Source organism: Sphaerospermopsis sp. LEGE 00249 (assembly GCF_014299995.1).
GTDB lineage: Bacteria > Cyanobacteriota > Cyanobacteriia > Cyanobacteriales > Nostocaceae > Sphaerospermopsis > Sphaerospermopsis kisseleviana.
In genome coordinates, this window is record NZ_JACJUZ010000008.1 from 1 (window position 1) to 97,056 (window position 97,056).

Here is a 97,056-nt window from a genome sequence, read left to right on the forward strand (position 1 = left end):
TGTCTTTGACAATCTTGGGAAATGAATTTATAATCATGATCAAATCAATATTTTGATATAGCTTGCTCAAATTTTAATATATTTTGGGCTATTTTTATCACAGATTTCTTAACATTCAACACTTCTGATTAGAAGAATATGCAAGAGATATACAAAGACTTAATAATGATCAACAAAAAAAAGTTGAAACACTAACCGGATATATTTTTAATGATTTTTTTCAAAAACAAGGTCAATCTTGTATGAGTCGAGAAGAAGCAGAACTTCTTATTAAAGAAATAAATGATTACCTTTTTAGAGAAAAGAACCCTCTTGATACAGACTTAAAGAATTATCCACTCCATTTAATAGTTTGCTCCTATAAGAAAAAGCTGAATGAAATCAAACATGATGATGAGAGAATAAAAATCCCTAGTAGTATTCTCTGGCATTGCGCCCAAAACATGACATATCCAGAATTTTACCGCGCTTGGCATGGCAACAAAACCACAATTAAAAACCTAGAAAACCAATTTACAGATACCCATTCTCTCCTCACCAAACTCCAACCCACAAACAAAACATATCCCCTTCCCCTCAACCTCAAAACCCTGGAAAACGAAACAGATATCATAGAAATATCTCAAGAAATTTGCAACCAAATTTACCTCACAGCATTTACCGCACCTGAAGAAATTCCCACAGTAAACAACGCACCTCAACTAAAAAGCAAAATTCCCCAAATCAAAAAACATCTAAAAACCGAAAACCTAGCTTTAATTATCAACAACTGCGAACCAAACGACACTATCATCAACTTCTGTAATAAACTCACAGATGTATTACATATCGCCTTCATCACAGAACAACCATTAAACCCACCATTAAGAGGTTTTCCCCAACAACAAAACCTACTCAATACTATTCAAAATTGGATTAATGAGATAGAATAAAAAATTGAAAACCCCTACTCAACAACTCATCAAAAAACTAATCCCATCAAATGCAAATTACCCAACCTCTCCACACCGCCATCCTCGTCACCAACCTAAAACGCTCAGAACACTTTTATGGCACAATATTAGGACTAGCAAAAATTGACCGCACCCTTAAATATCCCGGTGCATGGTATCAACTCGGTAACTATCAAATACATTTAATAGTATCCCCAACCGTCCCCACAGACAACCAAAACGAAAAATGGGGACGTAACCCTCACATTGCATTTTCAGTTGTGGACTTAGAAGCAGCAAAAACAGAATTACAAAATCATAATTACCCATTTCAAGAAAGTGCTTCCGGTCGTCCTGCCCTCTTCACAAAAGACCCCGATGGCAATATTATTGAACTTAGTCAACAATAATAGTCGTAGGGGCGAAGCATTCGGAAAATAGCTTTGGAGAAAAATTGATAATTTATCGCCCGAATGCTTCGCCCTTGGAGAAAAATTGATAATTGTTCGTCCGAATGCTTCGCCCGTACAGGAGTCAGGAGTCGGAATATTTGCTGATATCAGGAATATATAGATAGGAATTACGCAAAATCTCTATTATACTCTCTTCCCTTCGTGTCCTTTGCGTCCTTCGTGGTTCGTTTCTTCCTTCTTCCTTTTATCTTGCAAATATATCAACACTCATGCAAAATCTCTCTTATACCCTCTTCCCTTCGTGTCCTTTGCGTCCTTTGTGGTTCGTTTTCCGTGCTTGAATTATCCGTAATTCTCAAAAGATATCTAATTCTACATTTCCCAACAGCACCCCATTAGGTAAAATAAACATCTATTTGCAAAATTGTAGTCCAAAACAAACAGGGGAACTATGGCGCGTCTGGCATTGCTGAGTGTATCTAACAAAACTGGTATAATTGACCTAGCCCGCAGCTTGGTTGAGGAATTTGGCTTTGATATCATCAGCAGTGGGGGAACAGCCAAAACCCTGAAAGATGCGGGAATCCCGGTTACAAAGGTTTCAGATTATACAGGTTCACCCGAAATATTAGGCGGTCGGGTAAAAACTCTCCATCCCCGCATACATGGCGGAATTTTAGCACGGCGCGATTTAGAACAAGATGTCAAAGATTTAGAAAATAACCAAATTCGTCCTATTGATCTCGTCGTCGTTAACCTTTATCCTTTTGAGGAAACCATTGCTAAACCTGGTGTCACCTTAGCAGACGCAGTAGAACAAATTGATATTGGCGGTCCGGCAATGTTACGCGCTTCATCAAAAAACTTTGCCCATCTTACAGTATTATGTGATCCGGCTCAATATGATGAGTATTTGCAGGAATTACGCCAAAATGGCTCTGCTTCTTTAGAATTTCGCCAAAAATGCGCTTTAAAAGGATTTTTGCACACCGCAAGTTATGATAACGCCATTGCAGCTTATCTAGCTGGTACGCAAAGCGAAGGTTTACCAGAAACTTACACGGTTTCCGGTACACAAATTCAACCTCTGCGTTATGGAGAAAACCCCCATCAACCCGCTGCTTGGTATCAAACGGGAACTAAACCCACTGGTTGGGCAGCAGCAACGAAACTGCAAGGTAAGGAACTCAGTTATAATAATTTGGTAGATTTAGAAGCTGCACGACGCATTATTGCTGAATTTACTGAAAGTCCGGCAGCGACAATTATTAAACATACTAATCCCTGTGGAACTGCGGAAGCAGAAACCATTTTTGATGCTTATCAAAAAGCTTTCAATGCTGATTCTACATCAGCTTTTGGTGGTATTGTGGCTTTAAACCGAGCTATTGATGCAGCGACAGCAACAGAATTAACGAAGACATTTTTAGAGTGCGTGGTTGCACCGAGTTGTGATGAAGAAGCCAAGGAAATTTTAACTAAGAAAGGTAATGTGAGAGTTCTGATTTTACCAGATTTGCTCACTGGACCGAAAGAAACTGTGAGAGCGATCGCTGGTGGTTTCTTGGTACAAACTGCGGATGATATCGTTGCCGATACCGCTAAATGGCAAGTTGTCACCAAACGTCAACCCACACAGGCAGAATTAGCAGAATTATTATTTGCTTGGAAAGTTTGTAAACACATTAAATCTAATGCTATTGTCATCAGCAAAGATAGAACGACTTTAGGAGTAGGTGCGGGACAAATGAACCGGGTAGGTTCGGCAAAAATAGCACTGGAACAAGCGGGAGAAAAAACCCAAGGTGCATTTTTAGCTAGTGATGGTTTCTTCCCCTTTGATGATACCGTGAGAACCTCAGCCGCAGCCGGAATTACTGCTATTGTGCAACCAGGGGGAAGTCTGCGAGATAAAGACTCTATCAAAGCTGCTGATGAACTGGGTTTATTGATGGTTGTCACTGGTGTTCGGCATTTCTTACACTAATTTAGGTGATTGGTGATTGGGAAATAATTAATCCTGTAAAATCGGTATGTATTTTGTGATGGAAAATAATAAACATTCCCAGTCCCCAGTCCCCAGTCCCTAACATGAGTGCAGTTGTAAAAGTGGCACTCAATAGATCCGTTTTTTGATCGGTACAGTTAACATGATTTTTGTGTGTGAGCAAGTCCTAAGTTGACAATTTCATAGACAAAACTATACTTGTATTGACAAAAATCAATATATTTTTAGGAAAAAATCAACTACTTGATATATAATACGGTGATATCAAGTATTGAATTGAGACTATTGCCGACGCGAAAACCAAGCAATGATGGTGGTAGTCTTTTTCAGAAACTTAATTGGAACACAATCGCGTCTGGCTAAGGCGTGAAAGTCTACTGAGGGATAACTGCTCCCATGCTCCCGTTGAAGTAGAAAGTAAAGTCTAGTTTTGTCTAGGTTTTATATAGCAGTAAGTTGAAACTAAAAAACGCTTGGGGTGGAAACACGGCAACACTCCCAGGCGTTTTTTATTTGGCTGTATTTTCCCTGCAAACGATATATTTAATTTACTAATATAAAATTTCCAAGAAAACTCTTGCTATTCTATTGAACCAGTGATATATTCTAGTTGTGTGTGAGGAGCAAAGTTCAAAAAGCGTCTGGGGTGGAAACACGGCAACACTCCCGGACGTTTTTTGCATAGTATGAAATATAAAAACCAATATTAATATCTATGCCAATTTATCTAAAATGTTTTTCCACTCAATTTCAGAAAGTGGTTGTATTTCAACCCGCATATTAAAACTATCACAAGCTGCATCAATTAAAGTATTAATAATCGTTTCTTGATCTAAATTCTCAGGTAGTTTCACAGGTGTAAAAGTATCTTTACCAAAGACTTGTTTAAATAAATCTGCATCTGGGTGTAAAATTATAGAACCATGTTGTAAAATTGTCTTTCCCCGTCGCAGTTGGGCGCTACCAATTAATTTACTACCATCTGCTAAAATTAAATCTGCACCTGTGGCAGTTGCAAAACAGTTAGGGTTGTGAATATAACCACGGCCAGCTTGACCATAGCTTAACTCTACACCGAGCGATCGCCATCCAGCAATCAGAAATTCACAAATCTTTGTATAAGCTTGTAAACGACTACCCGGTATTTCTGAAGTTATGACTGCGTAGGTTAAATCTCCTTGGTGTAAAACTGCTCTACCACCACTAGGACGACGTACTAAATCCAGTTTATCACCATCCCCAGTTAAATTGGTGGTGAGATTTTCCCAAAATTCCGGGTATTTTTTTTGATGATAACCCAAAGAAATCGCAGGAGGCGACCAAGTATAAAACCGCAGAGTTGGGGGGTGTTTTCCTGACTCATGCTGTTCTAGCAACCATCTATCAACTGCCATTTGTATTTTACCAGCAGCTGCAAAATAAGGAATTAGTCGCCAAACCTGTTTTACCACAAAATCTATCTAAAATCCAAAATCCAAAATCCAAAATCTAAAATCTAAAATCCAAAATTGCCTATGCTGCACCAAACTCATCTATCAAAGGCTCATCATAGTTATCCGCGATGGTAGCAACAATAGTAATAATACGGGAAATTTCCCCTGGTGACAATTCTGCTACAGTGCGTGTGGAAATGACAACCACCTGATTTTCAATAATACCAAAACGAGCTTCCAAGGTAACGGTACAGTTCAACTCTAACAGATAACGCATTAATTTGGGTTCATCTTTAGCGGGTAATTTCAGCACCCCAGCCCAAACCGTGATAGTATCTTCATCACTAGAACCTGTGAGTTTTACGAATACTTCCACTGTTCCATATTTAAATTTCCACAGATAAGCGCCATCTGGTGAATGGCTAACCATTGCGCTATCATCCTGTTGTAAGGTGCTAATGACGTTTTCAATTAATTCTACATGATTAAGACCGGATGTTTCCGCAATCAGTTCATCAACTAATTCATCAGGAGTTAGGGTTTCTTGGTAGCTTGTCATACAGATTTTTTCCTCAATATAGTTACTGCTTGAAGCTACAACTACTTTATCGTTTGTAGCTAAAATTGGCTTGAGTTAGAAGTTTAGGGAAGAGGGAACAGGGAACAGGAAAGAAGAAATAAAGGCAAAAATCAAATATGATTTCTATATTATATCTTGGAATATACCTAATTATCAATATTTTATGCAACAAATAATACCTAGCAATCATGTTTCTATTTCTCCAAGTTTACAAACAAGTGTCCGCAAATTAGCAATAAACCCCAATCACTGGTATGTAGTTGCACGGAGTAAAGAGGTTACAAATAAGCCATTAGCTGTAACGATTTGGAAACAGGCGATCGCACTTTATCGAGATAGTACAGGAAAAGTTCACGCCTTAGAAGATCGTTGTCCTCATCGTCAAGTTAAACTGAGTCATGGGCAAGTAATAAAAAACGAATTAGAATGTGCTTATCATGGTTGGCGGTTCAATAGTGAAGGTGAATGTGCAGCAGTTCCCTATTTAGCAGATAATCAAAAATTACCAACTTGTCAAATTCGCCGTTATCCTGTGAAAGAACAAGATGGTTTTATTTGGTTATTTCCGGGCAATAAAGAACCAAATATAGAACCAATGGGTTTACCAGAATGGGATAATTTAAATTATATTGCCACAGTTTCCGTGATTCAAACTCAAGCCCATTATTCTTATTTAATTGAAAATTTGATGGATATGTATCACGGACATTTGCATCAAGATTTACAAGCTTGGGCGGAAGCATCACTGCAAAATATTGATGAAGATGAAAATAAAGTTCATGCCCATTATACAGCCCAAAGTTATTATAAAATAGATAAAATTTGGTCAATCTCCCAATTATTTTTTCCTGCTTTGCGTCGGTTGCATCCTGAACCACTAGATGTGAGTTATGTTTATCCTCATTGGGTTTCTACCTTGGGTAATGATTTTAAAATTTACTGTTTATTATGTCCAGTAAACGAGACAGAAACTAAAGCCTATTTAATTCATTTTACCTCACTCAATGCGTTTTGGAGATTACACAAATTACCTGTATGGTTTCGGCGGTTTATTAAAGATAGCTTATTTGGTGCAGCACAGAAATTACTTGACGGTTTGGTGGTACAAGATGTAAAAATGATAGAAGAAGAACAACAAGCTTTTTTACAAAATCCAGAAATTAGAAATTATGAATTAAATCGAGCTTTGGTAAGTGTGCAAAAATTGATGAAAAATCAAGTTGAAAAATCAAGTTGAAAAATTGGGTGAGGTGTTGATACAGTAGGAGTCAGGAGTCAGGATTAAAATACAAAATCCCTGACTCAAGAAATCAGGGATTAGAAAACAGCTATTTTTTTTAGCATTTCCCTCACGCTAAAGCGGAAGCTTGAGGTTTCGCAAAAATCATTCTCCCTGCTGAGGTTTGTAAAGCACTGGTGACAACTACCCGTAGTTCAGCACCCACAAAACCGCTTCCTTCCTCAACAACTACCATTGTTCCATCATCAAGATAACCAATACCTTGAGTCGGTTCTTTACCTTCTTTGAGAATTTTCAAATCAATATTATCACCAGGTAAATAAGAAGGACGCACCGCATTTACCAAGTCATTAACATTCAAAACTGGGACTTTCTGCACACTAGCAACTTTTGATAAATTGTAGTCATTAGTTAACAGTGTTCCGTTAATTTCTTGGGCAAATTTTACCAGTTTTGCATCAACTGTATGAATCTCTTCATAGTCTACAGAATTAATTACAATCCTTTCTGGGTAAGTTTCCCGGATGCGGTTGAGAATGTCTAAACCTCTTCTACCTCGCACCCGTTTTACATCTTTACTGGCATCAGCGACTTGTTGCAGTTCCTGTAAAATAAACCGGGGGACAATTATTACTCCTTCTAAAAATCCCGTTTCTAACAATGCTTCAATGCGTCCATCAATAATGCAGCTAGTATCTAAAACTTTAGTATTTGCAGGTTTGAGAGTTCCTTCCACTACTAAAGTTTCCACAGTGTTAGGATTAATTAAGCGTAATAAACCCCGTCCGTGGGTATCTGCTAAATTCATACCCGTTACGGAAAGGATGATACTGCCAACAACGGCTACTATAGGTTTAATAAAGCTGAAATCTGCGGGAATGGGTAATAAAAATAGCGGGGCTAACATTAAATTAGCCAGTAACAACCCAATTACTAAACCAATGGCACGAGTTAAAATGACTTCTAGAGGCATTTCTTTCACTTGTGCTTCTAAGCGGCGGTAGGTAGTCTGGAAACTTAAACCCACTGCACCACCGATGATAGCAGCAAAGACAGCAACAACTAAGCGTAAAGCGTCTAGGTTGGTTACTCCGTCAAGAGTTCCAGGGGGGAGGAGGTCGGTACTGAAATAACCGATTCCCGCAGAGGCGATAATAAATGAGAGAATGATAGTGAAATCAAGCATGATAATGTTTCCTGCGACTGTGTTTACCCATTAGAGTAAGGTATTTTTTATTTCAACGGTGATTGCTTGGGGAATATGAACTTACACTATAGGTTTACCAGTTAATACAATTATGCAAACATTATACCCAAAGACTTTTCCTTGCATAATTATTATTATTTTTGTTATCAAAAGATGAATTGTTGTAAAGAAACTGAGAATGGGTAATTGGTAATTGGTGATTGGTAATGGGCAATTTATCACCTAATGTAGATATTAAATAAATCTAAAATCTCAAATCTAAAATATTATGAGTTTTTCTGTTCCTACTGCTGCTTATGTACATATTCCTTTTTGTCGGCGGCGGTGTTTTTATTGTGATTTTCCGGTATTTGTGGTAGGTGATCGCTCACGGGGTGAAACATCACATACAATTAGTCAATATGTTGAGGCAGTTTGTCAAGAAATAAACTCTGCATCCACTTTTAATCAACCTTTAAAAACCATTTTCTTTGGTGGTGGTACACCTTCGCTGCTATCTACAGAACAATTACAACAGATTGTAACAACATTAGAAAAGCGTTTTGGCATTGCATCTGGGGTAGAAATTTCAATGGAAATGGACCCTGGTACTTTTGATTTAGCACATATCATAGGATATAAAAATGCAGGTGTGAACCGGGTAAGTTTAGGTGTGCAAACGTTTCCAGCAGAATTGTTAAAAATTGCAGGGCGATCGCACTCAGTTGAAGATATTTTTGCAGCTATTGATTTAATTCACCAAGTCGAAATACCCGAATTTAGCATAGACTTAATTTCTGGTTTACCACATCAGTCTTTAGATCAATGGGAAAATTCCCTAACTAAAGCGGTAGAAATTGCCCCTACCCATATTTCTATTTATGATTTAACCATAGAACCGGGTACAGCTTTCGGACGTTATTACCAACCAGGAGATCAACCGCTACCGACAGATGAAACCACTGTCAAAATGTATCAATTAGGGCAAAAAATATTAACAGATGCAGGTTATGAACATTATGAAATTTCTAACTATGCCAAAAGCGGACATCAATGTCAACATAATTTAGTTTATTGGCAAAATCTGTCTTATTACGGTTTCGGAATGGGTGCAGCTAGTTATGTACAAGGTAAACGCTTTACCCGTCCTCGTAAAACCAAAGAATATTATCAATGGTTAGAAAATGGTGCAATAATTGATTGTGACATCACACCTATAGAGGAAGAATTGTTAGAAACTTTAATGCTGGGTTTGCGTTTAGCATCGGGTTTGAATTTAAAGACGTTAACCCAAAAGTTTGGTACAGAAAAAGTAGAAAAAATTAAACAATGTTTGCACCCTTATTTTGATCAAGGTTGGGTACAAATTATGGGGGAAAAATTGCGGTTAACTGATCCTGATGGGTTTTTATTTTCTAATGTTGTGTTAGCAGATTTATTTGATAAAATCGGAGAATAAGATCAATTTTGAGTAAGCATTCAGCTATCAGTAATCAGTAATCAGCTTAAACCTATAATATAGATAGGAGTTGCTGAGAAAGTCTTTTCGTGGAGGTAGGGAATAGGGTATAATCCTGTAAATTTCGATTTATAATATAATTATCCCTTGGATTATTCTAAAATCTATCATAACATAACCCTCTCAGAAGTCAAGACCCTTGAAATTACGTTGAGTCATTTGCAGCTATTCTCAATAATTTTGGGTGAAAAATGCGGGGTGAAACTTTTTTGGGAAAATTGAGTTAAGAATTGTTAAATGGAACTGTGGCACAAAAAAGCCAGATATTTTCCCTACTTGGTCATATTCCCGAAGCGATCGCTCATCATCATCCCAAAGTTGCAATGATGATTCTTTATTTTCCCCAGTAGTGGGTGATTGGTGATTGGGGACTGGGTAATCAATTTAAAATTTGATCTTTCCCCATCGCTAATCACCTGTTTCTCAATTAATAGCCCCTATTAATTTAAATCAAATATCCCATTTATTCAGATAAAAACTAATAAACTAATCCGCGTTTATCTGCGTTCATCTGCGTTTTCTATTCTATATTATCTATATTAATAAATTCCAATAAAAAATCTGATCCAGTGGGAATTTCAGTTTTTGGGTATATAACACCCTTGGATTATTCTCAAGACTATCATAACACAACCCTGTCAGAAGTCAAGACCCTTGAAATTACGTTGAGTCATTCGCAACTATTCTCAATAATTTGAGGGTAAAAACGAGTGTTGAAACTTTTTTGGGATTTTTGGGTCAAAATCATGTTAAAAATTGTTAAGCAAAAAACGCAGATGATCAGAAAGATTTGCGATCGCTCATAATCAACCCAATGTTGCTATGATAATGGTTTATTTTCGCCAGTAGTAGGTGACTGGGGACTGTTGACTGGGAAGAGAAGCAGGGGAAGCAGGGGAAGAATATTGAACTTTTACCTTTTACCTTCTGCCTCCTGCCTCCTGCCTTCTGCCTCCTGCCTCCTGCCTCCTGACTCCTGACTCCTGACTCCTTTGAAATTATGCTTTATCCCGTTGTTTGGCAGAATAACTCAGTTTTACTCATAGATCAAACCCGTTTACCAAATGAGTATGCAGTGGTAGAAATTAATCGTAGCGAAGACATGGCCGAGGCCATTATAACTATGATAGTTAGAGGTGCGCCGGCTATTGGCGTTGCTGCTGCTTATGGGATGTATTTGGGTGCAAGGGAAATTGAAACCAGCGATCGCACGGAATTTTTAAACCGTTTAGAACAAGTTGCCCAGTTATTGCGTTCTACCCGTCCCACTGCGGTAAACTTATTTTGGGCAATTGGGAGAATGATGCAAACAGCTTATGAAACTCTGGGAACAATAGCAGAAATTAAACAAATTCTCCTAGAAACTGCCCAAAATATCAACGCTGAAGATATCCAAACCTGTGAAAAAATCGGTGATCACGGTTTAACAGTTTTACCCAAAACCCCAGAAAAGTTAATCATATTAACTCACTGTAATGCCGGTGCTTTAGCAACCGCTGGTTATGGTACTGCTTTAGGTGTAGTGCGTTCTGCTTGGAGAGAAGGAAGACTCACACGAGTATTTGCAGATGAAACCCGTCCCCGTTTACAAGGTGCAAAACTCACTGCTTGGGAATGCGTACAAGAAGGAATTCCCGTTACTGTAATTACTGATAATATGGCCGCCCATTGTATGCAACAAGGTTTAATTGATGCGGTGGTTGTCGGTGCTGATAGAATTGCTGCCAATGGAGATACTGCTAATAAAATCGGTACTTATAGTTTAGCAATTGTAGCTAAAGCTCATAATATTCCGTTCTTTGTCGCTGCACCGATTTCTACTATTGATTTTACCTTAGCTAATGGTAGTCAAATTCCTATTGAAGAACGTCATCCTTCAGAAGTTTATCAAGTTGGTGATACTGTTTTGACACCTTCAGGAGTAGAATTTTATAATCCTGCTTTTGATGTTACTCCCGCAGATTTAATTACAGCCATCATTACAGAAAATGGTGCTTTTGCTCCAGGGGATTTGGTAAAATGTCATCATAATTCGTGAGCAATTCAATCAATACAAGACTTACGCAAAACAGAACAAAAGTAGGGGTAATTCATGAATTACCCCTACGCAAGAATCAGGTTTTTAGTCCAATCTTGCGTAAGCCCTACAATATTATTTACCCAGAATGACGGTCTATTTCCTGAAGCTGTCCTAATTTTTTAATTACCAATCCTTTTGCAATGGTAGTTAAAACTGGTTTGATAATTGAAGGTTTGATCAAACCAGAATTTTTTCATTCGGGACTATCCCAATTTTGAAAAAATAATTGTAGCAACACCAAAAACTCTCGTTTAACTCTCTTACCTTTGTGTTCTTTGCGCCCTTTGCGGTTCAATCATATCAAGGCTTAGAGCATTTGATTTCGTTGGTTAATTTTTTTAGGATTGATTAACATTATACATATTTATTATATAGTATCATATACTGGTACTCTCATCTAAGAAAATTTTAGCTAATCGTAAGATTTTGTAAAAAATTAATTGAGTTTTGACAAAACGTTATAAATTACCACCCATGAAAAAATTAATTCCCACACTCACCTTAATTCTTTCCTGTATTTCTTTGGTTAGTTGTAGTAATGCACCAACCGATACAACCACAGCAACATCAACTAATAATACTGTAGAATCTCAACCAGAAAATTCACCCACACAGGAAACAGAAAAGGAAAATAAAACAGAACCCAAAACAGAAACAAAAACAGAAACAGATAAACCAGAGAAAATAAAATCTGCACCGCAAACAGTCAGCAAAACCACCATCAAAAATAAATCACCGCAAGTTGGTACAGTTAAAGAATTAGTCAATGGTGATTTAATGTGTTATGTCACCTTAGTAGATGAACAAGGTAAAGAAAACCAAGTTGGTGCGAGTTTTGATATTTGTGCAGAAGAAGGAAAATTTTTAAATAAAAAAGTCCGTGCTATTTTCACAGTAGAATCAGTGAATGATTGTGAAAGTGCAGAACCTTGTGGAAAAACTCGTCAAGAATCTATAATTACTAAAATGGAGGTTTTAGAAGATAAAACAACAGCAAAAACCGAAACCAAACCTCAAGCAAATAAAACCCAAACCATTAGTAATGGAGAGTGGAAAATTACTATTGGTAATGCTGACTCTTGGACAGGAGTTAATAATACAGGAAACTTGACATATAAAGGATGTGATACAAAAGGTAACTGTCTTGAATTAACAGGTGGTAAAGTTTCCTGTCGTGATGGAAAATGTGTTACAGGTTGGAGAAATGGAGATTATGTTTACATTTTAGAACAACCGATTACAGAAGATGGAAATGCGGATTCAACTTTAATCGTAAGAAAAGGTGATCAAGAAATTCTCAAAGCGACAGGATTAAAATAAGTAATAGGTTGGGTTGACAAAAAGAAACCCAACATTACTCATTTTCTTCCTTTGTGTACTTTGCGTACTTTGCGGTTAATTAACCCAAAAATCTGGAAACTACACCGAGAAAAGATGAATAAATAAAATGATCTAACTTCTTGTTAGGTTACGCTGTCCCTTAACCCAATATACATTAAATTAGATTAAACAGGAAAAATTCTTTCTCCACTACCCGGATCAAAAACAAATAAATGATTTAAATCGAAATGCAAATGCAACTTTTCACCGGGATGTAAACGCACACCCCCACCCACTTGAACATTGATAAAACTAGAAGAATTAGGTAAACTCACACGAATTAAAGTTTCTCTTCCCAAGGGTTCAACAACTTTAACTTCTACTGCAAGGGTTGAATTTTCTGGTTGAATTTCTGCTTTACTAATACTAATATGTTCAGGACGAATACCCAAATTACAAATTTGTTCAGGGTGAAAATTCAAAGCTGCTTTGATATTTTCAGGAACAGCTAATAGTTGACCACTAATACCAAAATTATCACCTTGATAAATAGAGGGTAAAATATTCATAGGCGGATTACCCAAAAAAGCTGCTACCATTTCATTAGCAGGTAAAGCATAAATACTTTGAGGATCGCCAATTTGTTGAATTCGTCCCCGATTTAACACTACAATTTTATCAGCTAAAGTCATGGCTTCAACTTGGTCATGGGTGACATAAATTGTCGTAATTCCCAATTCTTGATGTAATTGTTTTAATTCTGCTCTGGTATCATCTCGTAATTGAGCATCTAAATTAGATAAAGGTTCATCGAGTAAAAATAATTGAGGTTGACGTGCGATCGCTCTTCCTAATGCTACCCTTTGTTGTTGTCCTCCAGAAAGTTGTTTAGGTTTTCTATCTAACAGATGTTCCAAAGACAGCGATCGCGCAACCGTTAACACTCGTTCTTGAATAGTTTTTTTATCCACCTTTCGCATTTCCAACCCAAAAGCGATATTTTGAGCTACCGTCTTATGGGGATAAAGGGCATAATTTTGAAATACCATTGCTACATCACGCGCTCTGGCTGGGATATCATTAACCAAGCGATCGCCTATATATAAATTTCCAGAAGTAGCAGTTTCCAAACCTGCGATAGTTCGTAAAATCGTAGACTTACCGCACCCCGAAGGACCAACTAAAACCCAAAACTCACCATCAGGAATTTCAAAGGTGATATCCTCAATCGCGGTGACATTGTTAAATTTACGTTTAATTTTATCTAAAACAACTTTAGCCATTTCTAATAATTGATAATTGATAATTGATAATTGGGCATTAGGCATTGGGCATTGGGCATTGGGTTATTAATCTTCCCATGCTCCCCCTGCCTCCCCTGCCTCTTCCCTGTCACCTGTCACCTGTCACCTGTCACCTGTCACCTAACCCCACGCAGGATGAGATAAAAGAGAAGCCATTACCCGCACCCCGCGCAGTTGGTTAGAAAGGGGTAGATGACCTCTAGGGGCGCTTAAATCCCAGGTAAACTCGTTGGGGTAGCGAGTCCATTTATTGCCATCCTTCCAGCCGATTTTTGGCCATAAAGTTTCCCAGTTTCTACCCACCCCCAACCAAATTTCTCGCTGTACAGAAAAACCAAACTTGCCTTCGGAGTAGACAACCCAAAGATGATTAATTGTTTGTAGATCTTTGATGGGGAAATTTTCCACTTCAGTAAAATACAACCATTTTCTTTGTACTGCTTGGGGTCCTGCCATTTCGCACATTTTTTGAATTGTCAGCAGATCAGCAGCTTGAAACTCCTGCTTGATGAGTAATTGTTGCAAAGAATTGTAACTGATCCCACGATCTGATTTTAGAGGTACAATTCCTTCAGGAAAGTGAGTTTCTAGAAATTCCTTAGCCGTAGGTGCATCAGAATTGTAGATGACTTGGTAAGCTTTACCATCAATCCAAGTTGCTTGAGTGTCACGACGTTTCAACAAAAATTCCTGCAACACCTCTAAACCCTCATTACCCAATTTAGCTAATTGTGGGATGATTTGTTGTTGGACTTTTTCGGACCCAGCGATTAACTTTTGGCGCAGGGAGTCGATGTCATTAGCAGTGCCTGATACAATCATTGGGTCTGTCATGCCATTACTCGTGTTAGCGTTTCAGTGAACAAACGAATCAGCTATTGGGCATTCTACAAAATGAAGCACAGATAGCGAAAAGTAGTTTACTATTTTTGACCGGACAAAGTAGCGCCGGTTTAACTGCAATCTACGTCTGAGCTACCAATAATTTACCAGGTAAAGCAGGGGATGATCTGCGCCTCAAAGAAAGGGCAGGGGAAGCAGGGGAAGTAAGGGAAGCAGGGGGAGAATATTAACTTTTGCCTTCTGTCACCTGTCACCTGTCACCTGTCACCTGTCACCTGTCACCTGTAACTCCTTGAAATTATTCTATTTGGAATGTGTTAACTATGTACGACAAGATTACCCCCCCGACAACTGGCGAAAAAATTACCTTCAAAAATGGTGAACCCGTTGTTCCTGACAATCCTATTATTCCCTTTATTCGTGGTGATGGCACAGGTATTGATATTTGGCCAGCTACAGAAAAGGTGCTGGATGCTGCGGTAGCAAAAGCATACAAGGGTAAAAGAAAAATTAGCTGGTTTAAGGTTTATGCTGGTGATGAAGCTTGTGATTTATACGGCACTTACCAGTATTTACCCCAAGATACTCTCACCGCTATTAAAGAATATGGCGTTGCTATCAAAGGACCTTTGACTACTCCCGTAGGTGGTGGGATTCGCTCTTTAAATGTGGCATTACGTCAAATTTTTGACTTGTACGCCTGTGTGCGTCCTTGTCGTTACTATGCAGGAACTCCTTCCCCACACAAAAACCCGGAAAAATTGGATGTGATTGTTTACCGGGAAAATACGGAAGATATTTATTTGGGGATTGAATGGAAACAAGGTAGTGAAATAGGCGATCGCCTCATTTCCATTCTCAACAATGAACTTATCCCCGCTACCCCAGAACACGGTAAAAAGCAAATTCCCCTGGATGCAGGTATAGGAATTAAACCCATCAGTAAAAGCGGTTCACAACGTTTAGTTAGACGTGCCATCAAGCACGCTTTACAACTGCCCAAGGCCAAGCAACAAGTAACATTGGTGCATAAAGGCAATATCATGAAATACACCGAAGGCGCTTTTAGAGATTGGGGTTATGAATTAGCAACCAGCGAATTTCGTAATGAATGCGTTACCGAAAGGGAATCTTGGATCTTAGGAAATAAGGAGAAAAACCCTAACATTTCCTTAGAAGAAAACGCCAGAATGATCGATCCTGGTTTTGATGCTTTAACCCCAGAGAAAAAAGCACAAATTGTTAAAGAAGTGGAAACAGTTCTGAACTCAATTTGGACAAGTCATGGTGATGGAAAATGGACAGAGAAAATCATGGTAAATGATCGCATTGCCGATAGCATTTTCCAACAAATTCAAACCCGACCAGATGAATATTCAATTCTGGCTACAATGAACCTCAACGGTGATTATTTATCCGATGCTGCTGCTGCTATTGTTGGTGGTTTAGGTATGGGACCAGGGGCAAACATTGGCGATTCCTGCGCCGTTTTTGAAGCTACCCATGGAACAGCACCAAAACACGCCGGTTTAGATAAAATTAACCCCGGATCTGTGATTCTTTCCGCTGTCATGATGCTAGAATATATGGGTTGGCAAGAAGCCGCAGATTTGATTAAAAAAGGTCTAGGTGCAGCCATAGCTAATGGTGAAGTTACTTATGACTTAGCGCGGTTAATTGAACCACCTGTAGAACCTTTGAAATGTTCTGAATTTGCTGAGGCAATTATCAAACATTTCGGTTAATTGCGGTTAATTTCTATTAATTAAAGGGGCGGGTTTTACCCGTCCTGTTTGTCAGAATCAGGATGTCCAGGATTTGAGGATGAACAGGATTGGATTAAGAAGATGTATAAAAATTATATTTGAGTCATAATATCAATAATATCTGTGTTGAAAAGGAGAATAGATAATTATGGTAATGACACCAATTAAAGAAGATGTATTAAAAAAGTATTCCTTAGAAGATTGGATGCAAAGTTCCCCAGAGGGTACAGAATGGGTAAATGGGGAATTATTGGAGAAAGAAGAAGTGACATTGAAACACAGTCGGGTACAAGCAAAACTAGCTACTTACTGCAGAAATTACAAAGATTCTAGTGAACAAGGTGGAGAAGTGTATACAGAAGCACCCTGTCGTACAAATCAACAAGGCCGTCGTCCTGATGTTGCTTATCTTACCCCCGAATTGATACAACAATTTGGTGAACCTGCTGTTTTACCTCAAAGTTTTCCCCTCGTAGCAGAAATTATTTCTTCTACAGATTTAGCAGAAGATAGGATTGCTAAATCTCAAGAATATTTGCAATCAGGAAGTGAGGAAGTTTGGTTAGTCTTTCCTGAAAATCGGTGGATTATTGTAATTACTCAAAATCAACGTCTTGTGTTTATTGCTGGTGAAATAGTCAGGACTCAAATTGTATTACCAGGGTTTAATGTTGCGGTTAATGAATTATTGGGTTAAGACAGAAAATTAAGATTTAAAAGTAGTATAAAAACGATAAAAGTAGTATTTAAATAGGGTGATTTTTTATGGTTATCAGTCCTTTAAAACTCAACCTAGACGATGTTAACTTAACTGATGAACAGTTTTATCAACTATGTCAAAAAAACAGTGATTTGCAATTTGAACGCACTGCAACTGGAGAATTAATTATTATGCCACCAGTGGGAGGAGAAAGCGGAAATAGAGAAGCAGAATTTATTATAGATTTAGGTATTTGGAATCGGCAAACAAAACTCGGTTATACTTTTAGTTCTTCCACTATATTTAAATTACCAAATGGGGGCGATCGCTCTCCTGATGCAGCTTGGATTAAAAAAGAACGTTGGGAAGCATTAACACCTGAACAAAAACGAAAATTTCCCCCTATTGCACCAGATTTTGTCATTGAATTAAGGTTAGTAACAGATAGTTTAGAAACTCTGCGTCAGAAAATGCAAGAATATATGAATGCAGGGGTAAAAATGGGATGGTTAATAAATCCGCAACAACAACAAGTAGAAATTTATCGTTTAGGAAAAGATGTGGAATTGAGAAATTTACCCACAGAATTATTAGGGGAAGACATATTACCAGGATTTAGTTTGAGTTTAGATTGTTATTAAAATCTCAAGTAAAGTGTTATAATTTTCATATCTCAACTAGTGGATACAATCATGATTGAGCAACTTCTAATCAATAGTGAAATTGATAATTGTGATGTACCAGATGCCAACTTGCTAGTCACTGAAGATGATACACCTGTGGATAATCTCGCATCTGAAAAACAACAACGCCTTTTAGTCGGTTCTCTTTACAGTTCTTTACAAAATCAGATTTTTTTAGCAGCAGCTAATGTAGGTGTTTATCATACTTATGGTGAACCTGCCATAGTTCCTGATATATTTGTCAGTTTTGATGTGAAAACTCCTGAAAACTGGTGGGAAAAACAAAATCGTTGTTATCTAGTTTGGAAATTCGGTAAATCACCAGAAGTTGTCATTGAAATTATATCAAATCGAGAAGGTGAAGAACTAGATAAAAAACTGCAAATTTATGAAAAAATGCGAGTTTCTTACTATATTGTATATGACCCACATCAAAATTTAGGAGCAGAAGTTTTAAGAATTTATTCTATTCAAGGTAGACGTTACGTAGAAACTACAGATAAATGGTTAGAAGATATTGGTTTGGGTGTAACTTTATGGAATGGAGAATTTGAAGGTAGAAATGATTCTTGGTTGCGTTGGTGTGATCAAAATGGTAATGTTTTACTAACTGGTGATGAACGTGCGAAAATAGCAGAAGAACGCGCTGAAAATGCAGAAGTTCGCGCTCAATTACTAGCAGAAAAATTAAAGGCTTTGGGTGTAGACCCTGATAGTATTTAAGTGTGATTTTAGGATTCTAAATTTAAAGGATGTGATTTTTCAACCCAAAGCCGAAATAACTCGACAATAATTCTCCATCTTCCCTGATTTTCTGCAATCACATCATGACGGGTTAAAGTATCTAAAGCTGTCTGTAAATTACTTTCATCTATTCCCGTCAACTCAACCAAATCATTTAAACTTAACCCTTGGGGATATTTTGCTAGATGAATTAAAATTACTTGTTCAGTATTACCATTTTCCCCAGCTTGACCCCAAACACCATTAAAATAATTACTACCTCTGGTAAAAAATTCCGGTTTATTCACAACTGCTTCTACATCTTCCACTGTAAAAACTGCATCGCGGTTTCTTACTTGTTCAAACACAAAATCATTATATAATCGTACTAAATGATAACCTATTAACTGCACTAAATAAGGTTGTCCGTGGGTTAAATCATAAATTTTATCTAGTGCTTCTGGTGTGTAGTCTAATAAAAAATCTTCAATAGCTGGGTTAGCTAGAATTGTTTCAGGAACTCACCTCCTACTGTGGAGAGGTACAATTCATCATTCCCTAATCTATTTTTGCAGTTATGATCTAAAACAGTGTGCAAATCTACCAACTGCAAAAAGACTTATGAGTTTAAATCGTCGTCATTTCTTGGTTTTACTGGGTGCTAGTGCGGGTGCTTTTCTTCTCGATAGTGGTGCTTCTGCTGAAACTTCTCCCCCCAGAATATCAACTATTGAACTACCTCCTTTACCCTACGCTTACGACGCACTAGAACCACATATTGATACAAGAACAATGCAGTTTCATCACGATAAACACCATGCAGCTTATGTGAATAACTTAAATAAAGCTTTGGACAAATACCCAGAACTGAAAAACAAAACTGTTGAACAACTACTGCAAAATCTGGATAATGTCCCCGCAGATATTAGAACTACAGTCAGAAATAATGGTGGTGGTCATGTTAACCATTCAATGTTTTGGAAAATCATGAAACCTAATGGTGGTGGTGAAGCAACTGGAGAAATAGCAACTGCAATTAATAAAACTTTTGGTAGTTTCGCAGATTTCAAAAAACAGTTTAATGAAGCTGGTGGTGGTCGTTTTGGTAGCGGTTGGGTTTGGTTAGTTCGCAACAAAAATGGTAAGTTAGAAATTACAACTACTGCAAATCAAGATAGTCCTTTAATGGAAGGTAAATATCCCATTTTTGGTAATGATGTTTGGGAACACGCTTATTATTTAAAATATCAAAATCGTCGTCCTGAATATTTAGATGCTTGGTGGAATGTGGTTAACTGGGATGAAATTAATCAACGGTTTGCAGATGCAAGTAAAATAGAGTAATTCGTAATTCATAATAATTCATAATTCATAATTGGTAATTGATTTATAAACACAACCAATTACCAATCACCAATCACCAATTACCCATTACCTAATTTACAAAGGTTTTTGTGTTGGTATACCCACAGGACGAGGAAAACTCACAGGTGTATGTTTCACCTTCCTTAAATATAAACAATGACGAATACTATTACTTAAAGGAGTGGTAAATTCATCAATTAATTCAACTTCTCCCCCTAAATGATGTACCGCATTTTCTAAACTTTGATTTTCTTCCTTTGTCCAACTTCCCCGATAAATAACTGCTAAACCACCTTTTTTCACTAAAGGTAAACTATATTCAGCACAAGCAGAAACACTACCCACTGCACGAATCACAGCTAAATCATAATTTTCTCTATGTTTACCTTCCTGTCCAATTTCTTCCACCCTCCCCACAATTGTTTTCGCATTGATAAGAGGAAGATCCGTTAAAACAGAGTCAATAAAATTAATTTTTTTGCGAGTAGAATCTAACAAAGTCACCTGAGAATTAGGGAAAATAATCGCAATTGGTAAACCAGGAAAACCCGCACCAGTACCAATATCAATTACTGATGCACCTGGATGAAGAGAATCAATAAAATCCTGTTTTGGTGCAACTCCCCTTAACGAATCCCAAAGATGTTTTTCCCAAAATTCTGACGCTTCAGTAATGCGCGTTAAATTCACATAACGATTAGCTTCAATAACCAATTCATAGAGTTTTTGTAATTGATTTTGTTGGTCATTTGTTGGTTGCCAATTTAACGTTTCTTGCCAAACTTCCACCATTTCAGGTAAACTAAATACGGACTCTAAACTCATATTCACTCAATTAATTATCTCAAAATCTTTGCTTTCTTCTCTGCGACTCTGCGCCTCTGCGTGAAACTTTTTAAGTTTTAATTCAAATGTTTCACTTCCCAACTGTTTCTGCAATTTTCTTTTCTAAAGTTTTAGGATCAACAGATTCCAAAACACCATGATTTAAAGTCCAACAACTGTCCGCTATTGGTAACATATCCCCTGCATCATGTGTAACAACTAATAAAGTCCAATCTTTTTTCAATTTTGCTAATAAATTTATTAATTGACGACGAATAGACCAATCTAAACCGGCTGTAGGTTCATCTAATAATAATAAATTTGGTTGGCGAATTAATTGAACTGCTAAAGCTAAACGTCTTTGTTGTCCACCGCTTAAAGCATGGGGTGAGGTAGAAAATGATAAATGATCTAATCCTACTTCTCTGAGTGCTTGATGAACTCGTTCTGTACCTAATTCGGGATGTCCTAAACGCAATTCTTCCAAAATTGTACCACCGCAAAAGTGCCTTTCGGGAAATTGAAAGACAATTCCCGCTAATTGTTGCAGTTGTTCTGAGATTAGTGGTTGTTCTCTCCAAAATGCAGCACCGGAGGTAGGTTCAACTAATCCTGATAAAATTTCTAATAAGGTGCTTTTACCAGAACCACTAGGACCTATGACTAAACCTAGCTGCTGTGGTGGTAATTCCAGGTTAATAGATTTAAGAATTGCTGTGGGACAAGCTGTGGGGTGATAAGTTAGATTTCTGAGATAAAGCATTTGTTAAAATTACCAGATAGTCAGCGAACAACTGATGAACAACTGATGGACTAAAAGCAAAGTTACGTAACCAAAACCTGATCCAGCAGCAACAAACATTCAACTTTTTCTATTTTGACAGAATTACACAAAAAAAATCGCTACAATCAGCGAGGAAACCTGATGAATTTTCAATAGTCTAGATAAATTGGATTTTTTTGGATTTTTTTGCTAAGACAGAAGCGTTTTTTGGTTAAGCATTTTTTGATTTTAAGTAATACATAAGACAAGTTCAACCGTAATAATTCTGTGTTTTATTATGTCTAAACATTTTTTAGGATTTCCTCTGGTTTCTAAAGTTGCTTTTGCTACTACGTTAATCTTAAATTTGTGGGTAAATCCCTCATTAGCGGGTGATCCATTTCGCAGTAGTGAACCTCATCAAATTGGCGATCGCACGGAAGCAGCGTTTAAAGCGATTTTCCAACAAGGAAATTATCCTGTTGCAGAGGATCACCTGAAAAAAGCGATCGCTGATGAACCCGATGAACCTTTAGCTTATGCTTTAAAAGCATCTTTAGCTTATACTAATCAAGATTTAGTAGGATTGGAAAAGTACAGCAAAAAGACTTTAGAAGCTGGACAAAAGTTGATTGGTACTAACCAATTACGTGGTAATTTATACACTGGAGTAGGCAATTTTTTAGAAGGTGCTGTCATTCTTACCCGTGAAGGTACGGTTAATGGTGCATCAAAGGCATTTACTAGGTTAACAAGAGTGTATGAATATTTAGATAGAGCAGAAGCCATTAATGCCAATGATCCAGAGTTAAATTTAATTAAAGGCTATATGAACTTAATGTTAGCCGTTAATTTGCCTTTTATTAGTCCTGATCAAGCGATTGAACAACTGGAACAAAATGCAGCACCTGGATATTTAGTAGATAGGGGTATTGCTTTAGCGTATCGGGATTTGAAGAAATATCCCCAAGCATTAAAATATGTGGATCGTGCTTTGAAAAACACCTCTGACAACCCAGAAATTTATTATCTCAAAGCGCAAATACTGTATTTACAAGGTAACAAGGAAAAAAGTCAGAATGTGGTTAAAGAAGCGATCGCATATTTTGAGAAAGCGTTAACCAAAAAATCCCAACTTCCTGCTAGTCTAGTCAAACAAATTGAATCCGAACGCAACCAGGCTAAAAACCGACTCAATAATATATGATGATTTAGTCATTAGGAAAGAAGGGAACAGGGAACAGGGAACAGATAATTATTTATTCTCTTTCCTAATCACCAATCACCAATCACCAATCAGCAATCACCAATCACCAAAAATGTACATTCAATTTCGTGAATTTAATCCCTTTGACGTTTGGTTCTGGATCAAATTTAGCACCATTCCTTCCCAACAAGAAAAACAATATGTAGAAGAAGTATTTAACTCCTGGTTTTATTTAGGTAAACTAGGAGGTTTCAACGCTGAAAACTTGCAAGTTCAAGAAACTGGTTTGGATTTAAGCTACATGGATTATGATAACCAAGGTTATGATCAAAGTATGTTAGCTTTAATGCACAACATGGGTGAATTTGAATATGAAGGAAAATGGGGAAGATGCTGGTTTGATTTAGGAACAAGTGATGCGATCGCCTTAGATATTCTCATCAACGCACTATCTCAATTAAGTGAAGAATACGTCACCATAGAAGCATTATATTTAGGTGGTGAAAATGAAGATTGGCCAGTAGAAGATAGTGAAACTCGCGCTTATTCCCTTTACGATAATTAATCATTCAAATAACAACAATTACTCACAATAATGAACAAACCAGGTGAAATTAGAGTCATCGTTTTAGCATTAATTAAAGATGGTGACAGAATCTTTGTTTCTGAAGGATATGATCCGACAAAGCAATCAACATTTTATCGTGCTTTAGGTGGAGGAGTAGAATTTGGTGAAACCAGTCGCATAGCATTGGAACGAGAATTTCAAGAAGAAATACAAGCTGATTTAACCAACATTCGTTATTTAAGTTGTATCGAAAACCTGTTTATATTCGATGGTAAACAGGGACATGAAATCATCCAACTTTATCAATGCGACTTTGCAGATCCGAAATTTTACCAAATTGAAAGTTTAACCTTTTCCGAAACACCAGAAAAGAAACATCGTGCTTTATGGGTAGAAATTGAGAAGTTTAAATCAGGAGAACTAAGATTAGTCCCAGAAATCTTTTTTGATTATTTGTAAGCATTTAGCTATCAGTAATCAGTAATCAGCTTTCAGCAAAATCAAAACCTTTCCAGATACCTGAATTATTAAATGAGTCGGGTATCTATTTCATCCAGAAATGTTGAATGTCGTTACAAAAGTTTACATATTCAGTTATAGTATTCCTAATAAGCGGGAGCATCACTCGCTGAACCGATTTTGACTAATCCAGTTCCCGATTCAAATTCTAGTTTCCAATTATTCTTAATTCGCACTACAAAATATTTGTCTTTTTGCACTAATTCCTGCATAAACCTGCATAAAATTTAGTCCCGCAAAACCTCTATCCATTACCCCAACAGCATCTTGCGGTAAATTAGACATCATTGATGAACCAAATTTATAATCATGATTATGTCCAAAATTTATCAAATTATCTTCTGGACTTCCTGTTGACAGATTGAGGGAACTAAAAAGTTTTACTTGATGATGTCCTAGAACCCATAGTAACTTACTTGTTAAGGTAATTACTGTAGAATCAATTGGACAAATGGCGTATTTATCATGTAACTTTTTGTAAGCTTTTTTCTGGACTAATTTATTCAATTGATGATAAATCTTTTGGAAGATTTCTTGATTTCTGTGTGTGTTAGCCTTGGAAAAAGTCGAAATCCTTACATCAATACCTGTATTGTTTAATCTTTTAAATAAGTCCCTCATACTTGTTAAACTATTATCCAAGGCATAACCCAACCAACACTCAACGTAAAGACGGGTGTTCAAAACCGGATAATCATTTTTTGGCAAGGATTTGAGGATGTCTTTGACAATCTTGGGAAATGAATTTATAATCATGATCAAATCAATATTTTGATATAGCTTGCTCAAATTTTAATATATTTTGGGCTATTTTTATCACAGATTTCTTAACATTCAACACTTCTGCTAATCGCCCAAGTTAGACTTTTCAAACATCCTCTTACAATGTTCAGCAACAATGGATAAAGAAAAATTACTTTTGGGTTAAAAAATGTGATAATTAAATAATACGTTGCAATTTTTAACAAAAATAAATCACTTTCATCCTGTTCATCCTTAAATCCTGGAAATCCTGATTCAGACAATTTTCTTAAACCATAAAAAAACACCCATCCAGTTATTTTCCTGAATGGGTATCAATCACAAAAAAATCTACAATTCAATTATCAAACATTCCCATAAACAGGAATAGCAGCACCACGTACATCCTTAGCAGCTTCCGAAGCTAAAAAACAAATTACCTCAGCAATAGACTCCGGTTTTACCCACTTATCGGCGTTTTCTGCACCCATCGCTTCCCGGTTGGTGGGGGTATCAATGACACTGGGAAGGACAGTATTTGCAGTGATGTTAGTTCCTTTTGTTTCATCGGCTATAGCCTTAGTTAATGCTATCACACCAGCTTTAGCCGCAGAATAGGCCGCTAATTGTCCCGCAGGTTCTACACTAGCACGAGAACCCACAGTTACAATGCGCCCATAGCCATGTTTTAACATACTTTCCAGGCTATATTTACAAGTCAAAAAAGTAGTATTGAGATTTAATTCAAATTCATGCTTCCAACTATCAAAGCTGTATTCATGAGTTTTTCCCATTGAAAAACCACCCACCAAATGAATTAAAACATCTACTCGCATCATGCTATTAATGACTTGTTTTACAGATGCTTCATCTTGTAAATTAGCCGGAATAAATTTAATTCTGGCAATATCCGCTGGTGATAAAATTCCTTTGAGTCTTTCCACATCTTTAAGACTACGATAAGGAATAGTAACATCAGCACCTTGGGCTAAAACTGCGGGTGTGACACCTAAACCTAGTCCACCAGTACCACCTGTAAGTAAAACTTGTTTTCCTTTCATGAAAGATGCACTTTTTTAACCTTCATGAATTAAGATAACGCAATTGCTGATTTATACCAATCCAAAATCTAAAATCCAAAATCCAAAATCTAAAATCCAAAATCTCAAATCTCAAATTCCATGACTATGGATATATTTTACTACCCGCACCCACGACACCAATTTTATGACGATAGGAAAGTTCAGCACCAAACCACCCGGTAATGCTGGTTAAAGTTCCCACAATTAATGATAGTAATAAACCCCAAGGTAGTAAATTTGATTCCGCATCACCCCAACGAATAATAAAATTCAAAGTTGTGAAAATCAGGATAGAAATATTCAGAATTAAATGCGCCCAACCTGCGGCACGTTTGCGGACTCTTTCTATTTGTAAAAAGTCACTCATGCCAATAACTGAAGCGATAATACCAGTAACTAAACCTAATCCAATTAACCACACTGAAGCCCTAGCCCAAAAATAATCTCGCGTTAACCAATAACCAAAATCACTACCTAAAGCTGCGGCTAAAAAAGCTATGGGAAAAATTATACTCAAAGGATGTAAAGGATGTCCAGCTATGGATACTGTGCTGGGTACACCACTATCTAAATATTCTCGATCATCGCTTTCAATAATTGGTGGTAAATTGGGAAATGGTGTAGAATTTGGTTCTGTGGTTGCCATCTTTTCATCTCCTATTATTCAGCAGTAGGAATTTTCTCAACATTTTCTCCCAAACCTGGATTTTCTGACATAATCACGTACTCACTTAATTTATTATAATTTATTATAATTTACTAATTAACTATCTTTGAGCAAATCTAGAAAATTGAGCATAAAAATTTATCTATCTAGGGATGGAATAAAAAATCTATAATTATATAACTTACAGTAGAAGCAGACATAATTAACAGATATTTGTGGTGTTTATTTCTGTTTCAATCACAATATTCAAAGGGTTTATAATAGCAATTGATTATGAAACTCTGGCTAAAACAAAGAGGGCAACCACAGGGGGTTTGCCCCTACATCTGACTCCTGACTCCTGGTATATATCCTGTTTTTCTATCCAGAGTTAAGAATGTAATCGTTCAAAAGAAAGATGGAAAATATCTAGTGATTATGCGAACCTGGGATTGGTAATAAATACGATTACTTGCGATTACTTTAGCTAGGAGAACTCAACATGGTAGCCACTTTAGATGATACCAAACGAAATGCGATTGCAGTAAAATTGGCAGATATGAAATTACTGCAACAGTTAATTATTGATAATGAAGAAAGATTTTTAAGAGAATGTAGTGATGGTGAAATTGCTAATAATCTCCGCAAAATGCTAGATGATGACCGCAGAAATCAAGGTATTCTTGATACTGTAGTAGTTCAATATGGCATTCAAAAAAATGCAGAATCTACAGTACAAGAAATGGTGGCAAAAGTTCGCAAATTAATGCAAGGTAATGAATTAAGTTTCTTTGAAAAAGTATTTCAACATGAGTTATTGAAGCATCAACAAGTAATGAATGGTTTGACAATTCATAAAGCTGCCCAGAAAGTTGGTGCTGATGTGATGGCAGCAATTGGACCTTTAAATACTATCAATTTTGAAAACCGCGCACATCAAGAACAACTGAAAGGAAGTTTAGAAATTTTAGGAGTGCGGGAACTAACAGGACAAGATGCAGATCAAGGAATTTGGGCAAGAGTTCAAGATGCGATCGCCGCTATTAGTGGTGCTGTGGGTAGTGCTGTCACCCAAACTTCTGACAAGCAAGATATGAATATCCAAGATGTTCTGCGTATGGATCACAATAAGGTAAATATCTTGTTTACAGAATTAATGCAAAGCAATGATCCACAAAAAATTCAAGAATATTTTGGACAAATTTATAAAGATTTGAGCGCCCATGCAGGTGCGGAAGAAGAAGTAGTTTATCCGCGAGTTCGTCCTTTTTATGGTGAAGCTAACACCCAAGAATTATATGATGAACAAGCTCGCTGGGGTCCTTGGTTTGAAGAATTAAGAGGTATTAGCCCTGCTACACCACAATTTAAAGACAGACTCAGACAAATTTGGGATCAAATTGGCGATCATATTCGTCAAGAAGAAAGCACAATGTTTGCCGCTATTCGTAATAACATGAGTAGCAGAGAAAGTGAAGATTTAGCTAGACAATTCAAAGCTGCTAAAACTAGAATTCAAGAAAGAATGGGTAGAGAAACTAGAACAGAAGCCGCTGTCTAGAGTTGCTTACTGCTTCATATTGTAAGGGTTTAGCAATGCTAAACCCCTACTCCTCAATTCTGTACTAATTCATCTCATTCCTAACATTCGATTCACTTGTGCAGACTGTAAAGGTTTGCGTTCTATATTCTGGAAAAACTCAACTTCCTTTAAAAAAGAATAGGCTGTTTTAAAATTACTTAAATTCAGTAAAACAATATCTTCATATACTGTATCTTCGGGAACTTTTATATCTACAAATAATTCTTGTAGGTTATTTTGCGCTATTGCCAGATTCAAAAATTTTAAAAATGATTGCCGTTTTTTAGAACGCACATTCAACAAGTACCAGTTATTACTAATAGGTTGAGACGATGAAGATTCTAAAGATTCTATTGGTGGCATAGTGATGAAGTTGATGTGAAAATTGAAAGCTCTGAGCTATCTTAGAACTTGAGTTAATGAATAGTAGCCAAAACCAGATTTTTTAACTTACTACTACTCCCTTCTTGCTAAAATCTCTAACAGATTACTCCTTTTCTTCCTTTGTGTACTTTGCGTACTTTGCGGTTAATTCATCAAAAAATTTGCGAACTACACCGGAACAAGAGTAATCAAAATAGTATAGCAGGAATTTTCTCTAACTTCACCTGTAGCAATAGATTTATTCATGAGATTTATTCATGAGATTTATTCATGACAAATATTCATAAACAACTACTCCCCAGATGGGGAGATATGCAGTAAATTAACATCTAAAAAATAATCGCTATCGCTGTAATTTATTTAGACTGCCAATATTTATAAGCTGCATAAGCTAATGTCACCACTCCAGTAATAATTGCAGATTCATCAACTTCAAATTGAGGATGATGTAAAGGATGATTGATGATTCTATCTTTATAGCCTACACCTAAACGAAACATCGAACCAGGGGCGTGATCCAAATAAACAGAAAAATCTTCCGCACCCAGGGAAGGTTCGGGTAAAACTTGCACGCGATCGCTACTCCAAGCTTCTTCTGCTGATGACTGCAATAATTGTGTCAAAGCATAATCATTTTGTACACTGGGTACACCTTGACGATAATTAACTTGATATTTTGCATCATAGGAATTACAAACATTAGCAACTATATTTTCGATCCAATTTGGTAACTGAGCGCGAGTTTCAGGATGGAGCGATCGCACCGTACCCAATAACTGTACTTTATCCGCAATCACATTCGCCGCTCTACCGCCATTAATCTTACCAATACTCAACACCACAGGACGCAAAGGATTTTGAGTACGGCTAATAGCTTGTTGCAATGCGGTAATTACTTGTGAAGCAATCCAAATCGCGTCCACAGCTTCATGAGGACGCGCCCCATGTCCAGATTCACCCAAAATCATAATTTCTAAATCGTCTGCTGCTGCTGTTAATGCCCCATAACGAATACCCACAGAACCAGCAGGAATAGAAGGAAAAACATGAACACCTAAAATAGCAGCAACATTATTCATTGCTCCATCTTCTACCATCCAATTTGCACCTTGGGCAATTTCTTCCGCTGGTTGAAATAAAAACCTGATTTTACCACCCAACTCATCAGCTATTTGGGACATTACCATTGCTGTACCTAAACCTACCGTAGTATGTACATCATGTCCACAAGCGTGCATTACTCCTTCTGTTCGTGAAGCATATTCCAAACCGCTACGCTCTTGGATAGGCAAAGCATCCATATCAGTGCGAATTGCCAACACCCTATCATCATGGTTAGTGCTGTGTAATTCGCCGATCACACCAGTTTTACCCACCCCTTCTACCACGTGCAACCCACTAGAAGACAAAACACCAGCCACAAACGCAGCAGTTTGATATTCTTGGCCGCTGAGTTCTGGGTGTGAGTGGATATGACGACGAATTTCTACTAAGCGAGGTGCAAGGTTATTTGCTATCTCTTTGATCCGGGTTAGCATTTAATTGAATGTAATTTACAATCTTTGTTCTTATCATAGATAAGTGTCAACTAGGAAAATGCTTCCATCTGACAAGATATTTAAGAAGCTGTGCAGAGTTAAGGGTTTGACGCTCCCCGCCTTAAAAGGACGACCCATAACTATTACTTATGCAGCTAGGGGAAGAGCAGAAAGTGATGAGGATGATAAAGTTTAATGTACTTACTTGATACTGATACACTTAGCAGGTGTAGATTCAGAACCAAAAAAGACCCTGTACAGTCTTGTTATATTCCCAAGACTGCCGTAAAAGATGCGGGAATTTATTACAGAGTTAAACCGGTGGCGATAATAGCAATGGGGGAAACAGGTAATTTAATCATGATCTGTTTTTTATAGAATATATATAGCATTTACCAAGTTAGTGAGGTACAGAGTTTTTTATCTTAGGGAATTGGGAATTGGGAATTGGGAATTGGGAATTGGGAATTGGTAACAGTAAATAAATTAGGGTGTACCTCACCTCATGAGACTGGGAAACGCTATATATTGTTGCTTGACTATTATTGTGTTCCTATTCAATCAATAACACGATAGCTAGATACTGTCCATCTAATTTTATAATTATAATAATTGGCAGTGCTTATACTTCTTTAACTTATTCAGATTGTAGGGTAATGGATAGAGGTTTTGCGGGACTAAATTTTATGCAGGTTTATGCAGGAATTAGTGCAAAAAGACAAATATTTTGTAGTGCGAATTAAGAATAATTGGAAACTAGAATTTGAATCGGGAACTGGATTAGTCAAAATCGGTTCAGCGAGTGATGCTCCCGCTTATAGGGTAGTTAATTTTTGTGATTTAGAAACTAAAACTGAATTTCGCTTAGTCACGAATTTACCGTCAGATGGAGAGGCAGCAGTTACAGATGATGAAATCAGGGATATTTACCGTTTACGTTGGGGAGTTGAATTATTATGGAAATTCTTAAAGATGCACCTAAAACTAGATAGATTAATTACCAAAAATGTTAATGGTATTGGCATACAAATTTATGCCAGTCTCATCGCTTATCTAATTTTACAACTTGTATCTGTTCCTCAAGAATGGGGTAATAAAATGTTAGATAAATTCCGCTATCTTCAAGCTTGTATGTGTCAACAAATTAGTTATGTTCATTGGATGGAAGATATCATGAGATGTTGACATTTTCACCCTTAATAGGACTACTATAACTGAATATGTAAACTTTTGTAACGACATTCAACATTTCTGGAAATAAGTAATATAATACTCTATCATTATTATTAGGCATCATAGCAAATGTAATGATTTTGCTTGCATTACCTTTATCTCTCAATAATTTCATAAAATCATTTCTAAATTCTGCTTGTTCTCCAAAAGTATCTAGTGTTTGAAAATGATCAAGGTTAAAGTAACCATCTGTTTCTAATACTTTTTTAAAAGTTTCTCTTGCTTTCCATTTTGGGTCATAAAAAAATCTTTTGATGAAATCAACCATAAATGTATAAATAATTTCTGATTTTTTTAGACTATTTATTTTTCTAAAACTTTCCATTGAGACATCAGACCAACCATAGGGATCAAGAATAAATAAAGAATGACCTTTCCTATTTTCAGATTGAAAAACACAATAGTCAACCTTATTTTCAAATTCATCATTAATAAATTCACATTCTATTATCAAATCTCCCAATTCTGTTTTATAAATATGCTGATTTTCATCGGATAAATGTTCTAATTCTGCTTGAGACATAGCAATATTTTTTAAACATTTTAAATGGTCTTTTTTCTTATCTATAAACATAAACTTAACATTTAAAGGATAAGTTCTTTTTGATTTAAAATAACCTTCTTGAACAGCTTTAATTAAGCGAATGGGCGAACCAAACCAAATATTATGTGAGTCCCTATCATTGTAAATACCCCCACCACAAAAACCGTCAATAATAGTAAAATTAGTCACTCCATATTGTCCACTACTATAAAGTGTATAAACTAGATCTGTTACATATTGCTCTGTAAGTAAATGTTTAGTTTTTGTATGCTGTTCTACAAAAGGAATTTCTTTGCCATCAGCAGACCACTTGGTATCAGAATTACTCACAATTGATCATCCTTTTTTATAGTTTGCTAATAATTATACAAATTTAACTAGCTGGTGTGTATAAAAGTAAAATTATTGATATTTTACTATTTATACTCTGTAGTTTTCCGCGCCTCTGCGTCTCTGCGTGAAAAAAACCTCTTACCCAAATCAAACCACCCACATCACAACCCCTAACGGTATCGTAATAAAAGCGATATTCAAGAAAAATAAACAAAATAAATGACCACCATAGACACCAACAAACACAAAAAAGCCAAAGCCCTCAAACCCGGAAGCGTGCGCCCCGCAAAAGAACTTTGTAGCGAATGCGGACTATGCGACACCTACTATATCCACTACGTCAAAGAAGCGTGCGCCTTCATCACCCAAAGAATAGACGAACTAGAAACCAGCACCCATAACCGCCCCCGCAACCTAGAAGACGAAAACGAACTCTATTTTGGCGTACATCAAGAAATGATAGCCGCCCGCAAAATACAACCCATCGAAGGCGCACAATGGACAGGAATAGTCAGCACCATCGCCATAGAAATGCTCAACCGGGGCTTAGTTGAAGGAGTCGTCTGTGTGCAAAACTCCAAAGAAGACCGCTTTCAACCCATGCCCATCATCGCCCGCACCCCCGAAGAAATACTAGCAGCCAAAGTAAATAAACCCACCCTATCCCCCAACCTCTCCGTATTAGAACAAATCGAAAAATCAGGAATGAAACGCCTATTAGTCATCGGAGTAGGATGTCAAATACAAGCATTACGCGCCGTTGAGAAAAAACTCGGACTAGAAAAACTCTATGTCCTGGGTACACCATGCGTAGATAACGTTACCCGCGCCGGACTGCAAAAATTCTTAGAAACCACCAGCAGATCCCCCGAAACCGTTGTTAGTTACGAATTTATGCAAGACTTCCGGGTACATTTTAAACACGAAGACGGATCAGAAGAAAAAGTACCCTTCTTTGGACTCAAAACCAACGTACTCAAAGACATCTTCGCCCCATCATGTATGAGTTGCTTTGATTACGTCAACTCCTTAGCAGATATAGTAGTAGGATACATGGGCGCACCCTTCAACTGGCAATGGATAGTAGTGAGAAACGATACCGGCAAAGAAATGCTAGAACTCGTCAAAGACCAACTCCACACCCAACCGGTGATGTCCAAAGGAGACAGAAAAGCCGCCGTACAACAAGGAATAGAAGCCTACGATAAAGCCGTCACCTTACCCATGTGGGTAGCCAAATTAATGGGAGTCGTCATAGACAAAATCGGACCACAAGGATTGGAATATGGGAAATTTTCAATGGATTCCCACTTTACAAGAAACTACTTATATGTTAAGCGGAATCATCCAGAAAAATTAGAAGATCATGTACCAGAGTTTGCCAAGCGGATCGTAGCGCAGTATAAATTACCGGAATAAAAGCTCACGCAGAGGCGCAAAGGCGCAAAGGTAAGAAGTCTTTGTGTCTTTGGTGTGATTTTACAAGTTATTGACAACACGGGAGATTCCGTCCTTGATCAGGGATGCACCGAAGTTGATCAGTAAGCCGAGACGTTTATCAGCTACAACAAGGTAAGTGAAGAGTTGTTTTTTGTGTACAGGATGTATATTTTCCACAGACTTTAGTTCAACAATCACCTTATTTTCCACAATCAAATCTGCTCGAAAACCATCACTCAGATGTACACCATCATAAACTAAAGGTATGACTTTTTCCGCCTCTACCCTTAATCCCCGCTTTTCCAACTCATATTTAAGAACCACTTGATATGCAGATTCCAACAACCCAGGACCAAACCTGGTATGAATCTTGTAAGCAGCATCAACAACTTCCTTAGCGATCTCATTCTCATTCATCTTCACTTCTTACCTTTGCGACTTTGCGCCTTTGCGTGAGAATTATTTCATACAAAAGTATTAAACTCTTTTCTTCCTTTGCGACTTTGCGCCTTTGCGTGAGCTTTTTTAAACTTCTCCCACAGCTTCAATAGCTGCCTGTAACGCAATAGATACATGAGTCCAATGTGTACCACCTTGGCAATAAACAATATAAGGCTCTCTCAAAGGTCCATCGGCTGATAATTCCAAGGTGCTACCTTCTATAAACGTACCCCCAGCCATCACAACTTGGCTTTCATAACCTGGCATCGCATCAGGTACGGGATCTAAATAAGAACCAATAGGCGAATTTTGTTGAATAGCTTTACAAAAAGCAATCAGTTTTTTGGCTGAACCGAGTTTGATGGCTTGGATCACATCCCCTCTTGGTGCTAGGGGTGCGGGGTTTACAGGATAACCCAACTTATCAAATACGTACCCTGTTAGGTACGTTCCTTTCATTGCTTCCCCAACTATCTGGGGTGCTAAAAATAATCCTTGGTATAACAAGCGGTTTTGATCAAAGGTTGCTCCCCCTGCACTACCTATTCCTGGGGCGGTGAGTCTACAGGCTGCTGCTTCTACTAGGTGAGCTTTTCCAGCTATGTATCCCCCTGCTGTAACCAGTGTACCACCTGGATTTTTGATTAATGACCCGGCTATGAGGTCTGCACCTACGTGGGTTGGTTCTTTGGTGTCTATAAATTCTCCGTAGCAGTTGTCTACAAAGCAAACTGTGTTGGGGTTTTGTTGTTTGACTATGTGAACTATTTTTTCTATTTCAGCTATGGAAAGACTTGGCCGCCATGAGTATCCACAGGATCTTTGAATCAGGACTAAACGAGTATTTTCTTTAACTGCTGTGCTTAATTCTTGCCAATCTATTTTTCCTTTGGGCGTTAGTTCTAATTGGCGATATTTTATGCCAAAATCAATAAGGGAACCTTGGTTTTGCCCTCGCAAGCCAATTACCTCTTCCAAAGTATCGTAGGGAGAACCCACTACTGCTAACATTTCATCCCCAGGACGAAGCACACCATACAGCGCACAGGCGATCGCATGAGTTCCCGAAACAATCTGCACTCGCACCACCGCAGCTTCTGCTCCCATCACTTGGGCAAAAACCTGATCTAAGGTATCTCTTCCTAAATCATCATGTCCATAACCGCTGACACCTGCAAAATGGTGCGCCCCTACACAATGATCTCTAAAGGCATTCAGAACTCTTTGTAAATTATGCTTGACCTGAGCGTCAATACCATAAAAAATTTCTAATAGTGCCTGTTCTGCTTCCCGAAGCTGCTCTAAGCTGTTCATTGTTTCCTCATTAAAAAAAATAATCTAAATATGCGGATTCCTAAATCACGCAGATTAGGCTAGACAATTCCTATAAAGGTTACTGCATGACAATTGCTACTTCCACTAAACTTAAAATTAACTGGGTTAATACCCTGTTCTTCATTGGCCTGCACATCGGCGCTTTATTTGCTTTAATTCCCAGTAACTTTAGCTGGAGAGCAGTTGGTGTTGCATTATTCCTCTACTGGGTTAGCGGTGGTTTAGGTGTGACTCTGGGTTTTCACCGTCTTGTTACCCATCGCAGTTTTCAAACTCCTAAATGGTTGGAGTATTTTTTGGTCTTCTGTGGAACTCTCACCTGTGAAGGTGGACCAATTGAATGGGTGGGTATACACCGAATCCATCATTTGCATTCCGATACCGCTAATGATCCCCATGACTCAAATAAGGGTTTCTGGTGGAGTCATCTTGGTTGGATGATTTATCACTCACCCGCTCATGCTGAAGTTCCTCGCTTCACAAAAGACATTAGTGATGACCCAGTTTATCAGTTTTTACAGAAATATTTCATTTTCTTACAAATTGCCCTGGGATTGGTACTGTTTTTCTTAGGTGGTTGGTCTTTTGTGGTTTGGGGTATTTTTGTCCGCATTGTTTGGGTTTATCACTGCACTTGGCTGGTAAATAGTGCGACTCACAAATTCGGTTATCGCACATATCCAGATTCCGGTGACAATTCTACCAATTGCTGGTGGGTAGCTTTACTGGTATTTGGTGAAGGTTGGCACAATAATCACCATGCTTTTCAATATTCAGCCCGTCACGGTTTGGAATGGTGGGAAATTGATATGACTTGGATGACTATTCAATTACTCCAACTGCTTGGTTTAGCAACAAATATTAAACTGGCAGATAAAAGAGCATAACGCATAATTGATGTTTAAAGTCAATAGTTTTATAGTCGTTTTTTGGGTATGAAACTATTGGCTTTTTGCGTGTAATTACGGAGATTCAAAATAGAAATTATGAATTTTTGAATTTTAATTTTGAATTTTGAATTTTCATCTATCCTAAATTACTCTTAGGTTGCTATAATCTCAGAAATTCAATGTTACAAAACTTAGCTGTAAACTCATTTTGATTATGACTTTGCAGCCCAGTTTGCTGTTTTTCAGGTATTCATGACTACATCACTAATCAAAGACCAGGAAACTTTCGTCGCCACAAACCTTAGTAAAGACGAAATCAAACTAAAACATATTATCAAAAGTCTACCCAAGGAATGTTTTCAGAAAAATAGCCGCAAAGCGTGGACTACTGTAATTATCAGTTTATCTATGGCAGCGTTAGGCTATTATTTTTTGGCTATTTCTCCCTGGTTTCTTTTACCCATAGCATGGATTTTTACAGGAACGGCTTTAACAGGATTTTTTGTCATAGGTCATGACTGCGGACATCGTTCTTTTGCAAACCGTCGTTGGGTAAATGACCTGGTTGGGCATTTTTTCATGATGTTTTTAATTTACCCTTTTCACAGTTGGAGAATTAAACATAATCATCACCATAAACATACAAATAAATTAGATGAGGATAACGCATGGCATCCCATCAGACCAGAGGTTTTTGAAGGTTGGGATAAAACCAGACAGTCTGCTTTTCAATTATTCATGCGGAAGCGTCTGTGGTGGGTAGGTTCTATCGGACATTGGGCAGTTGTGCATTTTGATGCTCGGAAGTTCCAACCCAAAGATCGGGCTAATGTGAAATTATCTGTAGGTGTGGTAGTAGCTTTTGCAGCTATTGTTTTTCCCACTTTGATTATTACAACTGGTGTTTGGGGCTTTATTAAATTCTGGTTTATTCCTTGGATGGTTTACCATTTCTGGATGAGTACCTTCACCATTGTTCACCATACAACCGCAGATGTTCCTTTTGAAACCGCTAACAAATGGAACGAAGCGATGGCGCAGTTATTTGGAACTATTCACTGTGATTATCCTCGTTGGGTAGAAATCCTTTGTCACGATATTAACGTTCACGTTCCCCATCATATTTCTACTGCTATTCCCTCCTACAATTTGCGGTTAGCTTACGATAGCATTAAGAAAAATTGGGGTGAATATCTCCATGAAGAATGTAATTTCTCTTGGGATTTAATGAAACAAATTACTAACGAATGTCAACTTTATAAAACTGACATTGGTTATACAACTTTTGATGAATATTACGCCCAGAAAGCTAAATCTCTAGCTTAAATTCAATAATTAACCTCATGATTTAATCAAGCAAAATTTATTAAATCATTTTTCTCAACTTTGCCTGTTTTGGTGGGCATTGCCCACCCTACCTTAATTACTTTTCGTTTTAGAGATTCACAAATCCAGTGCAATTAGAATCAGTTCAATTCAACCAAAATCCTGCTGTTAAATCTTCTCAGGATGAAGATAAACTGCCTTTCACTCTTGCAGATTTAAAAGCTGCTATTCCTGCTGAATGTTTTGAGCCGAGTGTCGCTAAATCACTCTATTATTTTTTCCGTGATGTTGCTATTGTTGCTGGTTTATATGCACTGGCAAATTATCTAGATTCTTGGTATTTCTGGCCAGTTTTCTGGGTGATGCAAGGAACTATGTTTTGGGCTTTGTTTGTAGTAGGTCATGACTGTGGACACCAATCTTTTTCTAAGCACAAATGGCTAAATGATTTGGTTGGTCATCTATCCCATACACCTATTCTTGTACCTTATCACGGTTGGAGAATTAGCCACAGAACCCATCACAAAAATACTGGCAGTGTGGAAAATGATGAAAGCTGGTATCCTTTGAGTGAATCTCAATATAAGCAATTACCTTTTCTACAAAAGCTAATTCGCTATTATCTGTTTTTACCTCTAGCTTATCCCATCTATTTGTTTCAACGTACTCCTGGTAAAAGTGGTTCACATTTTGATCCCAGAAGTTCCTTGTTTAAACCTTCAGAAAAGTGGGATATTATCACTAGCACTACCCTTTGGATTGGGATGGTAGGTTTGTTAGGTTTCCTTACCTATCAATGGGGTTGGATGTGGTTAATTAAATACTACGCTGGTCCTTACGTTGTGTTTGTAATTTGGTTGGATTTGGTGACATATTTACACCATACTGAACAAGATTTACCTTGGTATCGTGGTGATAATTGGACTTTTTTAAAGGGTGCAATTTCTACCATTGATAGAGATTATGGCATTTTTAACCATATCCATCATGATATCGGTACTCATGTTGCCCATCATATCTTTTTGAATATGCCTCATTATAATTTGTTGAAAGCTACTGAGGCTATTAAACCTGTGATGGGTGAATATTACTATAAGTCTGATGTTCCTATTTGGAAGGCTTTGTTACATTCTGCTAAGGTTTGTCGTTTTATTCCTGATGAGGGTGGTAAGGTTTATCACACTTATTATCAAGAGAATGCGAAGTAATTTTTAGGTTTTTGATGTTTATTAAGTCCGCCGAGTGCGGGCTTTTTTGTCTGAATCAGGATTTATAGGATTTAAGGATTTTCAGGATTTTGGTTATTGTTTTAATTTTCGATATTTGTTATAGATAGTATTTGATATTTGTGATAATGAAAAGAATAAAAGGATATAAAGTTGGACAATGAACAACATCTAGTTTTCTTATTATTAAATATTAAATAGATAACTGTATCACTTTAAAAGTTTCAATGTACAAGACTTACCTGAACTTTAAGCAATAGCAAAAAACGAATCCTGTAAATCCTTAAATCCTGGATATCCTGATTCTGACAAGATTTAATTAGGGGTTGCTGAGAAAGTCTTTCCGTGAGGGCATAGGAGTCAGGAGTCAGGAGTCAGGAGGAGATTTGAAAATTTCTTTGCCATCTCTTGAAATACCAAAAAATGCACACTTTTTCCGGTATACCCTTCAAAACCCTTGCACTAATTTCTGTGTTTATCAGCCTCTAACCTTTGATATATCAAGGTTTTAGGTTTATTCAGCAAACCCTAATTACTACTATTCTGGTAAAAACTCATTATCTAATATTTGTAAAATTGTATAATTACAACTTTGTGGAAAGCTTTCAAAAGGTAAATTAGTTTCCTTAACAGCTAAGTTAATTCCATCTTCATAACTTAATTGCAAAGCTTCTTCTAAATAAGATTTTAAACTGGGACTATCTGTTAATATTCTTTTGAATTGAGTGCGCTGTTCTCGAATGGTGGCTAACCAACTATTACTGCGTTTTTCTGGTTGGTATTGCCATTTTAGTAAATGTCCTAATAACAAGGCTAAACGGTTAACTAATTCTCTTCTTTCTTGTCTTCCCAAGGCTTCTATTTCCTCAATTAAGTTTAACTTATCGAGTATTTCCCATTTTTCTTCTCTTAGTAGTTGAACTTGTTCTTTTGTCCATCCATAAAAATCCGAGTCGTAAAGTGTATTCATGGATTTTATCTATAATACTACTGTTGATGATAAAAAATTAACCGCAAATTCATCTGTTAAAACCTTCCATTCCCCTGAATAATATGCTTCACTGTTGTCAATGTTTCCAAACTAATAAACCCTCTACGGTGTCCTTTTTGATTGGACATTCCCAAAAATACGGAATCTCCCCGTGAAGGGTTACGAGAAAACCGAGGGGAAGCATTGATATAAGTAGAGGCGCTATTGACTCCTAATGCAAATTGGCGACTTTCTTGGTAAGAGTCTGTAACTATTGCATCCGCATGACCGCTACTATATTGATTAATCCAAGCGATCGCACTTTCTAAGCTATCTACTAATTTAAACGCTACGGTTTTATTTAAATACGGTGTTCCCCATTCTCCGTCTTTTGCTAATTGTAATTGGGGAAAGGCTTCTACTAATTCTGCATCTGCTTTGAGTTCAAAGCCTTTTTCTTTTAAGCTATTCCACAGCACAGGCAAGGAAGATGGTAACGCTTGACGATGAATTAAAACTTTTTCAATGGCATTGACTGGATCTGGTTCACTTTCATGGCTATCTAAAATCATCCAGCGTACCATCTCTAAACTACCATTGAGGGACCAGTACAGGTAACAATTGCCCATTGCTGACTTTAACACAGGACAGGTGGCTTGTCTGACTACTTGCTGAATTAAGCTAGAACGTCCGTAGGGTATGACTAAACTTAAATACTGGTCTTGAGTGACTAAATCCCGTAAAGAAGTACCATGTTCAGTGGTGACTAATTCTATACAACCTGGGGGTAAACCAACTTCACTAATGGCTGTTTGCAGAACTTCGGCGATCGCCGCATTAGAATGACTAGCTTCTGTACTGCCTTTGAGAATCACAGTATTACCAGTTTTCAAACAAAAACCAGCAGCGATCGCCCCTAGTTCTGGAAAAGCCTCATAAATAAACCCAATTACTCCCAAAGGCATCAACTGGGTATAACTTTGAGAATCTTCCTGTTGATAATCAGCATTTCTCACCCGTCGCAAGGGATCGGATAATTCCCCCAAACGTTGGAGAATCTCAACAGTATTCTCTAACCGAGAGGGAGTTAATTTCAGCCAATCCAAAATTAATTCTGGTACTGCCATTTCCCGACTAGCTTCTAGATCCAGGGTATTGGCTTCGAGAATATCGTCAAAGGAGCGTTTTAGCGCCCGTGCCATTGCCAACACAGCGCGACTTCGGTCTGCCCCTTTGGTAGTTCCTAACTTCAGGGAAGCTTGATAAGCGCGTTTGGCGCTGTTCATTGGTTCGGGATAATCATCAAAAGCTTCAACAGTCATCCGATTTTGGATTTTGGATTTTGGATTTTAGATTTTGGATTAGTTCCTCGGATAAATCCGGGGCGCTGATGCAGTTAACGTCTGTAAGTAAGCCAGACCATAATTGCTGGCAGAATAGCTAATAGCACCGCCACTATTGCCCAAGCAATAATACTCGAACCATTTGCCAAGCGTAATGCTAACGGTAGCCATATAATGACTAACACGAAAATAATGCCCAACGCTATCGGCAGATAACTTTCTGCCAATTTTGGTTGAATCAGATTCCAGCTTTTCCCTGTCCAGCGCCAAGCCCGCTTATAGGGATAAGTGGTAGAAAGTTGCTCCAGTACATATCCATTATCTTCAACGACAAATATTTGCTGACAGCGATCGCAGCCAAATGCTTCTGTCAGGGTAATGGGAATTAACCGCCCCCGACGACGACAAGGACAAGTATAATCCGTATTTAAGTCTATTTTTTCCGGTTTTTGAGATGGCACAAGCAGTCTAAATAACTTGAGCGAGTTTTTGTTAACGGTTTTGGGTGGGAATGCCAAAAATTACTTTTTGGTCAACATCCCCACACTTAGCATTATTTCTAGTATATTTCTGCAAGCATTGTAGCCGCTATTTTCAATTAGACAAAATAGGAAGCAGGAGTCAGTAGGGGCAAACCCCCCGTGGTTGCCCCAGAAGGCAGGAGTTTATGCAATTAAAAATCTTAGGTCTGAAAATCTAATCATGATTTCCCAGACCTAATGATTTTGTTGGTTGATTATTTGATATTATTTTTTTCAGAGCGGGTAACGCGATTCGAACGCGCGACATCAACCTTGGCAAGGTTGCGCTCTACCACTGAGCTATACCCGCGACCTCAACATAATCTTAGTATTTCAGATTTATCTAGGTTTGTCAACCCCTATTGGAAAATTTTTTTTCTCAGAAGTCAGGAGTCGTAGGGGCGAAGCATTCGGACAAAAATATTGGGGAAAAATCGAGAATTGATCACCCGAATGCTTCGCCCGTACAGGAGGCAGGAGTCAAGAGTCAGGAGGTAAATATTTCTCCCCATCTCCCCAAACTCTCTTTTAAACTACTTCTGACTGTACCAATTTTTGGACTGATGCTGGTAAAGACTGAGCGTTACTGGCATAAGGTTCTGCTAGGTTGGAACGTAGTTGACGCATCAAACTGGCCATTTCTATGGCATTCATGGCATAATCCCAGCCATGATTACTTTTAATCCCTGCTCTTTCCAATGCTTGCTGCATGGTATCTGTTGTCAAAATGCCAAAAATCACGGGTACACCAGTTTGAAAGCTGGCTGCTGCAATACCCTTGGCTACTTCAGCAGATACATAATCAAAATGGGGTGTTTGTCCTTTAATTACCGCACCCAAGCAAATTATGGCATCATAACGTTGAGAGAGTGCCAACTGACGAGCGACGGTAGGAACTTCAAAACTGCCTGGAACCCATACATAGTCTACTTGATTGCCTTGGGGGTCAGGATCTATACCGTGACGTTTTAGGCAATCTTGACATCCTTCTAAAAGCTTAACGGTAACGAGGTCATTGAATCGACCGATCACCATTGCAAACTTTAAAGGTTCTGTTTGAGTAAAGTTGCCCTCAAAAACTGCCATGACTGCCTCTTATAACTATACTTCTTAGCCAATACATTTTTCTGGATGGAAATAAAGGAGCAGGAAAGCAATATCAGCACGGAAAAAGAACAAAGAAATTTTTGCTTCCCTTTCCTGTGAGTTCAGCTTTTCTGCTCCTCTGGTTTTTATGTTATGTGTGAACGCTTGCGTGCAGCCGTTGTCTACACCACAAAAAAGTTTAATAAACCAACTAAAAGCACTAAAGCAATCCAAACACCAGAACCAACCCACAGCAGTTTTTTAGATTCCACCCAGTTTTGAGGGGTTGCGTAAGCAACAGGAACACCAATAACCAGGACGAAGGACATCAGAACGAGAGATACTAAAGCAAATTGGAATACTATGGTCATTTTTACTTTTCCCAACACAGCGAAATCGTAACTTTCACCAAGACTGTCACGATATGATAGACAGACTAGGCTGATCAGTGAACCATTTAATTTAGGTCTTCTGAACAATTAATATTTTAAAGCTGCTTTGTAACAGTTGATCAGTTATTAGGAAAGAGGTAATGGGTAATGGGTAATGGGTTATTAACCTCCCCCTGCTCTCTTTTCTGTCCCCAGTCCCCAGTCACCAGTCCCCAATCACCTATCATGGATATAATTCTTTGTCACACAACTGCTGATTTTGACGCTTTAGGGGCGGCTGTGGGGTTAACTTGCCTCAAGCCAGGAAGTAAGATTGTCTTAACTGGGGGATCTCATCCACCAGTACGAGATTTTTTGGCTTTGTATCGGGATGAATATTCACTGATTGAAAGACGTTCTGTCAATCCTGAAAAAATACGTTCTTTGATGGTTGTAGATACTCAACAGCGCGATCGCTTAGGAAAAGCTGCTGCATGGTTAGATTTACCGCATATTCAAGAAATTATAGTTTATGACCATCATTTAACACAAGATAGCAATATTCCCACCACAAAATTATATATTGATAAAGTCGGTGCAACGACCACTTTAATGGTGGAAGAATTACAAAAACGGCATATTTCTATTAATCCTGCTCAAGCAACTGTGATGGCTTTGGGTATTCATGTTGATACAGGTTCTTTAACTTATGATCAGTCTACGCCCAGAGATGCTTTGGCTTTAGCTTGGTTGATGCAGCAAGGGGCAAGTTTATCTGTAATTGCAACTTACCGAGATCCAGGTTTATCTCCCCAACTACAAAAATTATTAACTCAATCTTTGGAAAATTTAGAATATATTTGTTTCCGGGGATATACCATTGGAGGAGTTACTCTCAAAACTGATAATTTTGTACCTGGTTTATCAGCTTTAGCATCAGAACTGGTAGAATTAACAGAAATAGATGCTTTACTGTTAGCCCATGAATATCTTTTAGAAGATGGAGAAGTTAGATTAACAGTAATTGGTAGAAGCCAAATTACCCATACCAATCTTAATCTTTTATTTCAACCTTTCGATGGTGGTGGACATTCTCAAGCTGCATCTTTCAATATTAGAACCACTGATTCACAATCAATTTTACAACAACTATTAGCAGGGTTAAAATCACAAATTCCCCATCCTCCCACAGCCAGAGATTTAATGTCTTCTCCTGTGCGAACTATTCGCCCAGAAACCACTATTGCTGAAGCTCAAAGAATTTTACTGCGTTACGGACATTCTGGTTTATCTGTTGTCAATCATCAAGATAAATTAGTGGGTATTATCTCTCGACGTGATTTAGATATTGCTTTACATCACGGATTTAATCATGCACCAGTTAAAGGTTACATGACCACTAATTTAAAGACCATTACGCCAGACGCTACCCTACCACAAATTGAGTATTTAATGGTTACTTATGACATTGGACGTTTACCAGTTTTAGAAAATGAAAATCTCGTTGGTATTGTCACTCGTACTGATGTTTTAAGGGAACTGCATCAAGCTGATGCAACTGATGAAGAAATAGATCAAAAAAGCGAAAATAATATTACATTACCACAATTACAAGCTAAATTAAAGCCGCAACTTTGGCAATTATTAAATATAGCATCTCAAGCAGCTGAAAAACGTGGTTGGCATCTTTATTTAGTAGGTGGTGCAGTACGTGATTTACTATTAGCAGAAGCCCAAACTGGCACATTAATGATTAATGATATTGATTTAGTTGTTGATGGTTTTCATCAAGCAGCAGATGTGGGTGCAGGTGTAGAATTAGCAAAAGCATTGCAATCAATTTATCAAGATGCTCGTTTAGAAATTCATGGTGCATTTCAAACTGCTGCTTTATTATGGCATAAACACCGAGAATTAAATTCATTATGGGTAGATATTGCCACTTCAAGAACAGAATTTTATCCTTATCCCGCAGCTAACCCAGAAGTTGAAGCTAGTTCTATTCGTCAAGATTTATATAGAAGAGATTTTACAATTAATGCAATGGCATTAAGGTTAACATCTCCCCGTAGCGGTGAATTATTAGATTTTTTTGGTGGTTTATTAGATTTACAAGCTAAGGAAATCAGAGTTTTACACCCTAACAGTTTTATTGAAGATCCTACTCGTATTTATCGCGGAGTTCGCTTTGCAGTGCGGTTTGGATTTGCCATTGAACAGCGAACCAAAGAGTATATTAACTATGCCATAAATAGCGGAGTTTATGACAGAACAACTCAAGAAAATGTCAAAACTCCTGCCTTACAAACTCGGTTAAAAACTGAATTAAAGCATATTCTTGAAGCTCCCTATTGGCAATCTGCTTTACAATTATTAGATGATTTGGGTGCTTTACAATGTATCCATCCTACCCTAAAATTAGATATTGATATTTTACAAGAATTACGTTTATTGGAAAAATTAATTATCATATATTTGCGAAGCTGTGAAAAACAACAAATATTACATCCTTTTTTACATCCTTGGCAAATGCGTTTAGAGTTATTAATTGCCCATTTAGAACCGCAATATACAACAAAGGTAGCTAAAAATCTACAATTAGCTGATGATAGTATTAATAGATTAAAGAAATTAGCAGAAATGCAAACAGAGGTAATTTCATTATTACCAAGTTGTGAATTACCGAGTCAAATTGTCCACTTATTGAAAAAATATGATGCACCAACTTTGATGTTAGTTGCTTTAAAAAGTCCGCGCAAAGTTAGACGGAAAATCTGGTATTATTTAACTAATTTGGCAAATGTTCAACCTTTGTTAAATGGCAATGATTTAAAACAATTGGGGTATAAACCCAGTCCGATTTTTAAGAAAATTTTGGATGATTTATTGACTGCTACTCTTGATGGTACCATTAAGGATGAATCTGAATCGCGGGAATTTTTAGCTAAACATTATCCTCGTTAATTTTAATATTGCCAGAATCAGGATGTCCAAGATTTGAGGATTTTCAGGATGTTGATTTAATGTTGATTTAAAAATTAGTAATTTGAATTAGTAATTTGAATTAGTAATTTATATGTGAAAAAGTGCTGTTACCTAATTCTGAAAAATTCCACCTTAAACACCAACAAAAAATTAATCAATTACCATCCTGTACATCCTTTAATCCTGGTTATCCTGATTCTGACAAATTCTATTTTTTAAAACGAACCACAGAGTCACATGGAACACAGAGAAAAACAACATCATGTAAATCCTCTAATCCTGGACATCCTGATTCTGACAAATCCTGATTCTGACAATTTAAATTTAATTATTCTACTTAATTTAAATTGAACTAATAAATATTTAATATTAAATTAAATATATTGCAATAAATATTTACGTATGTATTCATAATTATTTAGATATTAAAATTATTTAATAATTCCAGTATTTGAGGGATTACCAGCTAAAATTATACAAATTCATTAGCGTCCCAATACTGATAAACTTCTGAATGATAGTCAACACCTGATGCTGAATGCAAGTTATAATTTTCTTGCGGAGCAACTTTACAAAAATTTATGAGTAATCCCCTTGTGCAAGCCTTTTTTGTAGGCAGAGCAGCAGCAGAAGTAATTAATGAGCGTGTAGAAGTCGCCTTGACCGATGCTTTGAGCGAACTGGGTAAATTTGATGCTGAAGCCAGAGAACAGTTACGCCAGTTTACAGAGGAAGTCATAGCACGAGCTAATCGGGCTGCCGAAGCCTCAGAAACTGCAACAACCACAGGTAGCGGTGCATCTGGTGTAGGTTCTACAGACTTACAAGCAGAAATTGACGAATTGCGGGCAGAAATCGCCTTATTACGCACTGAATTACAAAAATATCGCAGTGCGTCAAAATAGATAAAGGGAACAGGGAATAGGGAACAGGGAAAAATAACATTTATTACCCATTACCTATTACCCATTACCTATTACCCATTACGAAGAGTGTCTGTTATTAGTGGAGATTCCGTGAATACCCAACGGTACGAAAAAAATATGGAACAAGGTTATTCAGGTAAGGCTTACCGTTGGAATCGGGAAAAATACTCTAGCAAACGCCGTTTTGTGGATATTTGGTCTTTTGTTCTGACTTTAATGTTCAAAATTTGGCGGTATAATAAAGCTTGGAGTTATCCTGGGGGTGTAACGGAAGCTAAACAAGCTGCTAGACGTAAAGCCCAAGCTATCTGGATTAGAGAGACCTTTTTAAATTTGGGACCGACTTTTATTAAAGTTGGTCAGCTGTTCTCTACCCGTGCTGATATCTTTCCTAGTGAATACGTGGAAGAGTTATCTAAGTTACAGGATAGAGTACCAGCCTTTAACTATGAACAAGTAGAGGCAATTATTGAGCAGGAGTTAGGTAAAAAAATTCCTGAACTATTCCACAGTTTTGAACCAGTTCCCCTGGCGGCTGCTAGTTTGGGACAAGTTCACAAAGCTGTGTTACATTCTGGAGAATCGGTAGTTGTCAAGGTGCAACGTCCGGGACTCAAAAAGCTGTTTGAAATAGATTTACAAATTCTCAAAGGTATTGCCCGCTACTTCCAGAACCACCCTAAATGGGGACGGGGACGAGATTGGATGGGTATTTATGAAGAATGTTGTCGCATTCTCTGGGAGGAAATTGATTACCTAAATGAAGGGCGCAATGCTGATACTTTTCGCCGCAATTTCCGCGCTTATAACTGGGTGAAAGTACCCAGGGTTTATTGGCGTTATGCTACTTCTAGGGTCATTACTTTGGAATATGTTCCCGGAATTAAAGTGAGTCAATATGACGCTTTAGAAGCTGCGGGTGTGGATCGGAAAGCGATCGCTCGTTATGGCGCTCAAGCATATTTACACCAATTACTAAATAACGGTTTCTTCCACGCTGATCCCCACCCTGGTAATTTGGCTGTTAGTGCCGATGGTGCTTTGATTTTCTACGACTTCGGGATGATGGGAACAATTAAATCCAATGTCCGCGAAGGATTGATGGAAACTTTGTTTGGCATCGCTCAAAAAGATGGCGATCGCGTGGTACAGTCTCTGATTGATTTGGGTGCGATCGCACCAATAGACGACATGGGTCCGGTGCTGCGTTCTGTCCAGTATATGCTGGATAACTTCATGGATAAACCTTTTGAATCTCAATCAGTGGCCGCCATCAGCGAAGACCTGTATGAAATAGCTTACAATCAACCATTCCGATTTCCAGCAACTTTTACCTTTGTCATGCGGGCTTTTTCTACCCTGGAAGGGGTGGGAAAGGGTTTAGACCCAGAATTTAATTTTATGGAAGTTGCCCAGCCTTATGCAATGGAACTTATGACTAATAGTAGTGGTTCAGAGGGGAATAGTTTCTTGAATGAATTAAGTCGTCAAGCAGTACAAGTCAGTAGCACTGCTTTAGGTCTACCACGTCGATTAGAAGATACACTGGATAAACTAGAACGGGGTGATATTCGTCTGCGGGTTCGTTCCCTAGAAACAGAACGTCTGTTAAGGCGACAAACTAGTATTCAAATGGGAATGAGTTATGCTTTGATCATCAGTGGATTTACAATTTCTGCTACGATTCTTTTGGTGAATCATTATGTATGGTTAGCAGCAGTAGCAGGTTTAATTGCTGCCGGAGTTTCACTTGTACTTCTCCGCCTAATTTTACGCCTTGACCGTTATGATCAGAAGTATTAATTATTGCTGCACAAATTTATGAAACTTAACTTCGCGGGTTTGACCGATCCGGGACTTATTCGTTCTAATAATCAAGATGCTTACTATATAGACCCGGAAGGACGGTTTTTTATAGTTGCTGACGGTATGGGCGGTCATGCAGGAGGAGAACAGGCCAGTCACATTGCTACCCAAGAAATTCGGGGATATTTAGAAAAAAATTGGCAATCTTCTGAATCTACGCCAGAATTATTAGAAAACGCTTTATTGTTCGCTAATGAAGCAATTTTGCAGGATCAGCAAAATCATCCTGAACGTGCTGATATGGGGACTACTGCTGTTGTAGTGGTTTTTCGTGATTCAGATCCACCTTGGTGCGCTCATATCGGCGATTCAAGATTATATCGTTATCGGAAATCCCAATTAGAGCAAATCACAGAGGATCATACTTGGATCGCTAGAGCTATCAAACTTGGTGATATCTCCGCTGATGAAGCCCGATTACATCCCTATCGTCATGTGTTATCACGCTGTTTAGGTCGTGAAGATTTGCATCAGGTTGATATACAAACATTAGATATCAAGGTTGGCGATCGCTTACTTTTATGTAGTGATGGACTCACGGAAGAACTCGTCGCTCCCCAAATTAAAACTTGCCTTGACAATTTTCCCGTACTTGATAAAGCTGCTTTTTCTTTGGTGGAAGCAGCAAAAGAGGAAGGTGGACACGACAACATTACTGTTGTCCTTGTAGATGTTGAGTAAAATTCATAATAGGGAATAGGGAATAGGGAATAGGGAATTAGGGGTTGCTGATAGCGTAGCGTGGCGTTAGCCATATAAATATGAAAACTTTACGAAAATGTCACCTGTCACCTGTCACTGGTCTTTCACAGATAACTTTTTCAGCAAACCCTAATTATCTATTCTTCCCATATCCCTATCTTCCAATGCCCAAAAACCAACAAAGTAAATATACTCAGCATTTTGTTCAATTTGAGCATTTTTTATGTTAGCAAATTGCTAAAAATATCTTTAAGCCTTTCAATTCACCTGATGAGGCTAAATTTACATTAGACTTCTCCGAAAAAGACGTAGAGACAATTCATGAATTGTCCCTACCAAGGGTTTCAGGTTATGCTTATGTAATTTTCGGAGATATCTATTATTTAGAAAATTGAAATTTTGAAATTATCGCCCTTGTTAGTCCCAACTGCAAGGATCAACAATCAAGCTCAAATAAATCTACTGTAAAAATCCTTGATTGATCCATAAGTCTATTTACATAAAACCTGCTTTCAGGAATCATGGGCTTAAAACATTAGATTTAAACGCAAGATTTAGAAACAGAAAAATTAACCGCAAGGTACTGGGCAATTTGTCAAACAATTGTTATCTTTCTTAATACAGAGGAAAAACAAATGCTGAAAACAAATATCAGCCCAAGTCTCAAACCCTTGGCTTTTCTGTCACCAATATCACTGTTAAGCGTTGTTTTTTGAGGTTTTAACTATGAATCAACCAATAGAGCTTTCCTTGGAACAGCAATTTAGCATTTGTTCATTTGCTACACAGGTCAAGAACATGAGCCATGAACAAGCACAAGAGTTTTTGGTTAAACTCTATGAACAAATGGTTGTAAGGGAAGCAACTTATAAAGAGCTTCTCAAGCATCAGTGGGGATTAGATTCAGGTTCCACTATGGCATAGAGTAGGTTTGCTTTTGTCGCAGTGGGCGACCTCCTTCTCTTGCTTGGTTCCACCAGCGGAAAAAAGCTGGGGATGTTGGGGCGTCAACTTCGATTACCAGTCACCTAACTCTTGATCTCATAGGATCTGACACAGGTAAATTCAGTAATCATATTTCAGTCTAATAATGCCCAGACCAATTTTGTAGAAGATGCTATTGTATATAGCTGAAACTAATTTAGTGGAATACAAAAATTACCCAAAAAGCTCATATCTCAAAGAATAGAGCCGTTTGTTGTTTGCTTCCTCCTGCTGCCAAGGATGTCGGCATCTTTTTCTTATGTCGAGAGTGCAGTTAAATTCAGCTTTACATTCTATATAACTATAATTTGCGTTAATCAAGAAATTTTATTTACAAAACTTTACTTATTATCCAGATATATCAAAGAATGAACCAGTATCACTTGTTTGCAGTTTAGCTAATATTTGCCGTTTTATCTTTTCATACTCCTGTTTGAGAAAATTTTTACTAACTTGAGCATCTGCGGATGATGTCAATACTTTGCTGATTTCTAGCCACTCTTGCAGTCTTTCGCGTTGAATAGGGGTTAGTAGCTAGTTACTGTTTTCTTAACCAATACTAACAAATACTCACATTTACTCAAAATTTCCTGTCATCTTTTGGCTTTGTGACAGAATTACAGTAAAATCACTGTATGCTACTAGGATTCAAAACCCAACTCAAAATTAACAAGCAACAACGACTACTACTAGCGCAACACGCAGGAGTAGCCAGACACGCTTGGAATCAAGGTTTAGCACTTTGTCAACAGGTATTATTACATAATAAACTTAATCCTGAAGAAAAAATCAAATTTCCCACAGCCATAGATTTACACAAATGGTTAGTAGCAGCCATTAAATCTACCCATCCTTGGTATTATGAAGTGTCTAAATGCGCCCCTCAATACGCATTAAGATATCTCTCAGATGCTTTTAAATCTTTCTTCAAGAAAAGTAAAGGGTTTACTAAGTTTAAGAAAAAGGGTAAACATGATTCTTTTACCTTAGATGGTGCCATAAAAATTGACTACAGAAAGGTAAAAGTACCCGTAATTGGTTGGATAAAAACTTATGAAATTCTCCCTACAGGATATCAACTGAAATCTGTCACCATCAGTAAACAAGCTGACAAGTGGTTTATCTCTTGGAAAATAGAAATAGAAACGACTCAAACCCATAAAAATCAGGAGTTTGTAGGAGTTGATTTAGGAATAAATCATCTAGCAATATTATCAACAGGAGAAGTATTTGATGGAGTAAAAAGTTATAAAAAGTATGAGAAAAAGTTAGCAAGAATGCAATATTTGAACCGTCATAAAAAAGTAGGTTCAAATAACTATAGAAAAGCACAAATCAAAATAGCGAGATTACACCAAAAAATAGCCAATATCAGAAAAGATACATTACACAAAATTACTACCTATATTAGCAAAAACCACGCGGTGATAGGGATAGAAGATTTGAATGTATCTGGGATGTTAGCAAATGGGAAATTATCAAAAGCTATATCAGATATGGGCTTTTATGAATTTAGAAGGCAGCTACGCAATACTGCTCACTTAACTAAATATACTTTAGGTTATGCTATCACTAAACTCGCCCCAGGCATAGTATAATCCAAAAAAATTGTCAAGCCAACCTACAGAGCGATAAAATAATTCTATCAAAGGAGATGTAAATAAGTTGGAGACAGTGCAAATGCAAAATCCATTTCCCGGTATGAATCCGTATTTAGAACAACCTGAATTATGGCATCAAGTACATAACCGTTTGATTGTCGCTATAGCTGATGATTTAACTCCTCAAATTGCCCCTCAATACAGGGTTTCTATTGAGGAGCGAGTTTACACAAGTGTGGATGATATTTTTCTAGTGGGAATTGCTGATGTAGCTGTTGCGAAAAGAAATAATAATGCAGAAACTGGGACAACTTTAACTACTACAAAACTAGCAGAACCTAGTAAAGTTAAAGTTCCCATGTATGAAGAGGTAATTGAGCGATTTTTGGAAGTGAAAGCCACACAAAGCCGGGAAGTAGTGACTGTAATTGAAATACTTTTTCCCAAAAATAAACGCTCTAAGGAAGGTAGAACTGTTTACGAAAACAAGCGACAAAAAATTTTAGCATCTGCTACTAATTTAGTGGAAATTGACTTATTGAGATTAGGTGAATCTTTACCAATTCTAGGAGCAACTAAAAGCGATTATCACATTTTAGTTAGCCGCAGTCATCAACGACCAGATGCAGACCTTTACAGTTTTGATTTACAAGATCCTATTCCTGTGTTTCCCGTTCCTTTGCGTTCAGGAGAAAATGAACCTGTGATTGATTTACAGAGGTTACTTAATGAAATCTATGAACGGGCTAGATTTGATTTAGCAATTGATTATTCACAAGTTCTAAAACCTGCTTTATCTTCTGATCAGGAAGCTTGGGTAAGGGAGATTTTGGATAATATGTAGACAGTGTAATTATAGGTGATGCTTTAGCTTGCGACCTTTCCTAAAAAACTGTCGAAAGAATTGGTATTGATTAACCCATTTTCTATCAATACTCGACGTACAGCTACCAAATGCACAGGTTGAACATAAGCCTGTTGTGCGTTAAGTTGGTAAAATGACCAAATTTCCTGACAATGGATATTGATAGATTTGCTGAGAACCTGTTGTTGGAACTTTTGTAAAACCTATCTTGAAAAGCAACTGTTCTAGGTCAGTAAATGGAATATCTTTAACCATGATTTCGATATTTGATTATGTTTTTAATTTCCTCCATAGCATCTTGATAATCTGTTTCCTTACCTTCTTTTTGATATATATTTGCGGCTGTTTGAAAATCTTTAATTGCACCCTGCTTGTCTCCTAATGTAAAACACACCTGCTCATTTACGTGGTCGAGTTGCGGCTATTAATAGTTTGTTTATTATTAGTGCGTCCAATGAGTTGGGGGTTTTGAATCTGGCGCGGTTGCGGCTTTATTCGGACCTGTTTTCTCTGTGGTTAGTGGGGGAATAGGTACGATTTTGGCGGTGGTTGTGACGGCGATGATTTGGCCGGAAATCCTCAAGTTGGGGGCGTTGCATGAGGATTTATAGGGGAAATAGTCTCACGCAAATACGCAAAGAAAGAAGGAGTCTGAGAAATGAACTATTCATGACTTCTCTGGTTGAAAGTTGATGAATAATGAATTACATTAAAAATAATACAATATAATGTTGTGCATTATTGAGGTAATTTCATGAGTACCACGAGTTTTCGGCTTGATGATGACTTACAAGAGAAACTTGAAATCACTGCCAACCGTACTAAGCGTTCTAAAGGTTGGATAATTAATGATGCTCTCCGTCGGTATATTGAGCAGGAAGAACTTAAACAAAGGATATTGGAAGAAACTCAAGAAGCCTTAGCTGATATTGAAGCCAGTCGCGTGGTATCAGGAGAAGAGGTGATGAAATGGTTGGAGACTTGGGGAACTGCGGCTGAAACTAAGGCTCCTTTGCTATGAAATTAGCGTTTTCGGAAAGTGCAGTTCAAGATTTGATTCGTCTACGAGAGTTTATCGCAGTTCATAATCCCAAAGCGGCAGAACGCATATCTCTGCGGCTGCGACAAGCGATCGCAAAACTTGTACTGCATCCCGATATAGGGCGTTCTATACCGGAGTTTGAAAATGTCCGTGAACTTGTAGCTGGTGATTATGTTGTGCGATATTTACGTCTTGAGGATGGGATTTTTGTATTAAGAATATGGCACGGTAAGGAGTTTCGTGATTTTGGGTAAAAACTGAATCAGGTTAGAAAAAGCTCACACAAACTTGTATAATTCTATATGTTATGTTTATCTTGAGTAACCCAGTATGACTCAGCACCCAGAAATAGATTACAAGCACGTTTTATCTGAACTTTCGGTTAACCGTAAGAGGGTGTTTGAAAAGTTTTTGGCAGTCAAAATTTAAGCAAGTCGCCTCACCATAATACGGATTATGGCAAGGTAGATAAAAGTCTCAGAGGTTTCGGGTAATAACTCATAATCTCTGACTAATCGCCGACACCCCATCAACCAACCGTAAGTGCGTTCCACCACCCAACGTTTTTTGAGTAAAGGAAGGCCCCTTGGTCTGCTCTGGTCGAAGAACTACCTGAATAATCCAACGACAAAAATCCATGTCCCACTGCATAAACGGCTCACCGTCAAAACCACCATCTACCCAGATAGTTGTCAGACGAGATACCTGGTGTGGAGATTTTTGAAGGACTTACGCAAAATATCTATCTCTCAAAACCTCATCTTGTATATGTACTACAAATTGAAGTGCGGAATGTGGGTTATAAATTCCTTTGATTTTTTCAACCACAATAATCGTAGAAATCAGGAGTGGTAGGGGCGAAGGATTCGGGCGACTAATTATAAATTTTTGTCCAAGGCTATTTTACCAACGCTTTGCCCTTACGACTCCTGACTCCTGACTCCTAACTCCTGATGTATTTACTTGACTTGACGTTCTAGGCTGGCCTCCATGGTACTAGTGAGAAAATGACCTGCTAAGATACCGCTAGTCAGGTAATAACTATCTTCTGAAATCTGGTGTAAAGTTTCAAAACCGCTGCGACGTTCGCGATCGCCCAGGACCCAATAACGCTGTACGATGGTATCTGGGCAAATCCAACCTTCACCTTCAATCTGTCCAAATATATTATGCTGAAGCAAAAAAGTATATTGGCGATCGCCTTCATGCAGTCTACCTTTATATTGGCAAGATATTTCTGAACGATCGCTACCAGGAAACACCAACTTTGTCGCCATAGAAAACCAATCATCACGATCCCAAACTACCAAAGTCATACCTTTAAAGCTGATCGGCATACTATTTCTTTCCAACCAACTTCCTTGCATGATCCAGCGTCCTGGTTGCAACAAAAAACTGTGAGCCACCTTATAAATTCCTTTGATTTTTTCAACAACAATAATCTTAGGAGTCAGGAGTCAGGAGTTATTGATTTTGGATTTTGGATTTTGGTCAAGCAGTGAGTTCTTGGGGGTTTCCCCATGAGCAACTGCTGTTAGCGTAACGTGCCGGAGGCATCACCCGAAGGTATTGTTTTTGTGATTTCCAATCTAAAATCTAACATCTAAAATCTAAAATTTTCCTCACTTATCACCTGTCACCGGATGTACTTCTCCTAAAACCACTTCTTGATCTGCTCCAGTTGCAACGGGTAAATTACCAGGAAGACCTAACTGTCTCCAGTAGGCTAAAATAGCGAAAGCGATCGCTTCTTTAAACTCTGCACTTACCCCGGCTTCATCTGTAGTTAAAACTTTTACTGATTTCAACAATAGCTCTAACCTGTGTTTTAAGTAAAGATTCTGACTACCCCCTCCACATAATAATAAACATTTTGGCATTCGCGGTAAAAAAGCATGGTAACTATTAACAATCGAAGCAGCCGTGAGTTCTGTAATTGTTGCCAGCACATCTGCTGGACTAAGTTGATATGCTTGACAGTCTTGTAAACACTGATGTAGATAAGTTACACCAAATAACTCCCGACCAGTAGATTTAGGAGGTGGTAAACGAAAATAATCTTGACTTAGCCATTTTTCTACCAATGGATAACAGGGACTACCACTAGCAGCCCAACTACCATTTTCATCATAACTTTTAGCACCATTGCTAAAATATTGCACTGCCAAATCCAAGAGACTATTTCCAGGACCAGTATCCCAACCACGAATTTGATTTAACCAGTCATCACGCCGGGGAGGTAGATAAGTTACATTACCAATACCACCAACATTTTGAATACAACGTGCTTCCTGGGGATGACTCAGTAAATAGGCATCGACTCTAGGAACAAGAGGCGCACCATGACCACCAACAGCAATATCAGCCACACGGAAATTACTAATAGTAGTAATACCTGTCAGGCGAGAAATTAAAGCACCCCGGCCAAGCTGCAAACTGTAACCTAATGATTGGGGATAGGGGAATGGTGACTGATGACTGGGTAAAATATTTGCTGAAACAGAATTTTCTGAAATAGAAAATCCTGGAGGTCGATGGTAAACAGTTTGACCGTGAGAACCGATAAGGGTGGCAGGGGGATAACCGACTTGAATATTTTGGGCTGCTTGGGCAAAAACAAGAGCGATCGCATCATCTATGGCTGCCAGTTCTGCCATTGAGATAGGCGCACCACCACAGATCGCCAATATTTTTTCTCGTAGTGCAGCAGGGTAAGGATAGGTTTTCCCGGCTAATAATTCAACTTTCAGATCCAAATCTGTACCAACAATTTCTACCAAGGCAGCATCTATCCCATCCACAGATGTGCCACTCATTAAACCTATAACACGAGTCGGGTGCATTGACAGAGATTCTGGTGTGATTTTAAAAAGTAGTTTAACTTAAATGTTACCTTGATGAAAACCATTTATACAATCGTGAATCTGTTAATTCCTGATTTAACCAATATTCTGACTCCTGACACCTGACTTTTAAATTTCTAATTTTTCCCAGTGGCAATAATATGTAAATCAATATTTTTTAGCAAACCCACCAATTTTTGAATTAAAGAACCTTTCAGCAGAATTTCCCAACGAGAACGCCTACTCGCACCAATAACTATCTGAGTAATACCATATTTTTCTGCGACTTCTACAATTGCCTTAGCAATATTACTATTACTTACCCGAATAAAAATTCCATTAAATTCTTTACATAAATTTTCACAAATATCAACGTGTAGGCTTTCTTCTTTAGTTAGAAAATGGTCAGGATTAGCCACAAATAAAACATACAAAGGAGCATTTATATAACCAGCTAATCTTGCGCCCCGACGTAAAAGTTGTACAGAATTAGGGTAAGTAGATACACAAACTAAAACTCTTTCGTGAACACTAAAACTTTGACTTTTCTGTATACAAGCAATGGCATCTTCTTCTACACTATCAGCAACTTCCCGTAAAGCTAATTCTCGTAAAGCGATTAAATTACGTCTTTGAAAAAAGTTATCTAAAGCTGATTTAATTTGATCATGGGCATATATTTTGCCTTCTAATAACCTTTCTTCCAAAGTTTCTGGTGTTACATCTACAACAACTACCTCATCCGCCACTTCTAAAAGTTTATCGGGGACTCGCTCACGCACAACTACACCCGTAATTCTTGCTACTATATCATTAAGACTTTCCAGGTGTTGAACATTCATAGTTGAGTAGACATCAATACCTGCTGCCAAAACAACTTCCACATCTTCATAACGTTTTTCTCGTGGTGAACCAGGAACATTAGTATGGGCAAGTTCATCGACTAATACTAATTGAGGACAACGGTTAATAATTGCCTGAGTATCTATTTCTGGTAACATTAAATCACCAAGAGACCATAATTTTGGCGGTATGATTTCTAAACCTTCAGCTTTTTCTGCCGTTTCTTTTCTACCATGAGTTTCTAACAGTCCGATAACAACATCAATACCTTCCTGTTTGAGCGCGTGTCCCTCTTCCAACATTCGATAGGTTTTACCTACCCCTGGAGCCATGCCAATAAAGATTTTGTGTTTTCCTCGTCCTTGGAAATACATAGAATCAGTGTTAATTGATTATTAATTTTCCTGACGGTTAATTTCTTGCAAATCTAGAGCATAATTTAAACGCAAAACATTAACTCCTGGTTCACCAAAAATACCTAAAAATCTGCCATCAGTATACTTATTAATTAAAGGGATAATTTCATCTTCTTTAATACCCCGTGCTTGTGCAACTCTGGCTAACTGCTGACGTATTGCCTTCAAAGAAATATGAGGATCTAAACCAGAACCAGAAGAGTAAATTAAATCAGCCGCAGGTTGTATATTTTCATCTTGAAACTGAGTTGCTTCTTCAATAATTCTCTTAGTTAGTTCTGAATTACTAGGAGCAAGATTACTACCCCCTGATATACCAGTTGGTCTAGCTATTCTACCTTGGCTATATCTCACAGCACTGGGACGACTCTGAAAATATTTATCTGATGTGAAAATTTGACCAAGTAAAGAGGAACCTATTGGTTCAGCGTTTATATTTAAAACAATGCTGCCATTAGCTGAAGAAGGGAAGGCGAACTGACCAAAGCCTAATATTGCTACAGGATAAATAATTGCTGTTAACAACCAAAGTAATAAAATCATCCGCATAGCGCGGATAGTTTCTCGAATAAACACCATAATTGGTAATTGGTAATTGGTAATTGGTGATTGGTAATTGGTGATTGGTAATTGGTGATTGGTAGTTGGTAATTGGTAGTTGGAAAAAATAAAATTGATTACCCAGTCGCCAGTCACCAATCACCAGTCACCAGTCCCCGATTAAGCTAAACCTGCAACTGTAATTAGCATATCTATGAATTTAATAGCAATAAATGGAGCAATTACACCACCTAAGCCATAAATAAAAATATTGCGTTGCAGAAGTTGATTGGCTGTTAAAGGCCGAAATTTGACACCCTTCAATGCTAAAGGAATCAAAATCGGAATAATCAAAGCATTATAAATCAGTGCCGATAATACAGCCGAATTCACACTGGTTAACTTCATAATATTCAAGCCTTGTAAATTAGCAGCTGCAAAAATTACTGGTATAATGGCAAAATATTTAGCAATGTCATTGGCGATAGAAAATGTCGTCAATGCCCCACGAGTAATCAATAATTGTTTACCAATACTAACGATATCAATGAGTTTGGTAGGATCAGAGTCTAAGTCCACCATATTAGCAGCTTCCTTAGCAGCTTGAGTACCCGTATTCATGGCTACACCAACATTAGCTTGAGCTAAAGCAGGAGCATCATTAGTTCCATCTCCGGTCATGGCCACCAGTTTACCTTCTGCTTGTTCCCGCTCGATGACGCTGATTTTATCTTCTGGTGTAGCTTCGGCGATAAATTCATCTACTCCTGCTTCTTTAGCAATAACAGAAGCGGTGATGCGGTTATCTCCAGTTAACATCACGGTACGGACTCCCATGCGCCGCAGTTGCTCAAAACGTTCGCGGATACCGGGTTTAACAATATCTTTGAGATAAATCACCCCATAGATTTCATTATCGAGACAAACAGCTAAAGGCGTACCTCCTTGATGAGAAACTTCCTCATAAGCATTATCTAATTCTGGAGTTTCCCGTCCATTGCGAGAACGAACAAAGCCTTTAATTGCCCCCACCGCACCTTTTCGTGCCTCATGTCCACCAGGAAAGTTAGTGCCACTGATGCGGGTTTTGGCAGAAAATTCTACTCCTTGGGCTTGTTTGCGGTCTATATCAAATTTTGCGCCAAATTTTTCTGCCAAGCGGATAATAGATTTACCTTCTGGAGTATCGTCAAAGATACTGGCAGCTAAAGCCACATTAGCAATTTCCGACATTGAGTGACCGTTGATGGGTATAAAAGCTTCTGCTAAACGGTTTCCCAAAGTGATTGTACCTGTTTTATCTAAGACTAAAGTATTTATATCTCCACAGACTTCCACTGCCTGTCCTGAAGTAGCAATGATGTTAAATTGGGCGACTCTATCCATACCCGCAATACCAATAGCACTAAGTAAACTGCCAATGGTGGTAGGTATAAGTGCAACCAAAAGAGCAATTAATACGGTAACGCTCACAGGACTGTTGACATAGTAGGCAAAGGCGGGCAAGGTGGCGACTACAAACAAAAATGCCAAGGTCAGCACTGACAGTAAAATTGTTAAAGCAATTTCATTAGGTGTTTTAGTGCGTTCTGCCCCTTCTACTAAGTTGATCATCCGGTCAATAAATCCTTTACCGGGGTCAGCAGTAATACGGATGATTAATTCATCGGAGATAATGCGCGTCCCACCGGTTACAGAACTGGCAACATCTGAACCTGATTCTTTGAGGACTGGGGCTGATTCACCGGTAATGGCTGATTCATCAACAGAAGCGACACCCATAATCACTTCCCCATCGGCGGGGATGATATCACCAGCAACTACATGAACGGTATCGCCTTTTTTCAGTTCCGTGGAAGGGATTTCTGTGATTGTGCCATCGACGACAATTTTTTTGGCTATGGTTTCTGAACGGGTAGATCGTAAAGCATCGGCTTGGGCTTTACCTCTTCCTTGTGCCAATGCTTCAGCAAAATTGGCAAAAAGCACAGTTAAAAATAAGATAACTGTAACTAAACCGTTGAAAAGCTGGGGGTTTTTCTGGGTGACGGGTCCAAATATGGGGGGATAAATTGTGGCAGCTAGGGTAATGACTGTTCCCAACCACACCAAAAACATGATGGGATTTTTAATGGCATATTGGGGAGATAGCTTCACAAAGGTATCTCTCATTGCCCTGATGTAGAGTCCTTTGGTACTAATCCGCCGTGTTTTTTTACGTTTGATACGGCGATCGCGGGGACGCAAACGAGAAGATTTCGGTCTTGGGGTAGTTGCAGCAGAGTTCATAAAGGGTGATTGGTGATTGGTGATTGGTGATTGGTGATTGGTAATTGGTGATTGGTAATTCAATTTTGGATTTTGGATTTTGGATTTTGGATTGTTTTTGTTATCCCCAATCTAAAATCTAAAATCTAAAATCTAAAATTTTTCTCCCAGTCACCAGTCACCAGTCACCAGTCCCCAGTACCCTAACTTCCAGATGCTAATTTTAAACCTTCGGCGACTGGACCAAGGGCTAAAACTGGGAAGAAAGTGAGGACGGCTAAAATTATGGCTACAAAAGCTGTAACGCTGGTAAATAGGAAAGAGTCGGTTTTGAGAGTACCACGAGTTTGGGGAACTTTTGGTTTACGGGACATACTATCAGCTAATAGGATCAGGGCAATAATGGGAATGTAACGCCCTGCTAATATGCTGAAACTGCTACTCAAGTTCCACCATAAAGAGTTGTCTTTCAATCCCTCTAGTCCAGAACCATTGTTAGCTGCCGCTGATGCGTATTCATAAACTACTTGGGAAATACCGTGAAAACCGGGGTTACTGATTCCTGATAGGGATATGGGATAAGCTAGGGCGATCGCACTAGGGACTAATACCATGATCGGATGAATTAGTAGGACGACGCTGGCCAGAAATATTTCCCGTTGTTCTATTTTGCGTCCTAAAAATTCGGGGGTGCGTCCTACCATTAACCCAGTTATAAAGACGGTCAGGATCAGATAAATAAATAGGTAGGCTGTTCCTGTTCCTTGTCCTCCCCAAATTATCTGTACAAATAAATTGAATAAGCTAGAAAATATACCTTGGGGCATTAAGGAATCGTGCATTCCGTTAATTGCACCGGTCATGGTAGCAGTGGTTGTCACCGCCCAAAATGCTGTTTCTGCCCAGCCAAATCTTACTTCTTTTCCTTCTAAATTCGGTAGTTCTGTATTTAAAGCTTGGTTAATAATGGGATTTCCTTGCAGTTCACCCACTGCTGTAACCCAGATCATAACTATGAAGATTACAAACACCATCCAAAACAGTAACCAAGTTTGTTTCTGGTTATTGGCAAATACACCGTAGGTATAAATTAAGGATGAGGGAATTGCCATCATGGCAATGATTTCTAGTAAATTAGAAGCACCATTGGGATTTTCAAAGGGATGGGCTGAGTTAGCTGCAAAAAAGCCGCCGCCGTTGTTGCCTAACAGTTTGATCATTTCAAAGGAAGCAACAGGACCTCTGGCTATGTACTGTGTTCCTCCGTCTAGGGTTTGGACAACTAAAGTACCTTCTAATGTTTGTGGTACACCTAAAGCCAGGAGAGCGATCGCCCCAATAATTGAAAGGGGCAACAATATCCTAGTAATGGCAAGGGTAATATCAACGTAAAAATTCCCTAACTTTCGACCTGTTAACCCCCGAATAAATGCTATTCCTACTGCTAAACCAGTTGCTGCTGAGGTGAACATTAAAAAGCCTAAAGCTGCTGTTTGGCTAAAATAGCTTAATGTTGTTTCCCCTATGTAATGTTGCTGGTCAGTGTTAGTCAAAAAGGATATGGTAGTATGTAGCACTGTATCCCATGTAGGCATTACTAAACCGTTGGGATTCCAAGGCAGTATTCCCTGAAAAGAGATTAGTAAATACACAGAAATTGCCATGATCAGGTTACTACTGATAACTGCCCGGATATACTGCCAAGCTGTCATCTCCTCTTTTTTACTTACACCCCCCACTAGGTAGAAAATTTTTTCTATCGGGTTCATGATGGGATCAAGTATTGTGCTTTCTCCCAAAAAAACACGGGCTATGTATTGTCCCAATCGGGGTGTGATAGCTATGACAATACATAGGGTTAACGCAATTTGTAAAAAACCTTGTCCCATTTATTTATTACTCGATTACACTGAAGTTCTAGCCAGTCAATATTGAAAAATAATACCTAAACTATTGGTAAATTTGATTGCTAAGATTGGATGATGTCTGAATATCACCTCAATTTATCAATCTTGTTGCATTAGTTTTTGAATGTTTGTTGAATTTGTATTTAAGAATATTTCAATTTTACTTAATTGACACTCTTGCAAGAATATAAAAAAATCGTGATATTTTTCTTACAATAACACTGTCAATTCGTATAACTTTACACTCTTTTAACAACCTAACCCTTTGACGCTCCCCGCCTTAAAAGGACGGGGATTCTTGTTTCAATGAGCATCCTTACCCAAACTTGTTACCAAATCTGGGTAGAGGGTCATTTCTCCACAAGCGATAAGAACTGAGGTTAGCAGATGATTATATTCTATATTTCCGAATTTGAGGAAAAATCCTGATTGTTTAAGAGGATGTCTAAGAAGTATCAGGTTTTGTTGAGATCCCCCCAACCCCCTTAAAAAGGGGGGCTAAATTCTTCAAAGTCCCCCTTGAAAAGTGGGATTTAGGGGGATCTGCGAATGTTGGATACCGCAGGAAAAAGTTTTCAGACATCCTCTAAGCATATTCTATACATTCTAGGACTTACGCAACTGGCATATTTCTCTGTTCGTAGTAAGCGATTTATCGCTTATTTTTGGCACTAAAGTGCCTACTACAGACTTAAATTTAGACTTTCCTTGTGACACTTGCGTAAGTCCTGCATTCATTTAGTCTGTAAAAACACAATATGATTATTTACATTATATTGATGGGGTCTACATCAATGGTGAGGCTGACTGCGGCAGAATTACTAATCTTTCTGATTTCTTCCCAATCTGGTAAATTAGGCAGTGTATCAGGCGCAAATTTCAATAATATTTGCCACCGATAACGATTAGCTACTCGTAGAATACTAGCTGGTGCTGGTCCTAATATCTCTAATCCTTCTTGTTCGCTAAAATTTGTCGCTATTAGTTGGGCTGTATTTTCCACTTTTATGGGATCAGAGCTACTCAAACGCAATAATATTAATCTGCCATAGGGGGGATAATTAAGTGCTTCCCTTTGTTCTAATTCTGCATCACAAAAAGATTGATAATCATGGGTTTTCACGGCTTCAATAACTGGATGTTCTGGGGTGTAGGTTTGGATAATTACTCTACCGGGATCTTCTCCTCTTCCCGCCCTTCCTGCAACTTGGGTTAAGGTTTGAAAAGCTCTTTCACTAGCGCGATAATCTGATAAATGCAGCAACCCATCAGCTGCAACTACTCCTACTAGGGTAACTTGGGGTAAGTCTAAACCTTTAGTTAACATTTGTGTACCCACTAATAAGTCTGCTTCACCGTTGGCGAATTGGCTGATCAGGGTGCGGTGTGCGCCTTTTTTGCGGGTGGTGTCGCTATCAAAACGAATTGGTTTAATGTGGGGAAATTGGCGTTGTAGTTCCTGGGTTACTCTTTGAGTACCACTACCAAAGAATTTGAGGTAGGGTGAACTACATTGAGGACAGTTTTTAGGATGTGGTTGACCATAATTACAATAATGACATTTTAATAACTGGGGTGCGCCTTCTTCTACATGATGATAAGCCAAGGATACATCACAGTTGGGACATTCCAGCACATAACCACAGCTACGACAGGAAACAAAGGTGCTATGTCCCCGACGATGAATAAATAATATTCCCTGTTGTTTTCTTTCTTTTAATTCTTCTAAAGCTTGTTGCAGGGATCGACTAAATATTGATCTATTTCCCTCTTTCAACTCTTGACGCATATCCACTATTTCTATAGGTGGTAGGGGTTTGGAGTTGATGCGTTGTGGGAGAGATAGGTATTGGGGACTGGGAACTGGGTTATTAACTTCCCCCTGCTCCCTGCTCCCTGCTCCCCTGCTTTCTTTGATACTTACCCAACTTTCAAGGGAGGGGGTAGCAGAACCTAAAATTAGGGGGCAGTTTTCTAATTCTGCACGCCATTGGGCTACTGTACGGGCGTGATAGGTGGGTATGGGTGAGTCTTGTTTAAAGCTGCTGTCGTGTTCTTCGTCGAGGATAATTAATCCTAAGTTGGGTAATGGGGAAAAAATGGCGCTGCGTGTACCGATGACTACTTGCGGTTCTCCGGTAAACATTTGTCGCCAGGTGTCGTAGCGTTCACCGTCGGAAAGGGCGCTGTGATAAACTTGCACTTTGTTACCAAAACGGGCGCGAAATCTGTCTGTGAGTTGGGGTGTAAGTCCAATTTCTGGGACTAATACTAATGCTGATTTTCCTTGGTTGAGTAGGGGGGCGATCGCTTGTAGGTAAACTTCGGTTTTTCCTGATCCTGTTACCCCATGTAATAAAATTTGTGCAAATCCATTTAATGATTTGATGGTTTCTAAAGCATTAGTTTGGGCTGGTGTTAATAATTTGGCTTGATCCCCGGCTATTTTGGGTCCTTGTTCTCTGCGTAGTTTTTCCCGTTCTTCAATGACAATACAACCTTTTTGTTCTAATCCTCTTAAAGTAGGTAGTGTAGTTTGACATATTTCTACACACTCTGTCACCCATAATTCACCACCATGATCTCCCAGTATTTTCAATATTTCTTGTTGCCGTTTAGTGAGATTCATGTATCTTCCATGATCAACTAGTGTTACTGCTAGTTTCATTTGTGGTTTAGATTGGGTGAATTTGAAATAGCTTTCTGCCCAGTTTCTATCTATTAATTGTTTTTTTGCCCCATAAAAACCTTTGACTTGACGTTTGAGGTATTGAAAACTGTAATCTCCATCTGGTTGCGATTCGAGTATTTTCAGTATTTCTTTGGCAGCTTGGGAACGTAAAAATTCGGCTGCACCATTGGGAATATTTTCTGGTTTTAGCCGCAGACGACTTTGCGATCGCCCTAATAATCCTGGTGGTAATGCTACCCGAATGACTTGAATTAATGGTGTGTAGTAATAGGCGGCGATGCGATTCAGTAATTCCCAATAGATGCTAGAGAAAAATTCTTTGCTGACTACATCTTGTACTTCCCGAATTTTCTCTAGTCCTAAATTTGCTGGTGGTTGTGATAATAAACGAATCGCTATTCCTCCTACCTGTTGCGCTCCAATGGGAACTGTTAAAATATCCCCCGGTTTAATATCTAAATGTTCTGGTATCTTATAAATCAATAGGTCTTTGTTAGATAGTTCATCAACTGATAACTCCTGTTCTGGTATGACATCATTTAATAAGTTTTTTTCTAATGTTTCCTCAACTGTTTCATCAATTGCTACATTCTCTTCTGGTATCTTATTTGTCTTAAATGTTAAGAGTTTTGACAAATCCACTAATACTTCAATCCAAGGATAAAGATTTGTTTTGGACTGGTATGATGATCCTGGTTCAGCTAATACTAGAGTGGATAAACTTAAATCCTGAATATACATAATTTTTGGCTTTTTCAAGAGATATTTGCTCACCCAAATGGATAAACTTAGTCGAGATTACTTAACTTTAACTTTTTAAGTTTACTACAAGTAAACTGTATTTGGCAATACTTTTATTACTCATGATAGTTGATAACTTTGTTTATATGTAATCTTATAGACAAAATAATTTCTAAAATACGTGCAATAAATATTTTATGCTAACTACACAAATGAAAGTATATCCGATAATAATGAGTTGTTTTTGTCTACTAAATAGGTAGTAGATTTTTTCCACCTATTGATAGATATTCAATAGTTTTTGTATGTGAGATGCTTTGATACAATCAAGATTGTCCGGATTTTAAGCTACCATTTTTGTAATTTGGATCATTTGGGAAGCTTTAACTTAGGAAGCTTTAACTTTTTTACTCCAAATCAAACAAAACTTCATGGAAATACATAAAAATTTAACGTATAGGGTCTTTAGATGGAATTTTTATATTTGTTAAGCTGGAGAATGTTTGAGGGGTGTTTGACATATTTGGTGATGAAGAAAAAAATTAGAAATATGTCTGCTGGTAGTGGGAAAAGATGGTATTTTGGGTGCAAAGACCATATAAATTGTATCTAGATGTAACCAAGATATGGCAGACAGATACATATTTTCCTTCCGAATCAAGAATTTTCAAGAAGATTGTATTTGGCTGGGTAAATGGGTGTATATGTCGGTAAAAACTAACTATTCTCAAACGAGCAGCTGTCACTAAATTTATGTACCAAACCAAGCAACTATCCCAAAAGGAAACTATGAATCTTGCTGAATTGGGAACAATGGAAATACTAGATAACGCTGCTGATCATGATGAACCATCACTTGATAGTTTAGAAGCAGTAGTATTTGAAGACTCTTCAATTGTGGAAAATTTGGAGTCAGATGAACGAGATGGGGATGAAATGGCAGCGGCTCGTCCTTCGGGATATAATAAAACCGAACATGACGATGCTGTGGGCGCGTTTTTTAAGGAAATGGCGCGTTATCCTCTCCTTAAACCTGACGAGGAAGTAGAGTTGGCGCATAGGGTAAGATTTTTAGAAGAAGTAAAAGACTTACAAGCAGCTTTAGAAGCAGAACTGGGACACAACCCCAGCAAAAGCGAGGTAGCTGCTAAGTTTGATATGACGGAAAAACAACTGGAAAGTCGGTTGTATCAAGGTAGGGTAGCGAAGCGGAAAATGATTCGCTCTAACTTGAGATTAGTAGTATCTATTGCTAAACGATATCTTAATCGGGGAGTGCCTTTTCTAGATCTAATTCAGGAAGGGGCTATGGGTTTAAATCGCGCTACAGAAAAGTTTGATCCCGATAAGGGCTATAAGTTTTCGACTTATGCTTATTGGTGGATTCGACAGGCGATTACACGGGCTATAGCTAATGATGCCCGCACTATCCGCCTACCAATTCACATTGTTGAAAAACTCAACAAACTTAAAAAAGCCCAAAGAGAACTTAAACAAAAACTCGCTCGCAACCCGACAGAAGCGGAAATGGCCGAGTCGTTGGAAATAAGCGTTCAACAACTGCGTCAACTGCAACAACTACGCCGGCAAGCATTATCTTTAAATCACCGTGTTGGTAAAGAAGAAGATACAGAATTGATGGACTTGTTGGAAGATGAAGATAACCAATCTCCAGAAGCAAAAATGAATGAAAATATGATGCGTCAGGAGATATGGGAGGTTTTAGGTGATGTTCTCACTCCCAGGGAAAAAGACGTAATTTCTTTACGCTATGGACTGACAACCAGCGAACCCTGTACTCTGGAAGAAGTGGGGAATATGTTTAACCTTTCCCGTGAACGAGTGCGGCAAATTCAAAGTAAAGCGATGCGAAAATTACGCCGTCCTCATATCGCTAAACGTTTAAAAGGTTGGTTAATTTAGGGCAGGAATCAGGAGTCATTAGTCATTAGACCTCTCCAAAATAGAATGTATTAATTTGTCATAAGTTGTAGGGGCGAAGCATTTGGGCAATAATTTAACGGAAAAATCAGACATCTAGATATCCCAAATGCTTCGCCCTGCCCCCATAAATAGGTTCCATAATTTCTTTTCTGGAGATATCTATTAGTCATTAGTCATTAGTTAAGAAAAATTACACACTTAGCTATAAACTATTTATAGACGTTGAACTATAAGCTAAAAACTAATGACTTTTGGTAGTGATTTAATGATCAGGTTTGCTGAACCTGGAGATAGTGCTGTGTTGTTTGAATTGATACAGGGCTTGGCAGAATATGAAAAATTATCTGCTGCTGTTACTGGTAATGCAGAAACATTAAACGATCATTTATTTGGTGAACGAAAATATATAGAGGCGATTTTAGCAGAAGTCGCAGGTAAAGCTGTGGGTTTTGCTTTATTTTTTCACAATTATTCTACATTTCTCACCAAGCCAGGAATTTATTTAGAAGATATTTTTGTTTTACCTGAATATCGTCGTCAAGGTATTGGTAAAGCACTGCTGACTAAATTAGCAAAAATAGCTGTTGAAAGAAATTGTGGGCGCTTAGAATGGAGTGTTTTAGATTGGAATGTTTCCGCACAGGAATTTTACCGGACTATGGGGGCTGATATTTTAGAAGATTGGCGAATTTGCCGAGTCAGTGAACCAGCAATTACTAGATTAGCGAATCAATAAACATCTTTTCACCTAAGCATTCAGCCTTCATCAGTCGATTTCCGGCAGTAAAAGCCTAATTATTAGCATTAATGTTAGCATTTTTTAGATATGAATTTTTAATTTTTAGTTAAAAAATGATTTTTTGGCTAATTAAATTTGGGTTTAATATAAATTAATATATATTCCCAACCATTGCAATAATAAGTCTTACATCTATTATGCTCAATAATTTAGTTCAATTTTTACAGTTATTCTTTTGATTTATACAAGACAATAAAAAGAGAATTATGGAGCAATTACCTCCTAATCAGCAATTGTTGTAGAGAGAACACAAAATGAAAAAGATTATTTCTGTATTACTATTAGGCATCACTATCTTCACCTTTGCCTTCATTAATCCTGCTTTCGCTGCTGACACTGGTGCTGGAGAAAAAATATTTACAGCTAATTGTGCTTCTTGTCATGCAGGTGGTAAAAATTTAGTTAATGCTGCTAAAAGTTTGAGTAAGGCAGACTTAGAAGAGTACAATATTTACTCTGAATCTGCTATTATTGCTCAAGTTACAAACGGTAAAAATGCTATGCCAGCTTTCAAAAATAATTTGTCAGCTGATGATATTGCCAATGTAGCTGCTTACGTCATGGAAAAAGCGGAAGCTGGCTGGTAAATAGATTTGTCAGTGAGTTAATAATAGTTATACCTGAAAGGGTAAGACAAGAGATTCCCAACTGTTTTGGCAGTTGGGAATCATGCTTGATAATTCAAAAATTATGAATCAGAATCACTATTTAGCGGTTGCTGAAAAAGTGATCTGTAGAGGCTAGGAAACACTGACCTTTACATAAATTTACATTTACTGCAAACCCGTGATATAAAAAGAACGTCAGGTAAATTTTGCCAAAATTACCTCCAAGTTTTACAGCTTGTCGTTTGACTCATACAACAGAATCCAAAGAAAATTATGAAGCATATTGCACCAACTCAACGATTGTTGTAGAGAGAACACGAGATGAAAAAGATAATTTCCGTATTACTGTTAGGCATAACCATCTTCACTTTTGCCTTCAGTAGTCCCGCTTTAGCGGCAGATGCGGCTGCTGGAGCTAAAATATTTAGTGCTAATTGTAATGCTTGTCATGCGGGGGGTAAAAATGCAGTCAATCCTGCCAAAACCTTGAGTAAAGCAGATTTGGAAAAGTATGGTATGTACTCTGCTGAAGCTATTATTACTCAAGTTACAAATGGTAAGAATGCGATGCCAGGCTTTGGTAAGCGTATAAAACCTGAGCAAATTGAAAATGTAGCTGCTTATGTGTTGGAACAAGCAGATAAAAATTGGAAGTAATACAATTTACTTTCTGAATTGAAATAATTATTGGCGGGGCTTTTTGTCTCGCTAATTAATCCAATTATTAGATAAGTAGAAACAACTAATAAATTATAAAAACATAAACAATAATTAAAATATGGGTTTATCGAGCGTAATTTTAGATCAGCGAGAAAAAGAAGCTACAGCACTGAAATCTTTTTTAATTTACAGTCTCATTGGTTCTTTAGCTTTACATATTGGGGTTTTAGCTTTAGGGATTGGCAAATTTATACAAAGAGTTTCTCAAACTCAAGAAGAACCAATTGAAATCACAATTGTGGAAACTGTTCCGGAAATAATAGCCAAACCACAAGAGATAAAAAACTCTCAACCAAAGATAAATTCTGCTAGTGGTGGTAGTGGTGGTAGTGGTGGTAATAACAATTTTAAAAGTTCTCTTCCAGAAAAAACTACCTTGAGTGTGAGTAACGCTGCTATTCAACCTATAGTTAAACAACCCCAACTGAAAACTACTCAAAATTTTGTTGTCAAACAACGCCAAACACTAACTATTCCTGAAAAGACGATAACACAACCAAGTTTAACAACTACACCTATTGCTAAAACTATTCCTGAACCGACGACAACACAACCAAGTTTAACAACTACACCTATTTCAAAAATAACTGAAAAAATAACTGAAAAAGTAGAAACTGAAACAACCACTCAACCCACAGTTGAACAACCTGAACAAACTGTCATACCAGATACAAAACTTTCAAATGTTCCAGCACCAAAGTTAATAACTCCTAGCAGTGTTAGTGTTAGTTCCAACAATACTTCTACTACTTCATCTAGTCAAAATAGTTTAAGTAATTTAGGTAATCGTTTGCGGTCTGGTTTAAGTAAAGGTACAGAAAATGGGACTGGAAATGGTGAGGGTAGCGGTACTGGAGATGGTATTGGAAATAGTGCAGGTAAAGGTACTGGAAATGGTATTGGAAATGGTGCAGGTAAAGGTACTGGAAATGGTATTGGAAATGGTGAGAGAAATATTGCGATCGCCCCAAAACCACGTTCTGTCAATGGTACAAAATTAAATCGTGCAGATTGTATTAGATGTGATATCAAATATCCCGATAAAGCCAGAAGGCGGGGTATAGAAGGTCGTGCTGAAGTTGCTCTTGATACGGATACTAATGGTAATGTTACCTTTGTGCGGTTAATTCGTTCTAGTGGTGATAGTGAACTAGATGAAGCTGCTCAACAAGCTGTACAAGAGTGGAAATTAACACCTTTAGATGGTGGTAGACAAGGTGTGAGAGCATCAATTAATTTTGCGATCCAAGGGTCACAGCGTCATCGTCAAATCAAAGAAAGACAAAGAGAAAGACAGAGAGAAGCTTCTCAACCAAAACCAAAAATTACCAATCCTCAAGAATCTACATCTTCACTAGAACCAGTCAAATCTGATACAGAAAATCAGGTTGATGAAAGTAAAACCCAGGAAGTAACACCACCTGATTCTACCTCTTCTGAGTCTAATAGTGATTCAGAAAATAATTAGGTGATCTGAAATATGACAGCTTGTCTTTTGACAGTTTTTATATAAACAGAGAGAATACTTACATTTGTTTTTACCAAGTGTGAGTTGAGAAAGATGAATAATAATTTTGTTTTCCTGCCAGTTTTTTTACTGAGTTTACTGGTAGCTTTTCCTGCTGTCGCTAATAATAATAAAACTAAAGATCAGGTAGTAAATTCAGATATTCCTAGTTTAAATGAAATTCAACTACCTGCCACAAATGCGAACTTATTAACTCAACAACCTGCGGAAACAGAAGTTAAAAAAGACACAGAAACAGATTTAACTCCTACAGAACCTACAGAGGATACAGATATTTCCATTGAAGCGATAGGAGAAAAAGACGCTTTACCCGAATCTACACCAACTCATGTAATTGAAAAAGAAGAAATCGCAAAACAAGGTGCTACTAGCGTTGCTGATGTTTTAAAAAAAATGCCTGGTTTTGCTATTAATAATGTGGGACATGGTGCTGATATTCACACCGGAACATATTATCGCGGTGCTTCGATTAATCAATCTGTATTCTTAATTAATGGCAGACCATTTAATAATGATATTAGCACCTATCATGGTGGAACTGACTTAAATAGTATTCCTGTGGAGACAATTGAAAGGGTAGAATTATATAGCGGTGCGGCTTCATCTTTATATGGTTCTTCGGCTTTTGGTGGAATTGTGAATATTATCACCAAAGAAGGTTTTAGAAAGCCCAAATTAACTGGTAGTGCAGAATTTGGATCTTTAAATTTAAATAATCAACAGGTTACTTATTCTGGTTCAACTAATAAAGTAAAATACAATTTCAGTTTTGAAAGATTCTTTATAGACAACCGTTATCGTGTTCCTGTGGGTGCAGCAAATCGTAATCCTGCGGATGGTTATTTATTTAATGCTGATACTGCCACCAGTACCTATTTTGGTAGTATTGGTTTAGATTTAGATGCTAAAAATTCTGTGAATTTAGATGTTACTGCTCTCAGTAGTCGTCGGGGATTAATTTATTTTGGTTTTCCTTTGCAAAGAGATAGATTAGACCATGATAGTTTAAATGTTGGTTTATCTTGGAAAACTCGACTGGGTAAGGATAACGATTCAAATTTAACAACTACTATCGGTTATAATCAAAATTACTTTAGTACATACGGACCGGGAACAGGAGGAACAGTTTATCGTACAGGAATTTTAGATACTAAACAAATTACTACTAGGGTAGATCATGAGTGGAAACTGAGCGACAATAATCAATTGCGTTGGGGTTTAGATTTAAAAAACACTGATTTAATAGGTGATGTTGTCAGTATAGGTAATCTTGCTGATAAAAATGAAAAGGAAGATAGAAGTGTTTTAAATACGGCTTTGTTTGCGGTAAATACTTGGAAAGTTAGTGATGATTTTCTGATTGATTTGGGTTTAAGACAAAGCTTTGACAGTCAGTTTGATAGTTATTTCAATCCTAGTTTTGGTTTCCGTTATGCCATGAATCCTGTGGTTGCTGTCCGTGGAAGTTGGGCGGGGGCGCAACGTAATCCTGGTTTAGATCAATTATATGTTTTTGATAATGTTCATAATTGGAATCCAAACCCAAATTTAAAACCCGAAACTGGTTCTACTTGGACTGCGGGAGTGGATTTTAATTTATCTAGTAATTTGCTGGCGCAGTTGACTTATTTTGGTAGTAGTTTGGATAATCGTTTGGCTATTGATAATCGTACTAGAACATGGACAAATGTGGGTTTGGTAGATACTAATGGTTTAGAAGCTGCTTTGCAATTAAAATTAGCTCGTGATTGGTCTACTTTTATCAACTACACTTATACAGATGCCGAAATTAAAACGGGAACGGAAAAAGGGTTACAATTAGGTTTGATTCCTTATTCTTTGCTGCAAGGTGGAATTGGTTATCAAAAGAATGGATGGCAAGCTAATTTGTATCTGACTTATAATAGTGGTACTCGTCGCGCTTTGTTTACTAATACTGCTGCTGGTGAAAAAAATACAGATTTTTCACCTTCTTTTGTAAATTTAGATTTGAGTGGTCGTATTCCTGTGAGTCAAAATTTAGGATTGACTTTTTACTTGGAAAATTTGTTCGGTGAACAATATGAAAAGGTGAATCGTATCTATAGTCCTGGTTTTACTTTTCGTTTGGGGTTAACTTCTAGTATATAGTTGATTTTTAGATTCCCCCAACCCCCCTTAAAAAGGGGGGACTAAATTCTTTAAAGTCCCCCTTTTCAATGAGGTTTTAGGGGGATCTGAAAATATTTGATACATCATGAGAGACTTTTCAAACATCCTCTAAGAAGCTACCAGTTGATGTAACTCTTCTGGTGTTAAGTGAGAGTGTACAACTTTTCCATCACGAAACCAAACAATGCGATTGGTTTGACTAGCAACTTCCGTTTCATGAGTCACCATCACAACTGTAATTCCCGTGCTATTTAATTCACCAAAAATATCTAAAACTTCTTGAGTTGTGCGAGAGTCTAAAGCACCGGTAGGTTCATCTGCTAAGAGTACAACAGGACGGTTGACAATTGCACGAGCGATCGCTACTCTTTGTTGTTGTCCTCCTGATAATTGGGTAGGTTTATTATTCAAACGTTTTTCTAAACCAACTTTGATTAATGCTTCCGTTGCGCGTTCTTTTCTTTCTGCTGGTTTTACTCCAGAATATACCATTGGTAACATCACATTTTCTAAAGCTGTGAGTTGGGGTAATAAATGAAATTGTTGAAATACAAAACCCAGCTTTTTGTTTCTAATATGTGCTAAGTCCTGATCATTCATTTGGGCAACATTGATATTATCTAAATAATAATTACCAGAACTAGGACGATCTAAACAACCGATAATATTCATCGCTGTTGATTTTCCCGAACCAGAAGGACCCATAATGGCACAATATTCACCTTCATTAATTGCCAAGTTGATATTATTTAATGCGTGTACTTCTGTTTCCCCCATTCCGTAGACTTTAAAGATATTTTCTAGATGAATAATTTCTGGTTTTGGTTCAGAGTTAGGAGAAAGAGAATCGTTAAGAGTGAGAGTGTTAGACATAGAGATTTAATTTTCTAATGATTAGTTTACAAAAGTGGTTTTCTGTAATTATCATATTATAATGTAAATACAATCAAATGACAATTAATTAGGTCAGGTTGAAAAAGCCGAAATCCCAAAAACCGAGATCCTAGACTTCTTCAATAAGTCCGGGATCTATCCACAAACTTATTAACCCAATAGTGCAGCACCTTGAGAACATAATGGGAAAACATATCTTATGAATAACGACGATTTTTTAAAATATAATTGAATATGTAGAATTATACCCAAACAATAGCTGAAAAAGATTATGACAACTTCTCTTTATGAACGTGATTTCTTACTTTGGACAACAGATATAGTTAATAAATTAAAGTCCAAAGATTTTGAACACCTAGATTTAGAAAATTTAATTGAGGAAATTGAGAGTTTGGGAAGATCAGAAAAAAAAGAACTCAAAAGCCGACTTTTGGTTTTAATAGAGCATTTACTAAAAAGATTGTATGTCAACTCACCAGATAATTATCGGGGTTGGGAAATAACAATTAATGAACAAAGACGACAATTAGAATTAGAACTTGAAGATTCTCCGAGTTTGAAAAATATCTGGGATGAATCTTTTAATACAGCTTGGAGACTAGCAATTAAAGGAGTTAAAAAAGACTATCCACAAATCATATTTCCCGATATATGGCCATATTCTTCTGATATAGATTGTATGTTAGATTGTGATTTTTGGAAACTGTAAAAATTATGTTGGGCTTGATTAAATACTGGAAAATTATTCAAGCCTAACTACGAAATTTCTTACAGAAAAACAAGGAGCTTTATGATTATATGCTCATAGGTGAAGCCTCTAACTAAACTGTATAATCTTAATATTCTTAGGTCTTGTGTAACAGGCATCTTGCCTGTTAACCTTATATAAGTTAAATGCACAACAGCTTATCAAGCAGTTATGGGTACAAACCCCTCCCATTTTTCAGGTATTGGTAAGGAAAATCACCCCGTTGAGCGCGTTAATTGGCATCAGGCAACGGAATTTTGTCAAAAGCTGACTGAATACCTTAATAAACAGGGAATTAACGTCAAAATTACCCTCCCTAGTGAAACTCAATGGGAATATGCTTGTCGTGCTGGTACAACTACAAAATTCTGGTTTGGAAACAATGACAGCGAGTTAAAAAAACACGCCTGGTATAATGAAAATTCAGGTAGTCAAACCCATTCTGTGATAGAAAAAAAGGGTACTCATACTAATCCTTGGGGTTTAGTGGATATGCACGGTAATGTGTGGGAATGGTGCGCTGATTCCTGGACAGGTAATATTTCTGACTTGCATAAAAATGGTAAGTCGTATTTAAATACGCCTCAAACTAACAAGTCTCTGCGTGGGGGTAGCTGGTACAGCAATGGTAATAATTGCGCTTCTGGCTATCGCAACTACAATCTCGCGGGCTTCAACAGCCTCTACGGCGGTTTCCGTGTAGTATGTTTGTAGGGGCAATCCCCCTGTGGTTGCCCCGAAAATTTATGGTTGCCACAGGATTATTGCCTAATATTTGTAATTATGTGGTTGATGTAATATTTGTATTGATCAATAAATTGATTATTTGGATTATTGGGGCGATCGCATCACATCAAAATTCATGTAAAATTAATCATCAATCCGATAATTTACGGGATTTTTTTGGGCGATCGCATCACATCAAAATCCATGTAAAATCAATCATCAATCCGATAATTTACGGGATTTTTTTGGGCGATCGCATCACATCAAAATTCATGTAAAATTAATCATTAATCCGATAATATGTGGTTGCCCCAATAATTCCATTATGTGTTACAATCTTGAAGTAGTAGTTTTTTTAGATTATGAATAAAGTTACCTTAGAAATCCCTGAGCAATTAATGAATAACTTGCAAAATCAAACTGACTCTGTGCAAAATATTTTACTTAAAGCATTAGAAGAATATTTAGCAAAAGAGCAATTAGGTTTTCTCAAAACTAAAACATGGGAACTGTGTGGAAGTTTAGAAATTCCTAACCCCGAACCTGAATTTACTACCAAGGTTCAAGATTCAGAATTATCTACCAACTATGCAGAAATCAAATAGGAGTCCTATATGAGCAACCTAATCATAGAAATTCCTGAGCAAGTAACAGAAGTATTACGTATCCCTCCTGATGAACGTCTTAATCGAGTACGTATTGAACTAGCAATTAGACTTTATCAAAAAAGTATTCTTTCCTTTGGTAAGGCTCGTGAATTAGCTCAATTAACTAAATGGGAATTTCACGAATTATTAGGACAAGAAAATATTGAACGTCAGTATGATTTAGAAGAATTAGAAACCGATTTAGAAACTTTAGAAATATTACAATGAAAGCAATAAGTAACTCATCAGTTTTGATTGCTCTTAGTAGTATTGGACAATTAGAATTGATTAAGCAGAGATTTCCAGATGGTGTAATAATTCCCCAATCTGTGTGGAAAGAAGTTGTTGAAACAGGTACAGGAAGATCAGGTGCAGAAGAAGTATCAAGAGCTTCATGGTTAAGTATTTTTTCTGTTAGTAATACTTCTTTAGTCTCTTTATTAAGATTAGAATTAGATCAGGGAGAATCAGAAGCTATAACTCTTTTTATTGAACAACCAGCTCAAGCCATTTTACTTGATGAAAAAAATGCTAGACGAGTTGCAAAACGGATGAATTTACCTACATTGGGTACAGTGGGAATTTTAATTTGGGCTAAACAAAACGGATTAATTTCTAACTTAAAAGAACAACTAGATGCTTTACAAACTATTGGTAAATTTCGTCTAAGTTATTTAATTTATCAAGAAGCTCTTAGAAAAGTTGATGAATAATATTTACATTTAACAAGAAATTTTTGGAAAATGGAGTTTAGGGGCAAAAAATTTATCTGATTCACTTAGAAAAAATATAAATAAAATTAATCTTAAACAAATGCAAGAACCACCAATTATTCAAAAAACATATAATTTAATGTTATTATAATATATAATATCTCCATCTGTTGTGAAGATATATTATATAAACATATAAATATTAGGATTGAAATTTGCTGCTAATTAATAGCCATTTAATATCACATCCTGAAAATCCTTAAATCCTGAAAATCCTGATTCTGACATTTTTAAATTTTTACGCACTTCTCAACGCCACAATAGGATCAAGTTGTGCAGCACGACGCGCCGGCACAACACCAAAAAATAAACCAATCCCCCCAGAAATACCCACCGCCATACTAATAGAAACAAAAGAAATACTTGCTTCTAAAGGACTGATAGCAGCGACTAACATTATACCCCCAACTCCCACAGCAGTACCAACTACACCACCAATGACAGAAACAATAACTGCTTCAATAATGAACTGAAGTAAAATATCTTTTTGGGTAGCACCTATCGCTTTTCTTAAACCAATTTCTTGGGTACGTTCAGTTACAGAAACCAGCATAATATTCATAATTCCAATACCACCAACAAACAAAGAAATAGCCGCAATTCCTGTTAACATAATCGTCAAAGCACCGGAAATTTGACCAACTGTTTCTAAAGCATCTTTTTGGGTACGAATAGTAAAGTCATTTTCCCCCACTAACTTATGTCTTTGTCTCAGTAAATTGGTAATTTGAAATTCTGCTGCATCCACACTATCAGCATCTTTAGCAGAAGCAACAATATAAGTTACTTCTAACCCATAAGGTGAGGTTTTACCCACTAAACGATTTGCGGCTGTAATAATGGGAACTAATGCCGATTCATCATAATCTACACCCAAATTTGATCCTTTATCTGTTAACACTCCAATTACTTGAAAGCTGGCATTTTTAATTCTAATTTGTTGACTAATAGGATTTTTATCACCAAAAAGTTTTTCTTTTAATTTCGCACCTAAAACCACAACTTGGTTACTGCGCTTCATATCTATGTCGGTGAAAAATCTTCCTGTTGCTACTTCAAAATCACGTACTTTCAAAAAACTAGGAGTTGTACCAATAATATTCACATTGGTATTTCTGTTTTTATAAGTAACAACCTGTCTACTATTTAATTCTGCTGTTGTGTCTGCTATGGTCGGTACTTGAGTATCAATTGCATTCGCATCTTCTAAAACTAAAGTTCTCACAACATCCCTAGAAACTCGCTGAACTTCTTCATTACCAGGAATCACAAATACAACATTTGGACCCAAGGAATTTAATTGGTCAGATACAAATTTTTGTCCACCTTCACCAATACCAATCATCGCAATTACTGAGCTATTGCCAATAATAATCCCCAGCATTGTTAAAACACTTCTCAGTTTATTAGATATCAGGGTTTTACCTGCCATTTGTACACTTTCTAGAAAATTCATAAGACGTTTGATTTTGGATTTTAGATTTTGGATTTTCAGAATTATTCTTCTTTCTCTATTTAACTCCTAACTCCTGTAAGGGCGAAGCATTCGGGCGATAAATTATCAATTTTTATCACAGGTTATTTTCCGAATGCTTCGCCCCTAAGACTCCTGACTCCTGTCACCTATTTTTTCTCTTTTTTAATCTTGTAATCTTTTGGAGGATTAATAAATATTAAATCACCTGTTTTTACACCCTCTAAAACTTGAGTTTCATTTTTAATTTGTGTACCAATAGTAATTTCTCGAAACTGGGGTTTATTATTTTCATCTGGTACTAATACCCCTGTTTTGCCATTTTCCGTGAGAATAGCTACGGTGGGAATAGTTAAAGCGTCATTAATGCGATCGCCCAAAAATGTCACATCCACATTTAAACCAGAACGCAATTTATCCACACCACTATCAATATTTATCCGCACCTGAAATGATGTTACACCTTGTTCTACAACTGCTTCAGGAGCAATTAAACGCACACTCCCTTTAAACACCTGATCAGGATAAGCATCAGCAACAATTTCTACTTCTTGTCCTTGTTTAATTCTCCCAATATCAGTTTCAGGAACATTCGCCAAAATTTCTAAACCCCTAGCTAAAGCAATAATTGAAGTGGAAGTCGCAGAAGCATTACTAGAAGCAGAAATAGCAGGACTAACATAACCTCCTAATGTGGCATATCTTTGAGTAACAATTCCAGTAAAAGGAGCGCGGATAATTGTATCTTCTAACTGAACTTGTTGCTGTCTTAACTGAGCATTTGCAGCAGCTACAGCTGCTCTCAAACGAGCAATTTCTTCAGGACGACTACCATTTTCTAACTTTCGCAATGCTTCCCTTTCTTGGGTAACAACTGCTTGTTGTCTTTTGATATCTTCATCACGGTTTCCAGCTTTTTGCAAAGATAATCGCTTTTTTGCTTCTTCTAAACTGGCTTTTGCTCTTCTATCTTCAGTAATGTACTGGTCTAAAGTATCTTGAGAAATAGCACCTTCTTTAGCTAAAGCTTGGTAACGCTTTACCCTGGATTGAGTTAGTTCTACCTGAGCGTTAGCAGCATCTACAGCCGCCCTAGCTTGATCAATTTCCTGCGAACGATTACCAGCACGAATTACAGCTAGTTGAGCTTGCGCTTGTGCTAACCTCGCTTTTGCTTGGGCAATTTCTTCAGGACGACTCCCTGCTTCGCTTTCTGCTAGTTGTGCCTTGGTCTGTTCTAAGTTAGCTTGATACTGAAGTATCTGCATCTTGATTTCGGAATTATCCATGCGGGCTATAATTTGCCCCTTTTGGACTGTTTCTCCCTGTTCAACGTTTAATTCTGCTAATAATCCCGGACTTTTCGGGCTAATATTCACGCTTTGTACTGGTTGCACTTTCCCACTCGCTGTAATTCTCACTGTGACGCTTTTTGCTTCCACGGGAACAGTGAGTTGAGAAATGTCTTGTTTGCTGTTTTCCCGGTTTACTACTTTTAGGACTGTTGTTGTCCCCACAACGAAAACACCAGCAGCGACTAAACCCATCAGCCAGCGTAATGGATACTTAACTTTTTTGCCTATCAGTGGAATTTCTGTGTAGCTAGTCATATTATTATTTGCCTTCTTATTTGTCTAAAATTTTGTAAATTGCCCAATTTATCAAGTTTTGATCTCAATACTAAACAATCTTTTGCTATTAACTGACAAATAACTAAGATGAGTAGATTCAAGTTCTTATTTATACTAAAAGTGTAGAGAATGGTGCGCCCTCACATCATAGGGTGAATTTTACTGGTGTTGAGGAAAGACGAAACGTGGGTGTAATCACTAATCACCAATCTCAAACCACAACAATAAAATGTAAGTAATCACTTATTAATTGATAATTGACAGTTGATAATTGACAATTGTTTCATTCAAGGTTTAACACCTCCTCTTTACAGGGTAAAAAGCCAAAAATTCCGCTTTTTCAAGACTCTGACTTTTAGGGAAAGGTAATTGTCAATTGTTCATTGTTAATTGTCCATTGTTGAATAATTGCCCAAATTAATTGGCTAAAAATATTACATTCAGTTGTGCAATTAATCTTGAGTAGGTGAAATTCCCTGCCAAACTATCTCTATGAGATTCTGGACAAATAAGAGTTCATCTGTAGGTCGTTCTTCTGTGGGGTGTATATGCTCTAAGAAAACATAATTCATCAGTGATCCTAACAATATCATAGCAATAGTTTGGGGATCGCAAGAGCGCAGTCTTCCATTTTCTATTTCCCTTTCTAGAAAATTGGTAAATGTTTTCAAATCTCGGCTAGGTCTAGAATCTGCGCGATTGAACATTTCTGGGATTAAATTACCACGCGATCGCAACATCATCAAACGTGGCATGACTTGACGATTAAATTCTAAAATCTCTAGACTCATATCTATAAGATTTTGTTTCAGATTTCCTTTTCCTACCAAAGTATCAAGTTTTTTTCCCCAAGGAGATTTTTCAGGTATTCCCATTGATGCAAAGAAAAGTTCTTCTTTAGTGGAAAAGCGTTTGAAAATAGACGCTTCTGAAATTCCAGCTTTTTGAGCAATTTCCAAGGTTGAGGCCCCAAAACCTTGCTCAAGAAAGATTTCACGGGCTGCATCTAATATTTGCTCATTGGTAATTTTTGGTGTCCGTGGCATAAATAAGTATGTTATTACTTATTAATATAACAAATTTTCACAATTAATGTCAATTGGGAATTGGGTTATTCATCCAATCACCAATCACCAATCACCACTATTCTGTAAAATTTACCTGTCGTCTACGGTGGAAATCGTCTAAGCTAACGGTAAAGATGAATTGATTTGTGGCTAAGAGGCGGTAGTGTGCCAAAACACCTTAATTTTATTTCTTTTCTAATTGTCTGTGGTTTATGGAATCTGCCCCAAGCAGTTCACGCACAGGCGCTAATACCTCATACAGTAGAGATTGATACAGCTAAGTTAGAGAAGCAGGGTTTGAGCTTGGCTCAAGAAGCTGCTGAATTAGCTCAGTTTCAGCAAATTGATATGGCCTTGCCAAGAGCGAGGCTGGCGACTCAACTAGCTCCGAAAAATGATAAAGTATGGTTCCTGTTAGGTGGATTACATCTGCAAACAAAAGAGTTTGATGCAGCGATCGCAGCTTTGAAAAAGGCACAAACTCTCAATCCCAAAAATGCGGATGTTCTTTTTGCTATAGGTTCAGCTAATTTTCAGAAAGAAAATTATCAAGCTTCAGCCAACTATTATCAAGCTGGTTTGAAGTTACAACCCAATGATCCAGAAGGGTTGTTTGATCTGGGTAATGCTTATTATATGCTCGGTCGTTTACCAGAGGCGATCGCCAAATTTAATGAATCTGTATCCCAGGATAAAAAATTCTGGCCAGCAGTTAACAACATTGGCTTAATTAAATACGAACAAGGGGATGTTGAAGGCGCAATAAAGAAATGGCAAGAGGCAATTGCTATTGACAAAAAAGCAGCAGAACCTTTATTAGCACTAGCAGTAGCACTGTATACTCAAGGCAATAGCCAACAAGGTTTAGCAATAGGGAAAGAAGCACTCCGCATAGACCAACGCTATGCAGAATTAGACTTTCTTAAACAAAACCTTTGGGGTACACGCCTGTTAATAGATGCCAAAAAGTTCTTGGATTTACCTCAAATGCAATCAGCCCTATATCCACAGGAAGATGTAATCATCCCCGATCCACCGACTGCACAGTAGATTCTTTCCGATACAAAAAAGCTAACTAATGCTAACAAAAGTGGGCTTTTTCTTCCTGCTTCATCCTAAAAGTGTCGGTACTATCTATGCCAAATCTTGATGGGTGAACGTTGCTAATATCAGTTATCAATACTCAAAGCTAGTGTTTGGGGAGAAGTTCCATGATTTGCTCAACAAATTGCTGATGGTCAACAACTGGTTTTGAGATGTAGCCATCAGCACCACTTTGTTTAAGAAAGTTCTCGCGGTCGCCTTCCATAGCGTGTGCAGTCACTAAAATCACAGGTAAATTTGCGGTTTGTGGGTCAGATTTTAACATTTGTGTAATTTTGATACCATCAACAGACTTGCCTTGATAAATACTACGTGACAGAGAAACATCCATTAAAATCAAATCAGCTTCCCCAGCTTGGGCAATTTTTATTACTTCTTCCACATCTTCCGTGTGTTTTACCCCCAAGCCACCACGTTTGGTCAAAATCTTGGAAAAAACACGAGCATTAATCAGATCATCTTCGACAATCAAAACTGTTTTCATGAGAATTTAAGAATTTAAATTAGGGTGAATATGGGAGGATTACAAGCAATATTGGATTTCTGCTTTGGGATTTTCGATGGGAAAGTGTTGATGGTTAAGGTGTTTCCACAATTTGCAACAGTATAACCGCTACCAATTTGGTATAAGACGTTATGCAGCCAATAATATTTGCCACCCGTTTAATAATCAATGTGTATCTCCAACATCAAGGATAATACTACGGTTTTTTATCCTCTGAGAATCAAGATTGTGTGAGGAATGCTATTTCATTGGTAATGCTGTGGTTGTTACAGTGGTAAGTTACAGCGATTTTTGTATAGTTAGAATTCAGGGAAAAAACTCATGGCACAACAGTTAAACCTTCTCTCCACGGGACAGGTAATTCCAACAGCCCTGCACACTGAGATGCAACGGTCTTATCTAGAATATGCCATGAGTGTGATAGTCGGGCGAGCATTACCGGACGTGCGTGATGGCTTAAAGCCTGTGCATCGGCGGATTTTGTATGCCATGCACGAACTCGGTTTAACACCAGATAGACCTTATCGCAAATGCGCTCGCGTAGTTGGTGACGTATTAGGTAAATACCATCCCCACGGAGATCAAGCTGTTTATGATGCTTTGGTCAGGTTAGTACAGGATTTTTCCAGCCGTTACCCCTTATTAGCTGGACATGGTAATTTTGGCAGTGTGGATAACGACCCACCAGCAGCAATGCGTTATACAGAGACGCGCCTTGCACCAGTGGGTCACGAGGGAATGCTGGCGGAAATTGGCGAAGAAACTGTGGAATTTATCGGTAATTTCGATAATTCCCAGCAAGAACCCACTGTATTACCTGCTCAGTTACCATTTCTCTTACTTAATGGCTGTGCTGGTATTGCTGTGGGAATGGCTACAAATATTCCACCCCATAATTTAGGGGAAATAGTCGATGGTTTAATAGCTTTAATTGATAATCCAGATTTAAAGGATGAGAAGTTATTTGAGCTAATTCCTGGACCTGATTTTCCTACAGGTGGGGAAATTGTTGGTAACTTAGGCATTCGCGAAGCATACACTACCAGTAAAGGTGGGATCGTTCTCCGGGGTGTAGCTACCCTAGAAGAAGTTATGCCAACTAGGGGAAGTAAGCGCCGGACAGCGATTATCGTCACAGAATTACCGTATCAAGTGAATAAAGCCGGCTGGATTGAAAAAGTCGCTGATTTGGTCAATCAAGGTCGTTTACACGGCATTTCTGATTTGCGAGATGAGAGCGATCGTGAAGGAATGCGAGTAGTCATTGAACTCAAACGCGATACCAACCCCCAGGATGTCCTCCAACATCTCTACCACCAAACCGCCCTACAAACTACCTTTGGCGCAATTCTTTTGGCTTTGGTGGATGGACAACCCCGCCAGTTAAGCTTGCGGCAAATGTTACAGGAATTTCTCAATTTCCGAGAACATACCCTTAATCGTCGCTACAGTTATGAGTTAGGTAAAGCTGAAAATCGTTTAAATATCGTCACTGGTTTATTAACAGCTTTATCTAACTTAGATGAAGTAATTGCTATTTTAAGGCAAGCTACCGATGGTAGTACAGCCAAAATGACTCTTTGTAGCCAATTAGATTTGAGTGAAGTACAAGCGGATGCCATTTTAGCCATGCCATTACGCCGTCTCACCAGTTTAGAACAACAAAATTTACAGCAGGAATTTAGTGACCTCAACGCGCAAATTACCTCATTGCGGAGATTACTGGAAGACCGACGGGAATTACTGAAGTCTTTGAAAAAGGATTTGCGAACTCTCAAACGCAAATATGGCGATGCTAGAAGAACTAAAATTTCTGCCATCAGCGATATCCCAGTTAAACAAGAAAAGGGCAAAACAGAAACAGAGGAAAATTCCAAATCTGAACAACCCTCAGAAGAAGCTATTTTAGAATTTACTCAACGCGGTTATGTACGTCGTCTTTCTCCTCATGGGAAGAAGCCAAAAACTGAAAACAGTTTGCATGAAAATGACTTCATTATTCAAACAGCAGTAACTGATACCAATCAAGATTTGCTCATCCTCAATACTGGGGGCAAAGTTTACCCTGTGAAGGTGGGAGATATTCCCACCACAACTGGACGTTCTCCACGGGGAACACCATTAATTACCATGCTTACCAGTACGGCTCAAGCCAATGTAGAAGGTATTGTTAGCCGCTTTGTGCTGCCAGAAGATCCTGAAATTAATCAAATTGTACTGCTGACAAAACAAGGGCGCATTAAGCGTCTGGCTTTGGAGGAATTTGCTAATCTCAGTCGGCGCGGAATTACGATTTTAAAACTCAAAGATGATGATGAATTGTCTTTTACTGAGTTTACCACAACAGGTCAACATCTGATTTTAGCCAGTTCTGGCGGCCGCTTGTTGCGATTTGCTGTTAATGATGAACAATTGCCAATTATGGGACGTGCAGCAATGGGTTTACAAGCTTTCCGTTTGGTAAAAAATCAGCAAATGGTCGGCTGTGCGAATGTTGGTAAAGATGATCAGTTATTGCTGGTTACTCAAGAAGGATACGCCAAGCGAATACCCGCCAGCAATTTAAGAGCAGCTAATCGTGGTGATTTAGGTCTACAAATCCTCAAGTTTCATAACAAAACTGATCATTTAGCGGGAATGGTACGTGCTATCTCTGGTACAGAGGTGGTAATAGTTACTAACAAGGAGCGAGTGGTCAGAATACCTGTGGACTCTGTGCCGATGCTAGATAGAGATGCTAAGGGTGAAAGTGTTTTACAAGTCAACCGAGATGAGGTAATTATCAGCGTTTTTGAGGTGCGATCATAAATTTAGAAGTTTAGCTTGGAAGTTCAGGGTGACAACATTCTTGTCACCTGTTGGCTAATCAATTTATAAGATTTGTTAAATTATGTTCACAAATCTCTACACAAACATAAATCAATATTGCATTTCTGAAAAAAATTGTTATATTAGTTTACATAAGGCAATAAAGCTTAGTAAATATAGTTTGGAGTGCGAACCATGACTAATGCAACAAAAACTATTACTTCTGTACCTGAAGATCGCAATGCTTGGCGTTGGGGCTTTACTCCCCAAGCTGAAATTTGGAATGGTCGCTTGGCAATGATTGGCTTTTTAGCAGCAACTTTAATTGAGTTGTTCTCTGGCCAAGGCTTCCTGCACTTCTGGGGTATTCTGTAAATTTTGAAATGCAAATTTTTCTGTAAACTAAAAAACCTGGTAGTTAATTACAACCACCAGGTTTTTCAGTTTTTAGGAGTCAGAAGGCAGGAGTTCAAGGAGTCAGAAGTTCAAGGAGTCAGGAGAAAGATAAATATTTCCTGTTTCTTGTTTTCACAGTCACCAGTCACCAGTCACCAGTCACCAGTCACCAGTCACCAGTCCCCAGTCACCAGTCCCCAGTCACCAGTCACCAGTCACCAGTCACCAGTCACCAGTCCCCAGTCACCAGTCCCCTTACCGAATATACTCCTTGAGGACGCTGTTACGATTGGGGTGACGTAACTTGCGGAGTGCTTTGGCCTCTATTTGGCGGATGCGTTCACGGGTAACGTTGAAAATCTGTCCGATTTCTTCCAAGGTTTTCATGCGACCATCATCTAAGCCGTAGCGTAATCTCAACACATCTCTTTCACGAGGACTGAGACTATCGAGGACTTTTTCTAGGTCTTCACGGAGTAAGTTCTTAGAAACTTGATCTTCTGGTGTTTCGCCATCAGATTCAATAAAATCGCCTAAACGGGAATCTTCTTCTTTACCAATGGGTGTTTCTAATGAAATGGGCAACTGGGCTGACTTAGCAATAAACCGCAGTTTCTCAATAGTCATTTCCATGCGAGTCGCAATTTCTTCTTCCGTAGGTTTGCGACCCATTTCTTGAGATAATAGCTTGGTAGTTTTCTTGATCCGTGATATAGTTTCGTAGAGGTGAACTGGTAGACGGATAGTACGAGATTGATCAGCGATCGCTCTTGTAATTGCTTGTCTAATCCACCATGTAGCGTAGGTAGAAAACTTATAACCTTTCTCATGGTCAAATTTTTCTGCTGCCCGAATCAAACCCAGGCTACCTTCTTGAATTAAGTCTTGGAAGGATAAGCCACGATTCATATATTTTTTAGCAATGGAAACCACAAGCCGCAGGTTCGATTGCACCATTTTATCTTTCGCCCGACGGCCTACGTGCAGACGATAACGGAAAGTTGGTAATGGCAGTTGTACCGCTTCTGCCCATTCCTTAAATTCGGGTTCTCGTTCTAACTGTTCGTACAGATGATCCCTTACTCTTTCTAATTCCAGTAAATCAGCGATTTTCCGCGCCAGTTCAATTTCTTCGTCTGCGCGTAATAAACGAATCCGACCGATTTCTTGCAGGTAAAGGCGAATCGAGTCTTCGGTAAAGTGTTTTTTCTTGCTTTGTGTCCGACGACGCGATTTAGCGGCTTTTCCAGACTTTGCGTCGTCCTCATCAGTCTGAGGCTCTAAAAAATCATCAATATCGCCGTCATCAACTAGCAGTAAGTCCTCTTCATCCTCGATTAATAAGAGTTCTTCTTCGATATCAGGCGTATTTATTTCTAGGTCAGGCCGATAATCAATATCGAGTACGTTGTTAGCCTGGTTCATGCCGCGTTCCTCATGCTCCTTGCAGAATCAATTACTCAAAATGTGGTTACTGCTCTTGTGATCGAGCTTTTTTTCACCGAAATATAGGCTTTTGGCTAATTTGCCTATGATCTTTCCCATTTCCTCTCAATGGAGGCGCAGTTGTTTACTTTAATGGCAAAAATCACTTTTATGTGAGTTGCTCTGAAAAAGTAAAACTAATCGCTGTTGCCGTTATACACAACTTCTGATTCACTGGTCTAAAACCAGATGCACCTTAATCAAGAAATTAACCACTTCAGACATAATGGATATGACTGCGGGCAGATTTACCTGTTAAGACTGTTCTGATTGTAGCCTGTTTCACAGAAATTGTAATCTTTTTGTGTGTTAATAACGAACTCATTTACTAAGATGAAGCCACTTTTATCAAAAAGACATTAAAAACGGTAGTCACACCATTAAATCTTGTTGGAAACTTTTTGAATTTGCAGTGGCATTCTCATTAGATTAAAAGGTAGGCGCACTTGCTATGGGGAGATTTTCAACCCCAAGTAAAACAATAGTTTTCTGAGTTTCCTGGCAACAGCACATTGGAGGTTCACTCAAGTGAGCAGTTATTGATGCACCCCCATGTTTACCATTCCTTCATAAATTACTTATTTGAGATAGCAAAACTAGGTTAACCGCTGAGTATATAGGGCAATAGTGTAACAGTGGTGATGCTTGTTTCCAAACACCAAGCCTTGTATATGCTATGTTCATAACCTGAACTAAGGAGTTAAGGTTTTGGGATAATAAGCCGATTGACAGATGAATTTAGAGTTTTCTCTTTTCGGCCTTATTAACACATTAGCGCAATGTGAAGATTTCAACCCTATGCAGCTTGACAAACTGTTCCTATTGTATACAAAGATATTTTAATCAGTCGAGAAATAATTTGTCATTGGATATGCTAAACAATTTACCTACTTATGAAAAAAGTGCATCGGATACATAATACAAATCGCCAGCTTTCAGCTATCAGTAAGTGGCGACGCTATGCTGCCTTCGGAGCTTTCGCTGTTTTCGCTACGCTAACAGCAAATCTATATTTTTTACCATAGCGGTATATGACAATATTGGCAAATTTATTGTTAGTAGTTTTCCTGTGCGAAGGTATATATTAGCACCTTAATATTTTAAATGACTGCTATTTTTATTTGCCAAGCAGGGTATTTTTACTTGTTTTATAAGTATTTTATAAGTATACTACATTTATTTTCCAAAACTTGCTTCATTATAAGAAAATCGAGTGAGCCAAAACCACGCCCGATCAATTATCAGAACTTGGTGGAGATACTTTATCGTACTTGAGGCGGTGGATGTGGGCGAACGGCTTGTTAAATACTAGTATTTTAACACAGCTATTAGTAATTAATCTCACCCATACATCCATTGGATGTAGGGCGAGTTATATAACTAGATTCAAGATAACAAATTAGATATCTAGATCTGTGAGGTTTAGTTTAGAACCATAGGTTTCAATAAACTCCCGTCTGGGTGCAACGCGATCGCCCATTAAAATGGTAAATATTCGATCTGCTTCCGCTGCGTCTTCTATCTCTACTTGTTTTAGTGTCCTGGTTTCTGGGTTCATGGTTGTTGTCCACAGTTGTTCGGGCATCATTTCCCCTAAACCTTTAAAACGCTGGATGGTATAGTTAGCGTTAGCTGGTAAGGTAGCAATGTGTTGTTGTAATTCGCGATCGCTATAACAATACTGGTAGTTTTTGCCCCTTTCTACTTTATATAGTGGTGGACAAGCAATATAGATGAAACCTTGTTCAATGAGCGATCGCTGATAGCGATAGAAGAATGTTAACAACAAAGTTCGGATGTGCGCCCCATCTACGTCAGCATCAGTCATAATTACCACACGATGATAGCGTAATTGTGAGGCATCAAATTCTTCACCTTTAACGCCTAAACCCAATGCTGTAATTAAAGATTGAACTTCGTTGTTTTTGTAGATTTTTGCGTCGTCGGTTTTTTCAATGTTGAGAATTTTACCACGTAGGGGCAGGATAGCTTGAGTTCGGCGATCGCGTCCTTGTTTTGCGCTTCCACCCGCTGAATCACCTTCCACGATGAATATCTCCGATTCGGCGGGGTCACGAGAGCTACAATCTGCTAATTTACCGGGTAAAGGGGATGATTCCAGTACAGACTTTCTTCTAACTAACTCTCTTGCGTGACGTGCTGCTTCTGCGGCTTTAAAAGCTTGAATAGCCTTATCTAGAATAGAATCAGCAACAGTAGGATGAAATTCTAGGTATTCAGTCAGGACTTCTCCTACGAAAGAATCAACAATACCCCGGACTTCCGTATTACCAAGTTTAGTTTTAGTTTGTCCTTCAAACTCAGGATCAGGGACTTTAACGGAAATAACTGCGGTTAAACCTTCGCGGACGTGTTCACCACTGAGATTAGATTCATTTTCTTTAATTTTATTCCGCTTGCGGGCGGTCGCATTTAAAGTTCTAGTCAGAACAGTTTTTAAACCTTCTAAATGAGTACCGCCGTCAATAGTACGGATATTATTAGCAAAACCTAAGACATTATCAGTATAGGCATCAGTACACCATTGTAAGGCAACTTCCACCTGAACATTATTCCTTTCCCCCTGCACATAAATAATTTCTTCGTGTAAAGGTTGTTTTTCCCGGTTCATGTAGGCGACGTATTCTTTAATACCGCCTTTGTATTCATAAGTTTCTACCTTGGGTGCATCACTTTTGATAACTTCTAAACGATGATCTGTAAAGGTAATTTTTACACCTGCGTTGAGATAGGCTAACTCCCGCAGACGACCTGCTAAAGTGATATAATCAAATTCAGTACCAGTAGTAAAAATTTGCTCATCTGGTTTAAAAGTAACAGAAGTACCGGTCTGGGGTTCTTTATGTGGTTTTGCTTGCAGATCAGTAACAGGTATACCCCTTTCATAGCGTTGGTTATGTACCTTGTGATCACGCCAAACAGTTACTTCTACAAACTCAGAAAGGGCGTTAACAACAGAAATACCCACACCGTGTAAACCACCAGATACTTTGTAGCCACCGCCACCAAACTTACCACCAGCATGAAGAACAGTTAACACCGTTTCCAAAGCTGATTTTCCAGTTTTCGGGTGAATATCCGTAGGAATACCCCGACCATCATCTGTAACTGTAACAGAACCATCAGCATTGATATCCACTTCAACATGAGTACAATAACCAGCCAAAGCTTCATCAACAGAGTTGTCCACTACCTCGTAAACTAAATGATGTAGTCCTCGCGGTCCTGTAGAACCAATGTACATCCCTGGTCGTTTACGGACGGCTTCCAGACCTTCCAGAACTTGAATCTGATCGGCACTGTAACTGCTCGTCATGAAAATTCTCCTGATAAAAAGGGGTTTAATTCGCCAAAAGGCTAAAAAAGTAAAATCACCCCAAAATTATAACACAAAAGCCTTAATGCCGTCTCTAGAGCAATTTAATAGCAAATTTATATAGGGGGTGGAATAGGCTGGGGACTGGTGATTGGGGACTGATGAAGATTAATATAACCCAATGACTAATAACTAATTACTAATGACTAAATTAATTGTGATTTGTGGTGCGACAGCGACAGGAAAATCTGGATTAGCGTTAAGTTTAGCAGAAAGATTAGGTTCTGTCATTCTCAGTGCTGATTCCCGTCAAGTATACCGCGAGTTTGACATTGGAACTGCTAAACCAACGCGGGAAGAACAGAAATTAATCCCCCATTATTTGATTGATATCTGTGAACCGACTGAAACAATGACAGTAGCAGATTATCAGGAACAAACACAACAGTTAATAGATAATTTGGGAGTTTCTCCATTATTGTTGGTAGGTGGGACAGGTTTATATATACGTGCTATAGTGCAGGGAATGAAAATTCCCAGAGTTTCACCACAACCAGAATTGCGATCGCAACTAGAATCATTAGGTCAACATCAACTTTACCAGATGTTAAAACAAGTTGATCCTATAGCAGTGCAAAAAATTCATGCTAACGATTTAGTGCGGACATTAAGAGCATTAGAAGTATATTATGTCACGGGTTGTCCCATGTCTGAACAACAGGGAGAAAACCCCCCAAATTATCCAATTTTACAAATTTATTTAGATTGTGAACCAGAAATTCTAGATGTGAGGATTCGCCAACGTACTGAACAAATGATAGCAGATGGTTTAGTGGGTGAAGTTGAATATTTATGTCAAAAATATGGTGTTGATTTACCATTATTGAATACTTTAGGTTATCAAGAAATCAAACAGTATTTAGCAGGAGAAATTAATTTAGAAGAAGCAACAGATTTAATAGCTTTGCACACACGACAATTTGCCAAACGTCAACGTACTTGGTTTAGACAAACTTCTAATTTGGAATATTTTAATGTTGCGGATTCTGATTTATTAGAACAAGTTTGGGAAAGAATAAATGAGTTTGTCTGATTCTGACAAAAATCCTAAAAAACCGAAATTCAAATAAACAAACTAGGAGAAACCTTAAAATATTCTCCCAAAGCTTTAGCTTGTGCTTTACTAATGGAACGTTTACCATTAACCATTTCCGAAACCACACCACTACTAGAACCGAGAATACGCACTAAGTCAGCTTGACGAAGTCCACTAGATTCCAGGAGATGTTGTAATATTTCATGAGGTGTAGATTCATCCATTGGATAATGTTCTTCCTCATAATCTTCAATTAATTTCACAAGCAATTTATCTAATTTTCGCTCTTCTGGAGTCAGATTTTTCTTAAAAGTTAGAAATTCAGCAACTTTTAAAAGACGTTCATACTCTTCCTCAGTTTCAATTACTTGAGGAGCGACCTCTGCTAGTAATTGACTATAGGTTTTATTATCAAAAGTAATCATCATTTTTCCATTTCTCTTTACTATATTCAGCGTGAGTTAGCAAGTATTTGTAGAAAACCTTTTGTGTTGCATAATTAATCCCGACAATTAAACGGTAATCATTACCTTTGATATTGAAAACAGTGAAATTACCAACTGCTTCAGTATCACGGTAAACTTTACGCACATCCTCTAAATTTTGCCATTCAGCTTTTTTAACAGTTGTATTCCAATCTTCAATTTGTTTTTTGATATCAGGATATTTTGCTGCATCATTGCGGAGGGTGCGAATGGAAATTAAGTGCATAGATTTTGGGTTTAGTTTTTAACTTTTTCTGATTTGTGTATGTGTAGATCATCGTTCCGCTTTCACTTTTGGTTTATAACGAAACTCATTATACTCTCAAAATGAAAGCAAAATGTCAATAGTCTATCAAACCTGACGAAAAATCTCTCTTAAACCCTCTTCTCTTCGTATCCTTCGCTTCTACCCTTCGGGAACACCTCCGGTGAACGTGGTTAAATCTCCACAAACTCCAAAAAAACCCGAAAACCCTCTTCTCTTCGCGTCCTTCGTGTCTTCGTGGTTCATTCCTCAAAAACCCTTGACACCCAACGACAATCAAGGTATAATACACATCAAATAGAAGGGGAGTAGCTGCTGGCAAAAGCCAGTGCATCTGAATCAACATACTGGTGATGAGCCTGGTTCAGATGGCGAATAATAAAGTATTTGAAAGCGAGACCTTCACTGAGTTCACACAAAAACAGTGTGTGAGCTTCAGTGAGGTCATAAAAACTCTCATTAGAAGCTCCACACAGGTAAAAAATCCTACAGGAGCAACAGAGAGTGTTAACAGCCTTCACCGCAGGTTTATTATTAATTACCATATCCGAACTAGGTGATAAAACCTTTTTTATCGCCGTCATTCTCTCTATGCAGCACTCCAGAAAAATAGTGTTTGCAGGGGTAACAGCAGCCTTAGCAGCAATGACAGTATTATCAGTGATATTTGGGCAAATACTGTCAGTTTTAACACAAGGTTCAAAAATATATGTACACTATGCAGAAATAGTATTATTTATTGCCTTTGGTTTAAAACTGCTTTACGATGGCTGGAAAATGCCAGCTAAAGCCGATGAAGAAGTTATAGACGAGGCAAAAGAAGCAGTAGAAAAGGCGGAGTTAGACAGTAAGCAGAAAAGTACCTGGTCAATATTACTGAAATCTTTTGTATTAACATTTATAGCTGAATGGGGCGATCGCACACAAATAGCCACCATAGCCCTAGCAGCAAGTAACAACGCCATAGGTGTCACAGCAGGAGCAATATTAGGACATTCAATTTGTGCAGCGATCGCTGTCATTGGTGGTAAATTAATTGCAGGTAGAATTTCCGAAAAACAAATAACCCTCCTGGGAGGCATTTTATTTATTATCTTCGGTATCGTCGCCGCCATAGAAGGAAACTAGGAGACAGGAGGCAAAAGGCAGGGGAAGAAGCAGGGGAGCAGGGAGCAGGGGAGCAGGGAGCAGGGGGAAATTATTTGTAAGCTGTTGTGCATTTAATTTGTATAAGTGGAACAGGCATCTTGCCTGTTAAACAAGAGTTCAGAATATTAGGATTATACAATTTAGCTGTGTAACAGCTTATTTTTCCCAATACCCAATGCCCATCCTCATGGACTCGGTGTACTTTCCGGTGATGCTGCGGGGGTAGGACTAGGCATTGCTGCTGCCTTGTTAATTTCATCTTTATACTGAGCAGGAGCTAAAGCCGTAGCACTATCAAACAAAGGTTTTGCTTCATCGAGCTTACCCTGTTCTTTTAAAAGCATCGCCTTTGCTAACACAGGACGAAAATCTTGAGGATCTTTTTTAATTGCTTGCTCGTATAAAGAGATAGCTTGAGTCTCATTTTTCTGTAAAGCGTGAACACTGCCTAAAAGTATCTGTACAGCAACAACATCAACACTTCCAGACTGAATGGAATTTGCTTGAGTTGCTGTAGATAAAGTTTCTTGTAACAAGCCAATAGCCGCTTCTGGGCGCTCTTGACTGAGTTGTAAATTTACCATTCCCTGTAAAGCCTTGAGATCACCGGGTTTGGTTGCTAAAATAGAACGATAAGTTTGGGCTGCTCCTTCATTATCGCCTATTTCCTGCTTTGTTTGTGCTAGTAAAACCCCATACTCCGACTGCTGTGGATTCAATTTAGCCAACTTTTCCAAAGGTTCAATTACCGCTTGGATATCAGCATTTTTAACTTCACCTCTGCCTTTTTGATTGAGTAATTGTAACCTTGCTTGTAAAAGACCTTTAAGTGCAGCTTGATTTTCAGGTTCTCGTTGCAAAACTAGCTCCAAACCGCGAATTTCATCTGCTAACTTTGACTTTTGCTGAGATAAACTAGAATTAGTAGAGTTGCTGCTAGTATTTTGTGCTAAGGGTTGAGAATCATTGAAAGCCCCAATGATGGGTATAATAGAAACCCCAATAAACGCCGCAACTGCCAGAAGTAAGACAACCTGAATTATCCACCGATTACGTGGTTGAGACACAATTTTTTTCCTTTTGGTAAATTTGAGGGAAATAAATCGAAATTAATGAAATTAATATTTACACAAAGCACAAAGTTAAAATTTTCCAAAACTTTGCGGAATACGGTTATTTCACTGTGAATTTTATAACAAAAAACTATCTAGACTGTTAAAGTAAGTGATGACTTTAGGAGGAGCATTCAGAATTATAGCTATGCTATGCTTCCGAAACTAGAGTAAAGGCGCTAAATGACACATTTAGTCTCTAAATGAGAAATTTCGCGCCTTTGTGTTCGCACAACCCACTCTATAATGGCCAGATTAAAAGGAAATATACTTTTATCAGCCATAAAAACGCTCTTTCCATCTGCTTTTGTCAAATCCCATAATGGGATGTGTCTCCGCCGCAAGGAGTTTTTATGAATTCCGACCTGATGCCGTCTCCTGAATCTTCCAATTCTACAGCCTCTAACCAGGCTCCAGCTAAAATTGACTTAACAGCTAAGTCATCAAAACCGGATAGTTCACCTGTTAAACCTAACGAGAGTGATATTAATGGGAATTTGGCTCATCGCCAACAACCGATCCCACCTCCAAGCGAACCATTGCAGTACCGAGCCATTGGTTTAGTCCGGGGGCGCTACTCTCCCAGCAGTGAACAGTTTACCCAAGGAACACTGATCACATCTGATGGTGTGGAGCTAAATGCCGTCCTTTTAGGGCGGATTATGAGTTTAGTCAAAAATCACCTGGACTTAGAAAAACAACATCTCTGGGTAGTTTATCCCCGCACCAGACAAGAAAATGACTCACTACACATCCAAATTGTTGGAGTTTGGGAACCAGAAAATCTGGCTAAAAATTCCCCAGATGAGGATGGCAAAAAATCGGGTTCACAAGCTTTAGAGAGACCCGAAAATGGTGCTGCCAAGAAATCTACTCGCCAAACTGCTGCTAAAGAAGAAATTTCCCAGCCCGTAAAAGCTTCATCAGAAATTCCTGATGGAGAATTTTCTGTGCGTGGTGAGGTAGTTTACCAATCTTTTGACGCTAAGAGTTTGGTAGTTAAAATCAAGCAAGCTCCACGGAAACCAACTGACAAACCCAAGTATTTTAAGTTGAAAATGCGGGGTGTGCTGGCTACCAAAGCTGTGGGCAAATTTTGGGATTTCAAAGTCAAGCGCGAAGCTGATGTATTGATAGTAGAAACTGCTGAAGCGATCGCTGATTTACCCAAAAAACGCAAACCACCATTCAAAGGTGGACCCCGTGCTGGTGGTGGCAGAAAACCATTTCCCCCCAGACGCGATGGAGAAACTCCACGTCCCATCAAGAAAATAGGTGGAGAAACCTCTGCGGTGTCTAAACCTGTACCAAAAACACCTGCTCCTAAGCCAGTGAAAAAGCCGAAACCTCAAGAATAGAAACTGGGGACTGGGG

Annotated in this window: 87 protein-coding genes, 1 tRNA gene and 4 pseudogenes; 50 read left to right on the top strand and 42 right to left on the bottom strand. The window is 38.0% G+C overall.

The genetic code is table 11. From position 1 onward, the window contains the following. The first annotated feature begins 242 nt into the window (after window positions 1-242). From H5968_RS04490 to purH, 3 genes are all read left to right on the top strand, one after another. Window positions 243-932: a hypothetical protein gene (locus H5968_RS04490; RefSeq protein WP_187039030.1), complete on the top strand. Its 690-nt coding sequence runs from the start codon at window positions 243-245 to the stop codon at window positions 930-932. Between the two features lie 50 nt (window positions 933-982). Continuing rightward, window positions 983-1,342, top strand: coding sequence for a VOC family protein (locus H5968_RS04495; protein WP_187038960.1), 360 nt, complete (start codon window positions 983-985; stop codon window positions 1,340-1,342). Between the two features lie 454 nt (window positions 1,343-1,796). Next, complete coding sequence (gene purH, locus H5968_RS04500) at window positions 1,797-3,332, top strand: bifunctional phosphoribosylaminoimidazolecarboxamide formyltransferase/IMP cyclohydrolase (protein WP_187038961.1); 1,536 nt, start codon at window positions 1,797-1,799, stop codon at window positions 3,330-3,332. Between the two features lie 734 nt (window positions 3,333-4,066). On the opposite strand, the gene H5968_RS04505 is transcribed toward purH, so the two are convergent. Both H5968_RS04505 and H5968_RS04510 read right to left on the bottom strand, forming a co-directional pair. Then, window positions 4,067-4,747, bottom strand: coding sequence for a biotin/lipoate A/B protein ligase family protein (locus H5968_RS04505; protein WP_187039020.1), 681 nt, complete (start codon window positions 4,745-4,747; stop codon window positions 4,067-4,069). Between the two features lie 118 nt (window positions 4,748-4,865). Next, entirely contained in the window at window positions 4,866-5,345 is a 480-nt protein-coding gene (locus H5968_RS04510; RefSeq protein WP_187038962.1) for a YbjN domain-containing protein, read from the bottom strand. A 184-nt stretch (window positions 5,346-5,529) separates the two neighbouring features. On the opposite strand from H5968_RS04510, the gene H5968_RS04515 reads away from it, so the two are divergent. After that, window positions 5,530-6,603 (top strand): aromatic ring-hydroxylating dioxygenase subunit alpha, encoded by a 1,074-nt coding sequence (locus tag H5968_RS04515; RefSeq protein ID WP_187038963.1) that lies wholly within the window; start codon window positions 5,530-5,532, stop codon window positions 6,601-6,603. 112 nt (window positions 6,604-6,715) lie between these two features. Here the strand turns inward: H5968_RS04515 and H5968_RS04520 are convergent, their stop codons facing one another. Continuing rightward, entirely contained in the window at window positions 6,716-7,792 is a 1,077-nt protein-coding gene (locus H5968_RS04520; protein WP_096571940.1) for a PIN/TRAM domain-containing protein, read from the bottom strand. Between the two features lie 289 nt (window positions 7,793-8,081). Between H5968_RS04520 and hemW the strand changes: the two genes are divergently transcribed. From hemW to H5968_RS04535, 3 genes are all read left to right on the top strand, one after another. Next, window positions 8,082-9,251 carry a radical SAM family heme chaperone HemW gene (gene hemW / locus H5968_RS04525; RefSeq protein WP_187038964.1) on the top strand — a complete coding sequence of 390 codons (1,170 nt, stop codon included), beginning with the start codon at window positions 8,082-8,084 and terminating at the stop codon, window positions 9,249-9,251. A 1,060-nt stretch (window positions 9,252-10,311) separates the two neighbouring features. After that, window positions 10,312-11,349: an S-methyl-5-thioribose-1-phosphate isomerase gene (mtnA, locus tag H5968_RS04530; protein WP_187038965.1), complete on the top strand. Its 1,038-nt coding sequence runs from the start codon at window positions 10,312-10,314 to the stop codon at window positions 11,347-11,349. Between the two features lie 489 nt (window positions 11,350-11,838). Next, entirely contained in the window at window positions 11,839-12,711 is an 873-nt protein-coding gene (locus tag H5968_RS04535) for a hypothetical protein (RefSeq protein WP_255427046.1), read from the top strand. 185 nt (window positions 12,712-12,896) lie between these two features. Here the strand turns inward: H5968_RS04535 and H5968_RS04540 are convergent, their stop codons facing one another. Beyond that, a complete protein-coding gene (locus H5968_RS04540) occupies window positions 12,897-13,994 on the bottom strand; it encodes an ABC transporter ATP-binding protein (protein ID WP_187039022.1) in 1,098 nt (365 codons plus the stop codon). A gap of 141 nt (window positions 13,995-14,135) precedes the next feature. Next, on the bottom strand, window positions 14,136-14,849 hold the full coding sequence (locus H5968_RS04545) for a GUN4 domain-containing protein (RefSeq protein ID WP_187038966.1): 714 nt from the start codon (window positions 14,847-14,849) through the stop codon (window positions 14,136-14,138). Between the two features lie 332 nt (window positions 14,850-15,181). Between H5968_RS04545 and H5968_RS04550 the strand changes: the two genes are divergently transcribed. The 4 genes from H5968_RS04550 (at window position 15,182) to H5968_RS04565 (ending at window position 18,730) form a co-directional block, all read left to right on the top strand. After that, window positions 15,182-16,603, top strand: a complete 1,422-nt coding sequence (locus tag H5968_RS04550; RefSeq protein ID WP_187038967.1) for an NADP-dependent isocitrate dehydrogenase — start codon at window positions 15,182-15,184, stop codon at window positions 16,601-16,603. A gap of 169 nt (window positions 16,604-16,772) precedes the next feature. Continuing rightward, window positions 16,773-17,321 carry a Uma2 family endonuclease gene (locus H5968_RS04555; RefSeq protein ID WP_187038968.1) on the top strand — a complete coding sequence of 183 codons (549 nt, stop codon included), beginning with the start codon at window positions 16,773-16,775 and terminating at the stop codon, window positions 17,319-17,321. 68 nt (window positions 17,322-17,389) lie between these two features. Next, window positions 17,390-17,965 carry a Uma2 family endonuclease gene (locus tag H5968_RS04560; protein WP_187038969.1) on the top strand — a complete coding sequence of 192 codons (576 nt, stop codon included), beginning with the start codon at window positions 17,390-17,392 and terminating at the stop codon, window positions 17,963-17,965. 51 nt (window positions 17,966-18,016) lie between these two features. Then, entirely contained in the window at window positions 18,017-18,730 is a 714-nt protein-coding gene (locus H5968_RS04565) for a Uma2 family endonuclease (RefSeq protein ID WP_187038970.1), read from the top strand. A gap of 8 nt (window positions 18,731-18,738) precedes the next feature. On the opposite strand, the gene H5968_RS26040 is transcribed toward H5968_RS04565, so the two are convergent. Beyond that, window positions 18,739-19,098, bottom strand: a complete 360-nt coding sequence (locus H5968_RS26040; RefSeq protein ID WP_370569745.1) for a helix-turn-helix domain-containing protein — start codon at window positions 19,096-19,098, stop codon at window positions 18,739-18,741. A gap of 253 nt (window positions 19,099-19,351) precedes the next feature. On the opposite strand from H5968_RS26040, the gene H5968_RS04575 reads away from it, so the two are divergent. After that, complete coding sequence (locus tag H5968_RS04575) at window positions 19,352-20,074, top strand: superoxide dismutase (RefSeq protein ID WP_222620556.1); 723 nt, start codon at window positions 19,352-19,354, stop codon at window positions 20,072-20,074. Window positions 20,075-20,170: 96 nt separating this feature from the next. Here the strand turns inward: H5968_RS04575 and rsmG are convergent, their stop codons facing one another. Together rsmG and H5968_RS04585 are read right to left on the bottom strand one after the other, a co-directional pair. Continuing rightward, the gene (gene rsmG / locus H5968_RS04580) at window positions 20,171-20,920 is read right to left on the bottom strand and encodes a 16S rRNA (guanine(527)-N(7))-methyltransferase RsmG (protein ID WP_187038971.1); all 750 of its coding nucleotides are present in this window, start codon (window positions 20,918-20,920) and stop codon (window positions 20,171-20,173) included. 91 nt (window positions 20,921-21,011) lie between these two features. Beyond that, entirely contained in the window at window positions 21,012-21,683 is a 672-nt protein-coding gene (locus tag H5968_RS04585; RefSeq protein WP_096571929.1) for an ABC transporter ATP-binding protein, read from the bottom strand. A 298-nt stretch (window positions 21,684-21,981) separates the two neighbouring features. Here H5968_RS04585 and H5968_RS04590 point away from each other — a divergent pair, with 298 nt between their 5' ends. From H5968_RS04590 to H5968_RS04600, 3 genes are all read left to right on the top strand, one after another. After that, window positions 21,982-22,890 carry a Sll0314/Alr1548 family TPR repeat-containing protein gene (locus H5968_RS04590; RefSeq protein WP_187038972.1) on the top strand — a complete coding sequence of 303 codons (909 nt, stop codon included), beginning with the start codon at window positions 21,982-21,984 and terminating at the stop codon, window positions 22,888-22,890. A 112-nt stretch (window positions 22,891-23,002) separates the two neighbouring features. Next, window positions 23,003-23,455: a DUF3531 family protein gene (locus tag H5968_RS04595; protein WP_096571927.1), complete on the top strand. Its 453-nt coding sequence runs from the start codon at window positions 23,003-23,005 to the stop codon at window positions 23,453-23,455. Window positions 23,456-23,485: 30 nt separating this feature from the next. Beyond that, the gene (locus H5968_RS04600) at window positions 23,486-23,917 is read left to right on the top strand and encodes an NUDIX hydrolase (RefSeq protein ID WP_187038973.1); all 432 of its coding nucleotides are present in this window, start codon (window positions 23,486-23,488) and stop codon (window positions 23,915-23,917) included. A gap of 149 nt (window positions 23,918-24,066) precedes the next feature. Here the strand turns inward: H5968_RS04600 and H5968_RS04605 are convergent. From H5968_RS04605 to H5968_RS04615, 3 genes and pseudogenes are all read right to left on the bottom strand, one after another. Continuing rightward, a pseudogene (locus H5968_RS04605) lies at window positions 24,067-24,733 on the bottom strand (transposase); the annotation flags it as partial. 350 nt (window positions 24,734-25,083) lie between these two features. Next, window positions 25,084-25,779 (bottom strand): 3-oxoacyl-ACP reductase FabG, encoded by a 696-nt coding sequence (fabG, locus tag H5968_RS04610; RefSeq protein ID WP_187038974.1) that lies wholly within the window; start codon window positions 25,777-25,779, stop codon window positions 25,084-25,086. Between the two features lie 124 nt (window positions 25,780-25,903). Further along, complete coding sequence (locus H5968_RS04615; RefSeq protein ID WP_096565934.1) at window positions 25,904-26,446, bottom strand: DUF2231 domain-containing protein; 543 nt, start codon at window positions 26,444-26,446, stop codon at window positions 25,904-25,906. 502 nt (window positions 26,447-26,948) lie between these two features. Here H5968_RS04615 and H5968_RS04620 point away from each other — a divergent pair. Further along, window positions 26,949-28,007, top strand: a complete 1,059-nt coding sequence (locus H5968_RS04620) for a hemerythrin domain-containing protein (protein ID WP_187038975.1) — start codon at window positions 26,949-26,951, stop codon at window positions 28,005-28,007. A 69-nt stretch (window positions 28,008-28,076) separates the two neighbouring features. Here the strand turns inward: H5968_RS04620 and H5968_RS04625 are convergent, their stop codons facing one another. Both H5968_RS04625 and H5968_RS04630 read right to left on the bottom strand, forming a co-directional pair. Then, on the bottom strand, window positions 28,077-28,391 hold the full coding sequence (locus H5968_RS04625) for a chromosome segregation ATPase (protein ID WP_187038976.1): 315 nt from the start codon (window positions 28,389-28,391) through the stop codon (window positions 28,077-28,079). A gap of 377 nt (window positions 28,392-28,768) precedes the next feature. Next, window positions 28,769-29,950 carry a M20 family metallopeptidase gene (locus tag H5968_RS04630; protein WP_187038977.1) on the bottom strand — a complete coding sequence of 394 codons (1,182 nt, stop codon included), beginning with the start codon at window positions 29,948-29,950 and terminating at the stop codon, window positions 28,769-28,771. Between the two features lie 653 nt (window positions 29,951-30,603). Here H5968_RS04630 and H5968_RS04635 point away from each other — a divergent pair. Further along, window positions 30,604-31,135 (top strand): annotated as a pseudogene (locus tag H5968_RS04635) (transposase); the annotation flags it as partial. Here H5968_RS04635 and tcmP read toward each other — a convergent pair. Further along, window positions 31,122-32,057, bottom strand: coding sequence for a three-Cys-motif partner protein TcmP (tcmP, locus tag H5968_RS04640; protein ID WP_187038978.1), 936 nt, complete (start codon window positions 32,055-32,057; stop codon window positions 31,122-31,124). The pseudogene H5968_RS04635 and the gene tcmP overlap by 14 nt on opposite strands. 222 nt (window positions 32,058-32,279) lie before the next feature. Between tcmP and H5968_RS04645 the strand changes: the two genes are divergently transcribed. Continuing rightward, window positions 32,280-33,479: a Coenzyme F420 hydrogenase/dehydrogenase, beta subunit C-terminal domain gene (locus tag H5968_RS04645; protein WP_187038979.1), complete on the top strand. Its 1,200-nt coding sequence runs from the start codon at window positions 32,280-32,282 to the stop codon at window positions 33,477-33,479. Between the two features lie 60 nt (window positions 33,480-33,539). On the opposite strand, the gene H5968_RS04650 is transcribed toward H5968_RS04645, so the two are convergent. Together H5968_RS04650 and H5968_RS04655 are read right to left on the bottom strand one after the other, a co-directional pair. Continuing rightward, complete coding sequence (locus H5968_RS04650) at window positions 33,540-33,917, bottom strand: GxxExxY protein (protein ID WP_187038980.1); 378 nt, start codon at window positions 33,915-33,917, stop codon at window positions 33,540-33,542. 108 nt (window positions 33,918-34,025) lie between these two features. Continuing rightward, window positions 34,026-35,255 carry a methionine gamma-lyase family protein gene (locus H5968_RS04655; protein ID WP_187038981.1) on the bottom strand — a complete coding sequence of 410 codons (1,230 nt, stop codon included), beginning with the start codon at window positions 35,253-35,255 and terminating at the stop codon, window positions 34,026-34,028. A gap of 86 nt (window positions 35,256-35,341) precedes the next feature. On the opposite strand from H5968_RS04655, the gene H5968_RS04660 reads away from it, so the two are divergent. The 3 genes from H5968_RS04660 to H5968_RS04670 all read left to right on the top strand — a co-directional run bounded on the left by H5968_RS04660 (window position 35,342) and on the right by H5968_RS04670 (window position 38,700). After that, window positions 35,342-36,163, top strand: a complete 822-nt coding sequence (locus H5968_RS04660; RefSeq protein WP_187038982.1) for an acyl-CoA desaturase — start codon at window positions 35,342-35,344, stop codon at window positions 36,161-36,163. A gap of 255 nt (window positions 36,164-36,418) precedes the next feature. After that, the gene (locus H5968_RS04665; protein ID WP_187038983.1) at window positions 36,419-37,492 is read left to right on the top strand and encodes a fatty acid desaturase; all 1,074 of its coding nucleotides are present in this window, start codon (window positions 36,419-36,421) and stop codon (window positions 37,490-37,492) included. Between the two features lie 128 nt (window positions 37,493-37,620). Then, a complete protein-coding gene (locus H5968_RS04670) occupies window positions 37,621-38,700 on the top strand; it encodes a DUF3474 domain-containing protein (protein ID WP_187038984.1) in 1,080 nt (359 codons plus the stop codon). 556 nt (window positions 38,701-39,256) lie between these two features. On the opposite strand, the gene H5968_RS04675 is transcribed toward H5968_RS04670, so the two are convergent. The 6 genes from H5968_RS04675 to psbZ form a co-directional block, all read right to left on the bottom strand. Then, the gene (locus H5968_RS04675; RefSeq protein ID WP_187038985.1) at window positions 39,257-39,688 is read right to left on the bottom strand and encodes a DUF29 domain-containing protein; all 432 of its coding nucleotides are present in this window, start codon (window positions 39,686-39,688) and stop codon (window positions 39,257-39,259) included. Between the two features lie 56 nt (window positions 39,689-39,744). After that, window positions 39,745-41,010, bottom strand: coding sequence for a glutamate-5-semialdehyde dehydrogenase (locus tag H5968_RS04680; protein WP_187038986.1), 1,266 nt, complete (start codon window positions 41,008-41,010; stop codon window positions 39,745-39,747). A 74-nt stretch (window positions 41,011-41,084) separates the two neighbouring features. Further along, window positions 41,085-41,492: a hypothetical protein gene (locus H5968_RS04685; RefSeq protein ID WP_096568909.1), complete on the bottom strand. Its 408-nt coding sequence runs from the start codon at window positions 41,490-41,492 to the stop codon at window positions 41,085-41,087. Between the two features lie 298 nt (window positions 41,493-41,790). Continuing rightward, window positions 41,791-41,862: transfer RNA gene (locus tag H5968_RS04690), tRNA-Gly, on the bottom strand. A 218-nt stretch (window positions 41,863-42,080) separates the two neighbouring features. Beyond that, the gene (ribH, locus tag H5968_RS04695; RefSeq protein ID WP_096568952.1) at window positions 42,081-42,638 is read right to left on the bottom strand and encodes a 6,7-dimethyl-8-ribityllumazine synthase; all 558 of its coding nucleotides are present in this window, start codon (window positions 42,636-42,638) and stop codon (window positions 42,081-42,083) included. Window positions 42,639-42,820: 182 nt separating this feature from the next. Further along, window positions 42,821-43,009, bottom strand: a complete 189-nt coding sequence (gene psbZ, locus H5968_RS04700; protein WP_096568955.1) for a photosystem II reaction center protein PsbZ — start codon at window positions 43,007-43,009, stop codon at window positions 42,821-42,823. A gap of 246 nt (window positions 43,010-43,255) precedes the next feature. On the opposite strand from psbZ, the gene H5968_RS04705 reads away from it, so the two are divergent. The 5 genes from H5968_RS04705 (at window position 43,256) to H5968_RS04725 (ending at window position 50,412) form a co-directional block, all read left to right on the top strand. Beyond that, entirely contained in the window at window positions 43,256-45,973 is a 2,718-nt protein-coding gene (locus tag H5968_RS04705; RefSeq protein WP_187039024.1) for a CBS domain-containing protein, read from the top strand. Window positions 45,974-46,575: 602 nt separating this feature from the next. Beyond that, window positions 46,576-46,899 carry a DUF6825 family protein gene (locus tag H5968_RS04710; protein ID WP_187038987.1) on the top strand — a complete coding sequence of 108 codons (324 nt, stop codon included), beginning with the start codon at window positions 46,576-46,578 and terminating at the stop codon, window positions 46,897-46,899. A gap of 138 nt (window positions 46,900-47,037) precedes the next feature. After that, window positions 47,038-48,723, top strand: coding sequence for an AarF/ABC1/UbiB kinase family protein (locus H5968_RS04715; protein WP_187039025.1), 1,686 nt, complete (start codon window positions 47,038-47,040; stop codon window positions 48,721-48,723). An 18-nt stretch (window positions 48,724-48,741) separates the two neighbouring features. Next, window positions 48,742-49,467, top strand: coding sequence for a Stp1/IreP family PP2C-type Ser/Thr phosphatase (locus H5968_RS04720; protein ID WP_187038988.1), 726 nt, complete (start codon window positions 48,742-48,744; stop codon window positions 49,465-49,467). 747 nt (window positions 49,468-50,214) lie between these two features. Further along, complete coding sequence (locus H5968_RS04725) at window positions 50,215-50,412, top strand: NblA/ycf18 family protein (protein ID WP_096568971.1); 198 nt, start codon at window positions 50,215-50,217, stop codon at window positions 50,410-50,412. A 408-nt stretch (window positions 50,413-50,820) separates the two neighbouring features. Here H5968_RS04725 and H5968_RS25475 read toward each other — a convergent pair whose 3' ends face one another. Further along, the gene (locus tag H5968_RS25475) at window positions 50,821-50,949 is read right to left on the bottom strand and encodes a hypothetical protein (protein ID WP_255427047.1); all 129 of its coding nucleotides are present in this window, start codon (window positions 50,947-50,949) and stop codon (window positions 50,821-50,823) included. Between the two features lie 158 nt (window positions 50,950-51,107). On the opposite strand from H5968_RS25475, the gene H5968_RS04730 reads away from it, so the two are divergent. Together H5968_RS04730 and H5968_RS04735 are read left to right on the top strand one after the other, a co-directional pair. Beyond that, the gene (locus H5968_RS04730) at window positions 51,108-52,070 is read left to right on the top strand and encodes a transposase (RefSeq protein WP_255427048.1); all 963 of its coding nucleotides are present in this window, start codon (window positions 51,108-51,110) and stop codon (window positions 52,068-52,070) included. Between the two features lie 82 nt (window positions 52,071-52,152). Next, window positions 52,153-52,917 (top strand): DUF4058 family protein, encoded by a 765-nt coding sequence (locus tag H5968_RS04735; RefSeq protein WP_187038989.1) that lies wholly within the window; start codon window positions 52,153-52,155, stop codon window positions 52,915-52,917. Window positions 52,918-53,185: 268 nt separating this feature from the next. On the opposite strand, the gene H5968_RS04740 is transcribed toward H5968_RS04735, so the two are convergent. Continuing rightward, the gene (locus H5968_RS04740; RefSeq protein WP_162501847.1) at window positions 53,186-53,332 is read right to left on the bottom strand and encodes a hypothetical protein; all 147 of its coding nucleotides are present in this window, start codon (window positions 53,330-53,332) and stop codon (window positions 53,186-53,188) included. Here H5968_RS04740 and H5968_RS04745 point away from each other — a divergent pair. The 3 genes and pseudogenes from H5968_RS04745 to H5968_RS04755 all read left to right on the top strand — a co-directional run. Then, window positions 53,329-53,549: pseudogene (locus tag H5968_RS04745) on the top strand (MFS transporter); the annotation flags it as partial. The gene H5968_RS04740 and the pseudogene H5968_RS04745 overlap by 4 nt on opposite strands. Window positions 53,550-53,692: 143 nt before the next feature. Next, window positions 53,693-53,959, top strand: a complete 267-nt coding sequence (locus H5968_RS04750) for a CopG family ribbon-helix-helix protein (protein WP_096568974.1) — start codon at window positions 53,693-53,695, stop codon at window positions 53,957-53,959. After that, entirely contained in the window at window positions 53,956-54,234 is a 279-nt protein-coding gene (locus H5968_RS04755; protein ID WP_187038990.1) for a type II toxin-antitoxin system RelE/ParE family toxin, read from the top strand. The genes H5968_RS04750 and H5968_RS04755 overlap by 4 nt, the downstream gene beginning before the upstream one ends. A gap of 171 nt (window positions 54,235-54,405) precedes the next feature. Here H5968_RS04755 and H5968_RS26045 read toward each other — a convergent pair. The 8 genes and pseudogenes from H5968_RS26045 to priA form a co-directional block, all read right to left on the bottom strand. Next, a pseudogene (locus H5968_RS26045) lies at window positions 54,406-54,552 on the bottom strand (transposase); the annotation flags it as partial. A gap of 387 nt (window positions 54,553-54,939) precedes the next feature. Further along, entirely contained in the window at window positions 54,940-55,386 is a 447-nt protein-coding gene (locus H5968_RS04765; protein WP_187038991.1) for a hypothetical protein, read from the bottom strand. Between the two features lie 216 nt (window positions 55,387-55,602). Then, a complete protein-coding gene (locus H5968_RS04770) occupies window positions 55,603-56,823 on the bottom strand; it encodes an anhydro-N-acetylmuramic acid kinase (protein WP_187038992.1) in 1,221 nt (406 codons plus the stop codon). A gap of 137 nt (window positions 56,824-56,960) precedes the next feature. Further along, the gene (locus H5968_RS04775) at window positions 56,961-58,040 is read right to left on the bottom strand and encodes a universal stress protein (protein ID WP_187038993.1); all 1,080 of its coding nucleotides are present in this window, start codon (window positions 58,038-58,040) and stop codon (window positions 56,961-56,963) included. 21 nt (window positions 58,041-58,061) lie between these two features. Further along, window positions 58,062-58,661 carry a K(+)-transporting ATPase subunit C gene (gene kdpC / locus H5968_RS04780; RefSeq protein WP_187039026.1) on the bottom strand — a complete coding sequence of 200 codons (600 nt, stop codon included), beginning with the start codon at window positions 58,659-58,661 and terminating at the stop codon, window positions 58,062-58,064. Between the two features lie 141 nt (window positions 58,662-58,802). Continuing rightward, a complete protein-coding gene (kdpB, locus tag H5968_RS04785; protein ID WP_187039027.1) occupies window positions 58,803-60,911 on the bottom strand; it encodes a potassium-transporting ATPase subunit KdpB in 2,109 nt (702 codons plus the stop codon). 182 nt (window positions 60,912-61,093) lie between these two features. Next, window positions 61,094-62,779, bottom strand: coding sequence for a potassium-transporting ATPase subunit KdpA (gene kdpA, locus H5968_RS04790; protein ID WP_187038994.1), 1,686 nt, complete (start codon window positions 62,777-62,779; stop codon window positions 61,094-61,096). 784 nt (window positions 62,780-63,563) lie between these two features. Next, on the bottom strand, window positions 63,564-66,230 hold the full coding sequence (priA, locus tag H5968_RS04795; protein WP_187039028.1) for a primosomal protein N': 2,667 nt from the start codon (window positions 66,228-66,230) through the stop codon (window positions 63,564-63,566). A 753-nt stretch (window positions 66,231-66,983) separates the two neighbouring features. Between priA and H5968_RS04800 the strand changes: the two genes are divergently transcribed. From H5968_RS04800 to H5968_RS04825, 6 genes are all read left to right on the top strand, one after another. After that, on the top strand, window positions 66,984-68,153 hold the full coding sequence (locus tag H5968_RS04800; protein ID WP_187038995.1) for an RpoD/SigA family RNA polymerase sigma factor: 1,170 nt from the start codon (window positions 66,984-66,986) through the stop codon (window positions 68,151-68,153). A 265-nt stretch (window positions 68,154-68,418) separates the two neighbouring features. Then, entirely contained in the window at window positions 68,419-68,910 is a 492-nt protein-coding gene (locus H5968_RS04805) for a GNAT family N-acetyltransferase (protein WP_137667790.1), read from the top strand. Window positions 68,911-69,227: 317 nt separating this feature from the next. After that, window positions 69,228-69,560 (top strand): cytochrome c6 PetJ, encoded by a 333-nt coding sequence (gene petJ / locus H5968_RS04810; RefSeq protein WP_096569028.1) that lies wholly within the window; start codon window positions 69,228-69,230, stop codon window positions 69,558-69,560. 342 nt (window positions 69,561-69,902) lie between these two features. Then, window positions 69,903-70,238, top strand: a complete 336-nt coding sequence (gene petJ, locus H5968_RS04815) for a cytochrome c6 PetJ (RefSeq protein ID WP_187038996.1) — start codon at window positions 69,903-69,905, stop codon at window positions 70,236-70,238. Between the two features lie 121 nt (window positions 70,239-70,359). Continuing rightward, window positions 70,360-71,769 carry an energy transducer TonB gene (locus H5968_RS04820; RefSeq protein ID WP_187038997.1) on the top strand — a complete coding sequence of 470 codons (1,410 nt, stop codon included), beginning with the start codon at window positions 70,360-70,362 and terminating at the stop codon, window positions 71,767-71,769. A gap of 93 nt (window positions 71,770-71,862) precedes the next feature. Then, window positions 71,863-73,959, top strand: a complete 2,097-nt coding sequence (locus H5968_RS04825) for a TonB-dependent siderophore receptor (RefSeq protein WP_187038998.1) — start codon at window positions 71,863-71,865, stop codon at window positions 73,957-73,959. Between the two features lie 129 nt (window positions 73,960-74,088). Here H5968_RS04825 and H5968_RS04830 read toward each other — a convergent pair whose 3' ends face one another. After that, window positions 74,089-74,853 (bottom strand): ABC transporter ATP-binding protein, encoded by a 765-nt coding sequence (locus tag H5968_RS04830; protein WP_222620557.1) that lies wholly within the window; start codon window positions 74,851-74,853, stop codon window positions 74,089-74,091. 292 nt (window positions 74,854-75,145) lie between these two features. Here H5968_RS04830 and H5968_RS04835 point away from each other — a divergent pair, with 292 nt between their 5' ends. From H5968_RS04835 to H5968_RS04860, 6 genes are all read left to right on the top strand, one after another. Next, window positions 75,146-75,583: a DUF29 domain-containing protein gene (locus H5968_RS04835; protein ID WP_187038999.1), complete on the top strand. Its 438-nt coding sequence runs from the start codon at window positions 75,146-75,148 to the stop codon at window positions 75,581-75,583. A 210-nt stretch (window positions 75,584-75,793) separates the two neighbouring features. Further along, window positions 75,794-76,336, top strand: coding sequence for a formylglycine-generating enzyme family protein (locus H5968_RS04840; RefSeq protein WP_187039000.1), 543 nt, complete (start codon window positions 75,794-75,796; stop codon window positions 76,334-76,336). A 32-nt stretch (window positions 76,337-76,368) separates the two neighbouring features. After that, window positions 76,369-76,626, top strand: a complete 258-nt coding sequence (locus H5968_RS04845) for a hypothetical protein (RefSeq protein ID WP_187039001.1) — start codon at window positions 76,369-76,371, stop codon at window positions 76,624-76,626. Between the two features lie 84 nt (window positions 76,627-76,710). Beyond that, window positions 76,711-76,953 (top strand): hypothetical protein, encoded by a 243-nt coding sequence (locus H5968_RS04850; protein WP_187039002.1) that lies wholly within the window; start codon window positions 76,711-76,713, stop codon window positions 76,951-76,953. Between the two features lie 9 nt (window positions 76,954-76,962). After that, entirely contained in the window at window positions 76,963-77,223 is a 261-nt protein-coding gene (locus H5968_RS04855) for a UPF0175 family protein (protein WP_187039003.1), read from the top strand. Then, window positions 77,220-77,708: a DUF3368 domain-containing protein gene (locus tag H5968_RS04860; protein WP_187039004.1), complete on the top strand. Its 489-nt coding sequence runs from the start codon at window positions 77,220-77,222 to the stop codon at window positions 77,706-77,708. The genes H5968_RS04855 and H5968_RS04860 overlap by 4 nt, the downstream gene beginning before the upstream one ends. Before the next feature lie 298 nt (window positions 77,709-78,006). On the opposite strand, the gene H5968_RS04865 is transcribed toward H5968_RS04860, so the two are convergent. From H5968_RS04865 to H5968_RS04875, 3 genes are all read right to left on the bottom strand, one after another. After that, on the bottom strand, window positions 78,007-79,224 hold the full coding sequence (locus tag H5968_RS04865) for an ABC transporter permease (RefSeq protein ID WP_187039005.1): 1,218 nt from the start codon (window positions 79,222-79,224) through the stop codon (window positions 78,007-78,009). A 167-nt stretch (window positions 79,225-79,391) separates the two neighbouring features. Continuing rightward, window positions 79,392-80,852, bottom strand: coding sequence for an efflux RND transporter periplasmic adaptor subunit (locus H5968_RS04870; RefSeq protein WP_187039006.1), 1,461 nt, complete (start codon window positions 80,850-80,852; stop codon window positions 79,392-79,394). A gap of 473 nt (window positions 80,853-81,325) precedes the next feature. Further along, entirely contained in the window at window positions 81,326-81,919 is a 594-nt protein-coding gene (locus tag H5968_RS04875; protein ID WP_187039007.1) for a TetR/AcrR family transcriptional regulator, read from the bottom strand. 186 nt (window positions 81,920-82,105) lie between these two features. Between H5968_RS04875 and H5968_RS04880 the strand changes: the two genes are divergently transcribed. Next, window positions 82,106-82,990, top strand: a complete 885-nt coding sequence (locus tag H5968_RS04880) for a tetratricopeptide repeat protein (RefSeq protein WP_187039008.1) — start codon at window positions 82,106-82,108, stop codon at window positions 82,988-82,990. Between the two features lie 139 nt (window positions 82,991-83,129). Here the strand turns inward: H5968_RS04880 and H5968_RS04885 are convergent, their stop codons facing one another. Further along, window positions 83,130-83,528, bottom strand: coding sequence for a response regulator (locus H5968_RS04885; RefSeq protein WP_187039010.1), 399 nt, complete (start codon window positions 83,526-83,528; stop codon window positions 83,130-83,132). 342 nt (window positions 83,529-83,870) lie between these two features. Between H5968_RS04885 and gyrA the strand changes: the two genes are divergently transcribed. From gyrA to H5968_RS04900, 3 genes are all read left to right on the top strand, one after another. After that, on the top strand, window positions 83,871-86,357 hold the full coding sequence (gyrA, locus tag H5968_RS04890) for a DNA gyrase subunit A (RefSeq protein WP_187039011.1): 2,487 nt from the start codon (window positions 83,871-83,873) through the stop codon (window positions 86,355-86,357). A 195-nt stretch (window positions 86,358-86,552) separates the two neighbouring features. After that, window positions 86,553-86,732 carry a chlorophyll a/b-binding protein gene (locus H5968_RS04895; RefSeq protein WP_096569061.1) on the top strand — a complete coding sequence of 60 codons (180 nt, stop codon included), beginning with the start codon at window positions 86,553-86,555 and terminating at the stop codon, window positions 86,730-86,732. A 3-nt stretch (window positions 86,733-86,735) separates the two neighbouring features. After that, entirely contained in the window at window positions 86,736-87,056 is a 321-nt protein-coding gene (locus tag H5968_RS04900; protein WP_187039012.1) for a hypothetical protein, read from the top strand. On the opposite strand, the gene rpoD is transcribed toward H5968_RS04900, so the two are convergent. Beyond that, complete coding sequence (gene rpoD / locus H5968_RS04905) at window positions 87,009-88,178, bottom strand: RNA polymerase sigma factor RpoD (protein WP_096569065.1); 1,170 nt, start codon at window positions 88,176-88,178, stop codon at window positions 87,009-87,011. The two genes, H5968_RS04900 and rpoD, sit on opposite strands and share 48 nt — an antisense overlap. 1,459 nt (window positions 88,179-89,637) lie before the next feature. Continuing rightward, window positions 89,638-91,575 (bottom strand): DNA topoisomerase (ATP-hydrolyzing) subunit B, encoded by a 1,938-nt coding sequence (gyrB, locus tag H5968_RS04910; protein WP_187039013.1) that lies wholly within the window; start codon window positions 91,573-91,575, stop codon window positions 89,638-89,640. 202 nt (window positions 91,576-91,777) lie between these two features. Between gyrB and miaA the strand changes: the two genes are divergently transcribed. Beyond that, window positions 91,778-92,668, top strand: coding sequence for a tRNA (adenosine(37)-N6)-dimethylallyltransferase MiaA (gene miaA / locus H5968_RS04915; protein WP_187039014.1), 891 nt, complete (start codon window positions 91,778-91,780; stop codon window positions 92,666-92,668). Between the two features lie 29 nt (window positions 92,669-92,697). Here miaA and H5968_RS04920 read toward each other — a convergent pair whose 3' ends face one another. Then, entirely contained in the window at window positions 92,698-93,099 is a 402-nt protein-coding gene (locus tag H5968_RS04920) for a type II toxin-antitoxin system HigA family antitoxin (protein ID WP_187039015.1), read from the bottom strand. After that, window positions 93,083-93,382, bottom strand: a complete 300-nt coding sequence (locus H5968_RS04925) for a type II toxin-antitoxin system HigB family toxin (protein ID WP_187039016.1) — start codon at window positions 93,380-93,382, stop codon at window positions 93,083-93,085. The genes H5968_RS04920 and H5968_RS04925 overlap by 17 nt, the downstream gene beginning before the upstream one ends. Window positions 93,383-93,925: 543 nt before the next feature. On the opposite strand from H5968_RS04925, the gene H5968_RS04930 reads away from it, so the two are divergent. Further along, a complete protein-coding gene (locus H5968_RS04930; RefSeq protein ID WP_187039017.1) occupies window positions 93,926-94,549 on the top strand; it encodes a TMEM165/GDT1 family protein in 624 nt (207 codons plus the stop codon). A 206-nt stretch (window positions 94,550-94,755) separates the two neighbouring features. Here H5968_RS04930 and H5968_RS04935 read toward each other — a convergent pair whose 3' ends face one another. Then, window positions 94,756-95,637, bottom strand: a complete 882-nt coding sequence (locus H5968_RS04935; protein WP_187039018.1) for a tetratricopeptide repeat protein — start codon at window positions 95,635-95,637, stop codon at window positions 94,756-94,758. Window positions 95,638-96,035: 398 nt separating this feature from the next. Between H5968_RS04935 and H5968_RS04940 the strand changes: the two genes are divergently transcribed. Further along, entirely contained in the window at window positions 96,036-97,040 is a 1,005-nt protein-coding gene (locus tag H5968_RS04940; RefSeq protein ID WP_187039019.1) for a hypothetical protein, read from the top strand. Window positions 97,041-97,056 lie beyond the last annotated feature (16 nt).

What these genes read in the sequence shown, in the direction of transcription:
- H5968_RS04555 (WP_187038968.1), top strand. Translation starts at nt 16,773, where the DNA reads ATGGTAATGACACCAATTAAAGAAGATGTATTAAAAAAGTATTCCTTA.
- hemW (WP_187038964.1), top strand. Translation starts at nt 8,082, where the DNA reads ATGAGTTTTTCTGTTCCTACTGCTGCTTATGTACATATTCCTTTTTGT.
- H5968_RS04875 (WP_187039007.1), bottom strand. Translation starts at nt 81,919, where the DNA reads ATGCCACGGACACCAAAAATTACCAATGAGCAAATATTAGATGCAGCC.
- psbZ (WP_096568955.1), bottom strand. Translation starts at nt 43,009, where the DNA reads ATGACCATAGTATTCCAATTTGCTTTAGTATCTCTCGTTCTGATGTCC.
- H5968_RS04850 (WP_187039002.1), top strand. Translation starts at nt 76,711, where the DNA reads ATGAATAAAGTTACCTTAGAAATCCCTGAGCAATTAATGAATAACTTG.
- H5968_RS04925 (WP_187039016.1), bottom strand. Translation starts at nt 93,382, where the DNA reads ATGCACTTAATTTCCATTCGCACCCTCCGCAATGATGCAGCAAAATAT.
- H5968_RS04510 (WP_187038962.1), bottom strand. Translation starts at nt 5,345, where the DNA reads ATGACAAGCTACCAAGAAACCCTAACTCCTGATGAATTAGTTGATGAA.
- H5968_RS04825 (WP_187038998.1), top strand. Translation starts at nt 71,863, where the DNA reads ATGAATAATAATTTTGTTTTCCTGCCAGTTTTTTTACTGAGTTTACTG.
- H5968_RS04720 (WP_187038988.1), top strand. Translation starts at nt 48,742, where the DNA reads ATGAAACTTAACTTCGCGGGTTTGACCGATCCGGGACTTATTCGTTCT.
- H5968_RS04820 (WP_187038997.1), top strand. Translation starts at nt 70,360, where the DNA reads ATGGGTTTATCGAGCGTAATTTTAGATCAGCGAGAAAAAGAAGCTACA.
- H5968_RS04830 (WP_222620557.1), bottom strand. Translation starts at nt 74,853, where the DNA reads ATGTCTAACACTCTCACTCTTAACGATTCTCTTTCTCCTAACTCTGAA.
- H5968_RS04495 (WP_187038960.1), top strand. Translation starts at nt 983, where the DNA reads ATGCAAATTACCCAACCTCTCCACACCGCCATCCTCGTCACCAACCTA.
- H5968_RS04540 (WP_187039022.1), bottom strand. Translation starts at nt 13,994, where the DNA reads ATGGCTAAAGTTGTTTTAGATAAAATTAAACGTAAATTTAACAATGTC.
- H5968_RS04840 (WP_187039000.1), top strand. Translation starts at nt 75,794, where the DNA reads ATGGGTACAAACCCCTCCCATTTTTCAGGTATTGGTAAGGAAAATCAC.
- gyrA (WP_187039011.1), top strand. Translation starts at nt 83,871, where the DNA reads ATGGCACAACAGTTAAACCTTCTCTCCACGGGACAGGTAATTCCAACA.
- H5968_RS04940 (WP_187039019.1), top strand. Translation starts at nt 96,036, where the DNA reads ATGAATTCCGACCTGATGCCGTCTCCTGAATCTTCCAATTCTACAGCC.
- H5968_RS04660 (WP_187038982.1), top strand. Translation starts at nt 35,342, where the DNA reads ATGACAATTGCTACTTCCACTAAACTTAAAATTAACTGGGTTAATACC.
- H5968_RS04575 (WP_222620556.1), top strand. Translation starts at nt 19,352, where the DNA reads ATGAGTTTAAATCGTCGTCATTTCTTGGTTTTACTGGGTGCTAGTGCG.
- gyrB (WP_187039013.1), bottom strand. Translation starts at nt 91,575, where the DNA reads ATGACGAGCAGTTACAGTGCCGATCAGATTCAAGTTCTGGAAGGTCTG.
- H5968_RS04750 (WP_096568974.1), top strand. Translation starts at nt 53,693, where the DNA reads ATGAGTACCACGAGTTTTCGGCTTGATGATGACTTACAAGAGAAACTT.
- H5968_RS04860 (WP_187039004.1), top strand. Translation starts at nt 77,220, where the DNA reads ATGAAAGCAATAAGTAACTCATCAGTTTTGATTGCTCTTAGTAGTATT.
- ribH (WP_096568952.1), bottom strand. Translation starts at nt 42,638, where the DNA reads ATGGCAGTTTTTGAGGGCAACTTTACTCAAACAGAACCTTTAAAGTTT.
- H5968_RS04645 (WP_187038979.1), top strand. Translation starts at nt 32,280, where the DNA reads ATGACCACCATAGACACCAACAAACACAAAAAAGCCAAAGCCCTCAAA.
- H5968_RS04490 (WP_187039030.1), top strand. Translation starts at nt 243, where the DNA reads ATGAGTCGAGAAGAAGCAGAACTTCTTATTAAAGAAATAAATGATTAC.
- H5968_RS04565 (WP_187038970.1), top strand. Translation starts at nt 18,017, where the DNA reads ATGATTGAGCAACTTCTAATCAATAGTGAAATTGATAATTGTGATGTA.
- H5968_RS04665 (WP_187038983.1), top strand. Translation starts at nt 36,419, where the DNA reads ATGACTACATCACTAATCAAAGACCAGGAAACTTTCGTCGCCACAAAC.
- H5968_RS04755 (WP_187038990.1), top strand. Translation starts at nt 53,956, where the DNA reads ATGAAATTAGCGTTTTCGGAAAGTGCAGTTCAAGATTTGATTCGTCTA.
- H5968_RS04710 (WP_187038987.1), top strand. Translation starts at nt 46,576, where the DNA reads ATGAGTAATCCCCTTGTGCAAGCCTTTTTTGTAGGCAGAGCAGCAGCA.
- H5968_RS04845 (WP_187039001.1), top strand. Translation starts at nt 76,369, where the DNA reads ATGGTTGCCACAGGATTATTGCCTAATATTTGTAATTATGTGGTTGAT.
- H5968_RS04675 (WP_187038985.1), bottom strand. Translation starts at nt 39,688, where the DNA reads ATGAATACACTTTACGACTCGGATTTTTATGGATGGACAAAAGAACAA.
- kdpA (WP_187038994.1), bottom strand. Translation starts at nt 62,779, where the DNA reads ATGGGACAAGGTTTTTTACAAATTGCGTTAACCCTATGTATTGTCATA.
- H5968_RS04615 (WP_096565934.1), bottom strand. Translation starts at nt 26,446, where the DNA reads ATGGCAACCACAGAACCAAATTCTACACCATTTCCCAATTTACCACCA.
- H5968_RS04770 (WP_187038992.1), bottom strand. Translation starts at nt 56,823, where the DNA reads ATGCACCCGACTCGTGTTATAGGTTTAATGAGTGGCACATCTGTGGAT.
- H5968_RS04855 (WP_187039003.1), top strand. Translation starts at nt 76,963, where the DNA reads ATGAGCAACCTAATCATAGAAATTCCTGAGCAAGTAACAGAAGTATTA.
- H5968_RS04505 (WP_187039020.1), bottom strand. Translation starts at nt 4,747, where the DNA reads ATGGCAGTTGATAGATGGTTGCTAGAACAGCATGAGTCAGGAAAACAC.
- H5968_RS04600 (WP_187038973.1), top strand. Translation starts at nt 23,486, where the DNA reads ATGAACAAACCAGGTGAAATTAGAGTCATCGTTTTAGCATTAATTAAA.
- kdpC (WP_187039026.1), bottom strand. Translation starts at nt 58,661, where the DNA reads ATGGTGTTTATTCGAGAAACTATCCGCGCTATGCGGATGATTTTATTA.
- H5968_RS04625 (WP_187038976.1), bottom strand. Translation starts at nt 28,391, where the DNA reads ATGCCACCAATAGAATCTTTAGAATCTTCATCGTCTCAACCTATTAGT.
- H5968_RS04775 (WP_187038993.1), bottom strand. Translation starts at nt 58,040, where the DNA reads ATGTATTTCCAAGGACGAGGAAAACACAAAATCTTTATTGGCATGGCT.
- H5968_RS04545 (WP_187038966.1), bottom strand. Translation starts at nt 14,849, where the DNA reads ATGACAGACCCAATGATTGTATCAGGCACTGCTAATGACATCGACTCC.
- H5968_RS04680 (WP_187038986.1), bottom strand. Translation starts at nt 41,010, where the DNA reads ATGACTGTTGAAGCTTTTGATGATTATCCCGAACCAATGAACAGCGCC.
- H5968_RS04620 (WP_187038975.1), top strand. Translation starts at nt 26,949, where the DNA reads ATGGTAGCCACTTTAGATGATACCAAACGAAATGCGATTGCAGTAAAA.
- H5968_RS04920 (WP_187039015.1), bottom strand. Translation starts at nt 93,099, where the DNA reads ATGATGATTACTTTTGATAATAAAACCTATAGTCAATTACTAGCAGAG.
- H5968_RS04550 (WP_187038967.1), top strand. Translation starts at nt 15,182, where the DNA reads ATGTACGACAAGATTACCCCCCCGACAACTGGCGAAAAAATTACCTTC.
- petJ (WP_096569028.1), top strand. Translation starts at nt 69,228, where the DNA reads ATGAAAAAGATTATTTCTGTATTACTATTAGGCATCACTATCTTCACC.
- H5968_RS04715 (WP_187039025.1), top strand. Translation starts at nt 47,038, where the DNA reads ATGGAACAAGGTTATTCAGGTAAGGCTTACCGTTGGAATCGGGAAAAA.
- priA (WP_187039028.1), bottom strand. Translation starts at nt 66,230, where the DNA reads ATGTATATTCAGGATTTAAGTTTATCCACTCTAGTATTAGCTGAACCA.
- miaA (WP_187039014.1), top strand. Translation starts at nt 91,778, where the DNA reads ATGACTAAATTAATTGTGATTTGTGGTGCGACAGCGACAGGAAAATCT.
- fabG (WP_187038974.1), bottom strand. Translation starts at nt 25,779, where the DNA reads ATGAAAGGAAAACAAGTTTTACTTACAGGTGGTACTGGTGGACTAGGT.
- H5968_RS04730 (WP_255427048.1), top strand. Translation starts at nt 51,108, where the DNA reads ATGCTACTAGGATTCAAAACCCAACTCAAAATTAACAAGCAACAACGA.
- petJ (WP_187038996.1), top strand. Translation starts at nt 69,903, where the DNA reads ATGAAAAAGATAATTTCCGTATTACTGTTAGGCATAACCATCTTCACT.
- rsmG (WP_187038971.1), bottom strand. Translation starts at nt 20,920, where the DNA reads ATGAGTTTAGAGTCCGTATTTAGTTTACCTGAAATGGTGGAAGTTTGG.
- kdpB (WP_187039027.1), bottom strand. Translation starts at nt 60,911, where the DNA reads ATGAACTCTGCTGCAACTACCCCAAGACCGAAATCTTCTCGTTTGCGT.
- H5968_RS04630 (WP_187038977.1), bottom strand. Translation starts at nt 29,950, where the DNA reads ATGCTAACCCGGATCAAAGAGATAGCAAATAACCTTGCACCTCGCTTA.
- rpoD (WP_096569065.1), bottom strand. Translation starts at nt 88,178, where the DNA reads ATGAACCAGGCTAACAACGTACTCGATATTGATTATCGGCCTGACCTA.
- H5968_RS04835 (WP_187038999.1), top strand. Translation starts at nt 75,146, where the DNA reads ATGACAACTTCTCTTTATGAACGTGATTTCTTACTTTGGACAACAGAT.
- H5968_RS04515 (WP_187038963.1), top strand. Translation starts at nt 5,530, where the DNA reads ATGCAACAAATAATACCTAGCAATCATGTTTCTATTTCTCCAAGTTTA.
- H5968_RS04655 (WP_187038981.1), bottom strand. Translation starts at nt 35,255, where the DNA reads ATGAACAGCTTAGAGCAGCTTCGGGAAGCAGAACAGGCACTATTAGAA.
- H5968_RS04870 (WP_187039006.1), bottom strand. Translation starts at nt 80,852, where the DNA reads ATGACTAGCTACACAGAAATTCCACTGATAGGCAAAAAAGTTAAGTAT.
- H5968_RS04595 (WP_096571927.1), top strand. Translation starts at nt 23,003, where the DNA reads ATGTACATTCAATTTCGTGAATTTAATCCCTTTGACGTTTGGTTCTGG.
- H5968_RS04520 (WP_096571940.1), bottom strand. Translation starts at nt 7,792, where the DNA reads ATGCTTGATTTCACTATCATTCTCTCATTTATTATCGCCTCTGCGGGA.
- H5968_RS04590 (WP_187038972.1), top strand. Translation starts at nt 21,982, where the DNA reads ATGTCTAAACATTTTTTAGGATTTCCTCTGGTTTCTAAAGTTGCTTTT.
- H5968_RS04650 (WP_187038980.1), bottom strand. Translation starts at nt 33,917, where the DNA reads ATGAATGAGAATGAGATCGCTAAGGAAGTTGTTGATGCTGCTTACAAG.
- mtnA (WP_187038965.1), top strand. Translation starts at nt 10,312, where the DNA reads ATGCTTTATCCCGTTGTTTGGCAGAATAACTCAGTTTTACTCATAGAT.
- H5968_RS04735 (WP_187038989.1), top strand. Translation starts at nt 52,153, where the DNA reads ATGCAAAATCCATTTCCCGGTATGAATCCGTATTTAGAACAACCTGAA.
- H5968_RS04725 (WP_096568971.1), top strand. Translation starts at nt 50,215, where the DNA reads ATGAATCAACCAATAGAGCTTTCCTTGGAACAGCAATTTAGCATTTGT.
- H5968_RS04705 (WP_187039024.1), top strand. Translation starts at nt 43,256, where the DNA reads ATGGATATAATTCTTTGTCACACAACTGCTGATTTTGACGCTTTAGGG.
- purH (WP_187038961.1), top strand. Translation starts at nt 1,797, where the DNA reads ATGGCGCGTCTGGCATTGCTGAGTGTATCTAACAAAACTGGTATAATT.
- H5968_RS04560 (WP_187038969.1), top strand. Translation starts at nt 17,390, where the DNA reads ATGGTTATCAGTCCTTTAAAACTCAACCTAGACGATGTTAACTTAACT.
- H5968_RS04895 (WP_096569061.1), top strand. Translation starts at nt 86,553, where the DNA reads ATGACTAATGCAACAAAAACTATTACTTCTGTACCTGAAGATCGCAAT.
- H5968_RS04800 (WP_187038995.1), top strand. Translation starts at nt 66,984, where the DNA reads ATGTACCAAACCAAGCAACTATCCCAAAAGGAAACTATGAATCTTGCT.
- H5968_RS04885 (WP_187039010.1), bottom strand. Translation starts at nt 83,528, where the DNA reads ATGAAAACAGTTTTGATTGTCGAAGATGATCTGATTAATGCTCGTGTT.
- H5968_RS04865 (WP_187039005.1), bottom strand. Translation starts at nt 79,224, where the DNA reads ATGAATTTTCTAGAAAGTGTACAAATGGCAGGTAAAACCCTGATATCT.
- H5968_RS04805 (WP_137667790.1), top strand. Translation starts at nt 68,419, where the DNA reads ATGACTTTTGGTAGTGATTTAATGATCAGGTTTGCTGAACCTGGAGAT.
- H5968_RS04585 (WP_096571929.1), bottom strand. Translation starts at nt 21,683, where the DNA reads ATGCTTTATCTCAGAAATCTAACTTATCACCCCACAGCTTGTCCCACA.